Origin of the sequence: Synechococcus sp. CS-197, assembly GCF_025128215.1 — a bacterium.
GTDB lineage: Bacteria > Cyanobacteriota > Cyanobacteriia > PCC-6307 > Cyanobiaceae > Synechococcus_C.
The window spans coordinates 1-109982 of record NZ_JAHLZC010000006.1 but is presented as its reverse complement, the minus strand read 5'-3'; the positions used below and the strand labels follow the sequence as shown (position 1 = coordinate 109982).

The following is a 109982-nucleotide window of genomic DNA, read 5'->3' as shown; positions in this document are numbered from 1 at the left end:
CAGCAAACAGACAACGACTCTCCTCCACAACGGAGGTCACCGCGAAGCGGATGATAAGAAGATCAATCTTTTGAAATCATTAACACAACGACTGGAGAGGCAGAGCTCGCCCAGGGAGGGCTCAAGGCCTGCAGACTCAATCTATTTTTTCGAAAAAATCCAGTCAAAAGGAGAAGACAGATGTCCCCTTTTGACTGGAGGTTTCAATTTGAAGCTGAGCGTTCAGTATGCAAACTTGCCCCCGTAAATGCGCCGGAACGCAGGATTGCGGGTATTACCAACAGCATTTGTGTATGAGAATTCCACACTGGTGTCAAAAGCTCTCGGATTGATCGCGTTCACAGACAGCCCTGTCTTGACAAGACGCCTCACCAGTAGAGGCCCCGAATACATCACGTTCTCTGCACTGGCATTGGCAGGCGCAAGCTCAGCCATGCTGACGAAGGTCGAGCAATACGCTCGAGCTTCTGACTTAAACGCACGCAAGTAGGGGACGGTATCTGTACCGAATGTTTCCAGATACTCCTCCGATCGGACCAGGTGATCGACAAACGCATCAAATCCTTCATCAGCAATCATTTTGATCGCGGCGCCGACCTCTGATTGGCTCACCGGCGGACGCCCAAGAAGATGCTTAACAGTCAACTCGACACCTCGCATCGGAGAGACCGCAAAAAAGAATGTCTGCTTATACAGCTCAGACTTCACAAGGCCAGCCATAAAATCACGCGTCGTGATTCGCCCATCGCGGAGAAACGCCTCCAGCGACACAAGCCTTTGACTATCTGTGATACCGATATTACCGAAAACCTGCTTGTAAGCAGCCGAAATCGCTTGGCTCAGCGCACCTTCACCGGTCGCTGCGTAGGAATGGTTCACCGCTGAGAACGGGCAGACTTCATGAATTCGAGGGCCGGATCCAATTCCCATCGAACCACATTGATTCTCTTTAAATTCGGCAGGGCTTGAGGCGACTTGACCGCCCTTTTCTGCAGATCCTTTTGCAGCATCCCTTGAATTAGAAAATGAGAAAGAAACTCGATCCTGATGAGTGAAGTCTCTCTTGAACTTAATTGCAGGCATGAGGGGAATGCGTCTGAAAGCCAATTTATTGCTCTTTTTCAACTGACCTCAAACTTCTTAGCTCTACTTAAAACAGCAAACCTAAATTTTCTTGTAGGCATGATTGCAGTCGTGTGGCAACTGTTTTTTTTGCGGAAGATCTCTGAAAAGCACCATCGCTAGCAAGCGTCGACACCACAGAAAAAAAGAACGCGTCACACTCTCCTCTGCATGATGTTCTCGTAACCATTAAAAAAGGGAGGCCTGTTGGCCTCCCTTGATCGATGGAACGATCTGAATCGACGGCTCAGGAAAGAGCGTTGATCACGTAGTCGAGGTAAGACTTGAACTCGTTCAGAGCCTGGGGGCTCATATCACGAGGAGCACAAGCGCGATCGCGGGTGTAAGTCAGAGCTTCGACGTAAGGACCGGTGGGCAGACCCAGAGTGCGGTAGACCTCACGGGCGCCAGCGATGCCCCACTCGTCCAGAGGGCCGGTGCCGCCAACAACCAGGCAGTAGTTGATCAGACGCAGGTAGTGGCCCAGATCGCGGTAGCACTTGTCCACCTTGGTCTGATTCTCACCAGCTTCGCCGGGCTGCTTGAGGTAGGGGTACTTGTTGAAGCAAGCATCGCCAGCTTCCTTGGTGACTGCGTCCAGGCCAGCAGCCAGCTTTTCAGCAGCTTCCAGACGGGCGGCAGCACGTTGAATATTGCCCTGAACGGCCTCGAGGTCGTTCTGGGAAGGGAAGCGACCGGCTGCATCAGCAGCGGTCACAACGGTGGTGACGACGGATTTCATCGTGGAGATCCTTTAGATGGAAGTTTGTGTTGAGGAAAAGGGAAAACCCGGATGACTCAGGCGATGGCGCTGATCACGCGATCGAAGTAGGAGGCAGCCTCAGCAACCAGAGCGGAGCAATCGCCCTGAGTGGTTTCCATCTTGCGGAACTTGGCGCCACCGTTGGCCTGGGTGTTGGTCTCACCGATGTGAGCCGTTGCGGAAGCCTTCATGATGGCGACGGCGCGGGCTGCGGACTGAGCGGGGACGCCCAGAGCGATGTAGGTCTCCTTGAGGCCGTTCAGGCAGCGGTCATCCAGCACGGAGGCGTCGCCAGCCAACAAGGCATAGGAGATGTAGCGGAGAATGATTTCACCGTCGCGCAGGCAAGCAGCCATGCGGCGGTTGGGGTAGCAGTTACCGCCAGCCTGGATCAGGCCAGTGTTCTCACAAATCATGCCTGTCACAGCATCAGAAACGATGCAGGAGGCATTGGACGTGATGGCGTTAACAGCGTCCAGACGCTTGTTGCCTTCGGCAACGTACTGACGGAGAGCGGCAATATCGCCAGCACCCACAGCAGCGGTTTTGGCGTCGGCGCTGACGACGGAACGGGAGAATGCGTCGAGCATTTGGGAGCCAGACAGTTAGAGGGAATGCTTCGGGATGACTGGTGGAAACGTCAGGTCATGTCCTGATGAAGGGCATGGCTGCTGGCGAATCGAGCCGGACCATGAAGCGCAAACCGAACGTAACCGCATCACCGGGGTCAACCGTGGTCCAGATGAGGTCACGCAATGGTTCGTCACTTGGCAACCAAACATTGAGAATCGATGCACAAACCAGACGACTCAGCAGCAGGTTTCGAGCAGGCCTCCGAAGCGATCACGCCGGAGGTTTAGCTATTCCCTGTCACTCCTATTAATTAGTCAATGTTTTGAAGGCTTGAGACGTTCACCCGCCCATGCGGCTTACGCTCGATCCACCGTTGAAATCCCATGCCCGATCCAACGCTTCAAGAGCTTCTCGATTCAATCGAAGAGCTCGAGGCCTATCGCAACCGCCTGCGCGAAGACGTGATCTCCATGGGCAAAAAGCTGAAGCTCCCTCAAAAGCGGATCGATGCCACCGTGGCCGAACACGCTGAACTTCAGAGGCTTGAAGAGGTGCTTGAGCAACTGCTCAAGCAGCGGGACATCATGGCCAGCGCTTGAACCATGCGTATGTTCGAGCCACCGATGTCGATGGCGCAATTCCTGGCAGCCAGTCGTGGCACCTGGCTGAACCGCCGTGCCATTCACCACCTCGACCACCAAGACGACGAAGCAGCCGACTCGAATCTCGTGATCGAGCCCTTCGACGCTTCAGATCCAGTCGTACAAAAGGTTTGTGGTGCCCTGCAGGTTGAGGCGAGCCGCTCCAATGGAGGGGGACGTTTCTGGTGGGAAAGCAACCTCAAGCAAGGAAGCCGCAATGACGACTACGCCGCGGTGATCGTGGATGTTCCCGCAGACAACGACCCCCGCCGTGGATTCCTGCTCAGGGATGTGGGGTACGTGGAAAAGAAAGCCGTCATCAGTACCTATTCCTTTGCGGACGACGGTGTGCTGACCATCACTACCCGCTACGACACCAACGTGGGCACAGAACGCTGCTGGTTTGTGACCGACCAGGTGCGGATGCGCGTGAGCTCAGTGCAATGCCTCAACGGTGTGTCCATGACGACCTACTGCACGGAGCTGCGCTGTCCAAGTGACGACGACATCAAAGCCTTAGCCCAGAAGGCACGCCTCTTTGCAGATTCGACAGCCATGGAGCCCACACACTGATGTTCGACTCTTTCCTCAACAAGCTTCATCAGGGGATTCATCAGCGAGGGGGTCAACCAGCCGCTGTACCAGAAGGCCTCGAACATTGCCATTCCAGCAAGAGCGGCGGCAGCATCGACAGCTGGCTCTGGAGCGTTCCTGGCTTCCGGCGCTGGCGCGTGACCCGGCTTGATGCAGGCGAGAGCTTGCAGGTTCTTAATTCAGTGGCTTATCCGGATCATTCCCTCGACCATCCACTCATGGGTGTGGATCTGCTCTGGTTTGGAGCACGTCAGAAACTGGTAGCCGTTCTGGATTTCCAACCTCTGATCCAAGACCAGGATTATTTGGATCGCCATTTCCAGGGCCTCAAGGCCCTTCACGAACGATTCCCCGAGCTGAACGGCGAGGAAACGATGCGATCCTTCGATCCCAATCAATACTTTTCCCCCTGGTTGCTGTTTTGCCGAGGGGGGGCTCAGGAAGCGGAGGAGTCACTCCCCGCAGCCTTCGATGCATTTCTCACGGCCTATTGGGCAATGCACGACCAGGCCTTGGACGTGGAAGCCGCTGGAACCTCCGCCTCAACGTTGTCCATCAATGATGTTGAACGTCTACAGGAGGCCTACGACGTTTACAGCGCTGAACGCGATCCAGCCCACGGACTCTTCACGAGTCATTTCGGAAAGGACTGGTCCGATCGATTCCTTCATGAATTCCTTTTTCCTGCGAGTCAGTCCACATGAGCAGCCTTGTTCGCACATCAAGCCTCGATCCTGTTCAGATCAAGGGCTGGCGTTGGCAGCCGTTTCTCGACAAAGCCATTTCTGCACTCGAAACGTTCAGATTGAGTCCTTATCCCATCGATGAAACGTTCCTGCAGCGAGAAGGGTCCACGGGATCAAAGTCAAAGCCCGTCCCAGTCACAACGGCAACCTGGGCTTGTGCCACCGACAAACTGCGCCAGGTTCGCTGTGCCTGCGTCGAGGCCGGCACAGCTGCGTCCGTGCTCAACTTCGTGATTAACCCCAGCTGCCGGTTCGACCTGCCGTTCTTCGGTGCCGATCTGGTGACGCTTCCCAACGGGCATCTTCTTGCCCTGGATCTGCAACCCGTTGACAAAGCTGATCCCGAACACACAGGCCCTGTCTGGGAACGCCTGATGCCGGTGTTTGAGCGCTGGCAAGCCGAACTCCCTGATGGCGGTCCTATCCCAGAGGAAGCTCAACCGTATTTTTCCCCAGCCTTTCTCTGGACCCGCATCCCGCTTGGGGAGGAGGGCGATGCGTTGATCGAACGCGTCATTCGGCCGGCCTTCATCGACTATCTGCAGCTCTACCTCAAACTCGTAGCTGAAGCGCAACCCGTGAATGACGATCGCGCAGCAAGTCTCCTTGCGGGCCAAAAGCGCTACACCGCGTATCGCGCCGAGAAGGATCCGGCCCGCGGCATGTTGACACGCTTCTACGGAAGCGAATGGACCGAGTCCTACATTCACGACGTGCTGTTCGACCTCGAGAAAGCCGCCTCAACTTCCTTGTCGTAGCAAGGGAGTTAAGCATTATGAACAGCTTTCGGGAGGGGCCTGATCATTTGGTCAGAATCCCTGTCGACGGGATGGGCACAGCTCCCCAGCCGTCCCCATATACGCCTGAGGGCTTCCTAGTCTTCGGCCAAAGTTCCACGGAGTTAACCCATGTTCGACGCCTTCACCAAGGTTGTCGCCCAGGCCGATGCCAGGGGCCAATTCATCAGTGCTAGTGAGATCGACGCTCTGGCAGCGATGGTTTCTGACAGCAACAAGCGTCTTGACGCTGTCAACCGCATCTCCAGCAACGCGTCCACCATCGTTGCTTCGGCCGCCCGGCAGCTGTTCGCACAGCAGCCGTCATTGATCGCTCCTGGCGGCAATGCCTACACCTCCCGCCGCATGGCTGCATGCCTGCGAGACATGGAGATCATCCTCCGTTACGTCACCTACGCAAGCTTTGCCGGCGATGCCTCAGTTCTGGAAGATCGCTGCCTGAACGGCCTGCGTGAGACCTACCTGGCACTCGGTACTCCTGGCGCATCCGTTGCTGCAGGGGTGAATCTGATGAAGGAATCCGCTCTGGCGATCGTGAATGACCGGGCTGGTATTTCAGCTGGTGACTGCGCCTCTCTGAGTAGCGAAATCGGCACGTATTTCGACCGTGCAGCTGCTGCAGTTGCCTGATCAAGGTTCTGAGCTCCTGTCCCAAGCATTACTTCTGACGATCCATGAAAACTCCTCTCACCGAAGCTGTTTCAGCAGCTGATTCCCAGGGCCGCTTTCTGAGCAGCACAGAAGTTCAAGCCGCTTCCGGTCGCTTCAACCGCGCTGCTGCCAGCCTGGAAGCTGCCAAGGCTCTCAGTGCCAAAGCTGATGCCCTGGTGAACGGCGCCGCCCAAGCCGTGTACAACAAATTCCCCTACACCACCCAGATGGAGGGGTCGAATTACTCCACCACTCCAGAGGGCAAGGCCAAGTGCTCTCGTGACGTGGGCTACTACCTGCGCATGATCACCTACTGCCTCGTTGCAGGTGGCACCGGCCCCATGGATGACTATCTGATCGCCGGTCTGGACGAAATCAACCGCACTTTCGAGCTCTCCCCTTCCTGGTATGTGGAAGCGCTGAAGTACATCAAGTCCAACCATGGCCTCAGTGGCGATGCCGCAACTGAAGCCAACAGCTACATCGATTACGCCATCAACGCTCTGATCTGATCTGATCGAGCTCCGTTGCTTCATCAGCCCCCGCCAAGGGGGCTTTTTTATTGTTCTCTTCCAGGCCCGATCAGAGCGCTGTGATCAATCCAACTATTCGGCGCTTTCTCAGCCTGCTCTGCGGCGAGTACAGCAACCAACAGCAAGCCTTCGACAACCCGCCCCTCTACGCCCATATTTTTTTGAGGTATCGGCCTCTTCCCCAACTCACCCCCGGATCCATCCTCCTAGAGCAGACCTATGCGGTGGATCCCAACACTCCCTACCGCCTGAGAATGATTCGCGCCGAGGAACAGCCTTCCGGTGCCATCAAATTGTGGAACCACACCTTCCGGGAACCATCACGCTTTGCGGGTGCAACATTCAATCCCGAGCTGCGCCATTCCATCCAGGCCACGGATCTCATCAACCTGGAGCAATGCCACTACCAGGTGCTGGAGCAGGAGGACGGATACCACGGCGCCATGGAGCCTGGGTGCCAATGCATCGTGAGACGCAATGGAAAAGACACGGTGCTGGTGAGCAGCTTCCACCTGCAGGGAGAGTCGCTTCAGACCCTCGATCGCGGCCATGACCCAATCACAAATGAGCGCTGCTGGGGCTCCGTCGCAGGACCCTTTCGGTTCCAGAGAACCCAAAGCTGGTCAGCGGACCTTGCATCAGCCTGGATGTGATGGAACCACTCACTGAATCGCAGGTGATCGAAAATCTCCGTCAAACGGAGGACCCATCGGCGCAGTACTACGCCGCCTGGTGGCTTGGGAAAATGCGCAGCCAGCATCCCGATGCCATTCCGCTACTGCTGGCAACCCTGGGAGCTCTCGACGACTCCCCCGTCGACCCCGATCGCAGAGGTGTTGCCCTGAACGCCATCCGTGCCATGGGCCTGCTGAAGGACGAACGCACGGATGGTGCCTTGCTGGATCGCTTGCACTCCAACGACTACAGCGTGCGGGAGGAGGCAGCGCGCAGCCTTGGCACCATGGGCAGCCACGCGGCGGCTGAGGCGATCCGTTCCCTGTTAGCCAGTGGACTTGACGGGGCCGGACGCGAGCAGCCCTCGACTCCCTTGCTGCAAGAACCCTGCGAAGCACTGTTAGAAGCTCTCGGGGACATCGGCATCAATGACGCAGCAACCCTGGCGACGATCAAACCCTTCACGCGGCATCACCGTCCATTGATTTGTTCAGCAGCCTGCCGGGCGTTGCTGCAACTCACAGGTGATTCCTGCTGGGGAGAGCAACTGACGCAGCTGTTGCTGCATCCCGAGGCCCTAGTGCGGCGCGGAGCTCTCCTGGATCTTGGTGCTGCCGGATGGACGGCGGCCGTGCCGATGATTCAGGCTGCCGCCGTGGAGCCCAGCCTCAAATTGGTTGCCCTAAGAGGGATCGCAGAGAACAGCGGAAACCAGCAGGTTCTCGATGTGATGGATGCTCTGCTCTGATGACCTCCTCTGCCCTGAAGGATGCGATCCGTGCCTTGGATCGCGCGACCAGCACCCCCGACTTGGTGGAGGCAACGCGCGCATTGTGTGCCCTGGGTGATCCCGAGGCAGCCGGGACACTTGTGAAGGTGCTGGGCTTCAACAATCCAGCCGTGGCTGGGGTGGCAACCCAAGGACTGATCCAGCTGGGTCGGGACATCGTGCCGACTTTGCTGGTGAGCCTGGATGCCCGAAATTACGGTGCACGGGCCTGGGTGGTGAAAGTCCTTTCCGCCCTTCGCGATCCACGGGGACTCGATCTTCTCGAACATGCCCTCAACGCTGATATCGCACCGAGCGTGCGGCGCTCAGCGACCCGCGGCCTGGCGGATTTAGAGATTGATCCCAGTCTCAAAGACCAGCAATTGCAACGCTGCATGCAAGGGCTTTTGAAAGCAGGACATGACGACGAATGGGTCGTGCGTTACGCCGCAGCGTTCGGGCTTGAACAGCGTTTACGCACGACAACTGTTGATCCCTCCATCGCCGATCAGGCCGTCGCCATGTTGCAAAACCTGGCTTCCGATGCTGAAGATGCCAGGGTGGTGCGCCATCGGGCCGTGCTGGCCCTGCAACGCCTGAACCTCGAATGACTCAGAAGCTGTTGTTCGTCTGTCTCGGCAACATCTGCCGATCCCCCGCTGCAGAAGGAGTGTTTCTCCACCTCATCAAGACGCGTGGGCTCGAGGATCAGTTCGTGGTGGATTCCGCCGGAACAGGCAGCTGGCATGTGGGAAATCCTGCCGACCGACGCATGCAGGCCGCGGCCAATCGCCGTGGCATACAGCTGCCCAGCCGCGCACGGCAGATCGATCTGAACGATCTTGAAACGTTCGATCTAGTGCTGACGATGGATCAGGACAACCTCCATGCCGTGAACGGTCTGGCCCGGGAAGCCGGCGCGAGGGCCACGGCACGCATTCAACCGATGCTCAGCTACGCCCGCCGCTACAGAGAAGCCGAGGTTCCAGATCCGTATTACGGAGGCGACGCAGGCTTTGAGCACGTGCTCGATCTTCTCGAGGATGCCTGTGAGGCTTTGCTCGAGGAGCTCAGCCCTGCGGCGTAGGCCAGATCTCCTTAGCAACCCGGAAGCGAAACAAATCCTCGAGCGCATCAATCACGGCTTCGATCGACATCCCATCGGTGATCAATTCGGTGGCATCATCCGCCTGAACCAGGGGAGCCACTTCACGGGTGCTGTCCAAACGGTCGCGCTCCACGATCTGCGCTTCCAGCGCAGCGAGGTCGGGCACGGCATGACCTCGCGCCTCGAGATCCTTGGCCCGTCGCCGAGCCCGTTCTTCAGGGGTCGCGGTCAGAAACACCTTCACATCAGCATCGGGGAAGACGGCGGTGCCGATGTCGCGTCCTTCAGCCACAAGGCCACCACGCTCCCCGAGCCGCTGCTGCTGCTTCGTGAGTAAGGCACGGACGCAGGGATGCGCAGCCACCAGCGACACTGAACCTGTGACCTCGGGATCGCGAATCGCATCGGTGATGTCGCGACCATTCACCCGAACGGTTTGCACGCCATCCTTCAACGGTGACAGATCCACCTCCAAGCCCTCGAGCAAAGCCTCCACCGCTGGGGCACTGCTGGGATCGGCGCCGTTGCTCTGCACCCACCAGGTCACAGCTCGATACATGGCTCCGGTGTCGAGATAGAGAAGTCCCATCCGTTCTGCGAATGCACGGGTCACCGTGCTTTTGCCAGCGCCGGCAGGGCCGTCGATGGCGACGATGGGCGAACGGGTCATGATGAAAACGTGATCAATCAAGCGGGTTTCGCCACAGCGGACCGCCGCAGCCAGCAATCGAATCGAACGACCGGGCCGGGCGGGTTGAAGCGTGACGGGGTCCACGGTCTCTACATACTCCACCTCAAGGCCCGCTTCCCTGAGTTGCTGACGCAGAGCGACCTGTGCCGAGGCCTCATCCACACTCCCTGCGCACACATCACGAGCAGTTGCGCAGAGCGCCGAGCTGAATGCAGAAGCCACGGTTCGCTGCGCATCACCCAGATAACGGTTGCGGGAACTCGCCGCCAACCCATCGCCCTCCCTGACGGTGGGGCATCCCCGCACCCTCACCCTCAAGCCGAAGTCGTTGACGAGATGCCGCAGGATCGTGAGTTGCTGCCAGTCTTTTTCGCCCAACCAAAGTTGATGGGGACGCACCAATCCCAGCAACCGCATCACGACGGTGACCACACCATCAAAGTGGCCGGAGCGCCAGGGACCACAGAGATGGGCTGTCAGGCGTGCAGGCGCCTGCAGGCGCCACCCCTCACTGGTTCCATAGGGGTAGACCTGCCTCTCATCCGGGCACCACAAAGCTGAAGCCCCCGCTTGTTCGGCGAGCGCGCAGTCATCCTCGAAAGTACGGGGGTAGCAGTCGAAGTCTTCATCCACTCCGAACTGCAATGGATTCACAAAGGTGCTCACCAGAACGGACCCCTTCCCACCGCACGACGTCACCGCCGTTGCGATCAAACGGGCATGGCCTTGGTGAAGCCCGCCCATGGTGGGAACAAACGCCAGTGGGCCGCGGCAGGCCTGACGCCAGGCATGAAAGTCTGACGCCGTTCTCAGAATGCGAAAACTCAGCGCAGCACCTCAAGCTTCACCTGGGCCACACCGCTTGACGTCAGCCCGAGTTCCTGGGCCGCACCATGACCCAAGTCGATCACCCGATGCCCGATGAATGGACCGCGATCGTTGATGCGCACCACAGCGCGGCGCCCGTTCCAAAGATTGGTCACCCGCACTTTGGTTCCAAAAGGAAGGGTGCGGTGGGCAGCCGTCATGGTGCCCCGGCGGAAGACCTCACCATTGGCTGTGCGATTGCCATAGAAGCCAGGCCCATACCAGCTGGCTTCACCGGAGTGGGTGGAGACAACAACCGGCCCCACCGGCTTGGGCGGCTCAGGAGGAGCGACCGGCACAGGCACGACAGGCTCAGCAACAGAGGTTTCAAGCTCGAGGCTGGCTGGGGCGGAGGGTTCCACAGCTGTGGCTTCCTCTGCAGGTAGCACTAGGTCGAGTGGGTCAACGAAGTCAAACTCTTCGAAATCACTGGCGATCACCGGATACAGCGCAACCCCCGACACGGCGATGCCCGCGATGAGAGCTGTCAGTGACCAAGAGCGCTGCATTTCAAATAAATGCTGGTGTGCAAGACGCAGAGGTTTTCTTGAAACCCATGACCGCGCGACACCAACAACCCGATTTACGTGCTGTAACCGTATAAATACCCACCCACAAATGATCTCCAGCGTGTTCCGGAAATCCACGCAGGGATCCTTCGCCGCAGCACTGCTTATCCCGCGCCGTCACAGGCTTCAGAAGCCCAATCAGCAGACCGCAACCATCAGCCAGGGCTATGCATTTCACAAGCACAGCTGATCAACAGCAGGCCGATGCCATCACCGACACAGCCACCAGCGGCCTCGGTGCGCCCCTCGAGGGGGGAGGATCGAATCAGTTCACTATCTACTGATGGACTACCGATCCGCCGGTGTCGACGTGGAAGCTGGCAGAGCCTTTGTGGACCGGATCCGAACCAGCGTGGAAGCCACCCATCGCCCTGAGGTCGTGGGCGGACTTGGAGGCTTTGGTGGCCTGATGCGATTGCCGGAGGGCTTGCGCAAGCCACTCCTCGTATCCGGAACGGACGGAGTGGGCACCAAGCTGGAGCTCGCCCAAGACCACAAAAGCCACCACAACGTGGGCATCGATCTCGTTGCCATGTGTGTCAACGACGTGATCACCAGCGGCGCCGAACCCTTGTTCTTTCTCGACTACATGGCCACAGGGGCTCTGAGCCCGGACGCCATGGCCGAAGTGGTTGAGGGCATTGCCGACGGCTGCCGTCAGAGCGGGTGTGCCCTACTGGGGGGAGAAACGGCGGAGATGCCTGGCTTCTACCCGCCAGGCCGTTACGACCTCGCAGGCTTTTGCGTCGCCGTTGTGGAGGAGGACAACTTGATCGATGGCCGCCGCGTGCAAGCCGGTGATTCCATCTTGGGCATTGCCAGCAGCGGCGTGCACAGCAACGGTTTCAGCCTGGTGCGCAAAATCCTGGAATGCTGCGCTGCAGGGGCCGATACTCGCGTCGGGCCGGAGCAAACCCCTGTGATTGAAGCCCTGCTGAAACCCACTCATCTCTATGGGGCCCTGGTCAGGACTCTCCTAGGGGCGAACACTCGGATTCACGCCATGGCCCACATCACAGGTGGCGGGATTCCGGAGAACCTCCCCCGCTGCTTACCGAAGGGCCTCATGGCCAGCGTTGATCCACACAGTTGGCCGCGCCCAGAGCTGTTCAGCTGGCTGCAAACCCAAGGCGAGCTTCAGGAACGCGATCTCTGGCACACCTTCAACCTGGGGATCGGATACTGCCTCATCCTTCCGGAGGCGGATGTCGAAGGCGCACGAACCCTTTGCAGCAACAGCGGCTTTGAGAGCTGGGTCATCGGCGAGGTCATCCCGGCCAGCGAGCCGCAGGATGGGCCGGTGGCTGGCCTACCGGCCTGAAGAACACACCCAGATCACGTCACATCGGGATGTGATGTGAAGCACCAATTCGGTCTCCACTCGTTATTGTCATCACAGACAGATCGGGCTTGAACCGATCGATGCGACGTCAAATACGTCTTAATAAACATGCCCTTTGAAAGGCCTCAGCGCACAACTCGGCGACGTTCTTCCGCAGGACCTACCCCACCGCGTCGCCCCATTCCCACCAGTCACGACAGACAAGCCATCCATCGCCAAGGCGGGCCGCGACCAACCTTCCTGGCGTTGAAAGACCACGGCAAGGTGTTCGTCGCAGACATGCCCTTTCTTTCGGACGGTCAACTGGCGAATATCAGCAAGGAGGCTTCCGAAATGCTGATCAGCCTGGAGCGCCGGATCGCTGAGCTCGAGACCCTCCAGGGAGACAGGGACACCCTGATCAAGGCCTGCACGAAGCGAGACGTCACCCATCGCTTCCTCAGGGCCATCGAAGAGGAACAACAGCAGCGAAAAGACAATCCAGCCATCCGCAGCGCCGCCGCAGAGTCCCTCCCCCGCACATTCCTGGAGATCGCCAGGCACCGCCTACCGGGAGCCACTTTTGATTCACTTCTGCAAGAAGCCCTCTCCGCTTGCGAACAATCGGAGCAATCCCAGGTTGCCCCTCCCAAGCCTGACCTCAAGGTGGTCACCTTGCCTTCCTCCAGCGCATCCCTACCGGTGGTAGTGAGTCCGGATCCTGAACCCACCGATCAAGCGCTCTGAAGAGGATTGTCGGGCATTCGCACCATCACTTCGGCGCTGCTCTGGTCCAATTGCGTTCTCTCATCGGCTGACAGCGACCACGTCAGCGCCTGCTGGGCATCCATGACCTGGCTAGGCCGTCTCAATCCGGGGATCGGACATGTGCCATGGGATCGGCACCAATTCAAAGCCACTTGCACCTGGCTCACCCCTCGGGCTTCGGCGATTGACACCATGGTCTGTCGCAGTGACTCAGAGGCCGGCAACAGACGGCGGAACAAGCCTGTGCGCAAGGGCGTCAGCCCCTGGGGAGTCCAACCTGGCCCCCTGGCCAGAACGCCGAGAGCAAGAGGGCTGTAAGCGAGCACGTCAACCCCGAGATCCCTGCTGATGTCAAGGATTCCTCCATGTTGCCGCGGCCCAGGGGCCAGCAGAGAAAACTGAACCTGGACGCTGGCCAGCGGGATTCCACGGTCTTTGAGATGGCGATGAAGGAGGGTTAAGCGACGCGGACCGACATTGGACAAACCGATCTCCCGGACAGCGCCTTGCTCAACGAGATCGGCAAGCCCGTCGAGAAGAGGACGCTCTTGCCAAGGGGCGTAACGGGCCGTGCTCCAGTGCAACTGGACCCGATCCATGCAGCCATGCAGTCGTCGCTGACTCGCCAGGAATGCGTTGACCAGCCCGCGCCGCCCTAATCGCCAAGGAAAAGGGGCCAGCTTGGTGGCCACGGTGAGCTGGGCGCGGTGCTCCGGCTGCATCGCACTGAGAAAACGACCCAAGAGTTCTTCGCTCCGGCCATTGAGGAATCCGGTTCCATAGGAATCAGCGGTGTCCACCAGACACAACCCCCCTGCAACCGCTTGCTGAAACGTGGATTCCAGAACCGAGTCATCAAGGTCAGGGTTGTATCCCCACAGAAGCTGATTGCCCCAGGCCCAGGTTCCGAAACCGATTCCCACCACACAGCCATGGATCACTGCACGCCATGATCGCCACAGATCTGCCCCTTGCGATGACGTCCCAGCCTGCAGAGAAAAAGTCGCAGTTGCACGCAGAGCAAGCACCGTCTGCAGCGAAAGACGGTGGTGATCAAGACCCCGTACTCTGCAATCACTGCCGTCGCACAGCCAGCAATGGGATCCGCTGCCTGGGAATGTGCGTGGCCGACAGCGACTACTGACCTGTGAGATCTGTCCCGATGCGGGGAATGGCACCCCCACGACAACGGAGCCGCTGGATCAGCCTGGGACTGATGGCATGCCTTGCATATCTGCAACCTGGGCATGCCGAACCCTTCGTTGGCCGCTTCGAAACCACTGGCCAAGGCTGCCGTTACACCTTGTCTGAAGGTGAGTCTGGCGATTGCCGCGTTGTTCAGATGGATGGGCGCTCAGCCACGGTTCTTGGGATCCGTTTCATCGGCCGAGGGGCGGTGAGAGGAGCAAGCCGAAGCCTCACATTTGTCGCCACAACCACCGGACAAGGCTCTCCTCTCAGCTGTCACCTGGGACGTTGCAGGCTGTCTGCAGCCAGCTGGAGCGGCAGTGTGAGCAGTGTGGCTGAAGCGGCCTACGACGCCGACGGCATCGCCGAAGGAGTTCCCAAGGCGTGGCCTGCAAAACAAGGGAGCTGCAAGCTTGAAGCACAACAGATTCGCTGCAGAGCCGATGTGGTCTCAGGAGAGCAGCTCGATGCCCAGGCCAAGCTGTGAGCCGTTATCCAACGCGATGCATTCAAAGGCGGCACCCAGATTCGAACTGGGGATAAAGGATTTGCAATCCTCTGCCTTACCACTTGGCCATGCCGCCGTCCGGGGCCTTTCCTCCCCATCAAGGGATCGTATCAGCGAGGCATCCCAGACGTTGATGGTGATCAGCAACGGGCACGGCGAGGATCTGATCGCGCTGCGCATTCTTGAGGCCCTTCACCGCCTTGCACCGCAGTGGCGTTTGAAAGTCATGCCTCTCGTTGGTGAGGGTCGCTGCTTTCAGCGTTCGCTTGATCAGGGATGGCTGGAGCGCATCGGCCCCTCGGCGCGCCTGCCAAGCGGAGGATTCAGCAACCAGAGCCTGCGCGGTCTCCTTGCTGATCTGCTTGGAGGGCTACCCATCATCACCATGAAGCAGTGGGCCTGCCTGAGGCAGGAGCGACGTTCAGCAACGGGAATCCTTGCCGTTGGCGATCTACTCCCGCTGCTGATGGCGTGGACATGCCGCCGGCCCTTCGCATTCGTGGGCACTCCCAAAAGCGATTACACCTGGACCAGCGGACCAGGCTCGAGCTTCAGCGACCGTTACCACGCTCTCAAGGGGAGCGAGTGGGATCCATGGGAATGGAGCTTGATGCGAGCGCGCCAATGCCGGCTGGTGGTCATGCGCGATCGGCTCACAGCCCGGGGCCTACGCCGTCATCGGGTCAACGCCGTGGCACCAGGCAATCCGATGATGGACGGGCTCATGGAGAGCGCTCCTCCAATCGCCCTTGAGCGATGCCGGCGGATACTCCTGCTTTGCGGCAGCCGAATGCCAGAGGCCCTTCGCAACTTTCGGCGCTTGCTGACCTGCCTCATCCACCTTCCGAGCCCGGTGCCCCTTGCTGTGATGGCAGCCCTTGGATCTGCGCCCACAGAGTCAGACCTGGCCGACACCCTGCAGCACTTGGGATTTCGGCGCTGCCCTCCCCCCAGCAGCAGCTTGGGAGCAGACCAGTGCTGGGTCCGGGGCCCCTTACTGCTGCTGCTGGGCAGCGGTCGGTTCGAACGCTGGGCCTCCTGGGCTGAGGTGGGCGTCGCCACTGCAGGCACAGCCACAGAGCAGCTCGTTGGCCTCGGGAAACCGGCTCTGTCTCTTCCTGGTCCTGGGCCGCAGTTCACCCGAGGCTTCGCCTCCAGGCAGAGCCGCCTGCTGGGTGGTGCTGTTCAGGCTTGCGCCAGCGACAGCGACTTGTCTCAACAGCTGAGATCCCTGCTTGAGAACCACACGAAACGCCAGGAGCTCGGGCAACGGGGGCGGCAGCGCATGGGCTCTTCAGGCGGAAGTGAAGCGATCGCTCACGCCGTGATCCGCGCGCTCGCCCCCGGAGGTTGATACTGATTGCACCACTGAGGCAGTTCTGCCCCTCCCTCTCCGCCATGGCCGCGATTCAGGATCACAACTATCTGAGGCTGTGCGCGGAACTGGCAAGCTGCCTGAGCATCAGCCAGTCCGCAGCACGTCGAAGGGTGGAACACGAGGCGGCGCGGTCAGGTGCAAGAGACCTTCAAGCCCGTCTCCAGGTGGCCTCCAATCTGCTGGCGCAGGCCCAGAACGAAGCCAGCTCTGGAGAAGCACTGGACCAGTTGCTGGAGGCGCAACCCATCGATCAGCACTTCATGCTCGAAGACTGATCCCCATCCCAAGATCAGTGCTCGAAGGTGTTCACAAAACGGAAGCGATCGAGATCCGACATCACAGGAATGCACTGGAAGCAGCTTTGAGCCAGCTCCCAGCGTCCTTCGCGGCGCAACATGACCTCTAACTGCCGCCGGGCGGGGAGCAGATAACGGGCATCGTTGGCTGCATAGGCCAATTGAACATCCGTGAGTTCATCCACCCGTCCCCAATCGCTGCTTTGCGCCTGCTTATCGAGCTCGACCCCCACCAGCTCCATCACCAAATCCTTCAGACCGTGGCGCGGGGTGTAGGTGCGAGCCAGACGGCTGCCGACCTTCGTGCAAAAGATTGGATTCACCCTGATTCCCAGCCCGGTGGCCAGGGCCGCGACATCGAACCGGGCGAAATGAAACACCTTCTCGATCGTCGCGGCTTCCATCAACGCTTTGAGACGGGGGGCTTCCGACTGCCCTAGAGCAATCCGTATGCAAGCCACCTGGTCTTTGTCATCACAGATCTGAACGAGACAAAGCCGGTCGCGACCATGGATCAGGCCCATGGCCTCGGTATCCACAGCCAGCGCTGTCGACGCGGCAAAGCGCTCCGACCACTCCGCATTGAGATCGCCATCGAGAACAACGAAGGCATGGGGCTCGCTGGGGATCTCAGCCATGGCAAACCACTCAAAACAGGCGGAACATCCACCACTTTGACCGCTAGCGGGACGAACTTCCTCCCGCCGCTTGAAAATCAAACCAAGACTGAGTTAGACAAAAATGAGACAGCTGCGGCTCATGCTTTCCCACCGCAAACCCACGCGCGCCTGCCTTGCCGACATCGAGGACTACTTCCAGCAGCCACCTCCGCAGTTCCTCGACCTTGAACTCGCGGTGTGCTGGGTTCTGGCCTGTCTTCTGCAAAACGACAGCTATCCATCAGGCCTGCTTCAGCGCCTCCAGCACGACCATCCTCAACTGCGTCTCTCCGAAACGGTTCTGCATCAGGCCGTCGACTTCCTGGAACGCCAGGAGATGCTCGATTGCTACACAAAACGCTGTCCCAGCAGGGGCCGTCCCCGTCGCATGCTCCATCTGCATCAGGACGCCCGCGATCAGGCTGAACGTCTGATGAAACCCTGGACGCGCTGGCTCCACGAGCATGCGCCGATCACCACTTAGAACGGTCATCGATGCCCTCGGCGGCTACCGATGCCCTCGCCTCAGATCTCCACCCTGCTCCTCACCCTGCTGCTGGGGATTGGCCTGATCTTCTTCCTTCGTGCTGCCAGCAAGGACCGAACCACGATTGTGGAGGTGCATTCCCCCCGTCCACCCTTGGAAGTGCTCGAGGGTCTTGATCAATGGCTCAAGCAACGGGGCTGGAATCGCCATGGAGGTGATGCCGACCGCTGCCTGCTCGAATACCGAGGCCGTGTCGAGAGCAGTTCGGCCCTTGCAATTTTGTTGTCTGTTCTCGGCACCGTGGGAGCTGGCAGTTTGGGGCTCGTCATCCGCCAGGTGAACGCTGGGCTGGGATGGTGGCCCTTGTTGATCGCCGGCCTCGGCCCCTTGGCCGGCTGGGTCTACACCCGGAGAGCCCGTCGGGAAGAGGGCCTTCAGATTCGTCTTGTTGAGACCGAAGCAAGCGAAGGCAGCACCCTGCGGCTGCAAGCCCATCGCGATGAACTGATCGCCCTTGAGCTCGCCCTGGGCGGCCCACTGCAGCTGGCCAGTGATGGCGCCTTGCTCTCGTCGCCGATCTGATCGTGACGCTCCGGCCATTGCTGCTGCCAGCTGGTCTGAGCATCACAGGACTGCTGTTCCTACTCAGCCTGGCGACAGCAGCGCGAGCACCGCGCCTGTCTGGCGACGACCTTCTCACCGGGCCTCAGGTCCCGCTTGAGGCGACCTGGGTCGGGCGTCGCCGCGAACGCGAGGATGTGGCGATCCTGGTTCTGGCCGGTCACGCCGACTCCCAGGGCATCGAGGGGGCCGGCACCTCAGGAGCCGCCGTTGACCGCCGCGGTGCTGCACCCATGGATCCACGCATGCGCGATGAGCTCTTCTGGAACCGGAAGATCCGCGATGCCGTGGTGCGCCAAGGGCAGGCACGCTGCCTCCGGATCAGCGGTTACGAACCGAATGCACTGACGATCCGCGACGAAAACGATCCGCGCACCAACTGGTCCGTTGGTCGTCGCCACCACAAGGCCGGTGGTTATGCCCTTGAAATCCACTTCGATGCCTACGGCCCGGACGGGTATGGCTCCGGGCTGATCCCCAACCTGAACAAAGAACCAAGCCGCATCGATGAAAGCCTGGCCCTGAACTTCGGTCGCTACCCCCTGCAATTCCGGGGAGGCCTCGGTGCTCCAAAACGGGGGATCAGCATCTTGGAGATCGGCAAGCTTGAGGGAAACCTCGAGGCCCGTCTGCGCGATCCAGCCAGCCAGGAGGCTGTGATCGAAGCACTAGCCCTGCGCGTCGTTGAGGCCCTGGAGCAGGGTCTCAACGCCCAACCCCGTGCTCTCAGTTCACAGCATTGTGAGGACGGCAGCGATCCTCGAGGGAAGGATCACCGAACCAGTCCTGCGGACGGGTAAAGAGATCGGTGAGCAACGCTTCCCTGGAACCTGGAGCTGCCTGGTATCCATACTCCCAGCGAGCCAGAGGCGGAAGCGACATCAGAATCGACTCCGTGCGCCCGTTCGTCTGCAACCCGAAAATCGTGCCCCGGTCCCAGACAAGGTTGAACTCCACATAGCGACCACGGCGGTAGAGCTGGAACTGGCGTTCACGATCTCCGTAGGCCATGCCGTTCCGCCTCTCAATGATGGGCGCGTAGGCAGGAAGGAAAGCTCGGCCATTTGCCCCGGCCAGCGAAAACAGCTGTTCCCAGCTCAGAGGCACCGCACCGATCTGGGAAGCCTTCTGCGCCGCAGGCCCCTCAGGATCCTGCCCCCGGTAAAGACGACCGGAACCGTCTTGGTAGTCGTAAAAAATCCCTCCCACTCCCCGGGTTTCCTGGCGGTGCTTGAGGAAGAAGTACTCATCACACCAGGGTTTGAACACCTGATAGAGACGCTCATCCACCGAATCGCATGCCTGCTGATGGGTGCGATGGAAGTGACGGGCATCCTCCAGGAAGGGATAGAAGGGAGTGAGATCAGCGCCGCCTCCAAACCACCACACCGGACCGGCCTCGAAGTAGCGGTAGTTGAGGTGAACCGTTGGCACAAACGGATTCCGGGGGTGCAGAACCATGGAGGTTCCCGTGGCAAACCAGGGGTGCCCCTTGGCCTCAGGGCGCTGTTTGAGAATGGAGGGGGGAAGCTCTTGACCCTGAACCTCGGAGAAATTCACACCCCCCTGCTCAAAGATCCGGCCTTCGCGCATCACGCGGGACCGACCGCCGCCGCCCTCGGGCCGAACCCAGCTCTCCTCTTGGAAGCGGCCAGAACCATCGATCTGCTCCAGGCCGGCACAAATCTCATCCTGAAGCGCCATCACAAGCGACCGCGCCCGCTCCCGGGAGTCAGCAGGAGGGCGTTCCCCGGGGACCACGGACGCCGTGGACGCTGAACCGTCCTCCGGCATCCCCCCCTTCCAACGCTTGAGCAGGGATCGGATCATGGTTGGCATCGGTGGAGAGATCCTGACCATTTCAGCCCAGTGCCACTCCCGACAAGCGTGTGTGAAGGACTGTCATGGGAGACGCCCCTAGGATCCAGCCCAATGAATGGGGCGGATGATCTCAGCGGAACAGGCCACTCAGGCGCTCAGCGACCTCCGTGATGCCGGTAGCGATCGCTCTCTACTAGACCTCGGCTGGCTTGATCAGGTGCGTGTGTCGCCACCGCGCGCCGTGATCCGACTGAACTTGCCCGGCTTCGCCCAGGGGCAGCGCGATCGCATCGTTAACGACGCCCGTACCCGTTTGCTGAGGCTCGAAGGCATCGAGGATGTGCAGATCGAAGTGGGGCAGCCTCCCTCCCAAGGCGGCATCGGTCAGGCAGGACATGGACAAGCCGCGGAACGCCAGGCCATTCCCGGCGTGAAACAGGTGATCGCCGTCAGCAGCGGCAAGGGAGGCGTGGGCAAGAGCACCGTGGCCGTCAATCTGGCCTGCGCCTTCGCCAATCAGGGACTGCGCGTCGGACTGCTCGATGCAGACATTTATGGCCCTAATGCACCCACCATGCTGGGTGTGGCCGACTGCACTCCCGAAGTCAGCGGCAGCGGCGACAACCAGTGCATGCAGCCGATCGAAACCTGCGGTGTGGCCATGGTGTCGATGGGTCTGCTGATTGAGGAGAACCAGCCGGTGATCTGGCGAGGCCCGATGCTCAACGGGATCATCCGCCAGTTCCTTTACCAGGTGAATTGGGGTGAACGGGATGTCCTGGTCGTGGATCTTCCACCAGGAACCGGTGATGCCCAGTTGTCCCTGGCACAGGCCGTTCCCATGGCAGGCGTTGTGATCGTGACCACCCCTCAGCAGGTGGCCTTGCAGGATGCCCGGCGAGGGCTGGCCATGTTCCGACAGATGGGAATCCCAGTGCTCGGCGTGGTCGAGAACATGAGTGCATTCATCCCCCCTGATCAGCCTGAGAAGCGTTACGCGCTGTTTGGGTCGGGCGGAGGCAAGACCCTCGCCGAGGCCTTCGACGTTCCCCTGCTGGCCGAGATCCCCATGGAGATGCCGGTTCAAGCTGGAGGAGATCAGGGTTTACCGATCACACGGGCCAAGCCCGACTCCATCAGTGCCCAACAGTTCATCGCGTTGGCCGAACGACTCTCACCCGCGGTGCAGGCCTCCCGCTGATCATGCTGACCGGACTCGGCTCCAGCGGACAAAGGCTCTTCTCACCGTCGGGTAACCGGCGCCGCCGGGCCCGTGACCGGGACTGGATTCTCTGGGGGATCCCCCTGGCCATGATCGCCGTGGCCGGTCTCCTGATCGCCAGCACCCAGCGCCAGGCCAACTACGCCAACTGGTACCAACACTGGGTCACCGCAGGGGTGGGCGTTGGGATTGCGCTTCTGCTCGCAAGGATGTCGATGCTGAGGCTCAAACCCTTGCTCGTGCCGATCTACGGAGCGACGGTGATCAGCCTCGTGGCCGTGCGCATGATCGGGACGACGGCGCTTGGAGCGCAGCGCTGGATCAGCATCGGCGGCGTGCATGTGCAGCCATCAGAGTTCGCCAAGCTGGCCGCGATCCTTCTTCTGGCCGCAGTGCTGGATCGCCACCCAGTGGAACGGCCGGTGGATCTGCTTCGACCACTCGCCGTGATCTCACTTCCTTGGCTTCTGGTGTTCATCCAGCCCGATCTCGGCACGTCTCTGGTGTTCGGCGCTCTGCTGCTCACGATGCTGTACTGGTCAGGGATGCCATTTGAGTGGTTGGTCCTGCTGCTCTCACCCCTGGTGACAGCGTTGCTCGCCGGCCTTTTCCCCTGGGGATTGGCTGCCTGGATTCCCCTGACCCTCGTGATCGCCTATCGATCTCTGCCTTGGAAACGGGTGGCACTCGCCCTCGTGTCCCTGGTGCAGGGAGCCTCCGCATTGATCACTCCCTGGCTTTGGCAAAACGGGTTGCAGGACTACCAGCGGGATCGTTTGGTGCTCTTTCTCGATCCCACAAAAGACCCCCTCGGGGGTGGCTATCACTTGCTCCAGAGCACCGTGGGGATCGGATCCGGGGGACTGCTCGGCACCGGACTCCTTCAGGGACAGCTCACCAAATTGCGTTTCATCCCAGAACAACACACCGATTTCATCTTCAGTGCATTGGGAGAGGAAACCGGCTTTCTCGGCACGGTTCTCGTTGTGGTGGGCTTCATGCTGCTGATGTGGCGCCTCCTCCAAGTGGCGGGCAGGGCACGCTCGGATTTCGAATCACTGGTGGTGATCGGAGTCGCCACCATGATCATGTTCCAGGTGGTGGTGAACATCTTCATGACCATCGGCCTTGGCCCCGTCACCGGGATCCCCTTGCCGTTCCTGAGTTATGGACGCAGCGCCATGGTCGTGAATTTCATCGCATTGGGGCTGTGTCTATCGGTGGCTCGCCGCTCAAGGCGCGCCTTGATCCGGTGACGGACACCAGTACGCCACTGCAGGCCATTCATCAGCTGATGGCCGAGGGAGTGCCCACAGGCAAGGCGGATGATGCCCACGCGCGACGTCTGTGGTGGGGAGCGCTCGAGGTTCTGCAGCAGCGGTTGCTCAGCGCTGACCCCAGCTGGGAAGGGGTATGGATCGCCGCTCCCCTGCCGGCTCTCTACGCGCCCGAGCTGCTGCAGCGATACCGGGGCTGGGTGTGGGCACCCGAGGCGCTCACCCTTCTCAACGATCTTCAGAGCAGCACACTGCTGCCCTCCGATCTGATCAGCGCACCGACGGGTGTGGCGGAAGCACCGCTCCTCAGCCACCGCTTCCAACGCATGACTCTCTGTGCCGAGGACAGCCAGGATCCGTTCTTACTGGTGATCACCAGCAAGCTGCAAATCGCGCTGGCCCTGCAGGGCCAGGAGGGAGAGCGCAGGCTTCTGATGCGCAGCGAACCCAGCCTTCTCACGCGGATCCTGGCCCTGGTGGAGCAGAGGCTCAAAGAAGAAGATCAGGCCCAGGCCAAGAGTCTTCATCAAGCCCTCAACGACCTTGGCCCGCTTCAAAGCAGCGGGGATTTCGCGCTTCAATTTTGGCCAGACCTAGCGCAGCGGCTGGCGTCGATGGCTCCCACCGTGACGTTTCAAACCGCCCATGAGTCCCCCGAGGCCACGCCTCAGGCGCACGCCTCAGGCGACATCGATGCCGAACTCTCCTTGCTGGAAGCGATCGCCCATGAGGTGAGAACACCCTTGGCGACCATCCGCACGCTGATCCGCTCGCTTCTCCGCCGCCGCGACCTGCCCATGAAAGCGATGGAGCGTCTTCAGCAAATTGACACTGAATGCAGCGAGCAGATCGATCGCTTCGGGCTGATCTTCCAAGCGGCGGAACTGCAGAGGCAACCCGAAGGTCCATCGCCGTTGGCCCGCACCGATCTCGGAGCGATGGTGCGCCTGTTATCGCCCATCTGGACCCAGCAACTCAAACGCAGAGGTGTGGGCTTTGCGATGACCATCGCCGACAGCATGCCGCTTGTGCTGAGCGACCCCGGCCGCCTGGAGCCCATGCTTGGAGGCCTGGTGGATCGCTGCAGCCGCAGCCTTCCGCCGGGAAGCAAGCTGCTTCTGACCCTGCAACCTGCAGGAGCACGCCTCAAGCTCCAACTCATTTCCCATACCCCGGAGCAGATTGCATCGCAAACGGTCGACCCAGTGCAGCAGGAGCGCTTGGGGCCTGTTCTGAGCTGGAACACCAACACCGGCAGTCTGCAGCTCAGCCAAACAGCGACCCGACGGTTGCTGGAAAGCCTCGGGGGGCGAGTCACCCAACGCCGGGACCGAGGACTCACGGTGTTCTTCCCAATCGCGGAACAATGTTGACGGGTGTGAAGTTTCCAGGCCTGTAGGGCGATCAGAGCAGAATCACGGTGCTACTTTCCAGCCGTAAAGGCATGCCGATTTCGCGAGGACAGCCATGACAGCAACGGCGTTGAACGGACAGCTTCCCCAGTTCATCGGCAGCACCGGAGGTCTTCTCAACTCCGCCGAGACCGAGGAGAAGTACGCCATCACCTGGACAAGCAACAGCGCTCAGGCCTTCGAACTTCCCACCGGTGGCGCCGCCATGATGAATGCCGGTGAAAACATCATGTATTTCGCCCGCAAGGAGCAGTGCCTGGCTCTCGGCACCCAGCTGCGGACCAAGTTCAAGCCCCGGATCGAGGACTACAAGATCTACCGGATCTTCCCCGGTGGTGACACTGAGTATCTCCATCCCAGCGATGGCGTGTTCCCTGAGAAGGTCAATGAAGGTCGGGCGATGGTGGGCCACAATCCCCGCCGCATTGGCCAGAACACCAACCCCGCCAACATCAAGTTCAGCGGACGCAACACCTTCGACGCCTGAATCAGCTGAAAAGCTTGATCCCTTCATGCGGTCGGTTCGACCGGCATGATGGCTCGCGGTCGGTTCGACATTCCTGTTCATGCTCACACCCGACCGCACTGCATTTCTGGAAGCCGTTGCATCCGGTTCCACGTTGATTCCCGTGGCCAGCAGCTGGCCTGCGGATCTGGAGACACCCCTCACCACCTGGTTGAAAGTGGGCGAGGGGCGTCCCCCTGGAGTTCTGCTCGAATCCGTCGAGGGAGGCGAAACCCTCGGGCGTTGGAGCGTGGTGGCATGCAACCCGCTCTGGACACTTTCCGCCCGGAAAGATCGTCTGCAAAGGATCTGGAGGGATGGCCGGGAAGAGACGTTCTCAGGCAATCCCTTCGACACCTTGCGCGCGTGTCTTGCGCCCTACAAGCCGGCCACCTTGTCGGGACTGCCACCGCTCGGTCAGCTCTATGGCATGTGGGGCTATGAACTGATTCGCTGGATTGAGCCCTCGGTGCCGGTCCATCCCAATGATGGGGAGGGTCCGCCGGAGGGACTGTGGATGCTGATGGACAGCATTCTCATTTTCGATCAGGTGAAACGGCTGATCACAGCCGTGGCCTACGCCGATCTGTCGGGCGAGCACAACGCTTTTGCCGACCCAGAGGCCGCATGGGGCGATGCCATCCAGCGCATCCAAGCCCTGAAAAACTCCATGGCCGAGCCGCTTCCCCCAGTGCGCCCGCTCGACTGGACACCCAGCCAAGGGGACACACCCTCAACATCCAGCAATCGAACCCAGGATGACTTCCAACAGGCGGTTCTCAAGGCCAGGGAGCACATCGCCGCTGGAGATGCCTTTCAGCTGGTGATCAGCCAGAAACTCAGCACGGAGATCGACCACCCCCCCCTTGATCTCTACCGAAGCCTGCGCATGGTGAATCCATCGCCCTACATGGCGTTTTTCGATTTCGGCGACTGGCAGCTGATCGGATCCAGCCCTGAGGTGATGGTCAAGGCCGAACCTGATCAAGGAGGGATCCGCGCTGTCCTGCGACCGATTGCAGGAACAAGGCCCCGGGGAAGCAATGAACTGGAAGATCGCAGTCTTGAGGCGGAGCTGCTCGCTGACCCCAAAGAACGTGCTGAACACGTGATGCTTGTTGACCTCGGGCGCAATGACCTCGGCCGCGTCTGCGTTCCCGGGTCAGTGAACGTGCGCGAGCTGATGGTGATCGAGCGCTACTCCCATGTCATGCACATCGTCAGTGAGGTGGAGGGTCGACTGGCTCCGGGCAACGACATCTGGGATCTGCTGATGGCGTCCTTCCCTGCTGGAACCGTGAGCGGAGCTCCCAAGATCAAGGCGATGCAACTCATCCATGAGCTTGAACCCGACCCACGCGGCCCCTACTCCGGTGTTTATGGATCGGTCGATCTGGCGGGAGCTCTGAACACCGCCATCACCATCCGCACGATGGTTGTGAAGCCCAACCAAGACGGCGGATGGACCCTTGAGGTGCAGGCCGGAGCCGGCATCGTTGCAGACTCCAAACCCGAGGCCGAATACCAGGAAACCCTGAATAAAGCCCGAGGCATGCTGACCGCACTGGCCTGCCTCGAGGGCGCCGGGTCATGACGAACAATCGTTTGCTCAAGGGCTTTGAGGTTGAGCTGTTCACGGGGCATCCCGATGGTCGCAATGTCGGGATCGCAGCCGAAGCCAGCCAGGAACTCGCAGGTTTCGTCACGGAGCCTGATCACCGCAACCTCGAATACATCACAGCTCCGCAATCCGACTACGGACCGCTCACCGAGGCGCTGCTCGCACCACGACGCACGCTGAGGACTTGGCTTCAACCGAGGGGCCTGACCTTGCTGCCCGGCAGCACCCTCAGCCTGGGAGATACGACACGATTCGAGCGCTCAGATCCATCCAATCCCTACCACGATCTGATCGAAGCCACCTACGGCACGGATGTGGTGACAGCCAGCATCCACATCAACCTGGGAATCGAGTCGCCTCAGGACCTGTTCAAGGCCTTACGCCTCGTGCGTTGTGAAGCGGCGCTGATGCTCGCTCTTAGTGCCAGTTCTCCGTTTCTCAATGGCGACATCACCGGAGCCCATTCCCAACGCTGGATGCAGTTCCCCCTCACGCCCGCCCGTGTCCCCTTGTTCGTGGATCATCAGCACTTCATTCGCTGGACAGAGGAGCAAATCGCTGCCGGGACGATGCACAACGTTCGCCATCTCTGGACATCGGTACGCCCCAACGGTCCCGATCGTCCCCACCAACTCAATCGGCTGGAGCTGCGTATCTGCGATCTGATCACCAACCCGGCCCACTTGCTGGCGGTTACCACCCTGCTCGAACTCAGAATTCAGCAGATCCTCCGTGATCCCTCCGCTCACGACCCCATGACCAAGAGCACGTTGAGCCTTGACGAGCTCGAGCAGCTCAGCGTTAACAATGACCGCGCCGCGGCCCAGGCAAGCCTCGAGGCCACCCTTCATCACTGGGAAGACGGCCGGCCGCTCCTGTGCCGAGAGTGGGTGCTGACGTTGATCGAATCTGTCGAGCCCCTGGCAGCGGACCTGCACCTGAGCGACCGACTCAAGCCCCTGACCACCATTCTTGATCAGGGAAATCAAGCCATGCGTTGGCTGGCCGCCATTCGCGATGGTGCCTCGATTCAGAGCGTGCTCAGCGACAGCATCAGCACCATGGAAACCGAGGAATCCCCGCTTGGTTCCACCCCAGGCCATCACGCTTTGGGATGATCATGACGGTTTCTGATCCCGGCGGGTCTTCGATGTCCTCCTCCTCCGCAATCACTCCTGAGAGCGAGCAGGCCATGGCCGCGGTCAACGACGCCCCTGTCGGTGGACAACTCCTGCAGCAACGACTGGCCCTGGTCGAGGACCTCTGGCAGACCGTTCTGCGCAGTGAGTGCCCAGCCGAGCAGGCGGAGCGCTTGCTGCGCATGAAACAACTCAGCGACCCGGTCCTTCCCGAGGGAAACGCCGTGAGCAGTGATGCTTTGGTGTCGCTGATCAGGGACATGGACCTGTCGGAAGCGATCGCTGCCGCTCGGGCCTTTTCCCTCTATTTCCAACTGGTGAACATCCTCGAGCAGCGCATCGAGGAAGACGGGTATCTGGAGAGCATCGTCCGTTCCCAGGACACAGCGGAACAGATCAACCCGTTCACCCCTCCCCTGGCCACCCAGACAGAACCCGCAACCTTTCGGGAACTGTTTGAACGTCTGCGCCGACTGAACGTCCCCCCTGCCCAGCTGGAGACGCTGCTCCAGGAGCTCGATATCCGCCTGGTCTTCACCGCTCACCCCACCGAGATCGTCCGTCACACCGTCCGCCACAAACAGCGCCGCGTGGCAAGCCTTCTGCAGCAGCTCGAAGCCCAGACTGAATCCAGCACCTTTGAAGCGGGAACGATCCGCCTTCAATTGGAGGAGGAAATCAGGCTGTGGTGGCGCACTGATGAGCTGCACCAGTTCAAGCCCTCGGTGTTGGATGAGGTCGATTACGCCCTGCACTACTTCCAGCAGGTGCTGTTCGATGCCATGCCCCAGCTGCGTCGCCGCCTCTCCTCGGCACTGGCCAGCAGCTACCCGGATGTGCAACTGCCGCCGTCGTCCTTTTGCACCTTCGGATCCTGGGTTGGATCCGATCGCGATGGCAATCCATCGGTCACGACCGACATCACCTGGCGAACAGCCTGTTATCAGCGCCAGCTGATGCTGGAGCGTTACGTGAGCGCGGTTCAGGGGCTTCGCGACCAGCTGAGCATTTCCATGCAATGGAGCCAAGTCAGCGCCCCACTTCTTGAATCCCTGGAAATGGATCGGTTGAGATTCCCGGAGGTGTACGAAGAGCGGGCCACCCGCTACCGCCTTGAGCCTTACCGTCTCAAGCTGAGTTTTGTGCTTGAGCGGCTGCGCCTCACGCAGATCCGCAACCAGCAGCTTGCGGAAGCCGGTTGGCGTGCTCCAGCGGATGGACTGCTGAGCTCCAACCCCGAGGCACCGCAGAGTGAATCGCTTCACTACGGATCTGTGGCCGAGTTCCGCAGTGACCTTGAACTGATTCGCACGAGTTTGGTCAGTACAGACCTCACCTGCGAACCCCTCGACACGCTGCTCACCCAGGTGCACATTTTCGGGTTCAGCCTTGCCGGTCTGGACATTCGCCAGGAGAGCACCCGCCACAGCGATGCTCTCGATGAAGTGAGTCGCTATCTCAACCCCGACCAGGCCTACGGGGATCTGAACGAACAGGAACGCGTGCAGTGGCTGCTTCAGGAGCTGCAGACCCGCCGCCCCCTGATCCCACCCTCGGTGAGCTGGTCACCAACAACGGAAGAAACCGTTGATGTGTTCCGAACCCTGCATCGCCTGCAGGACGAATTCGGCAGTCGAATTTGCCGAACGTATGTGATCTCCATGAGCCACAGCGTTTCGGATCTGCTCGAGGTGCTGCTCCTTTCCAAGGAGGCAGGGCTTGTGGAACCGTCTGCAGGCCATGCCGACCTGCTGGTGGTTCCGCTCTTCGAAACCGTGGAGGATCTCCAGAGAGCCCCAGAGGTGATGGAAGAGTTGTTCCAGACACCGCTTTATCGCAACCTTCTTCCCAGGGTTGGCAGCCAGGGCCAACCCTTGCAGGAGCTGATGCTCGGGTATTCCGATAGCAACAAGGATTCGGGCTTTCTCTCCAGCAACTGGGAGATTCACAAAGCACAGATTGCCCTTCAGGACCTTGCAGCGAGGAACGGCGTGGCCCTGCGGCTGTTCCACGGACGTGGTGGTTCAGTGGGCCGGGGAGGGGGACCTGCCTACCAGGCGATCCTGGCGCAACCCAGCGGCACGCTCCAGGGACGCATCAAAATCACGGAGCAAGGGGAAGTTCTCGCCTCCAAGTACAGCCTGCCTGAACTCGCTCTCTACAACCTCGAAACAGTGAGCACCGCCGTTGTGCAGAACAGCCTGGTCACCAACCAACTGGATGCCACTCCCAGCTGGAACGATCTAATGGCGCGACTGGCGCGTTGCTCAAGACGCCACTACCGCGCGTTGGTGCACGACAACCCCGATCTGGTCGCCTTCTTCGAGCAGGTGACGCCAATCGAGGAGATCAGCAAGCTGCAGATCTCCAGCCGGCCCGCCCGGCGTAAGACCGGAACGCGGGATCTCTCCAGCCTGCGGGCCATTCCCTGGGTGTTTGGCTGGACCCAGAGCCGCTTTCTCCTCCCCAGCTGGTTTGGCGTCGGAACAGCTCTGCATGAAGAGCTTGTGAACGACCCCGATCAGATGTCGTTGCTGAGGACCCTCCACCAGCGCTGGCCTTTCTTCAGGATGCTGATTTCCAAAGTGGAGATGACCCTCTCCAAGGTGGATCTCGATCTGGCCCGTCACTACGTGACCAGCCTGGGGAGTGCCGATCATCGTCAAGCGTTCGACGGCATCTACACGACCATCGCCGAGGAATACAGCCTCACCCACCGGCTGGTACTGGAGATCACAGGGCAAGAACGACTGCTGGATGCCGATCCAGCCCTCCAGCTCTCCGTGGATCTGCGCAACCGCACCATCGTGCCCTTGGGATTTCTGCAGGTCGCCCTGCTGCGCCGATTACGGGACCAGAATCGTCAACCGCCCATGAGCGAATCTCCCAGCGACGGCGACGGCCGCACGTACAGCCGAAGCGAACTTCTGCGTGGTGCCCTTCTCACGATCAATGGCATTGCCGCAGGCATGCGCAACACCGGGTGATTGGCCTTGCTTCCCTTCCGTCGACAGCCCGCAGCCCCAGCCCTCAAGGAGGGGTATTCCTTAAAACTCGACCACATCCCCGATGGAGCCAGCATCAACAGGCTGCTTCAGGCCTGCGGTGATGAGATCCACCCCGAGGAGCGCTGGTCACTCGCCCTGAGCCGCAGTTTCTGGGTGATGACCATCCTGGACAACGATCATGCGCTGGCCGGGTTTGTCCGCGCCACGACCGATCAGGCCTTGAATGCCAACCTCTGGAATCTCGCAGCGCGGCCAGGACCGGATCAGGTCCACTTGGTTGAGGTGCTTGTGCACCGATCCCTCGCCGTTCTGCGCCGAGATCTTCCGGGCTGCAGCATCTCCATTTCGGCGCCTCCCCAGGCTCTCAATGCACTGAAAACCCATGGATACATCCTCGATCCAGGAGGCATCCGAACCATGGGATTGAGGCTCCGATCACCGGTGGAGCCTGAAGAATCACGAGCATGGAGGGATTCGAACCCCCGACCCTCAGAACCGGAATCTGATGCTCTATCCAACTGAGCTACATGCCCCCGCGGCAGTTGGGAGAACAACCACGATTTGGTTACCTTAGCGACACGTCGCACCCTTACCGATTCGGCTTCTCCAGCTCGAACTGCAGGAGTTCCGCAACCACTGCCACCTGCAGCTGGAGATTGAAGCGCCGCGTCTGCTCGTGATCGGCAGCAACGGCATCGGCAAATCCAACCTGCTGGAGTCAGTGGAACTGCTGGGGAGTTTGCGCTCTCACCGCAGCAGTCAGGATGCGGATCTGATCCACTGGGACGCTTCAAGGGCTCTGCTAAGAGCGTCCTGCGTGGATGACACCGAGGTTGAGCTGGAGCTTCGCCGCCGCGGTGGCCGTCAGGCACGACGCAATGGCAAGGTGCTGCAGCGTCAGATGGATCTGATTGGCCCTTTGCGCTGTGTGGGCTTCAGCGCCCTGGATCTACATCTCGTGCGTGGAGAACCGGCCTTAAGACGCCATTGGCTTGATCGGGTCGTGCTGCAGCTGGAGCCGGTCTACGCCGAATTAATCGGGCGATACAACCGACTTCTACGCCAGCGCAGCCAGTTCTGGCGACGAGGGGGAGGCGGAACCAGCGTGGAGCACCAAGCGCTCCTGGACAGTTTCGACATTCAGATGGCCCTGGTCTGCACGCGGATCCATCGCCGCCGCCGCCGGGCGCTGTCGCGGCTCGAACCCCTGGCAGCGGCTTGGCAGTCCCGCTTGAGCAAGGGCCATGAACAACTGGAGCTCCGCTACAGCCCGGGGAGCGTGTTGGAAGGAGAGGAGGCCGAAGAGCCCTGGCGACTCGCAATCGAACAGCAGCTGCACCGCCAACGCAGCGAAGAGGAACGGCTTGGCAGCTGCCGGGTCGGCCCCCATCGCGATGAAATCGACATGCTGCTGAATGGCACTGTCGCCCGGCGCTTCGGTTCATCAGGTCAACAGCGCACCCTGGTGCTGGCTCTGAAACTGGCGGAACTGGAATTGGTCGGAGAGCTCTGCGGCCATCCGCCGCTCCTGCTGCTCGACGATGTGTTGGCGGAATTGGATCCGCAGCGCCAACTGGCCTTGCTGGAAGCGGTGGGTGACACCCATCAGTGTCTTGTGAGTGCCACCCATCTCGATGCCTTTGAAGGCGAATGGCGCCAACGCTCGCAGATTCTCAATGCTGATCATTTGAGAAACGGCTTGAGAAACAGCTAAAGTGGATAGCTGTTTTCTTTTGCATCCTGATGGAGCAGACCCTGTCATGCCTGCATCCCAACCCGGGATGGGACAACGCACAGACCCATACGCCTGCCAGTGCCCCGATTGACAGTGCCACCGACATGGTGGGCAAGCACTGCATTCTCGAGCTCTACGATTGCGACAAAAGCAAGCTCGACGACGAAGCTTTTTTGAGAACCACCATCACGACCGCTGCGAAGCGTGCTGGTGCCACTCTTCTCAATCTCATCACCCATCGATTCGAGCCACAGGGCGTCACCGGACTGGCTCTTCTGGCGGAATCTCACATCTCCATCCACACCTGGCCTGAAACCGGGTACGCGGCTGTGGATGTTTTCACGTGTGGCGATCACACCATGCCTGAAAAGGCTTGCCAGCACCTTCGTGACGAGCTCAAGGCCATGAACCACGCCTTACGGAGCTTTTTGCGGGAAACGCCGGCTGCTGTGGCGGAGCTCGAACGCACGCCGGAGTGCACGCCTCGCTAAGGCTGGCGCGGCCAACCCATGTTGGTGTGTGGAGATCTCAGCGCATGCTCGCCATGCGGTTGAGCTTTCCGCTCACCAGCCCTTCGAGATCAATGCTCACCGAGGTGAACCCCAGAGCCAAGAAGTCCTGAACCAGGTCGCGGCGCAGCGGTTCCTCGAGAAGCTCACCAAGCCGGGTGGTGGGCACTTCAATGCGAGCGGCAAGCCCCTGCGCACGAACGCGCACCCGCGGAAACCCTCGAGCAATCAACAACGCTTCCGCCGCTCCGACCAGCTTCAGTCTCTGGTGGGTGATCACCTCTCCGTAGGGGAATCGCGACGCAAGACAGGGCTGGGCCGGTTTGTCCCACCAGGGAAATCCAAGCGCTTTGGAGAGTCGCCGGATCGTTGCTTTGTCGATCTGGAGTTCGGCCAATGGTGATCGCACGCCAGCCTGACGGGCCGCCTCAATACCAGGCCGGTGGTCTCCGAGGTCATCGAGATTCACGCCGTCCACCACAAGCGCGCCGTCAGCGGCTCTGGCGATGTCTTTGAGATGGTGATGCAGTTCCCGCTTGCAGGCAAAGCAGCGATCTGTTGGATTCGAGCTGTAATCCGGATCATCCAATTCCCTGGTTTCCACCTCCAGATGGCGAATCGCGAGCCAGCGGGCCTGGAGTCGCGCTTCCTCCAGCAGATGGGGCGCAAGCGATGGGGACACTCCGGTCACTGCAAAGGCATGGTCATCCAATTGTTCGCAGGCAATGGCCGCGACGAGGGTGCTGTCCACTCCGCCGGAGTAAGCCACACAAACCCTTCCTGCGGCACGAAGCAGCCCGCGCAGAGCTTCGAGGCGATCCTGATCACCCCGGGCCAGGGACTCCAATGGACGGAAGCGCGTTTCGGCCACTGAAGAACGCAGGAATCTCAGTATGCTCCGATCGTACGCAGCGCCATCTCGAAGACGTCGATGGACGCAACACGCTCATCCGAGACCTCTGGAGGTGCCCGCCGGCGCAGCAACCGCGGCATTGGCATCGTTACAGCAGCCGACAGCAGGGAGCGCAGTCTTGGCCAGCTGCACGTGTATGACGGCGACGGCAAGGGCAAGAGCCAGGCGGCGCTTGGCGTCGTGCTGCGCACGATCGGCCTGGGCATCTGCGAGCAGCGCCGCACCCGCGTTCTGCTGCTGCGATTTCTCAAGGGACCAGGACGGGCCTATGACGAAGACGCGGCCATCGAAGCGCTGCAACAGGGTTTTCCCCATCTGATTGACCAGGTGCGAACGGGTCGCGCCGACTACTTCAACGCCGAAGAAGCCACCCGTTTTGATCAGCAGGAGGCTCAACGGGGCTGGGACATTGCCCGTGGCGCCATTGCCAGCGCGCTGTACTCCGTCGTGGTGCTCGACGAACTCAATCCCGTTCTGGATCTCGGTCTGCTCGAGATCGACGATGTGGTGCAAGCCCTCTCATCCCGTCCGGAGGGGATGGAAATCATCGTGACCGGCCGTGGAGCGCCAAGACCTCTGATCCAGATTGCCGATCTGCATTCAGAAATGCGTGCCCATCGTCGGCCTTCAGACGACAACCAGTCTGTGGTGCCCTTCAGCACTCCCGGGGGGATTGAGATCTACACCGGTGAAGGCAAGGGCAAATCCACCAGCGCCCTTGGCAAAGCCCTGCAAGCCATCGGTCGCGGCATCAGCCAAGACAAGAGCCATCGCGTGCTCATTCTGCAATGGCTCAAAGGGGGCAGCGGCTACACCGAAGATGCCGCGATTGCAGCCTTGCGCGAGAGCTACCCCCATCTGGTGGATCACCTGCGTTCAGGCCGCGACGCCATCGTCTGGCGCGGTCAACAGCAGCCGATCGACTACGTGGAAGCGGAGAGGGCCTGGGAAATCGCCCGTGCAGCCATCGCCAGTGGTCTTTACAAAACGGTGATTCTCGATGAGCTCAATCCAACCGTTGATCTTGAGCTCCTGCCGGTGGAGCCGATCGTGCAGGCGCTGCTGCGCAAGCCTGCGGAAACAGAGGTGATCATCACCGGCCGCTGCAAACATCCCCCGGCCTATTTCGACCTCGCCAGTGTTCACTCCGAGATGGTCTGCCACAAGCATTACGCCGAGCAGGGCGTGGATCTCAAACGTGGAGTCGACTACTAGAGCTCAATAGCGGGGCACCGAAGCGTCCACCTCCTGACTCCAGGCGTCGATTCCCCCCGTCACATTCACCGCTTGGATTCCAGAGCGCGTCAAATGGTCAACGGCCTTGGCCGATCGCCCGCCCAGCTTGCAGTGCACGTACACAACACGTCCGGATGCGAGCGAACGGATCGCTTCGATGGCGTCACCCGATTCGATCGACGCCAGGGGAAACAGCTGGGATCCCTGAATGACCGCTACGTCAGCCTCAGCCTGCTGACGAACATCCAGGAGCAACAGGTCGGCTCTCTCATCGAGCAACGCCTTGAGCTCACGCACTGAGATGCTGTTCACGATCTTGGACTCCTCGCCCTCGACAGGACGTTCAGGATTGCAGAACTGCTCGTAGTCCACCAGTTGTTCAATGGCGGGCCGATGAGGGCGGCGTTCGAGGCGGAGCTCTCTGAAACGCATGCTGAGGCTGTCGACCAGCAGCAAACGCCCATCGAGGGTCTCCCCAAGACCGGTGATCACTTTGATCACTTCCGTCGCCTGCAGGAGACCGATCAGCCCGGGCATCACGCCCATCACTCCACCATCGGCACAAGACGGCACGAGGTCTCGTGGTGGTGGCTGAGGCACAAGATCGCGGTAGTCCGGAGAGAGGGGCCCCTGGTTGAACACCGTGACTTGACCTTCAAAACGCTGAACGGAGCCATAAACGAACGGTCGGCCGAGCATCACGCAGGCGTCGCTGATCAGATACCGGGTCGGGAAATTATCCGAACCATCCACCACGAGGTCGTAGGCCCCGATCAATGAAAGAGCGTTCTCCGGCGTCAGCCTGGAGGGATGCTCGTCCACCACACAGTGCTCATTGAGATCCAAAATCCTTCTGCGGGCGGAGGAGGTTTTGCCCTCACCGACGGCGGCCTGGCCATGAATCACCTGCCGCTGAAGGTTGCTGAGATCGACGCGGTCATCGTCAACGATGCCGAGTCGCCCGATCCCGGCCGCGGCCAGATAAAGGAGCAGTGGAGAACCGAGCCCTCCAGCGCCGATGCAGAGCACGGAGGCCGCCTTCAGGCGCCTCTGACCGGCAAGCCCAAGTTCCGGCAGCGTGAGGTGGCGGGCATAGCGGCCCCGTTCTTGTGAGCTGAGTTCAGGCACCGAACGCGGATCCGTCATCGGAGGTGCGGCAACGACTGTTGTGAACACTCAGGCCAGTGTTACCCAGCGCTGCACCCTCAGGCCCCACAAGACTCAGGGGGTGGACTTTGGCCAGTGTGGCGGGAGCGGACGCAGGCCCCGCAGTGGATCGCTCCATCCACCATCCCGCCAGGCCGCGAACACCAGCGTCGATCACCATCACCCCATCGGCAGCCGCCCAACGTCTGTCATTGCTGCTGGGGCGTGGCTCACCACCGGGATGGGAATGGGCACTCCCGACCACATGGAGTCCTCGCTGGCGCCCCCAGCGTTGCGCCGCGATCTGCTCGCGTGGATCCAGAGCGAACCGCGTCTGCCGCGACGGCCGCGGTCCATCGCCGCAGCCCGGTTGCTCCTCCAGCCCCTGAAGGCCAGGACGCCAAACGTTGCAGCAGGGCCAGACCACCCGCAGCCGCAGCTCAGAACCGCAATCGCCAAGCAAAAGGGCACACCCCTCGTTAGGAGCGACCGCATCAAGCGATCGGCGCAAAACGATCAGGCAATCCCAATCGAAGCGCAGTCGCCATGGCATTTGCGGAGGCTTGTCGATAAGGTCAGCTGGCATTAGATCCATGCCAAGGCGTCATGAGCGACGAAAGCACCACCCAGGTGAATGACACCGACGTCACAGATGCTGCCCAAGCTGGTGAGAGCGTTGACTTCGCGGAGCGGTACAAGGACATCCTGGGCAAAGTGAATGAAACCCTCGACAAAGTCGACTGGGGCCAGGCCGGCCGCATCGGCAAGGTGGTGGGCATCTTCGCAGCGGTGATCGTTGCCCAGATCCTGATCAAGGGCATTCTCGACACCATCAATCTGCTCCCGATCGTTCCCGGTCTGCTGGAGCTTCTGGGTGTTGTGGTGGTTGGCCAGTGGAGCTGGAAAAACCTCACCACCAGTGAAAAGCGCTCAGCCCTCGTCACCCGCATCCAGACACTCCGCAAGGAATATCTCGGTTGATGCGTTGCAGAGGGGGATCACATCCCCCTCGAAATCGTTAGAGAAGCGTCTTTTGAAGCCGTTTAATCACCTGGCGACAGCGATCGCGGTAGCCACCTCCAAATAAATTGGCGTGATTGAGCAAGTGGTAGAGATTCAAGGCGTCGACTCGTTGCTCAAAACCCTCTGGTAAAGGCCATTCTCTGCTGTACCCCTCATAGAAACGGCGAGAAAAACCGCCGAAGAGTTGTGTCATGGCGAGATCGACCTCGCGATCAGCCCGCCAGCTGGCGGGATCGATCAGCAGCCCCCGTCCATCCGCCAGCACACCGGCATTGCCCGCCCATAGATCCCCATGAACCAGACAGGGATCTGGAGCATGGTCGCCAAGCCACTGGGCCAGCGGAGCAACAAGAGATGACCAGTCGTTTTCATGCAATGCCCAGGCCTCAGCCAAGCGCAGCTGAGGCTTCAAACGCAGCGCAACAAAGGCCTCACCCCAGTCTTCACTCCATCCGGCCGGCTGGGGACCGAGACCGATAAAGCCGTCATGGTCCCAACCAAACCGTGAAGGACCGTTCAGCGACGACCTCCGGTGCAAACGGGCCAGCCCTCGGCCGAGGTTGAACTGATCGCCAGTCCCCATCTCCCACCAAGGGAGCACCAAAATCCCCTGAGGCTCTAGGGGAAGCCACGCCAGCACATCCACGACCTCCACAAGGTCAGCATCAGACCATTGGCGCAAGGACCGCAGCCCCCGCTGCTCAGCCTCAAGAGAGGCAGGATCAGAGACCTTGAGGAACCAAGCGCTGCCGTCACTCAGGTCTGCTCTCCAACAAGCTCCGACTTCACCACCGCCAACAGGCTCGACGGACGTCAGGCAACGCCCCCGCAACAGGTCTCTTTCCTTGGAAAGGATCTGCTCGAGCTGATCCCGCATCCACAAGCACCGGAAGGCAGCTGCCAGCATGCCGTCATGGACAGCTCCCGCGACGCGATTGTGATCGGAGGCGGAATTGCCGGCCTCACTGCCGCGGCCTTGCTGGCCCGCGAAGGGCTGTCGGTAACCCTCTTGGAAGCCCATCACCAGCTTGGAGGCTGCGCTGGAACGTTCAAGCGAGGGCGCTACACCTTCGACGTTGGCGCCACGCAGGTGGCAGGTCTGGAACCGGGTGGAAGCCATGCCCGCCTGTTCCGCCATTTGGGCCTGGAGCCACCGGCCGCGGAACGCCTCGACCCTGGCTGTGTGGTGAATCTGAATGATGGATCACCCCCCATCCACCTCTGGCATGACCCCCAACGCTGGCGGGAGGAACGGTCGCGTCAATTCCCTGGAACGGAGCGGTTCTGGGATCTCTGCAGCTGGATTCATCGCCAGAACTGGCAATTCGCCGCAGCCGACCCCGTGCTGCCCGTGCGTTCAGGCTGGGATCTGAGCCGGACGCTCAAGGCACTCACCCCCGGCAATCTCGCCTCAGCACCCCTCAGCCTGCTCACTGTTGCCGACCTTCTGAGACTCTGCGGCTGCGCCAGCAACCTTCGCTTGCGCCGTTTTCTCGATCTCCAGCTCAGGCTCTATTCCCAGCAGCCGGCCGATCAAACGGCAGCGCTCTATGGAGCCACCGTTCTGCAGATGTGTCAGGCCCCCTTAGGCCTCTGGCACCTGCAGGGATCGATGCAGAGCCTGAGCGACCAGCTCTTGCGCTCCCTTCAGCGCGATGGCGCCGAGGTGCTTCTACGCCATCGCGCCGTCTTGATGGAGCGACAGCACAGCGGCGACAGCTGGACCGTGCAGATCGAGCAACCGGGCGGTGGGCAACGGTCCCTGCAAGCGGCCGATGTGGTGTGCAGTCTTCCGCCTCAGTGCTTGCCCTCTTTAATTCCAGACAGCAACCTGCTCGGCGCGTCCTATCGCCGCCACCTGCAAACCCTCGACGCTCCGAGTGGGGCGCTGGTGTTCTACGGAGCCGTGCACCGGCGTGATCTTCCTGAAGCCTGTCCAGGCCATCTGCAGTGCGACTGGGACACTCCCGGATCACTCTTTCTCTCGATCAGCAGCGAGGGGGATGGCCGTGCCCCCGCTGGCGAGGCCACAGTGATCGCCAGCGTGTTCACCACCCCTGAGGGATGGCATGACTTGCCGGAAGAGGCCTACCAGAAGCGCAAACAAACCGTGCTTGGGCAGATGCGCCGCGGGGTTGAAGAAGCCCTGACGCTTTCGGCCGAGGCCTGGCTGCACAGCGAGTTGTCCACCCCCCGCGGCTTCGCTTACTGGACAGGTCGCCCGAAGGGCGTGGTGGGCGGACTGGGACAAAGCCCAGATCGCTTTGGTCCGTTCGGTTTGGCCAGTCGCAGTCCGATCCGCAAGCTCTGGCTCTGCGGTGATTCGATTCACCCCGGCGAAGGAACCGCAGGCGTGACGCTGTCTGCCCTGATGGCCTGCAGTCAACTGATGCAGGAACGAGGCCGGACGCTCACCCTGGCGGACTGAGCGGACCAGGCCCCTTCTCGACAAACCCCGGACGCAGGGTGCTGGTCTTGTGCAATTCATTCTCCAGCTGAGCCCAGTGGCCGCTGAGGATCGCTTCCTCCAACTGTTCCAGGCTCCACCGGTATGCGGCCAAGGCCTTGAGCAGGGCTGCCGTGTTGCGGCACGCCATCGCCGTGCCGAGAGCTGGGTTGCCTCCGCCCACCCGGGTGGTGTCGGCAAACCCGCTGGACGCCAGACGGCGAGCAAGATCCAGAACCCTTGGATCCCGTTCCTCGCTGGCCGCCCTCAACAACGCAGCGCTCACCATCACGGGCAGGTGGGACACCAGTGCCACGGCCTGGTCGTGGCAAGCAGCATCGGCTGTGATCCAGTCGCTTCCAAGCCCTTCAGCCAACACTTTCACGCTGGCCAAGGCCTGAGGATCGGTCGCCGACTCAGGCGTTGCCACCCACGGGCGGCCTCGGAACAATCCCAGCACCCCTGCGTCGACGCCGGACTGATCCGTACCCGCCATGGGGTGGGCCGCCACGAAGCGAGGGTGACGGTGGCGCCAGGCTTCAAGCACTGCCCCTTTCACCGACGCCACATCCGTGACAACGGCATGGGCTGGTAGCGCTTCGACCAACTGCGGCTCGGGATTGAGCAGCGCTTCGATCGGAAGCGCCAGGATCACGGTGTTGCAGTCGTTGAGACAGGACAACTGGCAACTAACTGCATCCACCAGCCCTCGCTCCATGGCTCGCGCCGCTGTGCTTTCGCGATGCACAAGACCGATCACCGGCACACCCTGCTGGCGGAGGTCGAGAGCGATCGAGCCACCGATCAGACCAAGGCCAACGACACCGACCGTTCCAAGAGCCTGCAGCCCCGTGCTCCGCTCCTCGCCCATGCCTGTTCAGCCAAGGCCACCATGTTGCTTCACCACTTGAGACCGCACGCATGATCAGGTTGAACCCTTGCTTGTCGGAAGGCTCCGTAGGGTTGGCCGATGTTGGAAGTTCAGGCCCATCAGCAGCTGAAGCATCTGCTCCGCGCGGATGCCGGGCAGTGGGAGCATCAACTGACTTTGAGTCGGCTGGTGGGCCGCAGCTTGCGCCGCCGCGATCAAACCCGGATCCAGCTCTCGGCCGGCAGCAATGAACGCTGGTGGCTGGCGCTGCTCGTTCCCCTCTGCCTTCAGAGTCGTCACACCGTGCTGGTGCTGGATGCAGCGCAACGTCAGCGCTTTCTCAGCCTGGAGCGTCCCCGCCTGCTCGAGAGCGATCTACGGCTCGGATGTTGGAGCAGCATTCACCCCCCCACAGGCGATCAACTGTGGCTGCTCACGCCCAGCCAACTGATCACGGCGTACCGCCTGGGGCACCTCCGGGACGACGACCACCTGGTGATTCCAGAAGCTGAACATCTGGCTGCACGACTCCGGGAGGCCATGGCCGTGCAGCTCGAAGCGCGCCACTGGGAAGAGCTCAGAACCGCCTTTCCGGCCACTGGCCAAGGACTTCTAGACCTGCATGAACGCTTGAGCCGGCAACTGTTTGCCCGTGGGTCCAGCCAGGGCCGTCAGCTCTCCATGCCCGACAGCGCCCTGACCAGCGTCCGCGACTTACTGCAATTGACCGGCCAGGCGCCGGAACCCTGGAATCACCTCGCCACCATGGGAGTGGACACCTGGGCGAGCTGGGCCCGACTCGACCATGAACACCTGCAGTGGCAATGGACGCTTCAGCCCCTGGAACCGCTTGAGGTCATCCGAGACCTGTTCAAGCACCGGCCTTGGACTTTGATTCATGGCGATGGGGGATTCCGCAGAGCCTCAAGCAGCGCACCTGCCGACCGTGACGATCCTGTCGTTCGCATTGATCTGCGCGAGCCGCCACGCAGTGAACCGATCCCGATCTACGCGCCCCGAAGGCAACCCCTGCCCAACACAGAGATCTACGCCAGCCATCTGCTCGATCAATGCCGGCGCCTCATCCTTGGCCGCTCGGGCCTAACAGTGGTTCTTGCTGATGACACAGCCCTGCTGCAGCGACTGGCCAGCGAACTGGCGGCGGAATTCGGGAGCAGGGTGACCCTGGATCGAGCCTGCGACAAACCCAATGGGGTGATTTGCACCACGTGGAGCTGGTGGATGACCCATCAACCAACCCTGCCTGAACCGGATCAGCTCATCACAGCCCTGCTGCCGATCGCAAGCCTGGAAGATCCACTCACTGCGGCGCGCGTGAAAGTCTTAAAAAAGCAAGGTCGCGACTGGTTCAGAGACCTACTCCTCCCGGAGGCTCTCGCGATCCTGATACCGGCCATTGCCCCTCTCAGGCGCAGTGGCGGCCGTCTGGCCATTCTGGATGGCCGGGTCCGAAGCCGCAGCTGGGGGGAGCAGGTGTTCCAGGCCCTAGAACCGTGGAGTTCACTGCAGCGGCTGCGACCAGATTGAAGAACAGCTCTAGGCTGGCTCGAGGGATAGAACAATCATGGGAGAAGCCCGCCGTCGTGCCAGCCAGGGCCTGCCGCCCCGTCAGAACAAGACCGATCCCAAAGACTCCGAACGCTTCCTTGCCTGGCTGCCCCTAACCCGAAGCCAGGCATCGCAGTTTGTCTCGATCACCACGCGCGGCGCTTGGGTCGGCATCGGAGCGCTGGTGGTGTTCTGGGTGGTGGTGCGCTTTGTTGGCCCTGCCGCGGGCTGGTGGACCCTTGCAGACACACCCTGAAAGAACCACGGGGCAGAGACGCATCGAAATCAATAGAAAACCTTTAGAATTCACTCAAGTGTTGAGTGGTTGCAATGTTTTTGCGCTTGTCAGAGCAATATCGAACGGTCGTTCAAGACCTGGTGATGAGCCTGCAGGCTCTTGCCAAAAGCCTGCAGAAACTGGGTGTCACAGCAACCTGCTACGTCTGCGACGACGGTCGTGATGGCTCTGGCGCCTCCTTCGTTGCTGAACTCGGCGATCAGCACATGGTGCGATTTCTTGTTTCCGACTTTGGAATCAGCTGGGTTGAGTCGCGCAACGGACGCGAATTGGTGAAATTCGAAGGCGCCGAAGCGATTCAGGAGCTCCAGCGCATTGCCGACAACCTTCAGGAGAGCCGCACGCAACGCAGCTCGTCCATCTCAATGCAACGGTGAACCCAGGGGGCCGCGCTCAGGCAGCCCCTTTGGTTTTGACATCGGCCTGAACCTCTGACCCTTTGGCAGCGGACTTCGTGGCCGCGGAGCGTGCAGCAGCGGCAAGGGGTCGCATGGAATTGGACGTCACTTCCGAGCCCTCGGTGAGCTTCTGTCGCACCAACGTCTCGATCGTGTCCTTGGCCTCAGGATTCTGTTCCAGCCAGCCAATGGTGTTGTCTCGACCCTGGCCAATGTTGTCGCCTTCGTAGCTGTACCAGGCTCCTTTGCGGGTCACAACACCGGTTTCTTCGGCCAGATCCAGCAAGCATCCCAACGTGCTGATGCCACGGCCGAAAAGGATGTCGAATTCAGCGATGCGGAAGGGCGGGGCCACTTTGTTTTTGGCCACCTTCACCTTGGCCCGGATCCCGTACTCCTCAGTGCCGCGCTTCAGCGTCTGAATGCGGCGGATGTCGAGGCGCACCGAGGCATAGAACTTGAGGGCGTTACCACCGGTTGTGGTTTCCGGATTGCCATAGGTCACGCCGATTTTCAAACGCAACTGGTTGAGGAAAATCACGGTGCAACCGGATTTTCCGATGTTGCCTGTGATCTTGCGCATGGCCTGACTCATCAACCGCGCCTGGGAGCCCACGGCCAGATCACCCATCTCCCCTTCGATCTCAGCCCGAGGCGTCAGGGCGGCCACCGAGTCCACCACCACGATGTCAACGGCAGCGGAGCGCACGAGCTGATCGACGATCTCCAGGGCCATTTCGCCGGTGTCGGGCTGCGACACCAACAAATTCTCGATATCGACGCCAAGCGAAGCGGCGTAGACGGGATCGAGGGCATGCTCAGCGTCCACGAAGGCCGCCACACCGCCACGCCGCTGCACCTCGGCAATGGCATGCAGAGTCAGCGTGGTCTTACCGGAACTTTCAGGCCCGTACACCTCCACAACCCGTCCTTTGGGATAACCACCGCCCAAGGCAAGGTCGAGGGTGAGCGCTCCGGTGGAGATGGTCTCCACCCGCATTCGGGAGGCGTCTCCAAGACGCATGATCGACCCCTTCCCGAAATTGCGCTCGATTTGCCCGAGCACGAGATTGAGCGCTTGATCACGCTCACCGGGGCGGACATCTCCACCGGAGGACTGGGAGGATTTCACTTCGACTGGCATGGCTTCAACAGTTAAAGGGCTAGAGGGCGTCGGCGGCAGCTGATCAGGACGGCGGCGGAACCGCCGCTGCCCTGGGAACAGACACCGGACAATCCATCCAGTGCCCCAACACGAACCATCCGTCACACGTAGTACAGATGTACGTTAACGAATCAGTTCCAGCTCGCCAAGGGCCTTGCGAAGCATTCCGGGCTGAGCAGCCTCACGCCGTCGGGCAGGGTCGCGGGGTCATCCGGCTTCAGATATCCCCATGAGGCCAGCCAGCAGGGCAGCGCCTCGAGCCCAGCCGTGCCACGCACCGTTTCCAGGGTCGCCTTGCGGTCTTCGATGAAGCCCTTCAGCTGCCAATCGCGTTGAAGGCTGAGCAACACCTCGGGTTTAGGCCCCGACTCCCGTCCGTCCAAGCGCGCGGGCGTCAGGCCCATCGACGCCAGCAGTTCCGACGTGAAGTCTTTCCCTTTGGTGGTAAGCACCGCCCAGGCCACGCCGTCATCGCCCAGCGACGCCAGGCGCTCCGGCACCCCTGGATAGGGCCGATGCATCGCCAACCAACGAGCACGATCGCTTGCAACAGCCTCGCGACGGACGTGCTCAAGCCGCTCCTGCAGGAGAGTCGGCGTCCAGCCAAACCGGGACAGGCCTTCAGAACAGAATGCGCCGTAATCACGGATCACCCTCTGAAGATCACCTGCTCCCAGCGCTTGGCTGGGCTCAGACAGCAGCGCCGCGATCAGCACCATCTCCCAGCCGTGATGAATCCAGGGGCGCAGAGCGCGAAACCCATCGGGGATGGCGTCTGGAAGCGCAGTCCCGGGACGAAGACTCAACGCTGCGCGGCGGGCACTCCACCAGTATTCCTGCATCCCATCAACGATGACTCCATCGAAATCGAAGACGAGGAGTTCGCAGGACACCACTGGAATCCTCATAAAACTGGGCCGCTAGGATTCGAACCTAGGAATGGCGGGACCAAAACCCGCTGCCTTACCACTTGGCGACGGCCCATTGACTCCAGCCCAAGATCTCTTGCGGAGATCAGCACTGGCGTTCAGATAGTTACCCACAGCGGAGTGACCTTCGTCAATCCGTCAGCCCCACAAGACGCAGGATTAAGGGGGAAAAACCCTGAGGCGTCGCTGATCGGAAGGCCCGTACACATCACTGCGCAGGCTGTAGCGCGCCACCAGATCAGCCTGCATCTGCAGCACCACTTCACTGCGGGGCAAGAGCTCCACAGGACGCCCCTCCGGCATCACCACCCGTTCCACGGCCAGACGACACTCCTCGAGAGCGGCAAGAGCATCTCCGCGTGCGGGCTCCGCGGCGGACACCGGCGGCAACGATTGCGTCTCAGGGCGTGATCGGCGACTGAGCAGACGCTCGAGAGCCCGCTCCACTTGGGGCAAGGAGTCGGATTTGATCACCAGGATGGGTACCCCGGCCTCCCGCGCCTGACGACGAAGCTCAGGTTGGCGGCCAAGCCCCTGGCGCACGCTGAGCAGAACATCCGCAGCGGAGAGATCGTCCACCGCCTGAACGGGCCATCGATGACAGCGAACGGCTTCTTCCAGGCGCTGGCGGCTGAGGCCGCAGCAAAGAATCTGCAATGTTTCCGGGTCCCGCCCCTCCGTCTTTTCCGCGTCTTTAGACGCAGACACCCGCACCGGTTCAGCAACAGGATCGGGCATGGGAACCACCGCAAGAGCCGGTCGTTTTTGCGGAGCCCGCAGGGATTGAGGGGCGACAGCGTCCACGAGCCGCACGCCCCCATCCTCGGTCAGTTCGCGCTCCTGGGGTCTTGGAGTCTGCCCGCGCAGAAGCAGATCAACCGTCCGGGCCACATCGTCATGCACCGCCCAGCGATGACGGCTGTGCATCTCAATGGCGATCGGAAACGTCGGTTCTGCAGCGCGCTCCAGGACTGTCTTCTGGCTGCGACGTCGGCGAGCCTCCTCATCCCCGAGGGTGACCGATTCGATCCCGCCCACCAGATCACACAACGTTGGATTCTTGATCAAATTGGCGAGGGCGTTCCCGTGGGCCGTCGCCACAAGCATCACGCCTCTCTCCGCGATGGTGCGCGCAGCCTGCGCCTCAAGCTCGGTTCCGATTTCATCGATCACGATGACCTCGGGCATGTGATTTTCAACGGCCTCGATCATGACCTGATGCTGCAATTCAGGGCGCGCGACCTGCATGCGCCGCGCCCGGCCGATCGCCGGGTGGGGAATGTCCCCATCGCCGGCGATCTCGTTGCTTGTATCGATCACCACAACCCGTTTGCCCAGATCATCCGCAAGCACCCTGGCGATCTCGCGCAGCGCTGTGGTCTTTCCCACACCAGGCCGGCCCATCAGCAGCAACGATTGCTCACTGTCGAGCAGATCCCTCACCATGGCGACCGTGCCGAAAACGGCACGCCCGACCCTGCAGGTGAGCCCCACGACATCACCACGACGATTGCGAATGGCACTGATGCGATGGAGCGTGCGTTCAATGCCGGCTCGATTGTCGGCGCCGAATTGTCCAAGGCGATCGACCATCTCCTCCAGGTCGCTGCGCTCAAGGCAGCGGTCCCCCAAAGGTTGCGAGCGACCTGGATAACGGGCCTCAGGAAGCCTGCCGAGATCCAGAACCACCTCCAGCAACTGGTCGCTCTGCTCGTTCTGCTCAAGGACCTTTCGCACGGGTGTGGGCAAAAGCGACAAAAGTCGCTGCAGGTCATCGGTGATGCGCTCGGTGCTCATGTCCGTTTCAACCCGCCAACCGTGAGGCTCCGATCGCCTTCTAGCAGGGAGATGCCGTGCTGCGAGGACGCCTCAGCCCCTCTGCAACCAGGGGGTCACGAGAGAGCGTGCCAGGGTCACGGCCTCCTCCCATCCCGTGGGCCAGTCCCGCAGCGTGGTCTGGCGCATCTCCGCCTGATGAAGCAGGGGCTGAAGAAGCGCCCGTGCCATGCCGCCAAACGCCACCCCTGAGGGGCGTACCAGCGTCGATGGCTCCAGGGTTTGCAGAAGATTGAGCGTGACGTCGTTGGTGCCTCCGGCGAGCTGCAGGGGGCCTGGGGGGGCGATCGTGCGCAGCTGCTGCCAGAGCCGCAGAGCGGCACGGGCCGTTCCAGCTCCCACATCCCCGCTCATCGGACGACCATCCAACTGCCAAAGGGGTCGCATCCCCAGGCGACGTAGTGCGCTGTGACGCGTCCAGAGCTCCCTGGCCAGATCAGCTGGGGTGACGCCATGGCCCTCCAGCCCGCAGCTCACCGCCAAGCGCTGAAGCGGAACGCGGGACGCTGCCACCGCCTGCAACGTGCGCTCAAACGCCGCACCTCGCTCCGGAGCCGTGTGAATTTCCAAAGCATCCGGTTGCAGCTCCTGAAGCAAGGGACTCAGCCCCTCAAGTCCAACCTGGTGCTCCTGGGCGTGAATGAGCTGCTGGGGGCAGGCAGGAAGACAGCGCCCACATCCATAACAAACACTGGCCTCGACACCGCGGTCTGCCGTGATGGCGTTGGCGGGGCAGACCCGCTCGCAGGGCCTTGGGCAATCGGAGGGGCACAGCTCTGGGTCGAAAACAGCCTTGCGGAAATGCACATCGGATCCATCGCTGACGCTGACCATCAACCAGGGCGAGGAACCGGTGCGTTGGCGGGCCCAGTGCAGTCCGAGACGCGCGGCATGAACCACCGCCGCATCGGCGGCAACGTCGACACAGTGCACGCCCGCTGCGGCATACACAGCACACAGGTCTGCGATTGAGGCGAGATCCTGATTGCTGGCACCGCAGATCAACTTCACCCAGCAGCCCTGACGCAGCGCGTCCTCGCCCCGAAGGGCGGCGCTCCGTGGCAGAGAGGTGCTCAGGCTGCGAGAAGCTGGGTCATCGGCTGCCAGCGCAAACTTCTGGCTCCGCCCATTTCCACAACGATCTTGAGACGAGGCTCCCTTCGGCAAAGGTCACACAGGCTGAGCAACTCGGAGCGAGACAGAACCTGGCCTTCCAGCAACCAAAGCACGACAGGCTTATCGCCAAGAAAGACTTCGCCGAGCAGGGGCATCACGTCGTGAACCTCACCAACGGCAGCGCCGCGACCGACGCTCTGGTGACCCAGGTGAGGCGGGCGCACCCCATGCTTCTGAAACAGGAACACCTCCGGATCGCCGAGCCCGCGAGCGGACGTCAGATGGGTGCGGTAGCCAGCCGCGCGCAGACGTCGAAGCAGGCGTGTCTCGGCACCCCCCTCAAGAGGGGCATGAACAGCCATGCATCCTGCGGACTCCAGCTCACGGCGGAAACCCCGACCAGAAAGCAGCAGCGGCATGAGTTCATCTCAGATGGGGAAGAGTCTGGCAGCTAATCAGAGGTGAACGGAAGCCGGCACACGCTGGTGTAGTGTTTTTGTTTGCTCGGAAGATCTGTGCCCGTCCGCTAGCCGGGCCTCCAGTTCCAAGAGCAGATCCGGCGAGTGCGCCGGGTCCCCAGGCCAGAGCAGCAAAACAATCTCGATTGTTGTGCTGCCGGGAAACTACCGATCTAACCGATCGGGCAAGTCCCAGCCAGCTGATTCGCTCGCTAGCTCCATTCCGAATCGATTCGGTGGCCATGCCTCCGACCGCTTCGGCCACGACTGCGTCATTTCGATCAGCCCCCATCAGGCCACCATTCCTGCGCCTTCGGTCGCGCGAATGGGGTTGTCCACGCTGGCGTCATTACCTCCCATGTCCATCGGCATCCTTGGGAAGAAGCTGGGTATGTCCCAGCTCTTCGACGAGCAAGGCAAAGCCGTCCCGGTCACTCTGATCGAGGCGGGTCCTTGCCGGATCACCCAACTCAAAACAACAGAAACCGACGGCTATAGCGCCGTCCAGATCGGCTTCGGGGAGACCCGCGACAAGCTGGTCAACAAACCAGCCAAGGGTCACCTCGCCAAATCTGGTGAAGGTGTGCTCCGCCACCTCAGTGAGTACCGCGTTGACGACGTCAACGGATTGGAACTCGGTGGTGCAGTCACCGTGAGTGACTTCGAAGCCGGCCAAAAGGTTGACGTCAGCGGCGACACGATGGGACGCGGCTTTGCCGGTTACCAGAAGCGCCATGGTTTCAGCCGTGGTCCGATGACCCACGGTTCCAAAAATCACCGTGAACCGGGTTCCACCGGCGCCGGCACAACGCCGGGCCGTATCTACCCCGGCAAGCGCATGGCCGGTCGCTATGGCGGCAAGAAAACCACCACCCGCGGACTCACCATCCTCAAGGTGGACAGCGATCGCAATCTGTTGGTGGTGAAGGGCTCCGTTCCAGGCAAGCCCGGTGCGCTGCTCAACATCCGCCCCGCCAACCGCGTGGGTGCCAAGCCCGCCAAAGGAGGTAAGTGATGGCTAACTGTGTAGTCCGCGACTGGCAGGGCAAGGAAACCGGAAAGGCTTCCCTGGACCTGAAGGTCGCCAAAGAAACCACAGCCCTCGATCTGATGCATCGTGCGGTTCTGCGCCAGCAGGCCCACACCCGTCAGGGCACGGCGAGCACCCTGACCCGGTCTGAGGTCCGCGGTGGTGGTCGCAAGCCCTACAAACAGAAAGGCACAGGCCGGGCTCGTCAGGGTTCGATCCGTACACCTCTCCGTCCCGGTGGCGGCATCGTGTTTGGACCGAAACCCCGCAGCTACAACCTCGCGATGAACCGCAAGGAGCGTCGCCTGGCCCTGCGCACCGCACTGATGGCTCGGATTGACGACGTCACCGTGGTGAAGGATTTCGGAACCTCACTTGAGGCACCGAAGACTCGGGAAATCGTTGATGCCCTCGGACGCCTTGGCATCGAAGCCGATTCCAAAGTTCTGATCGTGCTGGGGACCCCTTCGGAGGTGCTCCGTCGTTCCGTCCGCAACCTCGAGAAGGTGAAGCTGATCGCAGCCAACCAACTCAATGTCTTCGACCTGCTCCACGCCAACGCACTGGTGCTGGGCGAAGAGGCTCTCGCAACCATCCAGGAGGTTTACGGCGATGACTGAGCGCTTCACCGGACGCCTGGCGGATGTGATCCGCCGGCCGCTGATCACAGAAAAAGCCACCCGTGCACTGGAACTCAACCAGTACACCTTTGAGGTGGATCACCGCGCTGCCAAGCCCGACATCAAGGCTGCTGTCGAGCAACTCTTTGATGTCAAGGTCACGGGCATCAGCACCATGAACCCGCCTCGCCGGAGCCGTCGGGTCGGCCGTTTCGCCGGCAAGCGTGCCCAGGTGAAAAAGGCCGTGGTGCGCCTCGCCGAAGGCAGCTCCATCCAACTCTTCCCTGAGTCCTGAGGGGTCTGAAACGTCATGGCAATTCGCTCTTTCCGCCCCTATACCCCCGGAACCCGCACCCGGGTGGTCACCGACTTCAGTGAGGTCACCGGCCGCAAGCCGGAACGCTCGCTTGTGGTGTCCAAGCACCGCCGCAAGGGGCGCAACAACCGCGGTGTGATCACCTGCCGCCATCGCGGCGGTGGCCACAAGCGCCAATACCGCGTCGTTGATTTCCGACGCAACAAGCACGGTGTGCCCGCCAAAGTGGCGGCCATTCATTACGACCCGCACCGCAATGCGCGGTTGGCGCTGCTCTTCTACACCGATGGCGAGAAGCGCTACATCCTTGCTCCTGCAGGTGTCACGGTCGGACAGACCGTGATTTCAGGGCCCGATGCCCCGATTGAGGACGGCAATGCCATGCCGCTCTCCTCCGTGCCTCTCGGCTCGAGCGTGCACTGCGTCGAGCTCTATGCCGGGCGGGGCGGCCAGATGGTGCGCACGGCCGGTGCCAGTGCCCAGGTGATGGCGAAAGAAGGCGACTATGTCGCTCTCAAGCTGCCATCCACCGAGGTGCGTCTGGTCCGGCGTGAGTGTTACGCCACGCTGGGCGAAGTCGGTAATTCCGAGATTCGCAACACCAGCCTCGGCAAAGCCGGCCGTCGCCGCTGGCTGGGACGTCGTCCCCAGGTGCGAGGCAGTGTGATGAACCCTTGCGACCACCCCCACGGTGGTGGTGAGGGCCGGGCTCCCATCGGCCGCTCTGGTCCTGTGACGCCCTGGGGCAAACCCGCCCTGGGCCTCAAGACCCGCAAGCGCAACAAGCCGAGTAACAAGTTCGTCCTCCGGAAGCGTCGCAAGACGTCCAAGCGGAGCCGTGGCGGACGCGACTCCTGATGTTCATCACTGTTTTGCTGTTCGCTTAATCCGCCATGGGACGTTCACTTAAAAAAGGCCCTTTCATCGCTGACAGCCTGCTTCGCAAGGTTGAAAAGCAAAATGCAGCCGACGACAAGTCGGTGATCAAAACGTGGTCCAGGGCTTCCACGATCCTGCCGATGATGATCGGTCACACCATTGCCGTGCACAACGGCAAAACCCATGTGCCGGTCTTCGTGACCGAGCAGATGGTCGGTCACAAACTGGGCGAATTCGCTCCGACCCGCACCTTCAAGGGCCACATCAAAGACAAGAAAGGAGGCCGCTGAGTCCATGACAACGTCATCCCCAACGGCAACCACCGCCCAAGCCCACGGCCGCTTCATTCGCGGCTCCGTGTCGAAGGTGCGGCGGGTGCTCGATCAGATCCGCGGACGCACCTACCGCGATGCGCTGATCATGCTCGAGTTCATGCCCTATCGCTCCACCGGCCCGATCACCAAGGTGCTGCGTTCTGCAGTGGCCAATGCCGAGCACAACCTCGGTCTTGACCCCTCCACCCTGGTGATCTCTCAGGCCAGCGCCGATATGGGCCCCTCCATGAAGCGCTATCGGCCCCGCGCCCAGGGTCGCGCCTACGCGATCAAAAAGCAGACCTGTCACATCAGCATTGCTGTGGCATCCCAGACCGACTCCTGACCCCCGAGCACACCGACTGATGGGACACAAAATCCATCCAACCGGCTTACGCCTGGGGATCACCCAGGAGCACCGGTCACGCTGGTACGCCTCCAGCAAAAGCTATCCGACCCTCCTTAAGGAAGACGATCGGATTCGCAAGTTCATCCACAAGAAGTACGGCTCCGCCGGCATCAGTGATGTGCTGATTGCCCGCAAGGCTGATCAGCTTGAAGTGGAACTGAAAACCGCACGCCCCGGCGTGTTGGTCGGCCGCCAGGGCAGCGGCATTGAAGAGCTGCGCTCTGGCATCCAGAAAACCGTGGGTGATCCGAACCGTCAGGTCCGGATCAACGTGGTTGAAGTGGAACGAGTCGATGCCGACGCTTTCCTGTTGGCGGAATACATCGCCCAACAGCTGGAAAAGCGTGTGGCCTTCCGTCGCACCATCCGCATGGCCGTGCAGCGTGCCCAGCGCGCTGGTGTTCTCGGCCTGAAAATTCAGGTGTCTGGTCGCCTCAACGGCGCCGAGATTGCCCGAACCGAGTGGACCCGCGAAGGTCGTGTCCCCCTTCACACCCTGCGTGCAGACATCGATTACGCCACCAAGGTGGCCAGCACGACCTACGGCGTGCTGGGCATCAAGGTTTGGGTGTTCAAGGGCGAAGTGCTGGGAGATGAAGCCCAGCAGCAACTGCCTGTGGGGGCAACCCCGCGGCGTCGGGCCGGCCGCAGGCCCCAACAGTTCGAAGACCGCTCCAACGAGGGGTGAACAGGAGGCCTGAACCATGCTGAGTCCAAAACGCGTCAAATTCCGTAAGCAGCAACGCGGCCGCATGCGTGGCGTCGCCACCCGTGGCAACACCATCGCTTTCGGTCAGTTCGCTCTTCAGGCACAGGAATGTGGCTGGATCACCTCGCGCCAGATCGAGGCCAGCCGCCGTGCCATGACCCGCTACGTCAAGCGTGGCGGCAAGATCTGGATCCGAATCTTCCCGGACAAGCCCGTCACCATGCGAGCCGCCGAAACCCGCATGGGTTCCGGTAAAGGCAACCCGGAATTCTGGGTCGCCGTGATCAAACCCGGTCGGATCCTGTTTGAGATGGGTGGTGACGAAATCACCCCTGAAATTGCACGGGAAGCCATGCGCCTGGCGCAATACAAGCTCCCTGTGAAGACCAAGTTCATCAGCCTCGATGAACAGGAGCAGTCCGCCGGAGCGAGCGCCCCGGCAGCTGCTGCCGCCACCGTGGAGTCCTGACCATGGCACGTCCCAACGCTTCCGAACTGCGTCAGCTCTCCGACGCAGACATCACTGAACAGATCAACGGCCTGCGCCGCGAGCTGTTCGATCTGCGCTTCCAGCAAGCCACCCGGCAGCTGGGCAACACCCACCGCTTCAAGCAGAGCCGCATCAAGCTCGCTCAGCTGCTGACGGTGCAGAAGGAGCGACAAAGCTCCACCGCCTCCTGATCCCCCGCTTCATTCCCATGGCACTCAAGGAAAGGGTCGGCACCGTCGTCAGCGACAAGATGGACAAAACGGTGGTGGTGGCGGTGGAAAACCGCTTCCCACATCCCATCTATCAAAAGACGGTGAGCCGCACCACCCGCTACAAAGCTCACGACGAAAACAACAGTGTTCGCGTCGGAGACCGGGTTCGCATCACTGAAACACGTCCGCTCAGCCGTCACAAGCGCTGGGCCGTCGCCGAAGTGCTGAGCCACAGCCCCAAGGCTGAGGAGGCCAAAAAATGATCCAGCAGGAATCCTTCCTCACCGTCGCCGACAACAGTGGCGCCAAGCGCATCCAGTGCATCCGTGTGCTGGGCACCAACCGTCGCTACGCCCACGTGGGTGATGTGATCGTTGCCGCCGTCAAAGACGCCATGCCCAACATGGGCGTGAAGAAGTCTGATGTGGTCAAGGCTGTGGTGGTTCGCACCAAAGCAACCCTGCGTCGTGACACCGGCAATTCCATCCGGTTCGACGACAACGCCGCCGTGATCATCAACGACGACAAGAACCCCAAGGGCACCCGCGTTTTCGGCCCCGTGGCCCGTGAGCTGCGCGAGCGCAACTTCACCAAAATCGTGTCCCTCGCTCCGGAGGTGATCTGATCATGGCCACTGCAACATCCCAATCTGCTCCAACCCAGCGCATCAAGATGCGTCTGCGCAAAGGCGACACCGTTCAGGTGATCGCCGGCAAAGACAAGGGCAAGACCGGAGAAGTGCTGCGCACGCTGCCCAACGAAAACCGCGTGATCGTGGAGGGCGTCAATATGCGCACCCGCCACGTGAAGCCCACCCAGGAGGGTGAGAGCGGGCGGATCGTCACTGAAGAGGCATCGCTGCATGCCTCCAACGTGATGCTCTATTCCACAGCCAAAAAGGTGGCCAGCCGAGTCGAGCTGATCACCGAGAAAGATGGCAGCAAGAAGCGCCGTCTCAAGAAAACAGGCGAGGTGATCGACTGATCACCCCGATCCTCCTTCTGACCAAGCCCAGAAGTCCCATCCCCCAGCCATGTCACTGAAACAGCGCTATCGGGAGACCATTCAGCCCAAACTGCTGAAGGATCTGAGTCTCTCCAACGTCCATGAAGTCCCCAAGGTGGTGAAAGTCACCGTCAACCGAGGACTTGGCGAAGCCGCTCAGAACGCGAAGTCCCTCGAGGCTTCCGTGAACGAGCTGGCTCAAATCACCGGCCAGAAAGTGGTGGTGACCCGCGCCAAGAAAGCCATCGCCGGTTTCAAAATCCGCCAGGGCATGCCCATCGGTTGCGCCGTCACCCTGCGTGGTGAACGGATGTACGCGTTCCTTGAGCGACTGATCAACCTGGCGCTCCCCCGCATCCGCGACTTCAGAGGCGTCAGCCCGAAGAGCTTTGACGGCCGCGGCAATTACACCCTGGGGGTGAGAGAGCAGATCATCTTCCCTGAAATCTCCTTCGACAAAATCGATGCCATCAGGGGCATGGACATCACCATCGTGACCACTGCCCGCACGGATGAAGAGGGCCGGGCCCTCCTCCGCGAGATGGGAATGCCATTCCGCAGCAACTGAGCCCTCCTCGGAAACCACCATGGCCAACCACGACCCTATTTCCGACATGCTCACCCGCATTCGTAATGCGAGTGAGAAACGTCACCAGAACACAAAAGTCCCCGCATCCCGCATGTCCCGCAGCATCGCCAAGGTGCTGCAGCAGGAAGGATTCATCGCTGAAATCAGCGAAGAAGGCGAAGGAGTCCACACCAACCTGGTGCTGGAACTGAAGTACAGCGGCAAGCACCGCCTGCCCACCATCCGCTCCATGCAACGGGTGAGCAAGCCCGGCCTGCGCATCTACAAGAACACCCGCGGACTGCCCAAAGTCCTCGGCGGATTGGGGGTGGCCATCATCTCCACGTCCAAGGGTGTGATGAGCGATCGCGACGCCCGCAAGCAGGGCGTTGGCGGTGAAGTGCTCTGCTACGTCTATTGATCCGGAGCCAGAACCATGTCACGTATCGGTAAATCTCCCATTCCCATTCCCGACAAGGTGAGTGTGAGTCTTGACGGACTCGCGGTCACCGTGAAGGGACCGAAAGGCGAACTGAAGCGCACACTCCCCGACGGTGTCACTGTCAACCAGGTGGACAACACCATCGTTGTGGCACCGACCAGTGAGAAGCGCCAGTCCAGAGAGCGTCACGGACTGTGCCGCACCCTGGTGGCCAACATGATCGAAGGCGTCAGCAAGGGTTATTCCAAGAAACTTGAAATCGTGGGCGTCGGCTCCAGGGCTCAAGTGAAAGGCAAGACCCTCGTCGTGAGTGCCGGCTACAGCCACCCAGTGGAAATGCTGGCCCCTGAAGGCATCACCTTCGCCGTCGAAAACAACACCAACGTCACTGTCTCCGGCACCGACAAGGAGCTGGTGGGCAACGAGGCGGCCAAGATCCGCGCCATCCGTCCGCCGGAGCCCTACAAGGGCAAAGGCATCAAGTACGCGGGCGAGCGCATCCTGCGCAAGGCAGGCAAGTCAGGCAAGAAGTAATTCGCCGCCAGACACTCCTCCGCATAACCCAGCATGTCGACCCTCTCTCGCAAACAACAGACTCAGAAGCGCCACCGGCGCCTGCGTCGCCATCTCAGCGGCACAGCCGACCGTCCCCGGTTGGCTGTGTTTCGCTCCAACAGCCACATCTACGCCCAGGTCATCGACGATGCAGCGCAGAGCACGCTCTGCTCCGCATCGACGCTTGACAAAGACCTGCGCACGAGCCTCACAGCGACAGGGAGCACCTGCGATGCGTCCGTCGCCGTCGGTGAGCTCGTCGCCAAACGCGCCCTTGCCAAGGGCATCCAACAGGTGGTCTTCGATCGTGGCGGCAACCTGTACCACGGCCGGGTGAAAGCCCTTGCCGACGCCGCCCGGGAAGCGGGCCTTCAGTTCTGATCCTGCTCTCAACATGACCGATTCCAACCCTCAGACCAACCCCAACGACATCCCATCAGCGGCTGATGTCCCGGCAGCGGCCGAAGGACAGCAGGAGCAACGCCGCGGTGGCGGCGGACGTGGTGACCGCGGAGACCGTCGCGGTGGCCGTCGCGGTGACCGCCGCAACCAGGAGCGCGACTCCGAATGGCAAGAGCGCGTGGTCCAGATCCGCCGGGTCTCCAAGACTGTGAAAGGCGGTAAGAAGATGAGTTTCCGCGCGATTGTCGTCGTCGGAAACGAGCGTGGCCAGGTGGGTGTCGGCGTCGGCAAAGCCGGTGATGTGATCGGGGCTGTCCGCAAGGGTGTTGCCGATGGCAAAAAGCACCTTGTGAAAGTTCCACTTACGCGTCACAACTCGATCCCAACCCTCTCCAACGGGAGAGACGGAGCTGCCAGCGTGCTGATCCGGCCCGCTGCTCCCGGTACGGGTGTAATTGCCGGCGGCTCGATCCGCACGGTGCTGGAACTCGCCGGCATCAAGAACGTGCTGGCCAAGCGCCTGGGCAGCAAGACTCCCCTGAACAACGCACGGGCCGCCATGGTGGCTCTCGATAGTCTCCGCACCCACAAGGAGACCGCCAAGGAACGGGGGATCTCCCTCGAGCAGATCTACTCCTGATTCCCATGACTCTCCGACTCGAATCCCTCAAATCCAATAAAGGCGCCCGTCGCCGCAAACTGCGCAAAGGTCGCGGCATCGCCGCTGGCCAGGGTGCAAGCTGCGGCTTCGGCATGCGCGGTCAGAAGTCCCGCTCGGGCCGGCCTACGCGCCCAGGCTTCGAGGGCGGCCAGATGCCTCTCTACCGCCGAGTCCCGAAGCTGAAGCACTTCCCGCTGGTGAACCCCAAGCAGTTCACTGTGGTGAATGTTTCGGCTCTGAATGACCTCAAGGCAGGGAGCACCGTCAGTCTCGACTCGCTGGTGAAGGACGGCATTGTCACAAGCCCCAAGCACCCCCTGAAAATTCTGGGGAATGGAGAACTGAAGACCAAACTCACGGTTCAGGCCGCTGCCTTCACGGCTTCAGCCCGCACCAAGATCGAAGCCGCCGGTGGAACCTGCGAACTTCCTGAGTGAGACCTTTCAAGGTCATGCCGCCCAGCTCTAAGGTCTGAGCCGTCCGCAGGATTTCGATCCGCGGACGGCTTTCCTGCATCAAGCCCAAACCCACGCACTCTGTTTCATGCTCGTCAGTCGGGGACGCAACCCCAGTGCCGCTGAAGTCATCACCCAACTGGTGCAGAACCCGGAGCTGCGCAACCGGGTTCTCACCACGCTCGGTTTGCTGATGTTGGTGCGCCTCGGCATCTACATCCCCATGCCGGGCATCGATCGCGTGGCCTTTCAGCAGTTCATCCAGCAGGGGGGGCAGCTGATCGGATTTCTCGACATCTTCACCGGAGGTGGCATCTCCACCCTGGGCATCTTCGCGCTCGGGATTCTTCCATTCATTAATGCGTCGATCATTCTGCAGCTGTTGACAGCGTCCCTGCCCCAGCTCGAAGATCTGCAGAAAAATGAAGGCGAAGCCGGTCGACGCAAAATCGCCCAAATCACGCGCTACGTGGCACTGGGTTGGGGCCTGATTCAGAGCGTGATCTTCGCTGTGATTCTTCGTCCATACGCCCTGGAAGGATTGTCAGACGCGGTGTTCATCACCCAGACGGCGCTGGCTCTGGTAACCGGCTCCATGATTGTGATGTGGATCAGCGAAGTGATCACCGAGCGAGGGATCGGCCAAGGAGCCTCCCTGGTGATTTTCCTCAACATCGTGGCCACCCTGCCTCAGGCCCTGGGCTCCACGATCGAGAAAGCCCAAACCGGAGACCGGAACGATGTCTTTGGAATCATCGTTCTTGTGCTGGTGTTTCTGGTCACGATCGTTGGAATCATCTTTGTGCAGGAGGGAGCCCGACGGCTCCCGATCGTGAGTGCCAAACGTCAGGTTGGAGGATCGGCTCTGCTTCCCAACCGTCAGAGTTACCTGCCACTGAAGCTGAACGCCGGTGGCGTGATGCCGATCATTTTCGCCTCGGCATTGATTTTCCTACCGATCACCATCGCCAATTTCAGCCAAAACCCTCTGCTGATCACCGCAGCAAGCGCGTTGAATCCGAGTGCTTCCAACCCATGGCCCTACGCACTGTTGTTTTTCTCGTTGATTCTGGGCTTCTCTTACTTCTACGCTTCGCTCACCTTCAACCCCACTGAAGTCGCCACCAATCTCAAACGCGGTGGCGTCGCCATCCCGGGGGTCCGCCCCGGGAGTGCAACAGCCACCTATCTCGAGGGCGTCAAGAACCGACTCACTCTGCTGGGAGGCTTGTTCCTTGGGGCCGTGGCGATCATTCCCTCTGCCGTTGAGCGTGCCACCAGCGTCACCACCTTCCAAGGACTGGGGGCGACATCACTGCTGATCCTGGTCGGCGTTGCCATCGACACCGCGAAGCAGGTGCAGACCTACGTGATCTCCCAGCGCTACGAAGGCATGGTTCGGCAGTAACAACTGCACGAATTCGTTACGCCAACGCAACGAATTCGACGCGATCACGTATCCACACACCCCTGTTGACGTCCCATCCACACCATGAAACAACGTCTGCTCTTCATCGGCCCCCCAGGAGCCGGCAAAGGAACCCAGGCATCACGCCTCTGCGAGACCCACGGCCTGCGCCATCTCTCCACCGGCGACCTGCTGCGCTCAGAGGTCTCAGCGGGCAGCGCCCTTGGCCAGGAGGCCGAAGCGGTCATGAATCGCGGTGAACTCGTCAGCGACGACCTGGTCCTCGCCATCGTCCGCTCTCAGCTCACCGCTCTCAACGGTCAAGGCTGGCTGCTCGACGGCTTTCCCCGCAACGTGGCGCAGGCGGAGGCACTGGAGCCCCTGCTCGGGGAATTGCAACAAAGCATCGAAACAGTGGTCCTCCTGGAACTGGACGACGAGGTCCTCGTCGAACGACTGCTGGCTCGGGGACGGGCCGACGACAACGAGTCGGTGATCCGCAATCGCCTCGAGGTGTATCGCCAGCAGACCGCACCTCTGATCGACTATTACCAGGCCAGGGGACTATTGATCTCAGTGGATGCCCAGGGCAGCGTGGAAGCCATCACGACAAGACTTGAAGCAAGTCTGGCTTGACCCGCTGTGGTAGGTTAGCTGTTTGGAATTTTGGAGAGCCACACCCAATGAAGGTGCGCGCCTCGGTCAAGAAAATGTGTGACAAATGCCGGGTGATTCGTCGCCACGGTCGCGTCATGGTGATCTGCGAAAACCCTAAGCACAAGCAGCGTCAGGGCTGAACGTCCGTCGTCTGACCATTCTGACCGCCCATTCGCCGCCCCAGGCGGCAACTGTCCCCCTCGATTATTAGCTCAGTGGCACGGATTGCTGGTGTCGACATCCCCCGCGACAAGCGGATCGAAGTCGCCCTCACCTACATCTACGGAATCGGCCTGACCCGGGCCCAGACCATCCTTTCCAAGACCGGCGTCAATCCCGACACCCGCGTCAAGGACCTCGAAGATGGTGACGTACAGAAGCTGCGTGGTGCCACCGAAGCCTTCACGATCGAGGGCGATCTGCGCCGGCAGGAGGGCATGGCCCTCAAGCGCCTGCAAGACATCGGCTGCGTGCGCGGTCGCCGCCACCGCATGAGCCTTCCGGTTCGCGGCCAGCGAACCCGCACCAATGCCCGTACCCGTCGCGGCGCCCGCAAGACCGTGGCCGGCAAGAAGAAGTAAGCCTCCCGCGGTCGTTCGGATCGCTCCGTTCCTCCAGCTCCTATCACCCCCAGGCCCATGGCCAAGACCGTCAAGAAATCAGGCCCGAAGAAGGCCAAGCGCAACGTCCCCAACGGCGTTGCTCATATTCAGAGCACGTTCAACAACACGATCGTTTCCATTACCGACACCACCGGAGAAGTCATCTCCTGGTCATCGGCTGGTGCCAGCGGTTTCAAAGGTGCTCGCAAAGGCACACCCTTCGCAGCCCAGACAGCGGCCGAAGCTGCAGCCCGTCGCGCACTCGATCAGGGAATGCGTCAGATCGAAGTGTTGGTCCGTGGCCCTGGCTCAGGCCGGGAAACCGCCATTCGCGCGCTTCAGGTCGCTGGCCTGGAAATCACCCTGATCCGTGATGTCACGCCGTTGCCTCACAACGGCTGCCGCCGTCCCAAGCGTCGCCGCGTCTGATCCACGCGTTTCCGTTCAGGTCCCTCTCTCCCCCCGCCTCAGACCGTGTTGCAATACCAGATCGACCGTATCGAGCATCAGATCGCTGACGATCGCTCTCAAACCGGTGTGTTCCTCATCGGCCCGTTAGAGCGTGGTCAGGCCACGACCCTCGGCAACTCCCTGCGTCGTGTGCTGATGGGCAACCTCGAGGGCACAGCCGTCACCGCCGTGAGGATTGCTGGCGTCAATCATGAGTACGCCACCATCCCTGGTGTCCGCGAGGATGTGCTCGACATTCTCCTGAACTGCAAGCAGATCACGGTGAACAGCCGCACAAGCGAGCTGGAAATCGGTCGCTTGGTGGTCGCCGGACCTGCAACCGTGAAAGCACGCGATCTGCAGTTCTCCTCCCAAGTTCAGGTGGTGGACGGAGAGCGTGCGATCGCAACCGTTGGTGAGGGTTACAGCCTCGAGCTTGAGGTGCACGTGGAGCGGGGCATCGGCTACCGGCCGGTGGATCGCCACAACGAAGACACCAGCGCCATCGATCTTCTGCAGATCGATGCCGTGTTTATGCCCGTGCATCGGGTGAACTTCACCATCGATGAAACGGCCGTTGCCGAGGGTGGATCCGCGCGTGAGCGGCTGCGTATGGAGGTGGTGACCGACGGATCCATCACCCCAGACGATGCCATTGCCCAGGCTGCCAATCAGCTGATCGAGCTGTTCCAACCTTTGGCCACGGTCACCATGGTTGAAGAAGTCAGCGCCGAACCCGAGCCCACGGCTGAGGCTCAAATTCCTCTCGAGGAACTCAACCTCTCGGTGCGTGCTTACAACTGCCTGAAGCGAGCTCAAGTGAATTCGGTTTCCGATCTCATGGGCTTCAGCTACGAGGATCTGCTGGAGATCAAGAACTTCGGATCCAAGTCGGCTGACGAAGTGATCGAGGCCCTCGAACGCATCGGCATCCAGATCCCCCAAAGTCGCACCAGCGCCTGATCGTTTCTCACTCCATTCCCAGACCTCACCCGAACCATGCGTCACCAATGTCGAGTTCCTCAGCTGGGCCGCCCAGCTGACCAACGCAAGGCCATGTTGCGTGGTCTCACCACGCAACTGATCCGCGAAGGCCGGGTTACCACGACCAAGGCCCGTGCCAAGGCCCTGAGGGATGAAGCCGAGCGGATGATCACCTTGGCCAAAGAGGGCAGCCTGGCGTCTCGACGACGCGTCCTCGGCTACGTGTATGACAAACAGCTTGTGCACGCACTGTTTGAAAAAGCACCTGATCGTTACAGCGATCGCAAGGGTGGGTACACCCGAATCACCCGCACGGTCCGCCGCCGTGGTGACAATGCCGAGATGGCCATCATTGAGTTGGTCTGACCCCTTCGGATCACAGCACAATTCACGACCCCCGACCTGGACCTGAAGCCGATTCGCCGCAGCGGATTGCCATCAGCCTCCAGTACGCGGGGTCGTTTTTTTGTGGCTGGCAGCGGCAACGGCAGGGCACCAGTGTGCAAGGCGTGCTGGAACAGGCCATCGCTGACCTCGATCCCCACCGGCCGGTCCACGCCGTCGCGGCTGGTCGCACTGACGCCGGTGTGCATGCGGCCGGACAGGTTGTGCATTTCGACAGCAGTGGTCCGATTCCCGCCAGTCGCTGGGCGCCGGCCTTGAATGGGCGGCTGCCCGCCAGCATCCGAGTGCGTGAAGCCGTGGAACGGCCGCTCTCCTGGCATGCCTGCTACTCAGCCACCTACCGGCGCTATCGCTACACCCTTTACAACGGCCGACGCCCCAATCTCTTTCTCGCGCCCTGGACATGGCATCGCTATCAAGCCCGGCTTGATGAGCAGGCCATGGCTGCGGCCCTCGAGGGCATGCTGGGCAGTCATGACTTTGCAGCCTTCCAGCGCGCTGGCAGCCGAAGAGCGCACTCACGAACCACCATTCAGGATGTCTCCGTTCAACGGCGGGGCGATCTGATCGACCTGGAAGTTCAGGCCAGCGGCTTTCTCTATGGAATGGTGCGCCTGATGATGGGGCAATTGGTGGCCGTCGGAGAACATCGGCTCACACCAGACCAGTTTGAGCGCCGCTGGCGGGAACGCCGGCGCGACGAGGTGAAGGATGGGGCGCCTCCTCAGGGCCTCTGCCTGCTCAGGGCTGGCTACGAAGACAGCATCTTCAGTGAGGGTGGCTGGTACGATTGTCAACCGACTTTTTGTCTGGCTTCGGAAGATCCACCACCGGATCCTCCAAGCTGGTAATTCAGCACCGAAGCCGCACGGCCTCCACCCAATTCAGAGGATGGGGGTAACTGCGACAAGGTAGAGTCGATCTTTGAGCTCTGGTTGGAACGCCACGGCGTGACCAACGCTCCCTGCCCAGCTTCGTCGCTCGCGACGGGGCATATCAGAACCGGCATGCCGGCGCGATGAACAAGACCTCTGTCCCCTCCATCGATTCAATCGACCGCCAGTGGTACCTGGTGGACGCTGAGAATCAAACCCTCGGCCGACTGGCAACCGAGGTGGCTTCCGTGCTCCGCGGCAAGAACAAGGCCAGTTTCACCCCTCACCTCGACACCGGCGATTTCGTGGTCGTGGTGAATGCTGACAAGATTCGGGTGAGCGGCAACAAGCCCCAGCAAAAGCTTTACCGCCGTCACTCCGGTCGTCCCGGAGGCATGAAGGTGGAAACTTTCACGCACCTTCAGGAGCGCTTGCCTGAGCGAATCGTGGAGAAGGCCATCAAAGGCATGCTTCCCCACAACGCCCTCGGCCGGCAGATGTTCCGCAAATTGAAGGTGTACAAGGGTGCTGAGCATCCCCACGCCGCCCAGCAGCCCAAGCCCCTGCAGCTCGATCCCGCCGCTACTGCCCAATGAGCACCTCGAATTCAGTCGTTTACTGGGGTACCGGCCGCCGCAAAACCTCTGTGGCCCGTGTTCGCCTTGTGCCAGGAAACGGCACTATCACCATCAATGGTCGCCCCGGCGATAACTACCTCAATTACAACCCTGCCTATCTGGCGGCGGTTCGCGCTCCACTGCAAACCCTTGGACTCCTCACGGAGTACGACGTGTTGGTGAATGTGCGTGGAGGCGGGCTGACCGGTCAGGCCGACGCCATCAAGCAAGGAGCAGCCCGCGCCTTGTGTGAGCTTTCCGCCGACAATCGCAAACCCCTGAAGACCGAAGGCCATCTCAGCCGAGATCCTCGAGCCAAGGAACGTCGCAAGTACGGCCTCAAGAAAGCCCGTAAAGCTCCCCAGTTCTCCAAGCGCTGATTTCTGTCATGCCCAAACCCGAGATCCATCCCACCTGGTATCCCGATGCCAAGGTGATCTGCAACGGAGAGGTGGTGATGACCACTGGTTCCACGCAGCCCGAAATCCACGTTGATGTGTGGAGTGGCAACCACCCCTTCTTCACAGGCACCCAGAAGATCCTCGACACCGAGGGACGCGTGGATCGTTTCATGCGCAAATACGGAATGGGTGGAGCTGGCAAAGCTGGCGAAGACAAGAAGGCTGGTGACAAAGCAGACGCCTGATCACGGCCTGGCCATGAACACCCCCCCGAAGGCAGACAAAGCTCTGCTTTCGGGGGTTTTTGTTGATCCAGCGTCGTGCTTTGCAGACAGGCATCAACCCCGTGTCTGAGGGAATGGATCCATCAACCTTGATCAGTCGCCTTGAGGCGGCCCGCAGCAGTTTCCACAACCTGGAACGCCAATTGGCGGATCCAGACGTGGCCTCCGATCCCACGCGTCTGCAGTCAATCGCCCGGGAGCGCTCCAGGCTCGAACCCCTGGTGAACGATTACGCCAGCCTGCAAGCGGTGCAGTCCGAGCGGGAACAGGCCAGAGAGCTCCTGCGCGATAGCCGTGGTGACGAGGAGATGGCCCACCTTGCTCAACTGGAGCTGGACGAACTGGACATCCGCCATGAGGCGTTGATTGAGCGGCTCACCCTGGCCCTGCTGCCCAGAGATCCCCGTGATGAACGCAGTGTGATGCTGGAGATTCGTGCCGGAGCCGGTGGCGATGAAGCCTGTCTCTGGGCTGGTGATCTGGCACGCATGTATGAACGCTTCAGCAGCCGGCGCGGCTGGACGGTTCAACCAGTCAGTGCGAGTGAGGCCGATCTTGGAGGCTTCAAAGAGCTGATCCTCTCGGTCAAAGGAGAGTCAGTGTTCAGCGAACTGAAATTTGAAGCTGGTGTGCACCGGGTGCAACGGGTGCCCGCGACGGAATCGCAAGGACGCGTTCACACATCCACAGCCACCGTGGCCGTCATGCCCGAGGCCGACCCCGTCGAAGTGCAAATCGAACCCGCCGATTTAGAGATCAGCACAGCACGCTCCGGCGGAGCCGGAGGCCAGAACGTCAACAAAGTTGAAACCGCCGTCGATCTGATGCATCGCCCCAGCGGAATCCGGGTGTTCTGCACCCAGGAACGGTCTCAGCTTCAGAACCGGGAGCGGGCGATGGAGATTCTGCGGGCCAAACTCTACGAACGCCAGCTCGCAGAAGCCAACGCCCGGGAAAGCTCCGCCCGGCGTGCTCAGGTGGGCACAGGTGATCGAAGCGAAAAGATTCGCACTTACAACGCCAAAGACAACAGGGTCACAGATCACCGCCTCGGCCGCAATTTCAGCCTCGACCCCGTGCTCCAGGGGCAAATGGAGGATGTGATCGGCGCTTGTATCGCCGAGGAACAACGCAGCAAGCTGGAGGCACTCAGTCGTCAATCCGACGACTGACTTAGGCGCCGATCACATATTTGGCCCACTCAGTGTGCCGACCAGAATCGATCTGACGCACGGCATCAAAGCTGAGACTGCTGAGTGGTCGTCTTGGCACTCTCCGTAATGGCATGGCCGCCTCCTGGGGCGTGCGATTTCCCTTGCGCACATTGCAGCGCATGCAAGCTGTTGTGACGTTGTCCCAGCTGTCGCCACCGCCACGACTGCGCGGCATCACATGGTCGATCGAGAGATTTTCCTTGGCACCGCAGTACTGACAGGTGTGATTGTCTCTCTGGAACACATTGCGACGCGTCAAAGGGACCTGACGGAAGGGAACGCGCACGAATTGGCGCAACCGGATCACGGTCGGGACATGCAGGTCACGGCGCACAAGCCGTTCTGGGTCGTGTTCAAGGCTCTCGGCCTTTCCCTTCAGCATCATCACCAGAGCCCGACGCCAGGTGGTGATATTCAGGGGCTCGTATGACGCATTGAGAACGAGAACCTGGCTCATGCCAGCTCCCAGATTAAACGTCATGCTATCGGGGTCACAACCAACGCTTTGTGACCCTCACTACCTCGAGCCATGTCCGACCTGTTCGTCGACAACCCACAATCTGCAGGGCTCGAGCACCAGAACGGGAGCGACCCCCGTCAGCGGGCTTGGATGGAGGTCTCCGCTCAGGCTGTTGAAAGCAATGCCCGCGCGCTGAGACAACTTCTGGCCCCCGGCTGTGCCCTGATGGCCGTCGTCAAAGCCGACGGCTACGGACACGGTGCTGAGACCGTCGCCAGAGCCGCCATTTGTGGAGGCGCCACCAGCCTTGGCGTGGCCACTCTTCAAGAAGGAATTGAGCTGCGCCGCGCAGGGCTCGAACTTCCTGTGCTGGTCCTCGGCAATCTGATTCAGGTGGAGGATCTGCGGGCTTGCCTGCACTGGCAGCTGATGCCCACGCTGAGCAGCATGCGTGAAGCTCTGCTCTGCCAAAACCTGGCCAGTGGCAGTGGTCGACGCTTCGCCGTTCAGCTCAAGCTCGACACCGGCATGACTCGCCTCGGATGCGATTGGCAGGACGGCAGCCGTCTCACCCAGGCGATCCAGCAACTTGACCAGCTGATTCTCCGTGGCGTGTATAGCCACTTGGCCCTAGCCGATGGCGGACCCTCGGGGGATGCAGAGCGCATCACCCGCTTGCAACAGGAGCGCTTTGAGGCCGTCACGCGCGCCCATCGCAGCGACAACCTCCAATTCCATCTCGCCAATTCAGCAGGGACGCTTCGCGATCGTTCCCTTCACCACGACCAGGTGCGTGTGGGGCTAGCGCTCTACGGCCATGCACCCAGCGAGCACCTGAACCAGACCGTGCCGTTGGAACCGGCCATGGGGGTGAAGGCGCGCGTGAGCCTGATCCGCGATGTGCCTGCGGGAGTGGGCGTGAGTTACGGGCACCGTTTCGTCACCAGCCGTCCCAGCCGACTGGCCGTGGTGGGCATCGGCTACGCCGATGGTGTGAGCCGCTGTCTCTCAGGGCAGATTGCAGTGCTCCACGCCGGCCGACGCCTTCCGCAGGTGGGGGCAATCACCATGGACCAACTGATGGTGGACGCCACCGACCACCCAACCTTGGATGTGGGTGATGTGGTCACCCTGCTCGGTTCGGACGGTGACGCGGTGATTCATCCCCAGGACTGGGCCGAGCTGTCCGATTCGATCCCCTGGGAAGTGCTCTGCAGCTTCAAGCATCGGCTGCCCCGCCTGGTGGTCTGAGGGGTCGACCTCTTGATAGGGTGGGCGGGCCGCTGGAGAGGTGGCTGAGTGGTTGAAAGCGGCTCCCTGCTAAGGAGTTACAGGAGGCAACTTCTGTCGAGGGTTCGAATCCCTCCCTCTCCGTTGAATTGAATCGGATCAGTCGCTGGTCGCGAAACGCGCCAGATCGCTGGCCATTGCGGGCAGCAAAGACGCATCATTCGCCAACTCAGCACCTTCGGTGAACACCACCAACAGGTGTGGGGCTTCATCACCGAACGCCCACCAGGCGGCATCGTGGCGCGCTTGGCTCATCCAACCGGCCTTGCTCCAAAGGGTGCTGCCTGCAGGCAAACCGGCACCGAGAAATCCGTCCACCTGATTTTCCGGGTCTGCCGCCCTCACCTTCTGATCCAGAGAGCGGAGCAGGCGGGTGCGCAGTCGCTGACAAGCCGGTGGCGACAGCACACCATCCGTCATCACCGCTTCCAGCATGCGTGCTACCGCTGCCGTGCTCAAGGCGTTGCGATTGGCATTGGTCTCTCCATAAAACGCCTTCTCGCGGCCATAGGGCCCCTCTCCCCAGGTTTTCTGGCAACAGTTCACCCGCTCCAGCTCGGGCCATCCAAAATCCCTGAGCCACCGGTTCACAACCAGGCGCTGATGCTGCCACTGCTCCCAGGCTGGAGAACGCAAGGCGGGTCCGCTGGTGGTGCCGGTCAGTAAGTCCACAATCAATCCAGTGGCATCGTTGCTGGAGTCAGCCAGCATGTCGAGCAAAGCGCGACGCAATTCCTCACTGTCTGGAAGCACATCCCTTTCCAGCCAGTGTTCTGAGGCCACCGCATAAATCAGCTTCACCACGCTGGCGGGATACATGAGCTTCTGATCCGCCCAAGACGCTCCAGAGCCGCTCCCCGTCGCTGGCGATGCCTGGTCGTATCGCACCCAGGTCACAGCCATTCGCTCATGCAGCCCCGGTCGTCCATCGGCGGCGAGCCGATCGATCAGAGCAGCTAAATGCTCCTGCATCGTCGGCTCGGGGCGGTAGAACGCCATGGCACTGGCTTCAGTCAATGCCGACCCTAGGCACTCCGTTGACTCCAGATCTGATCACTCCCGGGAGCTGCTGGCAACTCCTCAAAGACCTCAACGGGTACGCCCGTAGCCGCGGGGAAGGTCTGGCAACCCAGGCAGCGGCGGGCCGCTGCTTCCGCGTGATCACCCCTGTGAACAAGCTCGGCACCACCCGCATCCGCGTGCAATTGCTCGAGGACGGCTACCCCTGCTGGCTGAACGTGGCCGATCTCGCCGGACAGGCGCGCACAACGACGCCTCCCCGGCCTCGACTGATGAGCAGTGACGCCATCGCGGCGCGGATTCCTGCAGTGCTCGCATGGCTCAAGGTTGCCGCCGCCCGCCCGAATGACTACCTCTGGGGCGGAACGCTGGGCCCTGATCTCGACTGTTCGGGGCTGGTGCAGTGTGCCTTCGCCAGTGCCGGCATCTGGCTTCCCAGAGACGCTTATCAACAGGAACGCTTCTGCGAACCCGTCGCTGTTCGGCCAGGGAATGACCAACTGCTGCGACCGGGTGATCTGATCTTTTTCGGGCGACCGCAACGTTGTACGCACGTGGCGATTCACCTCGAGCGCGGCCGCTACATGCACAGTTCAGGGCGGGAGCATGGACGCAATGGCATCGGCATCGACAGCCTCCATCCCAGCGACCGACACCCTGTGGCCAGCCATTACAGAGCCGAACTACGGGGGGCTGGTCGGATCATGCGATGTCATGACGGCACCACCCTGCCCTGATCAGCGGCAGGGGTTGCCAAACAGCAAAATGACAGTCCTTGACCCCAAGCGATGGACCCCCTTTCCCTGCTGGCCGGCACCCTGATCGCGCAATGGGATCCAGGAACGCCTGAGCGCAACCCTTTCAGCACGGATGGCTCCAGCGGCGAGTTTCTCCAGGGCAGCCAGCCCGTTGAGGAGCTCACGCTCGTGCGCACGATTTACAGGGGGGATTGCCCGGGGGAGAGCGTGACACCGATCAAGGGCATCCGCTTTCTGGCATCGACCCCGCCAGCGGCGAAGCAGCGAATCGTGATCCGCAATCGACGCACGGGTGGCTTCACCAATAGGGAATACGGTGAAGGACGCAGAAGCTCTGAAAGCTTTTCCATCAGTCTTGGCACGCGTCAACACGGCAGTTTCCTGTCCGTACGTCCGGGAGAGAACAGGTTTCGCTGGAAGGTGACAGGTGCCAGTTCAGAAGGGAGTCCTGCAGCAGGACAGGCCGTGCTGATGGTGAACACAGACGATCGTGAGCGCTACAGGGATTTCCGCTCGATCAATGAAGACGCCTACTGCCCTGGGGAGAAGTATTCCTATTCCCGAACTCCTCTCAGTCAATGCCGGGCCGGGTACTACAAGGTGACGCGCGAAGGGGTCTGTCCCAACGGCAAAACGGTTCAACTCGGGACACGAACGATCTACCGCCGTTATCGGTCCTGGTAATCCCAGGCCTAGGGCCACAGGCTACGGCGATCCAAGCGCCGATTAAGTTGCTGCGATATGCGCTTGATCCCCATGGCAGGGCTTGACCTCTCGGTCGTGGTGCCGCTCTACAACGAGGAGGAGAGCCTGCCGGAACTGGTTGAGCAGCTCCTCAGCGCACTGCGTCCGACCGGTGAACACTTTGAACTGGTGTTGGTCAACGATGGGTCGACCGATGCAACGGCTGCTGTTCTGGAACGGATCAGCGCGGACGTGCCGGAGCTGGTGGGCGTACTTCTGCGCAAGAACTACGGCCAGACGGCAGCGATGGCCGCGGGTTTCGACGTGGCGCAAGGCAAGGTGATCGTGAGCCTCGATGGCGATCTTCAGAACGATCCCGCTGATATTCCCCTCCTGCTTGCCAAGCAACGCGAGGGCTTCGACCTGGTGAGTGGCTGGCGTCACGACCGCCAGGATGCCGAACTGCAACGCAAGCTTCCGTCCCGCATTGCCAACCGGATCATCGGGCGCGTCACGGGTGTGCGCCTGCATGACTACGGCTGTTCACTCAAGGCCTACGACCGCGATGTGCTCGCCGACATGCGTCTGTACGGGGAGCTGCACAGGTTCCTGCCGGCACTGGCCTTCATCGAAGGGGCACGCATCACCGAAGTGAAGGTGAACCACCGGGCCCGCCAGTACGGCACAAGCAAATACGGCATTGACCGCACCTTCCGAGTGCTCATGGACCTGCTCACGGTGTGGTTCATGAAGCGGTTTCTGACGCGCCCGATGTATGTCTTCGGCTTTGGTGGTCTGATCGCCATTCTCCTCAGCCTGATTGCCAGCTCCTACCTGCTGGCGATCAAGCTGATGGGTGACGACATCGGCACACGACCCTTGCTGATCCTGGCGGTGGTGCTCGGGTTGGCCGGCATCCAGCTGTTCTGCTTCGGGCTACTGGCAGAACTGCTGATTCGCACGTATCACGAAAGCCAGGGGAGGCCGATTTACCGCATACGGGCCACATTGCGCGGAGGGCGGGCCTGCTGAGACGGGCTCGGACGGGTTGCACCACGCTGGCGCTCGAGACCGGCGGCGGCGGCTAAAACAACGCGCCGATCCGAATCGCGCAGGCCCCGGCGAAGCACAGACAAAACGGAGCGATGTCCCCAGAGCCCTGCACGTTCAACGGCGAGCAAACGCTCGTCCGGCCCGCCCTGATCCATGGCCCGGCACAGCTCCTTCGTCAGAGCGAGGCGCGCAGCTGTTCCCACTGGCCGTGAAAACACCGGAGCTGGAGCAGCCTCCGAAATTTCGGCCGTGGCGTCGAGGGAAGACTCAGGCAAGGCTGAGTCATCGCTTTGCACAAGGCCGAGCTGGGCCCTGTTGATCGCAGCCACTGAGCCCGCGTCGGTGCTGCGCAGCAACGTTTTGCTCGGACGACGTCCAAGCAGCCAGAGCACAGCCACCAGCACGAACGCTGCACTACCGGCGAGGAGCTGAGTCATGGAGCTTGAGCGACGGACGCCGTGTGGATTGAACTTTTATGTCGCCGATGCCATCGGCACGAGACCGAAAGAAAGGCGCTCACTACAGTACTGGCGGACCTTTTGGCCGCTGCCATGACCGGAGAATTTGTCGCTGCCTGGATGCCCTCAGTGTTCGTTCCCCTCGTGGGGATCATGGGCCCAGCTGTGGCCATGGCTCTGCTTTTCAACGTGATCGAAGCCACTGATTGATCGGCCGCGTGCCCTTCAGACCGCTTCAGCGCTCCGCACCTCAATCGCTTTCCATTCCATGACCGTGACCCCCGTGGCCGACCCCACCGTCGGCAACCTGGCCACTCCGGTGAACAGCAGTTATTTCACCAAGGCCTTCCTCAACGCACTTCCTGCCTACAGACCAGCCCTCTCTCCCAACCGTCGTGGCTTGGAAGTGGGCATGGCTCATGGCTTTTTCCTGTACGGCCCGTTCACGATCTGCGGCCCCCTGCGACTCACCGAATACTCCACCACCGCTGGATTGCTGGCCACCATTGGCCTGGTTTCCATCCTGACGGTGTGTCTCTCCATCTACGGAACCGCAGGCAATGGCCCCAACGTGCAGCCTGCTGACGCCACAATCGACAATCCTCCCGCCGACCTGTTCACCAAAGCTGGTTGGGCTGAGTTTGCCAGTGGCTTCTGGCTGGGAGGCTGTGGTGGCGCTGCATTCGCCTGGTTCCTCACCGGCACCGCGCTCGTCGCCCCTCTCGTGAATATCGCCGGCGGTGTTTGGAGTGTGAACTGATCCGGTTGCACCGGACCTTCTTTCAACACCATCAAGCCCCGAATGCTCCTGAATGGCGCATTCGGGGCTTTCTGCTGTCAGGATCTTGGCGCTCCTGAGCCACTGCGGCCTTGCGGTCCATTTCCCAGCCGTTTCTGCGGCGGCCTGTTTTCACCATCGTCTGCAGCCTGCTCGTGCTGCTGGCAGGGACCGTGGCCTTGGTAGGACTCGGACTGGAAGACCTTCCCCAACTGGCCCCAACACGCGTCAGCGTGAGCGCCACCTTCCCGGCTGCAAGCCCAGAGGTGGTGGAGCAAAGCGTCACAGCCGTTCTTGAGAAACAGCTCAATGGGCTGGAAGGACTGGAGAGCATGACGTCCAGCAGCCGTCAGGGCGGCGCCAGCCTCAGCCTCCGCTTCCAATCAGGGGATCCCGAACTGAACGCGATCAAGGTTCAGAACGAGGTGAATCTGGCCAGCCGCCGGCTTCCCCAGGCCGTGACGCGCCAGGGCCTGAACGTGAACCGATCCACCGATGACCTGCTGTTGATCCTGGGGTTCAGCGCTCCGCCAGGCCTTTACGAACCCATTTTCATCGGCGGCTGGCTGGATCAGAACCTACGGGAAGCGCTCAGGGCTGTGCCGGGCGTGGGAGACATTCGCGTGTTCGGGAGCAGCGAGCTGGCCTTCCGACTCTGGCTTGATCCCAACCGCCTAGAGCAGTTCAACCTCTCCACCAACGACGTCACCGCAGCGCTGGCCGAGCAGAACGTTCTCGCGGCAGTGGGAAGCCTGGGAGAAGCCCCAGCACCCGCCGGACAACTGTTCAGCCTTCCCATCGATGCAGAAGGACGTCTGCGCAATCGAGCTGACTTCGAAGCCATGGTAGTGAAGCGCACGGAGGCAGGTGGTCTCGTGCGCTTGAAGGATGTTGGACGAGTCCAACTCGGCCAGCGCAGTTACGGCAGCAGCACCCTGAACCTTGAGGGGAACAGCTCTGTCGCAGTAGGCATTTTCCAGCGAGACGGTGCCAACGCCCTCGAAGTGAGTGGCGCGGTGATGGAAGCGCTCAAGCGCCTGGAAAGCAGTTTTCCTCCCAGCCTGAGCATGCAGGTGATTGTGGATGTCGCTGAAACGGTGCAGGCCAACCTGGATCGCACCACAGGAACATTGCGCGATGCGGTGGTGCTCGTGCTGGTGGTGCTGGTGCTGTTCCTCGGGCGCTGGCGACTGGCGCTGATTCCTGGCATCGCCGTCCCTGTCGCCTTGATCGGCAGCCTCGTTGTGGTGCGGCTCAGCGGCTCGAATCTCAACAGTCTGATTCTGTTCGGATTGGTGCTCGCCACCGGAATCGTGGTCGACGACGCCATCGTGGTGAGCGAAGACATCGCCGGGCGAATCGAAGACGGCGCTGAACCTCAGGGTGCCGCTGAAGACGCCATGGCCGAGCTGGCTGGCGCGGTGGTGGCGACCTCACTCGTCTTGGCTGCCGTGTTCCTGCCGGTGCTGCTCATCCCAGGATCCATCGGACGCCTTTACCAACCGATTGCACTGGCCATCAGTGGAGCCATCCTGTTTTCCACCTTCAACGCCCTCACCTTCACCCCGATGGCCTGTGCCCGGGTTCTCAGTTCAGGAAGCGGGCGCTTACCCGGGCCTGTGAAACGCATCAGCCAGAGGCTGCGCCAGGGGATGCGGCGTCTGCAGAGCTGGTATGGCCAAGCCCTGGCGCTCTGGCTCCCTCGCGGTCGCATCGTTCTCGGTCTGATTTTGACGGGTCTGATGCTGACGGGGATCGGCCTGGCAACGATTCCCACCTCCTTCATCCCCGATGAAGATCAGGGACAAGTGCGGGGGTATTTCACCCTGCCGGAGGGAGCCAGCCTCGAGCGCACCGAGGCGGTGATGGAACGGATCCGTCAGGTGATCGCGGAGGAACCGTTGATCCGCAGCGGCAACTTCTATGCGGGCCGTTCGTTCGGCCAGAGTGGAGAAGACAGGGGCGCCTTTTACTTGCGTTTAGCCCCCCTGAAGGAGCGATCGGGGCGCGAGAACAGCAGCGAAGCCGTGAAGAAACGGCTGAACAAGGCTCTTCAGCGACAAATTACAGATGCAAGGGTGATTGTCACCACGCCTCCCACAGTGCGGGGATTCAGCAGTGAATCGGGCCTGCAAATGCAACTGTTGGACCGCAGTGGCGGCCAACTGAGTCTTCAGGAGTTCGAAACCCAGGCGCAGCGTTTCATTCGAGCCGCACAGGGCTCCGGCCGCTTTCAGCGGGTGAGCACCCGCTTTGATGCCAGTTCACCTCGATGGCGACTGGAGATCGACAGAACCCAGATGGCAGCCCTTGACCTGCCAGTGGGACCAACCCTTCGTGACATCGGCACGGCCATCGGTGGTCGCTACATCGATGACACCTTCGAAGGCGGGCAGATCCGCAGCATCTACGTTCAGCTTGAGGGATCCGATCGCAGCACTCCCGATGACCTAACAAGCCTGATGGTGCGCAATCGCAGCGGCGAACTGGTCTCAGTGGCCAATGTTGCGCGCCTGAAACGGGATTCGGGGGCCAACAGCATTACCCACTACAACCAAAACCGCTCAATCAGCATCATTGCTGTGCCGACCGATGCTGTGAGCAGCGGACAAGCCATCGATTTACTCCAAGCCCTGAGCGATCGCACCGGCGGATCCAATCTGGCCCTCACCTTCACCGGATTGGCCAAAGAAGAGACCCGGGCTGAATCCGTGAGCTGGGTGCTGTTTGCTCTCGGCCTCACGGTGGTTTACCTGCTGTTGGCCGGGCTCTATGAAAGTTTCCTCGACCCTCTGATCATCCTGCTCACCGTGCCCATGGCCCTGCTCGGGGCCTTGATCGGCTTGAAACTCCGAGGCCTCACTCTGGACGTTTATGCCCAAATGGGCCTTCTCGTTTTGGTGAGCCTGGCCGCCAAGAACGGGATCCTGATCGTGGAATTCGCCAATCAGCGCCTCGAGCAAGGCATCCCTCTCTTCGATGCCATCGAGGAAGCCGCCATCAACCGAATGCGACCGATCCTGCTCACCGCGGTCACTTCGCTGGCGGGTTTCCTGCCCCTGCTTCTGGCCAGCGGCAGCGGATCAGCCAGCCGGATCAGCATCGGTACGGTCGTCTTCAGTGGATTGTTGGTGTCCACACTGCTGTCCTTGTTTGTGATTCCAGCGATCTATCTCCAGCTCAAACGCTGGCGCGGCGTGGGGCCAGCGATGCCGGAGCTGGATGGTTAACAGGGTTCAAACCGTTCATTCAGGACGGGACCACCCATGGGCGGAATGGCACAGGTCCCCCCGGCGGTCACAACAGCCACCTCCATCACCGCCGCTGGTGCAGGACTGATGGGCAGCGGGGAGTTTGAAACCGAGACAGCGTCGGACGAAGACAAAGTCTCCGAAGCCTGAACACGCTCCTCAGCATCGAACTGCGCCAGGTCGATGCGCTGACCGGGCAGGATCTGCATCGTGAGGTTGTAACCGGTCGCTGCCGCGGAAAGAAGCAACACAAGTTCGAGACGGGGAGGCAACGTCGGCATGGTGAGCCAGGTGTACGGCGGAGATGACCTAGTTCAGCGTCCAAGAGCCGCGGAAAGGTGACTGAGCCTCAGCGAAAACATGACGCGGTGCATACCGAAGCCCAAAGCGTCGATTCGTAAGGTGGGTCTCTTTTTAAGACTGAGGTGATGGGCGCATGGTGAGCAGTGCAACCACACAAAGCCTGTCCTCGGAGCAGGCCCAATACTTCTCCTACGGGGAAGCGGCCAATCCGATTCGCAGCGGCCTGACCGAGCTCGTGCCATATCGGAGCTTTTCGCCCAGCTTCTTTGAGGAACCTGGCAGCGCAGTGCTGCCTCTGGATCTGAGTGCGGAACTGGGCTGCGCAGGGCCAGCTACAGGCCCCTCACTCTGCGCCAACTTCGTGCGTCTGGATCAGGAGGAGTTGCGTACAGCAGCAGTGGCCACCAGCCAGCTGTTCTTCGTGGCCGAGGGTCATGGCGAAACGGCTGCCTGCGGTCAACGCTTCGCCTGGAGCAAGGGCGACATGCTCGTTCTACCGGCCGGCGGCGACGCTATTCACACCAGTGCAGACAAGGCGGCCATCTACTGGGTGCACGACGCGCCGCTGTTGAGGCATTTGGGAGTCGCACCAAGCCAAGCCCGTTTTGAACCCACCTTCTACAGCCATCGCGACAGTCAGCGGAAACTCTCTGAGATCGCGAGCAGCGCCGTGGGTTCGAAGGCCAACCGAGTGAGTGTGCTCCTGGGCAACAGCGCCTTTCCCCAGTCACGCACCGTGAGCCACACCCTCTGGGCCATGCTCGGCATTCTTCCGGCCCACCAGGAGCAGATGCCCCACCGCCATCAATCCATCGCCTTGGACTTCGCTGTGGCCTGCGAACCAGGCTGTTACACCCTGATTGGCACGCAGCTCAATGATCAGGGGCGGATCATCAACCCACACCGGGAAGACTGGGCCCCGGGTGCAGCTTTCGTCACCCCGCCTGGCTACTGGCATTCCCATCGCAACGAATCCGGCGCGGACGCGTACGTTCTGCCGATTCAAGATGCTGGCCTGCACACCTACTTGCGCACGCTCGACATCCGCTTCAGCGGCTAGTTGCCATAAAAAAATCCCGTCCGGACAACCGGACGGGACAGAGGAGGAACGACTGCTGACGTCAGATGCAGGTTCGTTGAATCAAGCGATCAACCGAACTTGCCAGAGGTCGAAGCGATCAGGAATGCGGCGTACGTGAGGATGTACCCGATCGTGAAGTGGGCGAGTCCCACAACACGGGCCTGAACGATGGACAGAGCCACAGGCTTGTCGCGCCAGCCGACGAGGTTGGCCAGAGGGGTGCGCTGGTGAGCCCAGACGATGGTCTCGATCAGCTCTTGCCAGTAACCACGCCAGGAGATCAGGAACATGAAACCGGTGGCCCACACCAGGTGACCGAACAGGAACATCCAGGCCCAGACGGCGAGGTTGTTGCTGCCGAACGGGTTGTAACCGTTGATCAGCTGGGAGGAATTAAGCCACAGATAGTCGCGGAACCAGCCCATGAGATAGGTGCTGGATTCGTTGAACTGAGCCACGTTGCCCTGCCAGATGGCGAGGTGCTTCCAATGCCAGTAGAAGGTGACCCAACCCACGGTGTTCAAAGCCCAGAAGACGGCCAGATAGAAGGCGTCCCAAGCGGAGATGTCGCAGGTGCCGCCACGGCCGGGGCCGTCGCAGGGGAAGGAGTAGCCGAAGTCCTTCTTGTCGGGCATCAGCTTGGAACCACGGGCATCCAGCGCACCCTTCACAAGGATCAGGGTGGTGGTGTGCAGTCCCAGAGCGATGGCGTGGTGAACAAGGAAGTCACCAGGGCCGATGGGCAGGAACAGGTCGTTGCTGCCGCGTACACCGTTGATGGCATCCATCCAACCGCCCATGTAGGCAGCGTTGGCATTGGCGGCCACACCACCGGTATTGGCGAGCAGAACGTCGAAGCCGTAGATCGCCTTACCCGACGCAGCCTGAACGAACTGAGCGAAGACGGGCTCAACCAGGATCTGCTTCTCGGGGGTCCCGAAAGCCACGACCACGTCGTTGTGAACGTAGAGGCCGAGGGTATGGAAACCGAGGAAGAGGGAGACCCAGCTCAGGTGACTGATGATCGCTTCCTTGTGCTCGAGCATCCGAGCCAGGACATTGTCCTTGTTGGCTTCGGGGTCGTAGTCACGGATGAAGAAGATCGCACCGTGAGCGAAGGCACCGCACATCAGGAAGATGGCGATGTACTGGTGGTGGGTGTAGAGCGCAGCCTGGGTTGTGTAGTCCTTCGCGATGAAGGCGTAGGACGGCATCGCATACATGTGCTGAGCCACCAGGGAGGTGACAACGCCCAGGGATGCGAGGGCCAGACCGAGCTGGAAGTGCAGGCTGTTGTTGATGGTGTCGTAAAGACCCTTGTGGCCTGCGCCCAGGTCTCCAGGTGTGCCCTGAGGGGGGTTATGGGCTTCGAGGATCTCGCGGATGGAATGTCCGATCCCGAAATTCGTCCGGTACATGTGGCCGGCGATCACGAAGATCACGCCGATGGCCAGATGGTGATGGGCGATGTCGGTGAGCCAGAGAGCCTCAGTTTGAGGGTGGAAGCCACCCAGGAACGTCAGGATCGCGGTGCCGGATCCCTCTGCAGATCCGAACACCTGGCCCATGGTGTCGGGATTCTGGGCATACACACCCCAGTTGCCGGTGAAGAAGGGTCCCAGACCGGCGGGGTGGGGCATCACGTTGAGGAAGTTATCCCAACCAACGTGTTGACCACGGGACTCAGGAATCGCCACGTGAACCAGGTGACCGGTCCAGGCGATGGAGCTGAAGCCGAAGAGAACAGCCAGGTGGTGGTTCAGGCGGGATTCCGCGTTTTTGAACCAAGCCAGTGAAGGGCGGAACTTGGGCTGGAGGTGAAGCCAACCGGCGAACAGAGCCCAAGCCGAAAGGATCATCATGAAGATGGAACCCTGATACAGCTCGGCATTGGTGGTCATGCCGATTGTGTAGAACCAGTGATACAGGCCCGAGTAGGCGATGTTCACCGGTGAGGAGGCACCCGCTTGGGTGAAGGCGTCAATGGCGCCTTGACCGAAGTGGGGATCCCAAATTGCGTGAGCGATGGGGCGCACGTGCAGAGGGTCGGCGACCCACTGCTCGAAGTTGCCCTGCCAGGCGATGTGGAACAGGTTGCCCGAAACCCACAGGCCGATGATCGCGAGGTGTCCGAAATGGGTGGAGAAGAGCTTTTGGTAAAGCTTCTCCTCCGTCATTCCGTCATGGCTCTCGAAGTCGTGAGCCGTGGCGATCCCGTACCAGATGCGGCGGGTTGTCGGGTCCTGTGCCAGACCCTGGCTGAACGAAGGAAATTTCGTTGCCATTAGAGGGAAAGGTCAGGAGAGGTCAGCCGACCACAAGGATGTGGGCGTGGAAGAAGGCCCATGTGGTCGCAATGCCGCCCAAGAGGTAATGAGCGACACCCACGGCACGGCCCTGGGTGATGGACAGCGCACGGGGCTGGATGGCGGGGGCCACCTTCAGCTTGTTGTGAGCCCAAACAATGGACTCGATCAGCTCTTGCCAGTAGCCGCGGCCGCTGAACAGGAACATCAGGCTGAAGGCCCAGACGAAGTGAGCACCAAGGAACATCAGGCCATAGGCGCTGGTGTTGGAGCCGTAGCTGTTGATCACCTGAGCAGCCTGAGCCCACAGGAAGTCACGCAGCCAGCCGTTGATGGTGATGGCGCTGTTGGCAAAATTGCCGTTGGTGATGTGCTGAACGGAACCGTCAGCATTCACCGTTCCCCACACATCGCTCTGCATCTTCCAGGAGAAGTGGAAGATCACGATGGAGAGGGAGTTGTACATCCAGAACAGACCCAGGAACACGTGGTCCCATGCGGACACCTGGCAGGTGCCGCCACGGCCGGGGCCGTCGCAAGGGAAACGGAAGCCAAGATTGGCCTTATCAGGGATGAGGCGGGAATTACGGGCGTAGAGCACACCCTTGAGCAGGATCAACACCGTCACGTGAATCGTGAAGGCGTGGATGTGGTGCACCATGAAATCGGCGGTGCCCAGGGGGATCGGCGCTGCTGCAACCTTGCCACCCACGGCAACGACGGAACCGTTGAACACCTCGCTGACACCCGCAAGGGCGTTGGGAGCAGTGCTGCCAGCAGCAGCGGCGTGCAGTCCCTGAATCCACTGTGCGAACACAGGCTTCAGCTGAATCGCTGAGTCGCTGAACATGTCCTGGGGACGCCCCAGAGCACGCATGGTGTCGTTGTGGATGTAGAGGCCGAAGCTGTGGAAGCCCAGCCAGATGCACACCCAGTTGAGGTGGCTGATCAGGGCGTCACGAGCCTTCAGCACCCGGTCGAGCACGTTGTCCACATGCTTGGCAGGGTCGTAATCGCGGATCATCGCGATGGCAGCGTGCGCTGCCGCACCGACGATCAGGAAGCCACCAATCCACATGTGATGGGTGAACAAACCGATCTGCGTCGGGTAGTCGATTGACATGTAGGCGTATGGAGGCATCGCATACATGTGCTGGGCCACGATGATGCTCAGGGAACCGAGCATGGCGAGGTTCACAGCCAGCTGGGCGTGCCAGCTTGTGGTCATGAACTCGAACAGGCCGTCATGGCCCTTCGTGGCAGGGAACAGCAGGGGATCACCCTTCTGGCCTTCAAGGATCTCCTTGATGGAGTGACCGATGCCCCAGTTCGTGCGGTACATGTGACCGGCCACGATGAACAGCACCGCGATGGCCAGATGGTGATGGGCGATATCGCTCATCCACATGCTGCCGGTGACTGGATTCAGACCACCCTTGAAGGTGAGGAAATCGCTGTAGGCGGCCCAGTTACCCGAGAAGAAAGCACCGATACCGGCACCGAATCCGGGATAGAGCTGCGCCAGCAAATCCTGATTGAAGAATTCGTGCGGCAGGGGGATGTCCGCCACAGAAGCGATGGTCTTGCCATTGAGCACCAGCGGCTGGCCGGCGTCGATGGCATCCATCAACTTGGTGGTGGGCAGGGACACGTGCAGAAGGTGACCTGTCCAGGACAGTGACCCGAGGCCGAGCAGTCCAGCGAGGTGGTGGTTGAGCATCGACTCAACGTTCTGGAACCACTCCAGCTTTGGAGCTGCTTTGTGATAGTGGAAAACGCCTGCATTGAGCATCAGGCCGGCCATCACCAGAGCGCCGATGGCCAAAGACATCAGCTGCGTTTCGTTGGTGATGCCCCAGGCACGCCAGACATGGAAGAGGCCTGAGGTGATCTGAATGCCCTGGAAACCGGCACCCATATCGCCATTGAGGATCTCCTGGCCGAACACTGGCCACACCACCTGAGCGCTGGGCTTCACGTGGGTGGGGTCAGCAAGCCAACCGGAGAAATTGGAGAAGCGGGCTCCATGGAAGAAGGCACCGCTTAGCCAGATGAAGATCACGGCCAGATGGCCGAAGTGAGCACTGAAGATCTTCCGAGAGACCTCCTCAAGGTCACTCGTGTGGCTGTCGAAATCGTGAGCATTGGCGTGGAGGTTCCAAACCCAAGTGGTGGTTTTGGGACCTTTCGCGAGAGCTCGGTCGAAGTGTCCGGGCTTGCCGAACAGCTCGAAGGTTGCTGGATTGTCAACCTTTTCAACCTGAGTCTTCGCGGTGCTCCCACGCTCTGGTGGGCTGATGGTCATCGAGTCGTTCCTCGAGGGACGGGATCGAGGTGGTGGGCCACCCCTCCGATAAACAGATGTTCACCGGGGCCCCGGACGCAGCTCCGCGAAGCGTCACCACGACCGGGCGCCAATGGCGACAGGAGCGAAACCCCTGTCGGCCACTGGAGCGCTGGGCCCCAAAGAGGGGACCGCTGGCGGAAGCATAGGGGCGCAGATGCACAGAAGACCCCATGGAGTTACAAAGGTTCAATCCGGCCGCGCGCCTGTCTGGGCCTGACGTTTTCATGACGCCCGCTATCAACAAAAAGTTTTAAATTGCCCAAGAAATTATCCACGCAAACGAAAAAATGCCTCACTAAGTAATGCAAATTGCGCCGAATCTCCTGACTCCGGCATGAGCATTCAGAATGGACTGATCTTGAGTTGGTCCCCATGACGGCTTCGGGCCGATTTCAATCCTGGCTCCGCTGGATCACTGCTCTCCTCAGCGTTGTGTTGCTGGTCACCAGCGCAGAGCCGGCCTCGGCCTGGGGATGGGGGCGGATGGGATCGATGGAGACCGGGTCAGCCGTGGATCCCTTGGCTCCCACTGCCCCAAGCGGACGCCTGCAGGAAGTGGCGCCTCCAGGGGCGGTTCAACAACTTCAGACAGCCCTGGCGGCTCATCATCCTCAGTTGCAGCTCACCAGCCCCGCCGATGGCACGGTGCTCCAGCCGAACCAGCAAACCCTGGTGCTGCAGGTGAGCGACTGGCCCCTGGCCCAGGATCCCGAGTTCGGCCTGGGAGCCCATGTGGCGCTGCAGATCGATGACCAGCCTCCACTGCGATTCAGCGAAGCCGAGGGCGGACGCTTGCGCATCCAACTCCCAGCGCTCACAGCGGGAAGCCACCGTTTCACCGCTTATGCGGCCATGCCCTGGGGCGAAGCGGTGAAAACCCCTGGAGCCAGTTTGCAATGGCGTTTTGATCAGCTTCAAGGTCTTGAAGGAACGCAGCCAGCACCTGACGCCCCCTGGCTTGCCATGGTCAGTCCGTCGGACCTGGGCGGCGGTGAGCCCCTTTTTCTCGATTGGCTGATTTGGAACGCACCGCTGCAGAACCTGCGCGAAGGAGACGCTCGCTGGAGGCTGCGAATCTCCGTGAATGGAGACAGTTTTCTGGTGGACCGACAGGAGTCTCTCTGGATCAAGGGGGGCGGCAATGGGCCTGGGCGCGTGCAGATGGAGCTCCTGGATGGCGTGGGTGAACCGATGAGCCCTGTGTTCAATAACCAACTTCGGCCAATCACCCATCAGCCGGGATCGCGCCCCATCTGGATGCAATCCCGGCTCAGTGACGCGCAGATCGCCCGACTGCTGGGAGACGTGGTCAAGTCGGACGAATCCCCAGACCCAGAACTGGAATCAGCCACAGAACCAGCCACAGAACCAGCCACTGAACCGCAGGTTGTGCAGGAGCCAGTCGCGCTCGAGAAGCCCTTGGACGAACCCATGAATGAGCCCATGGAGGAGGCCACTGAGGAGGCCATTGAAGGGCCAGCTGAGGAGGTCCTCCCCCCAGAAGCCACCGCTGCGGAGACACCAACCTCCGCAGACGCGCGTCCCGAGGAAGTCCCCCAAGAGGACACCCCCCAAGAGGACACACCTCCCAGCGCCGAAAGCGCCCCTGCGCCAGCACCGCAACAGGAAGCTCCGCAGGCAGCACCATCCAGCAGCCTGGGAGGATCGGCGAGGGAGCTATTGAACGCTGATGGCACCCAGCGCTGACCATCCGAGGCTGCAGTTCTGAACGACCCGTCTTCCCCATCACGCTCTGGTGCTGCAACGCTGGCCATCGGACTCTCACGGAGCGCCTGGCCGCTGCTTCAGCGCCTGGCAAACCAGGGCTTGAGCGAACGCATCGCGCTCTCCCCCAGTGCCGCTGCATCCCTCGATCCCTGCCCAGATTCAGTGCTGGTGGCGAGCGCCAGTGAGCTCTTGCAGACACACTGGCGCGAGGGCGGTCGCCTGATTGTGGTTGGAGCTCTTGGAGCCGTCACCCGACTGATCGCCCCGCTGATCAACGACAAAGAGAGCGATCCGGCTGTTCTGGTGCTTGATACCCAGGGTCTGCAGGTGGTCCCTCTTCTGGGCGGGCATCGCGCCGGAGGGGAACAGTTGGCCAGGGAGCTCGCAGCATCGCTTGGGGGTACCGCAGTGATCACCGGTGATGCAGCCACGCAGGGGCGGCTTGCGCTGGATTCCTTCGGAGAAATCTGGGGGTTTCGGCGCAGTGGCACGACCGATGCCTGGCGCCGGCTGATGATCCAACAGGCCCAGGGAAGCCCGATTGCGGTGAGGCAGCAAAGCGGCAGCGAACACTGGCGCGCTTGTGCCTCAGCCAGCACCTTGGCATTCACCTCAAACCCTGATGACAGGTCCGAGCTGGCGATTGGTCCTGGGAGTCACGCCGCACCCTGTCGCTGGCATCCAGCCACCTTGTGGCTGGGCCTCGGCTGCGAACGCAACACGAGCCAGTGCCTGATTGAACGCGCCATTCATCAAGCACTGGAGAGCGCAGGGCTGGCTGCCGAGGCCGTTGCTGGCTTCGGCAGCATCGAGATCAAGAGCGATGAGCCCGCTTTGCTCGCCTTGGCGCAGGACTGCGACTGGACAGTCAGGTTCTTCAGCGCCTCAGCCCTCGCGGCAGTACCGGTGCCAACACCGTCGGCCGTCGTCGAAGCGGAGATAGGCACAGCATCGGTTGCGGAAGCCGCGGCTCTGCTGGCCGCTGGGGAAGGTGCCCAGCTCTTACAGAGCAAACGCATCCTCCATGCCGGGCCTGAGGAGCAGGGTGCAGTCACCGTGGCGATCGCCGAAGCGGCGCAGCCCTTTGCACCGCAACGGGGAGAACTGCACCTCATCGGCAGCGGTCCAGGGGATCTCAGCCTGCTCACCCCCGATGCCCGCCGCGCGTTGAGTCGCTGCGGGGTCTGGGTGGGCTACGGGTTGTACCTGGATCTGCTCGAACCGCTGCGCCGCCAGGACCAGGTGCGGCTGGACGGTCAACTCACCCGCGAACGGGACCGTTGCCAGCAGGCCCTGTCCCTTGCTCAGCAGGGAGCCAGAGTGGCGCTGGTGTCGTCTGGCGACAGCGGCATCTACGGCATGGCCGGGCTGGCCCTCGAGCTATGGATGGCGCTGGCTGAACGCTCACGTCCGTTGTTCGAGGTGCATCCAGGCCTCTCCGCTCTTCAACTGGCGGCGGCCCGGGCCGGAGCGCCGCTGATGCATGACTTCTGCACCATCAGCCTCAGCGATCGCCTCACGCCCTGGCCTGTGATTGAACAACGGCTGCACGCCGCAGCAGCCGGCGACTTCGTCGTCGCTCTTTACAACCCGCGATCCAAAGGCCGCGACTGGCAGCTGCAACGGGCCCAGGAGATTCTTCTCGGCCATCGTCCCGAGCACACACCCGTGGTGATGGCCCGTCAGCTGGGCCGCACAGAAGAACAGGTGACCCTGCATGGCCTCAAGGCTCTGCCTGTGACCCAGGTGGACATGCTCACAGTGCTGGTGATCGGCAACAGCAGCAGCACCATGGAAGGCGGGCGCATGGTGACCCCGAGGGGATATCCGGGCGCCGAACTCAGCTAATGGAATCGCGTGCAGTCGGGATGACAGGATTCGAACCTGCGGCCCCTTCGTCCCGAACGAAGTGCGCTACCAAGCTGCGCTACATCCCGATTGACAGACTGTAGAAGATGACCTCTGCCTTGAAACCCGAGTGGTTGCGCGTGAAAGCGCCGCAGCGGGAGCGGATCGGTGCCGTTGCCGATCTTCTGCTCGACCTGAAGTTGAACACGGTCTGCCAGGAGGCCAGTTGCCCCAACATCGGTGAGTGCTTCGCCGGCGGCACGGCCACCTTTCTGATCATGGGCCCGGGCTGCACCCGCGCCTGCCCTTACTGCGACATCGACTTCGACAAGAGCGTCCGTGAGCTCGACCCCACCGAACCGGAACGGCTCGGGGAGGCGGTGGCGCGTCTGGGTCTGAAGCACGTGGTGATCACCTCGGTGAACCGGGACGACCTGCAAGACGGTGGAGCCTCCCAGTTCGTGGCCTGCATCGAGCAGGTGAAGCAACGCTCACCACTCACCACGATCGAGCTGCTGATTCCCGACTTCTGCGGCAACTGGGACGCCCTGGCCAAAGTGATGGCGGCAGCACCCCATGTGCTTAACCACAACATCGAAACGGTGCCGCGGATGTACCGCCTGGCTCGTCCTCAGGGCATTTACGAACGGTCCCTGGAACTTCTGCAGCGGGTTCGGGACGACTGGCCACGGGCTTACAGCAAGTCTGGCCTGATGGTGGGCCTCGGTGAAAACGACGACGAGGTGATCGACGTGTTGCGCGACCTGCGCACCCACCGGGTGGACATCGTCACCATCGGCCAATATCTCTCCCCAGGCCCCAAGCATCTGGCCGTGGATCGTTTTGTGACCCCTGAGCAATTCGACACCTACCGCCGCATCGGCGAGGAGGAGCTGGGCTTTCTGCAGGTGGTGAGCACCCCCCTCACCCGCAGCAGTTATCACGCCGGCGAGGTGCAGAGGCTCATGGCCAGCCATCCCCGCTGACGGGGATCCACTCCTGCAGGATCCAGTCCACCAAGCCGGCCTGAATCATCGGGTCGTGCGACACCCAGGCCAGCGCCTCCCCGTAAGACTCAGCCTCAAAGATCAACAAGCCGCCGCCACCGGGGTGCCGCCGCTCATCCACGAGGAAACCGCTGCGGATCCGACGGCCCGCCTGGGTTTCTTTTGCCACCCATGCCCGGTGGGCCTCCAGGTGAGGCCGACGCTGCTCGAGCGGCAGAGCGGCCGTATCCGCCGTGAAGGTTTCGTGTTTGACAAACCAGGGCATGGAGAGCGGCCTGTTCAGGCCGCCACCGCCTGCTGGTCCACCAGACCCATGGCTGCCCGCTCACTCGGCGGAATCAGCACCTTGAAGCGTCCCTTGGCCGCGGCCCAGTCGGCCAACAGCGCTGAGGCCTTGCTGCTGCCGGTGGCCGCCACGTGGGCTTCCAACAGCTCTTTGAGCGTTTCCTCCTGCTGCGAAGTGGTGAGGCTGCAGACCGCAACGATCTCAGGATTGACCCTGGCGGTGACGCGATCACCCTCATCGAGCAGGAAGGTGACGCCACCGGTCATGCCGGCACCCACATTGCGGCCGGTGCTGCCCAGCACCACCACCACACCACCGGTCATGTACTCACAGCAGTGGTCGCCAGCTCCCTCCACCACGGTGCGAGCGCCGCTGTTGCGCACCCCGAAACGCTCACCAGCACGGCCGTGGGCAAACAGCTCACCGCCCGTGGCGCCGTAGAGGCAGGTGTTGCCGAGGATCACCTGATCACCGGGATTGGCGCAGCCATCGGATGGCACCAGGCTGATGCGTCCGCTGTTCATGCCCTTGCCCACGTAGTCGTTGGCTTCCCCTTCCAGGCGCACGTTCATGCCCTGCACCAGGAAGGCGCCGAAGCTCTGGCCGGCGGCGCCCTGGAAGGTGAGGTTGAGCTGGCCCTTGAAGCCGCGGTTGCCGTGGCGTTGGGCAATCTCACCGGCCAGACGGGCCCCGACACTGCGGTCGGTGTTGATGATCGCGATCGTGCGGCTCAGGGAACCGTGGCTCTCCACCGCCGCCATCAGCTCGGCATCGGCGAGAAGCTGATCCTCAAGAATCGGGCCATTGCCGTGGGCCTCAGCGCTGTGACGCAGCCAGGAGCGCTCTTCTGAACCCTGAATCGGTGCCAGCAGACTGGAGAGATCCACACCCTGGGTTTTGGCCAGCTGCACTGCACGGGGTTGAAGCAGATCGCTGCGACCGATCAGATCTTCGAGTTTGGCCACGCCGAGCAGGCTCAGCAGCTGACGCACTTCTTCCGCCACGTACCAGAAGAAATTCACCACGTGCTCGGGCACGCCGGTGAAGCGCTTGCGCAGGGCCTCCTTTTGGGTGGCCACGCCCACCGGGCAATTGTTGGTGTGGCAGACCCGGGCCATGATGCAGCCCTCGGCGATCATCGCCACAGAGCCGAAGCCATACTCCTCAGCGCCCAGCAGGGCTGCGATCACCACATCCCAGCCGGTCTTGAGGCCGCCATCGGCCCGCAGCAGCACCCGATCCCGCAGGCCATTTTCGAGAAGGCTGCGGTGCACCTCGGTGAGACCCAGCTCCCAGGGGCTGCCGGCATGCTTGATCGAACTCAGCGGCGAGGCTCCGGTACCCCCGTCGTGGCCGGAGATCTGGATCACATCGGCATTGGCCTTGGCCACGCCGGCGGCAATCGTGCCGATGCCGATCTCGGCCACCAGCTTCACGCTCACCGGCGCCTTGGGGTGCACCTGGTGCAGATCGTGGATCAGCTGAGCCAGATCCTCGATGGAATAGATGTCGTGATGGGGTGGCGGTGAGATCAGGGCCACACCGGGTTTGCTGTTGCGCAACCAGGCGATGTAGTCATCCACCTTGGGGCCGGGCAGCTGGCCGCCCTCACCGGGCTTGGCCCCCTGGGCCACCTTGATCTCCAGTTGCTTGCCGCTGCGCAGGTATTCGGCTGTCACGCCAAAGCGCCCGGAAGCGATCTGCTTGATCGCCGAACAGGCGGTGTCGCCATTCCGGAGGCCGCCGATGCTGGGGAAAGCCTGCGAGCGGCCCTCGGCATCCACATCGTGAAGAACCTGGAAACGGGCCGGGTCCTCACCACCCTCGCCGCTGTTGCTCTTGCCGCCGATGCGGTTCATCGCCACCGCCAGCACCTCATGGGCTTCCCGCGACAACGCCCCGAGGCTCATACCCCCCGTGCAGAAACGCTTGCAAAGGCTTTCCGCGCTCTCCACCTGATCCAGGGGCAGCGGTGTTGGGGCCAGCTTGAACTCCAGCAGATCCCGCAGCGCCGTGACCGGCCGGTTCTCCAGCAGGGTTTTGTAAGTGGAGAAATGGTCGTAACCAGGTCCGGTCTTTACCGCCGCATGCAGGGCCTTGGCCATATCGGGACTGTTGAGGTGGTACTCGCCGCCGGTGCGGTACTGCACAAAGCCCATGAACTCGAGCTTGCTGCGGTTGAGCTCCGGGAAGGCCTTGGCATGGAGTGACAGGGTTTCATTGGCCAGCTCCGCCAGGGTCATGCCCGCCACACGGCTGGTGGTGCCGCTGAAGGCGGTGTCGATCACATCGGCACCGAGGCCGATCGCTTCAAAGATCTGAGCGCCGTGATAGCTGGCCAGGAGCGAAATGCCGATCTTGGAGAGGATCTTGCGCAGGCCGTTTTCCAGGGAAACGCGCACGTTGGCCTGCACCTTGTCGGCATCGAGGGCGGGCAGCTTGCCCTGCTCGATCCGCTTCTGGGTTTTGGGGTGGGCAAGCCAATGGCGGGTGGTCTCCCAGGTGAGCCACGGGCAGACCGCACTGGCGCCATAGCCGATCAGGCAGGCCATGTGGTGGGTGCTCCAGCACTGGGCGGTGTCGATCACCAAGGAGCAGCGCAGACGCAGCTTCTGACGCAGAAGGTGATGATGCACCGCCCCCACGGCCAGGAGGGCCGGCATCGCCACGCTGGTGGCGGTGAGCTGGGCAGCAGCACCGGAGCCATCAACACGATCGGAGAGCACCAACACCTGGGCACCGCCGCGCACAGCCTCCTCGGCCGATTCACACAGCCTTTGCAGGGCCGATGACAAACCACCAGCGCAGGCCTCAACGGCCACGTGGGTGGAGAGGGTGGCAACGGGAAGTCCCTGCTCGCTGATCGCCGCAAGCTCGGCTTCATTGAGAACCGGCGTGTCCAGGTGGATCACGGCGGCCGCCTCGGCCTGGGGCTTCAGCGCCGGCCGGCGTTCACCCAGATGCATTTCCAGGCTCATCACCAGCTTTTCCCGCAGGGGATCAATCGGCGGGTTGGTGACCTGGGCGAAGCGTTGTTTGAAGTAGTCGTACAGCAGGTGGGGTTTGTCCGACAACACCGCCAGGGGGATGTCGTCTCCCATGCAGTAGGTGGGTTCCTTACCCAGTCCGGCCATGTCTTCGATCACAAGATCGAAGTCTTCGGCGGTGAAGCCCATGGCGGTCTGCAGCCGCAACAGATCCAACTCACCGATCTGACGGTCCTGGGTCCAGGGTTGGGCTTCCACACTGCGGCGATGGTGCTGCAGCCAGTCGCCGTAGGGGAAGCGTCCAGCCGCGTCCTCCTTCACGGTCCAGTTGTCGAGCAGCTGGCCGTTCTCCAGATCCACAGCCACCATCTGGCCGGGGCCGAGACGGCCCTTCTGAACCACGGTTTTGCCGCTGAGATCCACCACACCGGTTTCCGATCCCATGATCACGAAACCGTCGGCGGTGGTGCACCAGCGCGCGGGGCGCAACCCGTTGCGATCAAGCGTGGCACCCACCCGTTTGCCATCGGCGAACACCAGCAGGGCCGGACCATCCCAGGGCTCCTGGATGCCGGCATTGAATTCGTACATCGCCGTCACTGCAGGGCGATCCTCCAGATCCGGCTGGTTGCGGAAGGCCTCGGGCACCAGGGTGATCAAGCTGTCGGTGATCGAGCGACCGCTGCGCACCATCAGCTCCAGGGTGGCGTCGAGGTTGGCCGAATCACTGAACGCCGGGTTCACCACGGGATTGAGATCATTCGCAGCTTCACCCCAAACGTCCGCGAGGCTGGCTTCAGAGGCCTTGGCCCAGTTGAGGTTGCCCAGAAGCGTGTTGATTTCTCCGTTGTGACCCAGCAACCGCATCGGCTGAGCCAGGGGCCAGCGGGGCAGGGTGTTCGTGCTGAAACGGCGGTGGTACACCGCAAAGCTCACTTCAAAGCGCGGATCGCGCAGATCGGCGTAGTACTGCGCCAGCACCTCGGAGCGCACCATGCCCTTGTACACAACGGTGCGGCTGCTCAATGAGGCCACGTAAAGATCACGGGATCCCTCAAACCCCCAGGCCTGGCGGGCACGGGCACCGATCCGGCGACGCAGGCGCAGCAGCAAAGCCTCGAAGGCGTCACCATCGGGGCCGCCGGCAAGGCTCCACTGCTCGATCACTGGGGCGGTGTCCCGCGCCATGGGGCCCAGCACGGAAGAATCCACTGGAACCACCCGCCAGCCGGCGGACGTGAGGCCAAGCGCCTCGGCTTCCTCCTTGCAGAACCGGCGCGCCAGCTCCCGCCTCTCGGGGTCCTGGGGCATGAACATCATCCCGAGACCACGGGCGGAGGCCGCCTCAGGCCAGACCGCCTTCAGATAAGTCCAGGGGATTTGGCAGAGCACGCCGGCACCATCACCGGAATCACCATCACCACCACAGCCGCCGCGGTGCTCCATGCAACCAAGGCCGCGCAGGGCCTGCTGCAGCACCCAGTGGCTGGTTTCCCCAGACAATTGCGCCAGGAAACCCACCCCGCAGGCATCTTTCTCACCAGCCACCGCCTCAGGCGCAGCGCTGTCGCTGTAGGGCCAGAGGGATCCGGTGGGATGAGACATGACCTTCAAGGATTCAGACATACACCGCCCCTGGAATCAGCGATCCATGGCGGGACAATCTCGAATCCTAAGGATTGATCAGCCCGGCTAGCGTCAAGTTCATGCCGTTACCGCCTCCCCCCCCTGCTCCCGTCGCTGAAGTGCGACAAGCCGGTCAGAGCATCGGCAGCACAATCAGGATTGGAGAGATCTCGCAAAAAAGCGCCTGGCTTTGGATCACAGGCAAGGGAGGATCCTCCGATCAACTCTGGCTGCCCCTAGACGTCCTGACGGGTCGCCTTGGATTCCGCAGAACAACAACGGCCGCGGGTGAGCAGCTGGAATGGTTCGGGCGTGATCGGCGTTTGACTGATCTCGAGACACGCACCTTGAAGGACGAGGTGGCGGTGGATGCCTTGCCCTGGATGCGCGCCATCAACGTTTCGGTGCAGCGGCGGGAGACAACCCTCGAACTGTCGCTGCCATCAGCGCGGATCGTGTCGATCCGTCAGGGCCGGGGGAGCACGGCGGGTCGCGTGGTGCTCGACCTTTCAGCGCCGGCTCTGGTCCAACGCGATCAGCAGGGGTTGGTGTTGGGTGTAACGAGCAACCGATCCCAAAACAATCGGCTGCGCCGGTTGGGCCTCTCCCCACAGGCGCGCCAAAGCATCCTGCGACTGACGAGCCAAGGCGGTGACCTCGACTTTTTCACGCTCAAATCCCCCTGGCGCATCGTCATGGACGGGACCCAGCGCCGATCGGTCTCCAAAACGAGGGCTCGCACCTCGCCGTTTCAGGCAGCGCGCTTCTCCCCCGAGATCCAGAACGCCATTCGCCAAGGGCTGATCCTCGACAGTCGGACGGTGCAGGTTGGGGTCAAGCCTCTGAGGATTTACCGCGCTGGTTGGCCTTTGGGCAACGAGAGCTTGCTGCTGCGTCCACTGGCTCCGATCAGAGCGCAGACCGGGCTGCGGTTTCTCAACCAACTCGCCCAACCTGCGAAGGCCCTGGTCGCCATCAACGGCGGATTTTTCAATCGCGTGCGTCAACTCCCCCTTGGAGCCGTGCGCCTCGACGGAGTCTGGCTTTCAGGTCCGATCCTCAACCGTGGAGCGGTGGGCTGGGATGGTCCGGGCCCGCTTCTGTTCGACCGTCTTCGCCTCGATCAGGAACTGCGCGTGAACGGTGGACGTCGGTGGGGACTTGGATTTCTGAACAGCGGCTACGTGCAGCGGGGGTTGAGCCGGTACACCCGGGCCTGGGGCCCCACGTACCGCTCTCTCAGCGGAGAGGAACAGGCGATCCTGGTCCGCGAGGGGCGCGTCTCCGATCAGTTTTCGCAGGCTGAACTGGCTCGAGGCGTGCCGATTCCCCGAGGGGCATCCCTCATCGTCGCTCGTGCCAGAGCGCCCCTCCCCGCCAAGCCCGGCGACGAAGCCGAGATTCGCTTGAAGGTGTCGAGCCCGGTGGGAGAACGCCGTCAGGTCATGGCGGGCGGCCCCTTGCTGTTGAAGGAAGGGAGAGTGGTATTACGCGGCCGTCAGGAGGGATTCAGCCCAGGATTTCTGGGCCAGGCCGCCCCTCGAACTGTTGTGGGACAAGACACCAAGCACCGCTGGATGCTGACGCTTGAAGGGCAAAGCGGCGGCGATCCAACGCTGCTGGAAACCACGCTGGCCCTACAGCAACTGGGCCTGAGCGACGCTCTCAATCTCGATGGTGGAAGCTCCACCACCATGCTCATCGCGAATCGAACCGTGATGACAGGTCGGGGGGTGCCGCCGAGAGTTCAGAACGGGTTGGGGTTCATCCAACCCTGAAGGGGAAAGCTGCGACACTGAATTGATCTGTTGAAGCAAGACGGTGGGCGCAATCCTTCAGATCACTGCAGCTGCTGCTGCCGAACTCGGCCGCCAGGCTTCAGTGGCAGGGACGCCAGGGCTGATGCACCTTGATCTTCAGCACGGACACTGCGAAAAACACGTGATCCGCCTTCAGCCTGGACATCTTTCTGGGAGACCGGTGGCCAGGGCTGACGGTGTCACCCTCCATGCACCTGAACCCCAGATCGAACTGCTTCAGGGGCTCACCCTCGACTACCGAAGCGACATCAGCGGCGGTGGATTCCTGATTCTCAGCAGTGATCAAGTGCGCTGCTGCGCCTGTGGCAGCGCTTTCAGCAGGCACTGAACAGAGCAGGGAGGTCGACCCGGTAATGTGGTGGATTGTCGAACCAGGTCGGGTCCCCGGCCGCATACCGACCGTCGATGCCAACCATTCAGCAACTGATCCGCACCGAGCGCCAGAGCTCTAAAGCGAAGACCAAATCACCCGCGCTCAAGTCCTGCCCTGAGCGCCGTGGTGTGTGCACTCGTGTGTACACCTCCACTCCGAAGAAGCCGAATTCCGCTCTTCGCAAAGTGGCGCGTGTACGCCTCACGTCTGGTTTCGAGGTGACGGCCTACATCGGTGGCATTGGTCACAACCTTCAGGAGCACTCGGTTGTGCTGATCCGCGGAGGCCGTGTCAAAGACCTGCCAGGGGTCCGTTACCACATCATTCGTGGAACGCTCGACACAGCTGGCGTGAAGGATCGCCGCCAGTCCAGGTCGAAGTACGGCGCCAAAACGCCCAAGGAGTGATGTGGAGCGATCCATTGATTGGATCGCCTGCTCACCCGTTCAATCCCACCACCATTCATCGTTCTCCCCCACTGACAGTCCATGTCACGCCGTAATGCCGCCGTCAAGCGTCCGGTTCTCCCGGATCCTCAGTTCAACAACCGCCTGGCCACGATGCTTGTCGCCAGGCTCATGAAGCACGGCAAAAAGTCCACGGCGCAACGCATCCTGTCCGATGCCTTCAGCTTGATTGGCGAGCGCACTGGTGGTGACCCAATCGAACTGTTCGAAACCGCTGTCAAAAACGCCACGCCCCTCGTGGAGGTGCGCGCCCGTCGCGTGGGTGGCGCCACCTACCAGGTGCCGATGGAAGTTCGTCAGGAACGGGGCACCGCCATGGCCTTGCGCTGGCTGGTGAGCTTCTCGCGTGCGCGCAACGGCCGCAGCATGGCCCAGAAGCTGGCCGGTGAGCTGATGGATGCCGCCAACGAGGCTGGCAGCGCTGTTCGCAAGCGCGAAGAAACGCACAAGATGGCCGAAGCCAATAAAGCCTTCGCTCACTACCGCTACTGATTTGAGGTTGCCCTGACGGCCTCATTGGCCGGGGGCTGACCTGTAGAGTCTCACCCGCCTTTTAACGCCCCACCCCGGAGTTTCCTGTGGCTCGCGCCTTTCCCCTGGAACGCGTCAGAAATATCGGTATTGCCGCTCACATTGATGCCGGCAAAACCACTACCACCGAACGCATCCTGTTTTATTCAGGTGTGGTTCACAAAATCGGTGAGGTGCACGATGGCGCCGCCGTGACCGACTGGATGGCCCAGGAACGGGAACGTGGCATCACCATCACCGCGGCCGCTATCTCCACAAGCTGGAACGATCACCGCATCAACATCATCGACACCCCTGGGCACGTCGATTTCACCATTGAGGTGGAGCGCTCCATGCGTGTGCTCGATGGTGTGATCGCTGTGTTCTGTGCTGTTGGCGGCGTTCAACCACAGTCGGAAACTGTTTGGCGTCAGGCCGATCGCTATTCCGTTCCCCGGATGGTGTTCGTGAACAAGATGGACCGCACCGGTGCGGACTTCCTCAAAGTTCACGGTCAGATCAAGGATCGCCTCAAAGCCAATGCAGCGCCGATCCAACTGCCCATCGGTGCCGAAGGTGATCTGAGCGGCATTATCGATCTGGTGGAGAACAAGGCTCACATCTACAAGGATGATCTGGGCCAGAACATCGAAGTCACGGATGTTCCGGACGACATGAAGGATCAGGTCGCCGAATGGCGCACCTATCTCATGGAAGCCGTTGCAGAAACCGACGAAGCGCTGATCGAAAAGTTCCTCGAAACAGGCGAACTCAGCGTTGAAGAGCTCAAAGCCGGCATCCGTAAAGGTGTTCTCAAGCACGGCTTGGTCCCCGTTCTGTGCGGCTCCGCCTTCAAGAACAAGGGTGTGCAGCTCGTTCTTGACGCCGTTGTCGACTACCTCCCGGCTCCGATCGATGTGCCCCCCATCCAGGGTGTGCTGCCGAACGGCGAGGAAGCGGTTCGTCCTTCTGATGACAAGGCTCCCTTCAGCGCACTCGCCTTCAAGGTGATGGCTGATCCCTACGGGAAGCTCACCTTCGTTCGGATGTATTCCGGCGTTCTTGCGAAGGGAAGCTACGTATTGAACTCCACGAAAGACTCCAAGGAACGCATCTCCCGCCTCGTCGTGCTCAAAGCTGACGATCGGGAGGAGGTTGACGAACTGCGCGCCGGCGATCTCGGAGCCGTGCTGGGCCTGAAGGCCACCACAACCGGAGACACCCTCTGCTCTGCCGAGGATCCCATCGTGCTCGAGACCCTGTTCGTTCCCGAGCCAGTGATCTCCGTGGCTGTCGAGCCCAAAACCAAAGGTGATATGGAGAAACTCTCCAAGGCCCTGGTTGCTCTGGCCGAAGAAGACCCCACCTTCCGTGTGAACACGGATCAGGAAACGGGTCAGACCGTGATTGCCGGCATGGGAGAACTCCACTTGGAGATCCTTGTGGACCGCATGCTGCGGGAATTCAAAGTCGAAGCCAACATCGGTGCTCCTCAGGTCTCCTACCGGGAAACCATTCGCGCCTCCTCCCGCGGCGAAGGCAAATTCTCCAGGCAAACCGGAGGTAAGGGTCAGTATGGTCACGTCGTGATCGAAATGGAACCCGGTGAGCCGGAGTCCGGATTCGAATTCATCAACAAGATCGTTGGTGGTGTCGTGCCCAAGGAATACATCAAGCCCTCCGAAATGGGCATGAAAGAGACCTGCGAATCAGGCGTGATCGCCGGTTATCCGCTGATCGACGTGAAAGTCACCATGATCGACGGTTCCTACCACGATGTGGACTCGTCGGAAATGGCCTTCAAGATCGCCGGATCCATGGCCTTCAAAGATGCCGTCAAGAAGTGCAACCCTGTACTTCTTGAACCGATGATGAAGGTCGAGGTCGAGGTCCCCGAGGATTTCCTCGGCTCGATCATCGGCGACCTGTCCTCCCGTCGAGGTCAGGTTGAAGGTCAGGCAATTGACGATGGCACGTCAAAAGTCTCGGCCAAGGTGCCCCTGGCCGAGATGTTCGGCTACGCCACCGAGCTCCGATCCATGACCCAGGGTCGGGGTATTTTCTCGATGGAATTCAGCCACTACGAGGATGTTCCTCGCAACGTGGCCGAGGCCATCATCTCCAAGAATCAGGGCAATTCCTGATCTCTAAACTCCCCTAATCCACACCCTCGATTCTTTACAAAAATGGCACGCGAGAAGTTTGAAAGGAACAAGCCTCACGTCAACATCGGCACCATCGGCCACGTTGACCACGGCAAAACCACCCTCACCGCCGCGATCACCAATGTGCTGGCCAAGAAAGGTCAGGCCAAGGTTCAGGATTACGCCGACATCGATGGCGCCCCAGAGGAGCGCGAGCGCGGCATCACCATCAATACCGCTCACGTCGAATACGAAACCGACACCCGTCACTACGCCCACGTGGACTGCCCCGGTCACGCGGACTATGTGAAGAACATGATCACCGGTGCCGCCCAGATGGACGGCGCAATCCTGGTGTGTGCCGCAACCGACGGCCCCATGGCCCAGACCAAGGAGCACATCCTCCTGGCCAAGCAGGTGGGCGTTCCCGCGCTGGTGGTGGCACTGAACAAGTGCGACATGGTCGATGACGAAGAGATCATCGAACTGGTGGAGATGGAGATCCGTGAACTGCTCTCCAGCTATGACTTCCCCGGCGACGACATCCCCGTGGTTCAGGTCTCTGGTCTGAAGGCCATCGAAGGAGAAGCCGAGTGGGAAGCCAAGATCGATGAGCTCATGCAAGCTGTCGATGCCAACATCCCCGAGCCTGAGCGCGAGGTTGACAAGCCTTTCCTGATGGCGATCGAGGATGTCTTCTCGATCACCGGTCGTGGCACCGTGGCCACGGGTCGTATCGAGCGCGGCATCGTCAAAGTTGGCGAAGAGATCGAAATCGTCGGCATCAAAGACACCCGCAAGACCACCGTCACCGGTGTTGAGATGTTCCGCAAACTGCTCGACGAGGGCATGGCCGGAGACAACGTCGGCCTTCTGCTTCGCGGCATCCAGAAGGAAGACATCGAGCGCGGCATGGTGCTGGTGAAGCCAGGCTCCATCACCCCCCACACCAAGTTTGAGGGTGAGGTGTATGTGCTGAAGAAGGAAGAGGGTGGTCGCCACACCCCGTTCTTCGCTGGCTATCGCCCGCAGTTCTACATCCGTACAACGGATGTGACCGGCCAGATCACCGCCTTCACTGCTGACGACGGCAGCGATGTGGAAATGGTGATGCCTGGTGACCGCATCAAGATGACCGGCGAGCTGATCTGCCCGGTGGCCATCGAACAGGGAATGCGTTTCGCCATCCGCGAAGGCGGCCGCACCATCGGTGCAGGCGTGGTTTCCAAGATCATCGAGTGATCTAGAGCTCGTCTCCTTGGGGATGACCCGACCGCGGTCGGGTCATCCCCTAATCTTTTTGAATGGCATCAGCTTGTTTTCACACCAGCTGAACTGCACCTCGACAATCCACCTCTCGTGATCTCCTCAGGAGATTCCAAAGCGCTTCATGTCAACTGCCATCGCTCAGCAGAAGATTCGCATCCGTCTCAAGGCGTTTGACCGCCGCATGCTTGATCTCTCTTGCGACAAGATTATTGAAACGGCCGACACCACGGCAGCGACTGCCATCGGCCCCATCCCTCTGCCCACCAAGCGCAAGATTTACTGCGTACTGCGCTCTCCTCACGTGGACAAGGATTCCCGCGAGCACTTCGAGACCCGTACCCATCGGCGCATCATCGACATCTACAGCCCTTCGGCAAAAACCATCGACGCCCTGATGAAACTGGATCTGCCCAGTGGCGTTGATATCGAAGTGAAGCTCTGAAGACAGCTCGATCAACCGGTCAGCTTCCTAAGATCAATGGCCCGATTGATGCATGCGTGGCTGACCTGTCCGTCAGAGAACTTCCTCTTTTCCCTCTGCCGGATGTCGTGCTCTTTCCGAGTGATGTGCTGCCGTTGCACATTTTTGAATCCCGTTATCGGATGATGCTTCAAAGCGTTCTGGAGACTGACAGACGCTTCGGTATCGTCCGCTGGGATCCCCGCAGCCAGAGCATGGCTTCCATCGGCTGCTGTGCCGAAGTGATCCAGCATCAAACCGGTGACGATGGACGCAGCAACATCGTCACGCTGGGCCAACAGCGCTTTCGGGTTCTGAACGTGACCCGCGACACACCGTTCCGTTCCGCCATGGTCAGTTGGATCGAGGACGATCCGGTTGAAGATATGGCGTCGCTCCACACTTTGAAGGAGTCGGTGGCGTCAGCCTTGAAAGATGTCGTCGAGCTCACGGGCAAGCTCACAGATTCTCCGACTGCACTGCCTGAAGATCTGCCCGACCTTCCCAGAGAACTGTCCTTCTGGATTGGCGCCCACCTGGGCGGACCTGTCGCCGATCAACAACAGGAACTGCTAGAGCTCACCAGCACGCGCAGCAGGCTTGAACAGGAGTTCAGCATGCTGGACGAGACGCGCCGTCAACTCGCAGCTCGCACTGTCTTACGCGACACCCTGTCGTCTTCCAATTCGGATAACGACTGATGCCCCTGCCTGCTTTTTTCGGACCAGCAGCGATTGGCGCTGCCGCTGCCGTTGGTGCCTACGCGCTGTGGACTCGCCGCAATCGCGCTTACCTCTCAAGCGAGAGTGTGGCTTCGGCGTACGACGCATGGACGGAGGACAGGCTTCTTGAAACCCTCTGGGGTGAGCATGTGCATCTCGGTCACTACGGGGCTCCCCCCCGCAGCAAGGATTTCCGGCGAGCCAAGGCTGATTTCGTTCATGAATTGGTGCGCTGGAGTGGTTTGGATCAGTTACCACCTGGCGCGAAGGTGCTGGATGTGGGCTGTGGCATCGGCGGCAGCGCCAGAATTCTTGCCAGGGATTACGGCTTTGACGTTCTCGGAGTGAGCATCAGCCCAGCACAGATCCGTCGGGCCACCGAACTCACACCGGAGGGAATGACCTGCCGATTCGCCGTGATGGATGCCCTTGATCTGGCACTGGACGATGGGGGGTTTGATGCGGTTTGGAGTGTGGAAGCCGGTCCGCACATGCCGGACAAACAGCGCTACGCCGATGAACTGCTGCGCATGCTCCGCCCTGGCGGACTGCTGGCCGTCGCGGATTGGAATCGTCGGGATCCTGTGGATGGCCCATTGAACGGTCGAGAACGTTGGGTGATGCATCAGCTGCTCACGCAATGGGCGCACCCTGAGTTCGCCAGCATCCGTGGCCTGCAGCACAACCTGGAAACCAGTGCTTATTCCAAAGGTCCGATCGCAGTGGCCAATTGGAATCAAGCCACGCTGCCCTCCTGGAACGATTCGATTCTGGAAGGCCTGCGACGCCCCGCAGCAGTGCTGCGACTCGGTCCATCAGCCATCGTTCAGGGGTTGCGCGAAACACCAACCCTGTTGTTGATGCGCTGGGCCTTTGCCCGGGGAATGATGCAATTCGGTGTGTTTCGCCTCGCCAACGATCAGGTCAGATCAGAACTCGGATAGGCACCGAACTGGGACAGATGCTCACACAGCGGTTGGAGGTGGGCCTCGAGTGCATCAAGAATCTCGGAAGCCTTTCCCTTGGGCAGCTCCACATCCACGAAGAACACATATTCACCGAGCTCCCGCTTCGAGGGGCGTGATTCGATCCGACTCATGTTCAGTCCGAGCCCGGCAATGGCCTGGAGCGCCTCGATCAGCGCTCCAGGCGCATTGCGATGCAACGAAAAGGCAAGGCTGGCCACATCTCCCTCGCGCAAGCGTTTGCCCCGTTGGAGAAGGAGAAAGCGGGTGCAGTTCGCAGCCACATCATTCACAGGAAAGGCAAGCTGCTGCAACTCCAGGCGTTCGCCAACGGCGCGATCAGCAATCGCTGCACGGAAGCGGCTCCCTCGCACCATGCGCGCGGCTTCAGCCGTTGAGCTGGTAGGGAGCTGCAAGGCTCCTGGTAGATGGGTGGCAAGCCAGCCGCTGCATTGCGCCAAGGCCTGAGGATGGGACAGTACTTCCTTGATGTCCTGCAGCGATCCGCTGCTGAGCAGGGCATGGCGAATCGGCAGCACCACGGCTCTGCGAATGGAGAGATCCCGATGCGACCAGAGGGCATCGAGGCTGGCGGTCACCCCGCCCTCCACTGAATTCTCAACTGGAACCACAGCACCATCGCAACGGCCGTCAGCCACATGCTCCACAACCGCGCGCAATCCGGTGCAGGCCACCAGCTCTCCATCGGGGATGCCTTCAAGGGTGAGCATCTCCCTTGCCGCCCGTTCTCCGTAGGTTCCCTCGGGCCCCAGAAAGGCCAAGCGCATCGGCATGAATGACCGTCCCTTGCATCGATAGGATCATGCCGCGTCAGCAGAAGGTCCATGGCTCTGGCCTTCAACGCCAGTCAAAAGCTCGATCTTCCGGTCGTGGCCCAGAGCGCGCTCCTCAGGGCTTACCTCCAGGAACAGGACCGCGTGATCAAAGCTCTGCTCGATCCTCAGCAGCTTTCGAAAACAGGAGACGGGACTTACACCTACACAGTCACCACACTCCAGGTGTTTCAACTGCAGGTGCGACCGGTCGTTTCCTTAGCCGTCGGACTCAGTGAAGGCGTCCTCAGCATCAAGGCCACAGATGCAACGATTGAGGGTGTGGGTCTGGTGGATGACTTCCAACTCACCCTCGAAGCATCGCTGGAAGCGACGGATCGCGGGCTCCAGGGAGAGGCAACGCTTGCTGTGAATGTCAGCCAGCCCCCGCTGCTGCGACTGATTCCCAAGCGGGTTTTAGAAAGTACGGGTGAATCGATCCTCAACGGCATCCTGATCACGATCAAAGGCAGAGTCGGCCGCCAACTGGTCAACGACTTTCAAGACTGGTGCCGACATGCCCGAGAGGGCCAAAACACACCATCAACGCAGACCATCATCCCTGGGGAACAACCGAGTTAAAAAAGACTTCCGATGCAATGCCGTGGGGCCGGACGTGATCAGAGCCTGGCGGTGCAGTGCAGTGCCATAGCCAGCGTGACGTTCAAAGCCGTACTCAGGAAAGCGTTCGGCCAAGCGGCACATCAGCCCGTCGCGGGCCACTTTCGCCAAAACGCTGGCAGCAGCGATCGAGGCCTCCTGGCTGTCACCGCGCACAATCGTGCGCTGAGCCCCTGGCCAGAGGCGCAACGGCAGAACGCCATCCACAAGCACAAGTTCGGGCTGGATCGGCAACTTCTGTAGGGCCCTGAGCATGGCCAGTTCCGTGGCCACCCGGATGCCATGGGCATCAATTTCCCTTGCTGATCCCTGGCCCAGAGCCCAGGCCGAAGCCTTCGCTTGGATGTGGGGCACGAGATCAGCCCGCCGTTTGGCGGACAGGGCCTTGCTGTCGGTCAGCCCCAGCGCTGTGAGCTCAGCATCTGCCGCGCCCGTGAGGCTGACCGCTGCTGCAAACACTGGCCCGAACAGACAGCCCCGGCCCACCTCATCGACACCGACGGTCACCCTGCCGTGGCCGATGAGCGCCGACGACGACGGCCGGGCCGCTCTTCAGCTCCCTCGCTGCTGGACTGGTGCAGCGCCTCACTGGGCGAGGGCTCGGCCTCCACTGGAGGAGGAGAGGCGGACGCCTCTGGGACTGGAACCACCTCAAGGGGCGTGATCTCAACCAACAGCGGCGACTCCATGGGAGGCGGAGCCTGCACCTCGGCATCGGCGGCTGTCGTGCCCCCAGCAGGACCCTGTCCGCTCTTGCTGCCAGCACCCCGGCCACCGCGAGCACCGCGGCGCCGACGCCGGCCTGATGAGGCTGCCATCTGCTGCCGGGCTTCTTCGAGAACGGCGTCCGCGTCTTCCCCAGGGCGAACCACGCGAACCAGAAGATTGTCCTGGGCTGGCGGCGGGTCGAGAAGCAGCACAGGGTTCAAACCAAGCCAGCCATACACCTTTTCCTGTTCCTCATCCATGGGAACAGCCACCAATTCAGGATCCTGGCGCCGATTCGCCGGTGCTGGCTCGATGGCGTCACTGGACGATTCTCCGGACACACCGAGCTCCAAGCCTTCCTCGAGGACCGGACTCTCCGCACTGACCTGAGGCCGTCCGCGGCCACCTCGCCGACGACGGCCATTGGCTGACTCCGTGGCCCCAGAGGCATCAGCGCGCGCTGATGCAGCCGACCGGACCAGCCCCGTCGCCGTGGCAAGAGGCTGGAGCAGATCTTTACCGGGCAGAACAGCGACGTGGCCAAGACCGCCACAGCTGGGACAGGCACGGCCAAACAATTCGTAGATGTTTTGACCCTGGCGCTTGCGGGTCAACTCCACCAGGCCCAACTCGGTGAGCTGGGCAATCTGGGGACGGGCCGAATCGTCACGGATCGCCGTGGTGAAGTGCTCCAGAAGCTGAAGCTGGTCACGACGGGAATCCATGTCGATGAAGTCGACGATGATCACGCCACCGATATTGCGCAGCTTGAGCTGCCGTGCAATTTCAACAGCTGCCTCACAGTTGGTCCAAAGCACCGTTTCCCTGGCATTCGCCGAGCGGGTGAAGGAACCCGAGTTCACGTCGATGACCGTGAGCGCCTCGGTGGGTTCGATGATCACGTAGCCGCCAGACGGAAGATCAACCCTGGGCTTCAGGGCATCGCGGATGGCTGCATTGACCTTGAAATGCTCGAGGAGCTCATCGGGCTCGCTGTGGGCTTCGACACTGACGTGCGCCCCATCCCCGCCGAGAAATCCACTCACTCTCTCGACGGCGGTTGGATCATCGACAACCACGCGGCTGAGCTCTGGGTCGGTGTGATCACGCAGGATTCGGTGGATGAAATCCTCATCGCGATTGAGAAGCACCGGGGGTGAGGCCGTTTCTGCAGCCTTCTGGATGGCTTCCCACTGACGCAGCAGAGACTCCAGATCATCGATCAGGAGTTCTTCGCTCACCTCTTCGGCTTCGGTGCGAATCAGCAAACCCGCGCCGGGTGGTTTGACGAGCACCCCAAGGGCACGCAGGCGGTTGCGCTCGCCTTCCGAACTGATGCGCCGAGAGATGTTCACCCCCTGGCCACTGGGCTGCAGCACGAGGTACCGCCCTGGCAGGGCCAAATTTCCTGTGAGCCTGGGACCTTTGGTGCCGGTCGGCTCCTTCATCACCTGCACGAGCACCTTTTGGCGAGGCTCGAGCAATTCAGTGATGCCGGCAGCACCTTTCTTGAGGCGGAGAGGACCTAGATCGGTGACGTGGATGAAACCATTTTTTTCACTTTCACCGATATTGACGAACGCAGCATCAATACCCGGCAGCACATTTTCAACCGTGCCGAGGTAAACATCACCAATCTGATAACGGCCCTGGGCCACGATCAGCTCATCGACGCGGTCATCAGTCAGAACCGCTGCGATGCGCAGCTGTTCAGCGATGACAATTTGCTGGGGCATAAACAGAACTGACGACGCCCGTCAGGACAGAAGCCGATCGGTGGACTGAACAGCGCACCGCACGGAAGGGAATTGGAGAGAGAAGCCCGAAGGCTGAAATGATGCGGAGTGAATCACTCCTTTCAGAACAATCGACGTGAAGACGCGATTGAACAAGAGGCGATGGACCTCTCGTACCAACGAATCTGGACAAGAAGACCGGAACGGATCTGTGGCGTAAACCCTTGATGTGCCGTTCTGAATGAAATTTAGCACCGCCGGAGCCCCAACTCCATTCGCCGCACTTGCGAGAGCACCAGCTCTTGCCCCAGTCGCTCAGACAGCCAATGGCAGAGCTGGGCGGGTTTGAGACTGCGCCCCTGTTCATCCACAGCAGCGATCAGCTCCAGCCTGGCTGACAGGGTTGCATCGGCACCATCGCCAGAGATCAGGCGCAGGGTCTTCAGCAAAGATCTGACGTCACGACGCCGAGGTCGTCCTTTCTTATCGGTGTCTTCCCAGATCAGTTCTTCGGCGCCGAGCATCTGGGCGATCGCGCCCTCCCAATCGGCGCTGGACTGCGCACGCAACGTGAAGCACCAGCGGCTGAACACAATCCTTTGGGAAAGGCTCGGAGACGAGACAGGAACCTCTTCCGCAGACAGGAGCCGCAGCCCAGGCGGCAACCGGGCCTGCCAGGACTCCTGAGCGACTTGAGGGTCCACCGATTCAGTGAATTCCAGATCCATCCACTCACCCTCGGCCTCGACACCAAGAGGAAGCGCCAGTGCCAACTGCAAGCGGGGCAGGGGATGGAATCCTCCCGTGAAGCTCACCGGCAGCCCTGATCGGCGCAGTGCTCTCTCAAACAGACGCACCAGGTCGAGGTGACTCAACAAAGCCATGGCACCGGTTTTGCTGAAGCGGAAACGGATCCTGCAGATGCGCTCACTGGCCGGAGCACGTTGAGGCCGCGCTTCAGGAACCGATGGAGGCGGCACCACAACGTTGTGCCCCAGATCAGGACCACAGACCCCGCAGCTGCTGCAGCCCTCGAAGGAACAGTCAGGAACAACTGTGGCGGCTAGCGCTTGCTGGAGATCATCGGCAAGCCACTGCTTCTCGATTCCGCTGTCGATGTGATCCCAGGGAAGTGGCTGACGGCAGAACGCCTGCAGATCGTGCCGCTCAAGCGCAGCCACCGCACTCCAGCTCCCGAGCTCCATGTCTCGGTAGCGCCCCGCCAGCCCGGCTGCAGCGATGGCTCCGGTCCAAGCCTCATACGTGCGATCAAGCGCTTCGAACCAGGCATCCATTCCTGCCCCCGCACGCCAGGCTGCTTCGATCACCGGTGCCAAGCGACGGTCTCCGCGGCCCACGAAATCCTCCATGGCCGAGAGGCGAACATCCGTGAAATTGAATCGCACCCCGCGCAACCGGCGCCCGGCGTCCCGCAGCAGCTGCTGACGGCGCAGGAACTCCTCCGTGGAAACGCTGTGCCATTGGAACGGCGTGTGCGGCTTGGGCGTGAAGTTGCTGATTGTGATGTTGAGACTGAGGCGACCGAGATCCCGGCAACAGTCCTGAAGCATCCGACAGGTTTCGGCGATGCCGAGCACATCCGCATCGGTCTCACCCGGCAGCCCGATCATGAAATAGAGCTTCACCTTGCGGTAACCGTTCTGCATCGCTGTGCGGATGCCCTGCAGCAGGTCCTCATCGGTCAGACCCTTGTTCACGATGTCGCGCAGCCGCTGGGTCCCGGCCTCAGGGGCGAAGGTGAGCCCGGCCTGCCTGGCGCCCCCAAGGATGTGGGCGATGTCCTCATCGAAGCGGTCCACCCGCTGGCTGGGTAGCTGAAGCGTGACGTTGCGGTCGGCCAAGCGGTTGCGCAGCTCGACCCCCACAGCCGGCAAGGCGAGGTAGTCGCTGCAGCTGAGAGACAGCAGCGAAAAATCGCTGTATCCGGTGCGCTCCATTCCGGCTTCCACTGCCTCAATCACCGCTTCCGGCTCCACATCCCGTGCAGGGCGTGTGAGCATCCCCGGCTGACAGAAACGGCAGCCACGGGTGCAGCCGCGGCGAATTTCCACCGTGAGTCGGTCATGCACCGTCTCCACGTGTGGGACCAGGCCCATGGCGTAGTGGGGCATCGGTGTGGCCACCCGGCGCAGGAGGCGCTGGGGCAGGTCCGCATCAATCGGCTGCAGGGTGATGCCGTCCTCACCCGTTTCATAAAGAGATGGCACGTAGACCCCGGGCACCTGGGCCAGATCCCGCAGCAGTTGAGAACGGGTCAGTCCATCGGCCTTGGCCTGAGCCACCACCAATCCGATTTCGGGGAGGAGCTCCTCACCATCGCCGAGGGCGATGAAATCGAAGAACGGGGCATAGGGCTCCGGATTGCTCGTGGCTGTTGGCCCTCCGGCGAAAATCAGCGGCGGAGCGCCCGGAGCATTCAGGGGAAGGTCTCCACGGTCGTGCGCGCGGATCGGCACATGACACAAGGCCAGCATCTCGAGGATGTTGGTGGCACCAAGCTCGTAACTCAGGCTGAATCCAAGGATGTCGAAGCTGTTCAGAGGCCAGCGGCTCTCCACCCCGAACAACGCCTGATCCTTCTCTGTTAAGCGCTGCGCGAGGTCGGATGCTGGCAAATAAGCCCGATCACACACCTGGCCAGGAACGGCATTGAGGATCGAATAGAGAATGATGTGGCCGAGGTTGCTGGCTCCGACCTCGTAAACCTCGGGGTAGGTGAGTGCCCAACGGACCTGTGCTCCGGTCCAGTCCCGGGGAACAACCCCAAGCTCATGGCCGATATAGCGAGCGGGCCGGTTGATGCCCGCATCCACGAGCGCATCGAACGGCACTGCCTGGAGCTCTGTATTCAGGGAGACGGTCAAGACGTCCCGACCCGGCTTCCTGCATCGTATGTAGCAGGATGCCCGCAGAAATCGATTTCACCGTGGTTCAGGTCAACGGCAACTACCTCAAGCTCAAGGCTGGCTATCTCTTTCCTGAGATTGGCCGTCGTGTGAAAGCCTTCAGTGCCGCCAATCCCGATGCCGCCCTGATCCGCCTTGGGATCGGCGATGTGACGGAGCCGCTGCCCCAGGCCTGCCGCGACGCCATGAAAACCGCCATCGATGCGATGGGAACAGCTGAGGGCTTCCATGGCTATGGACCTGAACAGGGCTATGGCTGGCTGCGTGAGGCGATCGCAACCCACGATTTCAAGGCCCGCGGCTGCGACATCAGTGCTGAAGAGATTTTCGTCTCTGACGGATCCAAATGCGATAGCAGCAACATCCTCGACATCCTGGGGGAAGGCAATCGTGTGGCTGTCACCGATCCCGTGTATCCGGTGTATGTGGACAGCAATGTGATGGCCGGCCGAACCGGTGATGCGGGCGATGAAGGCCGTTATGCAGGGCTGACTTACCTGCCGATCAGCGCCGACAACGGCTTTGCGGCCCAGATCCCCTCAGATCCTGTGGATCTTATTTACCTCTGTTTTCCCAACAATCCCACCGGGGCCGTTGCCACCAAGGAACAGTTGAAGGCCTGGGTGGATTACGCCCGTGCCAACGATGCGCTGATCCTGTTCGATGCGGCGTACGAAGCCTTTATTCAGGATCCCAGCCTGCCCCATTCGATTTTTGAGATTGAAGGAGCGCGTGATTGCGCCATCGAATTCCGCTCTTTCTCCAAGAATGCTGGTTTCACGGGCACGCGCTGCGCTTTCACGGTTGTGCCAAAGGGGCTGAAGGGCAAGGCCGCCAACGGTGAGGCCGTGGAGCTTTGGAGTCTGTGGAACCGCCGTCAAAGCACCAAGTTCAACGGCGTGAGTTACATCATCCAGCGCGGTGCCGAAGCGGTGTATTCCGAAGCCGGCCAGGCTGAGGTGAAGGGTCTGGTGAGCTTCTACATGGAGAACGCCGCCATCATCCGCCGCGAGCTCAGTGCAGCAGGCCTCACGATTTACGGAGGCGAGCACGCGCCCTACGTGTGGATCAAGACCCCTGATGGCATGGACTCTTGGGGCTTCTTCGACCACTTGCTCAACAAAGCCAATGTGGTGGGAACCCCTGGCAGCGGGTTTGGTGCCGCAGGTGAGGGCTACTTCCGCCTTTCAGCCTTCAACAGCCGGGCCAACGTGGACGAAGCGATGGCCAGGATCAAGGCACTCTGAGGAGACGTGTTCGGATTCCCTTTAGATTTGCAGGATCTGAGCGCGATGGTCATGGCCGTGGAGACCCCCAGCCGCACCCCTGGTGGAGCGGCTGTGCTGGAGAAAGCCCCTGAGCGCGTGCGCAAGCAATCGCCGCGCTACAAGGTGCTGCTCCACAACGACCCTGTGAACTCCATGGAGTACGTGGTCTCCACGCTCAGGCAAGTGGTCCCGCAGCTCAGCGAGCAAGACGCCATGGCGGTCATGCTCGAAGCGCACAACACCGGCGTGGGCCTGGTGATCGTTTGCGACCTCGAGCCCGCGGAGTTCTATTGCGAAACCCTGAAGGGCAAGGGACTCACCAGCACTATCGAACCGGAGAACTGATCGTCAAGTCCATCGTCCAGACCTGGAAAAGCCTGCTTCAAGCCCGTCCGCGCTGGATCGCCACCATTGTGCTGATCCCTGCGCTTTATGGGCTGGGTTGGATGCTGACGCAGCCGTTGCTGCTCGTTCTCCCAGAGACCACAGCATCGAGGCTGAGCCTGATCGGCACCGCCTTGAGCCTGGTGCTTTTTGTCGTGATCCTTCCGAGCTGGGTCAGGCAACGCTGGAGCAGTCGCCAGCCTTGGCGAATCCTGGGGTTGCGCAGCCGCAGACAGGGGCCGTCCTCAGGGCGATGCCTGATGACAGGTCTCGTTCAGTCGGTTGGACTGCTCACCTTGATCAGCCTGCCGCTCATCGTCGGGTCCTGGGGACGCTGGCTCGGCGAACTCAGCGCTGCGGATGCTCTCAATGCCCTGGCGTTGTGCTTCGGCGTAGGACTCGCCGAAGAGCTGTTGTTCCGAGGATGGCTCTGGGGAGAACTCGCGCAGTTCACCAGGCCTCGCACCGCCGTTGTGACCCAGGCCGTGATTTTCAGCTTGGTGCACACCCGATTCAATCTCGATGTTCTCCCCATGCTGGGCCTGCTCGTGGGACTCACCCTGCTCGGCCTGGTTTTAGCGGTACAGAGACGACTGAATGACGGTTCCCTCTGGGGATGCGTCGGCTTGCACGGCGGGCTTGTCGGCGGATGGTTCGCTCTTCAAGGAGGCTTGCTTCAGATTTCGCCAAGCGCACCGCAGTGGCTCATCGGCCCCGGAGGGGCCCACCCCAATCCCCTGGGAGGCCTGGTGGGAATCGCCGCTCTCACCGTTGTGCTGGCTCTTCAGCTGACGGCGTTAGCTAAAGCACCACGCCCCTGAACCGGAGCCCGCAGGGCTTCATTGAGGGTTGAAGTGCCGTAATCCCGTTCCAACAGATCCATCACCGTTCGACCAAAATCCGATGGGTTCGCATCAAAGGCTTCCAAACACACCCGACCGAACGTGCTGCCCATGGGCTCTGGATTCCAGAGAAGCTTTCTGGCCGTCCACGGCATCATGCTCATCGGGTTGTAACCGGGCTTGATCAATCCCTGGTCGAATCCGTATTGCTCGAGATGGGTATGCGGTTGTAAACCGATGAAGAAAATCGCTGGCTCCACACGGTCGGCGCCAAAAATCGCCTCGAGCTCGCGGTGGTAAGCCACGGTTTGACGAATGGTTTCGGGGCGCTCATCAATCACATTGAATGAGTAATTCACAGACACGTGATCGTTGAAACCGGCCTCAGCCAGCATCCTGCAGCTGTCGAGAACCGTGCGCAGGTTGTAGCCCATGCGCATTTTGCGCACGAGCTCCTGAGACCCTGATGTGATGCCGATTTCGAAGTAACTCATGCCGGTGTCCACCATGAGTTGGGCCAACTCGGGATCGAGGTTGTCGGCACGGATGTAAGCAGCCCAGCGAATGTCCGTGAGTCCCTCGGCTTTGATCGCGCGCAGCAACTCTTTGGCATCTTCGATGTAGCGACGTGCCGGGATGAACTGGGCATCGGTGAACCAGAAACCGCGAACGCCGCGGTCATAGAGCTGGCGCATCTCCTTCACCACCTCGTCTACGGGATTGAGGCGGACTTGTTTGCCCTCCACCACCGTGTACACGCAGTAGCAGCAGTTGTGAGGGCAGCCCCGCTTGGTCTGGACTCCAACGTAGAAATCACCGCCCTCGAGATACCAATCCAATTGGGGCCAGATCGAGGCGATGTAGTCGTAATCGCAGGCCGTTTTTGGGCGGCTCTCCGGCTGTTCATGGATCAGGCCTGGACGTGGAGGCGCTCCGACGACGAAGCAACGTTCGCCATCCAGGCTCTGGCCGTTGAGGAGCTTCTCCAGCAGAGGTTCCCCTTCCCCGATGGAGACGATGGTTCCTTTCGGCAGGGAGCGGCCAAGCTGCTCGTAAAACACACTCACAGCTCCACCGCCAAGAACGGCTCTGGCTTGAGGCTGATAGCGACGCGCGCGATGCAGGCCTTGCTTCACAAGCGCTTGATTGCGACGCAGCTCTCCGTAGTGACTGGTCATCAAACGCAGTCCACCGAAGGCACCGTGCAGGCGTTTCAGGGGATTGCGCGAATAAAACACCTCAAATGAATTTTGGAGAGGGTTACCGCCGCGTCCATCCACCGGGGCATAGATCTGAATATCCCGCCAAGAAAACACCAGCAGAGTGGGCTGAAACTGATCGATCGTGATCCGCAGAACGCGGTGCACGTCCAGAACCGGCAGAGCAGCCAGATCGAGAATGCGTTGGGGCAACCCTGGGAAGCACTTGTGCAGATGGTCCGCCAGGTAAATCGGCCCGATCGGAAAAATGGGATTGCATGGAAGCCTCACCAGCAACACGCGCTCTCCCGCGGCGGAGCCCGAGGCTGCAAGCGCTGACTGCTGAGGGAAATCGTCCATGGCTGGACGCTAACAAGCACTCCCCAAGGGTCGAGACGGGGCGGAGCTCAACGCTTCTTCACAACGACTTCATAAAGCTCTGGATAACTTCCGCAATGTTGCTTTACACTCTTGGTTGGCAGGGCATCCTGCCCTTCCGTAACCGCTCTTCGGAGCATTCT

121 protein-coding genes and 5 tRNA genes are annotated in these 109982 nt (G+C 61.2%); 89 read left to right on the top strand and 37 right to left on the bottom strand.

Features of this window, described 5'->3' with window-relative positions:
• Positions 1-222 precede the first annotated feature (222 nt).
• The 3 genes from KQ296_RS01445 to cpeB all read right to left on the bottom strand — a co-directional run bounded on the left by KQ296_RS01445 (position 223) and on the right by cpeB (position 2475).
• Complete coding sequence (locus KQ296_RS01445) at positions 223-1083, bottom strand: phycobilisome rod-core linker polypeptide (RefSeq protein WP_011932401.1); 861 nt, start codon at positions 1081-1083, stop codon at positions 223-225.
• 286 nt (positions 1084-1369) lie between these two features.
• Positions 1370-1864 (bottom strand): class 1 C-phycoerythrin subunit alpha, encoded by a 495-nt coding sequence (gene cpeA, locus KQ296_RS01440; RefSeq protein WP_011932400.1) that lies wholly within the window; start codon positions 1862-1864, stop codon positions 1370-1372.
• A 56-nt stretch (positions 1865-1920) separates the two neighbouring features.
• Positions 1921-2475: a class 1 C-phycoerythrin subunit beta gene (cpeB, locus tag KQ296_RS01435; protein ID WP_011932399.1), complete on the bottom strand. Its 555-nt coding sequence runs from the start codon at positions 2473-2475 to the stop codon at positions 1921-1923.
• 366 nt (positions 2476-2841) lie between these two features.
• Here cpeB and KQ296_RS01430 point away from each other — a divergent pair, with 366 nt between their 5' ends.
• From KQ296_RS01430 to KQ296_RS01385, 10 genes are all read left to right on the top strand, one after another.
• Entirely contained in the window at positions 2842-3057 is a 216-nt protein-coding gene (locus KQ296_RS01430; protein WP_011932398.1) for a hypothetical protein, read from the top strand.
• Between the two features lie 9 nt (positions 3058-3066).
• Complete coding sequence (locus KQ296_RS01425) at positions 3067-3672, top strand: phycobiliprotein lyase (RefSeq protein WP_011932397.1); 606 nt, start codon at positions 3067-3069, stop codon at positions 3670-3672.
• A complete protein-coding gene (locus KQ296_RS01420; RefSeq protein WP_011932396.1) occupies positions 3672-4397 on the top strand; it encodes a 15,16-dihydrobiliverdin:ferredoxin oxidoreductase in 726 nt (241 codons plus the stop codon). Before KQ296_RS01425 ends, KQ296_RS01420 begins: the two co-directional genes overlap by 1 nt.
• Positions 4394-5197: a phycoerythrobilin:ferredoxin oxidoreductase gene (locus KQ296_RS01415; RefSeq protein ID WP_259726299.1), complete on the top strand. Its 804-nt coding sequence runs from the start codon at positions 4394-4396 to the stop codon at positions 5195-5197. Before KQ296_RS01420 ends, KQ296_RS01415 begins: the two co-directional genes overlap by 4 nt.
• A gap of 150 nt (positions 5198-5347) precedes the next feature.
• Complete coding sequence (locus KQ296_RS01410; protein ID WP_011932394.1) at positions 5348-5866, top strand: phycocyanin subunit beta; 519 nt, start codon at positions 5348-5350, stop codon at positions 5864-5866.
• A 44-nt stretch (positions 5867-5910) separates the two neighbouring features.
• On the top strand, positions 5911-6399 hold the full coding sequence (gene cpcA / locus KQ296_RS01405; RefSeq protein ID WP_011932393.1) for a phycocyanin subunit alpha: 489 nt from the start codon (positions 5911-5913) through the stop codon (positions 6397-6399).
• A gap of 80 nt (positions 6400-6479) precedes the next feature.
• Positions 6480-7073, top strand: coding sequence for a chromophore lyase CpcT/CpeT (locus KQ296_RS01400; RefSeq protein WP_011932392.1), 594 nt, complete (start codon positions 6480-6482; stop codon positions 7071-7073).
• Positions 7073-7843: a HEAT repeat domain-containing protein gene (locus KQ296_RS01395; protein WP_011932391.1), complete on the top strand. Its 771-nt coding sequence runs from the start codon at positions 7073-7075 to the stop codon at positions 7841-7843. The genes KQ296_RS01400 and KQ296_RS01395 overlap by 1 nt, the downstream gene beginning before the upstream one ends.
• The gene (locus KQ296_RS01390; protein WP_011932390.1) at positions 7843-8475 is read left to right on the top strand and encodes a HEAT repeat domain-containing protein; all 633 of its coding nucleotides are present in this window, start codon (positions 7843-7845) and stop codon (positions 8473-8475) included. Before KQ296_RS01395 ends, KQ296_RS01390 begins: the two co-directional genes overlap by 1 nt.
• Positions 8472-8951, top strand: coding sequence for a low molecular weight protein-tyrosine-phosphatase (locus tag KQ296_RS01385; protein ID WP_011932389.1), 480 nt, complete (start codon positions 8472-8474; stop codon positions 8949-8951). The genes KQ296_RS01390 and KQ296_RS01385 overlap by 4 nt, the downstream gene beginning before the upstream one ends.
• On the opposite strand, the gene KQ296_RS01380 is transcribed toward KQ296_RS01385, so the two are convergent.
• A complete protein-coding gene (locus tag KQ296_RS01380; protein ID WP_399239974.1) occupies positions 8935-10425 on the bottom strand; it encodes a bifunctional pantoate--beta-alanine ligase/(d)CMP kinase in 1491 nt (496 codons plus the stop codon). The genes KQ296_RS01385 and KQ296_RS01380 overlap by 17 nt on opposite strands.
• Before the next feature lie 62 nt (positions 10426-10487).
• Positions 10488-11039, bottom strand: coding sequence for a septal ring lytic transglycosylase RlpA family protein (locus KQ296_RS01375; RefSeq protein WP_011932387.1), 552 nt, complete (start codon positions 11037-11039; stop codon positions 10488-10490).
• Positions 11040-11382: 343 nt separating this feature from the next.
• Between KQ296_RS01375 and purM the strand changes: the two genes are divergently transcribed.
• On the top strand, positions 11383-12420 hold the full coding sequence (gene purM, locus KQ296_RS01370) for a phosphoribosylformylglycinamidine cyclo-ligase (RefSeq protein WP_011932386.1): 1038 nt from the start codon (positions 11383-11385) through the stop codon (positions 12418-12420).
• Between the two features lie 129 nt (positions 12421-12549).
• Entirely contained in the window at positions 12550-13167 is a 618-nt protein-coding gene (locus KQ296_RS01365; protein WP_011932385.1) for a hypothetical protein, read from the top strand.
• On the opposite strand, the gene KQ296_RS01360 is transcribed toward KQ296_RS01365, so the two are convergent.
• The gene (locus tag KQ296_RS01360; protein ID WP_011932384.1) at positions 13155-14114 is read right to left on the bottom strand and encodes an aldo/keto reductase; all 960 of its coding nucleotides are present in this window, start codon (positions 14112-14114) and stop codon (positions 13155-13157) included. The genes KQ296_RS01365 and KQ296_RS01360 overlap by 13 nt on opposite strands.
• A 23-nt stretch (positions 14115-14137) precedes the next feature.
• On the opposite strand from KQ296_RS01360, the gene KQ296_RS01355 reads away from it, so the two are divergent.
• Positions 14138-14332, top strand: a complete 195-nt coding sequence (locus KQ296_RS01355; RefSeq protein WP_041428355.1) for a hypothetical protein — start codon at positions 14138-14140, stop codon at positions 14330-14332.
• Positions 14333-14359: 27 nt separating this feature from the next.
• Positions 14360-14863: a hypothetical protein gene (locus KQ296_RS01350; protein WP_011932382.1), complete on the top strand. Its 504-nt coding sequence runs from the start codon at positions 14360-14362 to the stop codon at positions 14861-14863.
• A gap of 26 nt (positions 14864-14889) precedes the next feature.
• On the opposite strand, the gene KQ296_RS01345 is transcribed toward KQ296_RS01350, so the two are convergent.
• Positions 14890-14960, bottom strand: a tRNA-Cys gene (locus KQ296_RS01345).
• Between the two features lie 57 nt (positions 14961-15017).
• Here KQ296_RS01345 and KQ296_RS01340 point away from each other — a divergent pair.
• Both KQ296_RS01340 and KQ296_RS01335 read left to right on the top strand, forming a co-directional pair.
• Positions 15018-16238: a lipid-A-disaccharide synthase-related protein gene (locus KQ296_RS01340; protein WP_011932381.1), complete on the top strand. Its 1221-nt coding sequence runs from the start codon at positions 15018-15020 to the stop codon at positions 16236-16238.
• A gap of 44 nt (positions 16239-16282) precedes the next feature.
• Complete coding sequence (locus tag KQ296_RS01335) at positions 16283-16537, top strand: hypothetical protein (RefSeq protein WP_011932380.1); 255 nt, start codon at positions 16283-16285, stop codon at positions 16535-16537.
• Positions 16538-16551: 14 nt separating this feature from the next.
• Here the strand turns inward: KQ296_RS01335 and KQ296_RS01330 are convergent, their stop codons facing one another.
• Positions 16552-17196, bottom strand: coding sequence for a ribonuclease D (locus KQ296_RS01330; protein WP_011932379.1), 645 nt, complete (start codon positions 17194-17196; stop codon positions 16552-16554).
• A 103-nt stretch (positions 17197-17299) separates the two neighbouring features.
• On the opposite strand from KQ296_RS01330, the gene KQ296_RS01325 reads away from it, so the two are divergent.
• The 3 genes from KQ296_RS01325 to KQ296_RS01315 are packed head-to-tail and all read left to right on the top strand — an operon-like array spanning position 17300 to position 19125.
• Complete coding sequence (locus KQ296_RS01325) at positions 17300-17701, top strand: helix-turn-helix transcriptional regulator (RefSeq protein WP_011932378.1); 402 nt, start codon at positions 17300-17302, stop codon at positions 17699-17701.
• 30 nt (positions 17702-17731) lie between these two features.
• On the top strand, positions 17732-18286 hold the full coding sequence (locus KQ296_RS01320; protein ID WP_011932377.1) for a cofactor assembly of complex C subunit B: 555 nt from the start codon (positions 17732-17734) through the stop codon (positions 18284-18286).
• 17 nt (positions 18287-18303) lie between these two features.
• Positions 18304-19125 (top strand): hypothetical protein, encoded by an 822-nt coding sequence (locus tag KQ296_RS01315; protein ID WP_011932376.1) that lies wholly within the window; start codon positions 18304-18306, stop codon positions 19123-19125.
• Here the strand turns inward: KQ296_RS01315 and hemF are convergent.
• Positions 19052-20155: an oxygen-dependent coproporphyrinogen oxidase gene (hemF, locus tag KQ296_RS01310; RefSeq protein ID WP_041428755.1), complete on the bottom strand. Its 1104-nt coding sequence runs from the start codon at positions 20153-20155 to the stop codon at positions 19052-19054. The two genes, KQ296_RS01315 and hemF, sit on opposite strands and share 74 nt — an antisense overlap.
• 115 nt (positions 20156-20270) lie before the next feature.
• Between hemF and KQ296_RS01305 the strand changes: the two genes are divergently transcribed.
• The 7 genes from KQ296_RS01305 to ppc all read left to right on the top strand — a co-directional run bounded on the left by KQ296_RS01305 (position 20271) and on the right by ppc (position 30309).
• Positions 20271-21347 carry an Mrp/NBP35 family ATP-binding protein gene (locus tag KQ296_RS01305; protein WP_011932374.1) on the top strand — a complete coding sequence of 359 codons (1077 nt, stop codon included), beginning with the start codon at positions 20271-20273 and terminating at the stop codon, positions 21345-21347.
• Positions 21348-21349: 2 nt separating this feature from the next.
• The gene (gene rodA, locus KQ296_RS01300; protein ID WP_011932373.1) at positions 21350-22624 is read left to right on the top strand and encodes a rod shape-determining protein RodA; all 1275 of its coding nucleotides are present in this window, start codon (positions 21350-21352) and stop codon (positions 22622-22624) included.
• A 38-nt stretch (positions 22625-22662) separates the two neighbouring features.
• On the top strand, positions 22663-24018 hold the full coding sequence (locus KQ296_RS01295) for a histidine kinase dimerization/phospho-acceptor domain-containing protein (RefSeq protein WP_041428754.1): 1356 nt from the start codon (positions 22663-22665) through the stop codon (positions 24016-24018).
• Positions 24019-24112: 94 nt separating this feature from the next.
• Positions 24113-24544 (top strand): photosystem I reaction center subunit II PsaD, encoded by a 432-nt coding sequence (locus KQ296_RS01290; protein WP_011932371.1) that lies wholly within the window; start codon positions 24113-24115, stop codon positions 24542-24544.
• Between the two features lie 79 nt (positions 24545-24623).
• On the top strand, positions 24624-26156 hold the full coding sequence (locus KQ296_RS01285) for an anthranilate synthase component I (RefSeq protein ID WP_011932370.1): 1533 nt from the start codon (positions 24624-24626) through the stop codon (positions 26154-26156).
• Entirely contained in the window at positions 26153-27301 is a 1149-nt protein-coding gene (gene gshA / locus KQ296_RS01280; protein WP_011932369.1) for a glutamate--cysteine ligase, read from the top strand. The genes KQ296_RS01285 and gshA overlap by 4 nt, the downstream gene beginning before the upstream one ends.
• Complete coding sequence (ppc, locus tag KQ296_RS01275; RefSeq protein WP_011932368.1) at positions 27298-30309, top strand: phosphoenolpyruvate carboxylase; 3012 nt, start codon at positions 27298-27300, stop codon at positions 30307-30309. Before gshA ends, ppc begins: the two co-directional genes overlap by 4 nt.
• Before the next feature lie 147 nt (positions 30310-30456).
• Here the strand turns inward: ppc and KQ296_RS12700 are convergent, their stop codons facing one another.
• Together KQ296_RS12700 and KQ296_RS01265 are read right to left on the bottom strand one after the other, a co-directional pair.
• Positions 30457-30714 (bottom strand): hypothetical protein, encoded by a 258-nt coding sequence (locus KQ296_RS12700; RefSeq protein ID WP_041428347.1) that lies wholly within the window; start codon positions 30712-30714, stop codon positions 30457-30459.
• Positions 30715-30789: 75 nt separating this feature from the next.
• A tRNA-Arg gene (locus tag KQ296_RS01265) sits at positions 30790-30863 on the bottom strand.
• A gap of 83 nt (positions 30864-30946) precedes the next feature.
• On the opposite strand from KQ296_RS01265, the gene recF reads away from it, so the two are divergent.
• On the top strand, positions 30947-32044 hold the full coding sequence (recF, locus tag KQ296_RS01260) for a DNA replication/repair protein RecF (RefSeq protein ID WP_011932366.1): 1098 nt from the start codon (positions 30947-30949) through the stop codon (positions 32042-32044).
• Positions 32045-32073: 29 nt separating this feature from the next.
• The gene (gene speD / locus KQ296_RS01255; protein ID WP_041428345.1) at positions 32074-32556 is read left to right on the top strand and encodes an adenosylmethionine decarboxylase; all 483 of its coding nucleotides are present in this window, start codon (positions 32074-32076) and stop codon (positions 32554-32556) included.
• A gap of 37 nt (positions 32557-32593) precedes the next feature.
• On the opposite strand, the gene larE is transcribed toward speD, so the two are convergent.
• Entirely contained in the window at positions 32594-33445 is an 852-nt protein-coding gene (larE, locus tag KQ296_RS01250; protein ID WP_011932364.1) for an ATP-dependent sacrificial sulfur transferase LarE, read from the bottom strand.
• 60 nt (positions 33446-33505) lie between these two features.
• Here larE and KQ296_RS01245 point away from each other — a divergent pair, with 60 nt between their 5' ends.
• The gene (locus tag KQ296_RS01245) at positions 33506-34702 is read left to right on the top strand and encodes a cob(I)yrinic acid a,c-diamide adenosyltransferase (RefSeq protein ID WP_011932363.1); all 1197 of its coding nucleotides are present in this window, start codon (positions 33506-33508) and stop codon (positions 34700-34702) included.
• A gap of 3 nt (positions 34703-34705) precedes the next feature.
• Here KQ296_RS01245 and moeB read toward each other — a convergent pair whose 3' ends face one another.
• Together moeB and KQ296_RS01235 are read right to left on the bottom strand one after the other, a co-directional pair.
• A complete protein-coding gene (moeB, locus tag KQ296_RS01240) occupies positions 34706-35869 on the bottom strand; it encodes a molybdopterin-synthase adenylyltransferase MoeB (protein WP_041428344.1) in 1164 nt (387 codons plus the stop codon).
• Positions 35844-36455, bottom strand: a complete 612-nt coding sequence (locus tag KQ296_RS01235; protein WP_259726297.1) for a M67 family metallopeptidase — start codon at positions 36453-36455, stop codon at positions 35844-35846. The genes moeB and KQ296_RS01235 overlap by 26 nt, the downstream gene beginning before the upstream one ends.
• 20 nt (positions 36456-36475) lie before the next feature.
• Here KQ296_RS01235 and KQ296_RS01230 point away from each other — a divergent pair, with 20 nt between their 5' ends.
• Complete coding sequence (locus KQ296_RS01230; RefSeq protein ID WP_011932360.1) at positions 36476-36850, top strand: CAAD domain-containing protein; 375 nt, start codon at positions 36476-36478, stop codon at positions 36848-36850.
• A 37-nt stretch (positions 36851-36887) separates the two neighbouring features.
• On the opposite strand, the gene KQ296_RS01225 is transcribed toward KQ296_RS01230, so the two are convergent.
• Positions 36888-37769 carry a fructosamine kinase family protein gene (locus tag KQ296_RS01225; RefSeq protein WP_259726296.1) on the bottom strand — a complete coding sequence of 294 codons (882 nt, stop codon included), beginning with the start codon at positions 37767-37769 and terminating at the stop codon, positions 36888-36890.
• 36 nt (positions 37770-37805) lie between these two features.
• Between KQ296_RS01225 and crtD the strand changes: the two genes are divergently transcribed.
• Complete coding sequence (gene crtD / locus KQ296_RS01220; RefSeq protein ID WP_011932358.1) at positions 37806-39320, top strand: C-3',4' desaturase CrtD; 1515 nt, start codon at positions 37806-37808, stop codon at positions 39318-39320.
• Here crtD and KQ296_RS01215 read toward each other — a convergent pair.
• Positions 39304-40209, bottom strand: coding sequence for a prephenate/arogenate dehydrogenase (locus KQ296_RS01215; RefSeq protein ID WP_011932357.1), 906 nt, complete (start codon positions 40207-40209; stop codon positions 39304-39306). The genes crtD and KQ296_RS01215 overlap by 17 nt on opposite strands.
• 99 nt (positions 40210-40308) lie before the next feature.
• Between KQ296_RS01215 and KQ296_RS01210 the strand changes: the two genes are divergently transcribed.
• The 3 genes from KQ296_RS01210 (at position 40309) to KQ296_RS01200 (ending at position 42453) form a co-directional block, all read left to right on the top strand.
• Positions 40309-41757: a helicase gene (locus KQ296_RS01210; RefSeq protein ID WP_011932356.1), complete on the top strand. Its 1449-nt coding sequence runs from the start codon at positions 40309-40311 to the stop codon at positions 41755-41757.
• A gap of 37 nt (positions 41758-41794) precedes the next feature.
• Entirely contained in the window at positions 41795-42034 is a 240-nt protein-coding gene (locus tag KQ296_RS01205; RefSeq protein WP_011932355.1) for a DUF2839 domain-containing protein, read from the top strand.
• Positions 42035-42108: 74 nt separating this feature from the next.
• A complete protein-coding gene (locus KQ296_RS01200; RefSeq protein WP_011932354.1) occupies positions 42109-42453 on the top strand; it encodes a DUF1815 family protein in 345 nt (114 codons plus the stop codon).
• 16 nt (positions 42454-42469) lie between these two features.
• Here KQ296_RS01200 and recA read toward each other — a convergent pair whose 3' ends face one another.
• From recA to KQ296_RS01170, 6 genes are all read right to left on the bottom strand, one after another.
• Positions 42470-43618: a recombinase RecA gene (gene recA / locus KQ296_RS01195; protein WP_011932353.1), complete on the bottom strand. Its 1149-nt coding sequence runs from the start codon at positions 43616-43618 to the stop codon at positions 42470-42472.
• 152 nt (positions 43619-43770) lie between these two features.
• A complete protein-coding gene (locus tag KQ296_RS01190) occupies positions 43771-44547 on the bottom strand; it encodes an HAD family hydrolase (RefSeq protein ID WP_011932352.1) in 777 nt (258 codons plus the stop codon).
• A 4-nt stretch (positions 44548-44551) separates the two neighbouring features.
• Positions 44552-44623 (bottom strand) — tRNA-Gln (locus KQ296_RS01185).
• Positions 44624-44727: 104 nt separating this feature from the next.
• Positions 44728-46365 (bottom strand): AAA family ATPase, encoded by a 1638-nt coding sequence (locus tag KQ296_RS01180; protein ID WP_011932351.1) that lies wholly within the window; start codon positions 46363-46365, stop codon positions 44728-44730.
• Positions 46366-46437: 72 nt separating this feature from the next.
• Entirely contained in the window at positions 46438-47415 is a 978-nt protein-coding gene (locus tag KQ296_RS01175; RefSeq protein WP_011932350.1) for an LdpA C-terminal domain-containing domain, read from the bottom strand.
• A gap of 62 nt (positions 47416-47477) precedes the next feature.
• Entirely contained in the window at positions 47478-47939 is a 462-nt protein-coding gene (locus KQ296_RS01170; RefSeq protein WP_011932349.1) for an NAD(P)H-quinone oxidoreductase subunit N, read from the bottom strand.
• Between the two features lie 397 nt (positions 47940-48336).
• Here KQ296_RS01170 and rplC point away from each other — a divergent pair, with 397 nt between their 5' ends.
• From rplC to prfA, 30 genes are all read left to right on the top strand, one after another.
• Positions 48337-48993: a 50S ribosomal protein L3 gene (rplC, locus tag KQ296_RS01165; RefSeq protein WP_011932348.1), complete on the top strand. Its 657-nt coding sequence runs from the start codon at positions 48337-48339 to the stop codon at positions 48991-48993.
• The gene (gene rplD, locus KQ296_RS01160) at positions 48993-49628 is read left to right on the top strand and encodes a 50S ribosomal protein L4 (RefSeq protein ID WP_011932347.1); all 636 of its coding nucleotides are present in this window, start codon (positions 48993-48995) and stop codon (positions 49626-49628) included. Before rplC ends, rplD begins: the two co-directional genes overlap by 1 nt.
• Positions 49621-49923 carry a 50S ribosomal protein L23 gene (locus tag KQ296_RS01155; protein ID WP_011932346.1) on the top strand — a complete coding sequence of 101 codons (303 nt, stop codon included), beginning with the start codon at positions 49621-49623 and terminating at the stop codon, positions 49921-49923. The genes rplD and KQ296_RS01155 overlap by 8 nt, the downstream gene beginning before the upstream one ends.
• Before the next feature lie 15 nt (positions 49924-49938).
• Entirely contained in the window at positions 49939-50802 is an 864-nt protein-coding gene (rplB, locus tag KQ296_RS01150) for a 50S ribosomal protein L2 (RefSeq protein ID WP_011932345.1), read from the top strand.
• Positions 50803-50837: 35 nt separating this feature from the next.
• The gene (gene rpsS, locus KQ296_RS01145; protein ID WP_006042208.1) at positions 50838-51113 is read left to right on the top strand and encodes a 30S ribosomal protein S19; all 276 of its coding nucleotides are present in this window, start codon (positions 50838-50840) and stop codon (positions 51111-51113) included.
• A gap of 4 nt (positions 51114-51117) precedes the next feature.
• The gene (gene rplV, locus KQ296_RS01140; protein ID WP_006042209.1) at positions 51118-51483 is read left to right on the top strand and encodes a 50S ribosomal protein L22; all 366 of its coding nucleotides are present in this window, start codon (positions 51118-51120) and stop codon (positions 51481-51483) included.
• 19 nt (positions 51484-51502) lie between these two features.
• Positions 51503-52234, top strand: coding sequence for a 30S ribosomal protein S3 (gene rpsC, locus KQ296_RS01135; protein ID WP_011932344.1), 732 nt, complete (start codon positions 51503-51505; stop codon positions 52232-52234).
• Between the two features lie 16 nt (positions 52235-52250).
• Positions 52251-52724, top strand: coding sequence for a 50S ribosomal protein L16 (rplP, locus tag KQ296_RS01130; protein ID WP_011932343.1), 474 nt, complete (start codon positions 52251-52253; stop codon positions 52722-52724).
• Between the two features lie 2 nt (positions 52725-52726).
• Positions 52727-52936, top strand: coding sequence for a 50S ribosomal protein L29 (rpmC, locus tag KQ296_RS01125; protein WP_011932342.1), 210 nt, complete (start codon positions 52727-52729; stop codon positions 52934-52936).
• Positions 52937-52953: 17 nt separating this feature from the next.
• Entirely contained in the window at positions 52954-53220 is a 267-nt protein-coding gene (gene rpsQ / locus KQ296_RS01120; RefSeq protein ID WP_011932341.1) for a 30S ribosomal protein S17, read from the top strand.
• The gene (rplN, locus tag KQ296_RS01115; protein ID WP_006042214.1) at positions 53217-53582 is read left to right on the top strand and encodes a 50S ribosomal protein L14; all 366 of its coding nucleotides are present in this window, start codon (positions 53217-53219) and stop codon (positions 53580-53582) included. The genes rpsQ and rplN overlap by 4 nt, the downstream gene beginning before the upstream one ends.
• A 2-nt stretch (positions 53583-53584) precedes the next feature.
• Positions 53585-53941, top strand: coding sequence for a 50S ribosomal protein L24 (rplX, locus tag KQ296_RS01110; RefSeq protein WP_011932340.1), 357 nt, complete (start codon positions 53585-53587; stop codon positions 53939-53941).
• Between the two features lie 49 nt (positions 53942-53990).
• Positions 53991-54530: a 50S ribosomal protein L5 gene (gene rplE / locus KQ296_RS01105; protein WP_011932339.1), complete on the top strand. Its 540-nt coding sequence runs from the start codon at positions 53991-53993 to the stop codon at positions 54528-54530.
• A gap of 19 nt (positions 54531-54549) precedes the next feature.
• Entirely contained in the window at positions 54550-54951 is a 402-nt protein-coding gene (gene rpsH / locus KQ296_RS01100; protein ID WP_006042217.1) for a 30S ribosomal protein S8, read from the top strand.
• Positions 54952-54966: 15 nt separating this feature from the next.
• The gene (rplF, locus tag KQ296_RS01095; protein WP_011932338.1) at positions 54967-55506 is read left to right on the top strand and encodes a 50S ribosomal protein L6; all 540 of its coding nucleotides are present in this window, start codon (positions 54967-54969) and stop codon (positions 55504-55506) included.
• 33 nt (positions 55507-55539) lie between these two features.
• Positions 55540-55908, top strand: a complete 369-nt coding sequence (gene rplR, locus KQ296_RS01090) for a 50S ribosomal protein L18 (RefSeq protein WP_011932337.1) — start codon at positions 55540-55542, stop codon at positions 55906-55908.
• Between the two features lie 13 nt (positions 55909-55921).
• Positions 55922-56569 carry a 30S ribosomal protein S5 gene (gene rpsE / locus KQ296_RS01085; protein WP_006042220.1) on the top strand — a complete coding sequence of 216 codons (648 nt, stop codon included), beginning with the start codon at positions 55922-55924 and terminating at the stop codon, positions 56567-56569.
• 5 nt (positions 56570-56574) lie between these two features.
• Positions 56575-57027: a 50S ribosomal protein L15 gene (rplO, locus tag KQ296_RS01080; protein WP_011932336.1), complete on the top strand. Its 453-nt coding sequence runs from the start codon at positions 56575-56577 to the stop codon at positions 57025-57027.
• Between the two features lie 106 nt (positions 57028-57133).
• A complete protein-coding gene (secY, locus tag KQ296_RS01075) occupies positions 57134-58453 on the top strand; it encodes a preprotein translocase subunit SecY (RefSeq protein WP_011932335.1) in 1320 nt (439 codons plus the stop codon).
• A gap of 84 nt (positions 58454-58537) precedes the next feature.
• Positions 58538-59089: an adenylate kinase gene (locus tag KQ296_RS01070; protein WP_011932334.1), complete on the top strand. Its 552-nt coding sequence runs from the start codon at positions 58538-58540 to the stop codon at positions 59087-59089.
• A gap of 47 nt (positions 59090-59136) precedes the next feature.
• Positions 59137-59250: a 50S ribosomal protein L36 gene (gene rpmJ / locus KQ296_RS01065; RefSeq protein WP_006042225.1), complete on the top strand. Its 114-nt coding sequence runs from the start codon at positions 59137-59139 to the stop codon at positions 59248-59250.
• 75 nt (positions 59251-59325) lie between these two features.
• Positions 59326-59691, top strand: coding sequence for a 30S ribosomal protein S13 (gene rpsM, locus KQ296_RS01060; protein ID WP_011932333.1), 366 nt, complete (start codon positions 59326-59328; stop codon positions 59689-59691).
• A gap of 57 nt (positions 59692-59748) precedes the next feature.
• Entirely contained in the window at positions 59749-60141 is a 393-nt protein-coding gene (gene rpsK / locus KQ296_RS01055; protein WP_006042227.1) for a 30S ribosomal protein S11, read from the top strand.
• A 45-nt stretch (positions 60142-60186) separates the two neighbouring features.
• Complete coding sequence (locus KQ296_RS01050; RefSeq protein ID WP_011932332.1) at positions 60187-61125, top strand: DNA-directed RNA polymerase subunit alpha; 939 nt, start codon at positions 60187-60189, stop codon at positions 61123-61125.
• Between the two features lie 36 nt (positions 61126-61161).
• Complete coding sequence (gene rplQ / locus KQ296_RS01045; protein ID WP_006042229.1) at positions 61162-61512, top strand: 50S ribosomal protein L17; 351 nt, start codon at positions 61162-61164, stop codon at positions 61510-61512.
• A gap of 20 nt (positions 61513-61532) precedes the next feature.
• Positions 61533-62402: a tRNA pseudouridine(38-40) synthase TruA gene (gene truA / locus KQ296_RS01040; protein WP_041428343.1), complete on the top strand. Its 870-nt coding sequence runs from the start codon at positions 61533-61535 to the stop codon at positions 62400-62402.
• Between the two features lie 167 nt (positions 62403-62569).
• Positions 62570-63022, top strand: a complete 453-nt coding sequence (gene rplM, locus KQ296_RS01035; RefSeq protein ID WP_011932330.1) for a 50S ribosomal protein L13 — start codon at positions 62570-62572, stop codon at positions 63020-63022.
• Positions 63019-63423 (top strand): 30S ribosomal protein S9, encoded by a 405-nt coding sequence (gene rpsI / locus KQ296_RS01030; RefSeq protein ID WP_011932329.1) that lies wholly within the window; start codon positions 63019-63021, stop codon positions 63421-63423. Before rplM ends, rpsI begins: the two co-directional genes overlap by 4 nt.
• A gap of 8 nt (positions 63424-63431) precedes the next feature.
• Positions 63432-63689, top strand: a complete 258-nt coding sequence (gene rpmE, locus KQ296_RS01025; protein ID WP_011932328.1) for a 50S ribosomal protein L31 — start codon at positions 63432-63434, stop codon at positions 63687-63689.
• 113 nt (positions 63690-63802) lie between these two features.
• Positions 63803-64900: a peptide chain release factor 1 gene (prfA, locus tag KQ296_RS01020; protein ID WP_011932327.1), complete on the top strand. Its 1098-nt coding sequence runs from the start codon at positions 63803-63805 to the stop codon at positions 64898-64900.
• Position 64901: 1 nt separating this feature from the next.
• On the opposite strand, the gene KQ296_RS01015 is transcribed toward prfA, so the two are convergent.
• The gene (locus tag KQ296_RS01015) at positions 64902-65399 is read right to left on the bottom strand and encodes an HNH endonuclease (RefSeq protein ID WP_011932326.1); all 498 of its coding nucleotides are present in this window, start codon (positions 65397-65399) and stop codon (positions 64902-64904) included.
• A gap of 72 nt (positions 65400-65471) precedes the next feature.
• On the opposite strand from KQ296_RS01015, the gene alr reads away from it, so the two are divergent.
• Together alr and KQ296_RS01005 are read left to right on the top strand one after the other, a co-directional pair.
• Positions 65472-66653 carry an alanine racemase gene (gene alr, locus KQ296_RS01010; protein ID WP_011932325.1) on the top strand — a complete coding sequence of 394 codons (1182 nt, stop codon included), beginning with the start codon at positions 65472-65474 and terminating at the stop codon, positions 66651-66653.
• A gap of 34 nt (positions 66654-66687) precedes the next feature.
• Positions 66688-66776 (top strand) — tRNA-Ser (locus KQ296_RS01005).
• Between the two features lie 15 nt (positions 66777-66791).
• On the opposite strand, the gene KQ296_RS01000 is transcribed toward KQ296_RS01005, so the two are convergent.
• Positions 66792-67691 carry a serine hydrolase gene (locus tag KQ296_RS01000; protein ID WP_011932324.1) on the bottom strand — a complete coding sequence of 300 codons (900 nt, stop codon included), beginning with the start codon at positions 67689-67691 and terminating at the stop codon, positions 66792-66794.
• Positions 67692-67708: 17 nt separating this feature from the next.
• Here KQ296_RS01000 and KQ296_RS00995 point away from each other — a divergent pair, with 17 nt between their 5' ends.
• The 3 genes from KQ296_RS00995 to KQ296_RS00985 all read left to right on the top strand — a co-directional run bounded on the left by KQ296_RS00995 (position 67709) and on the right by KQ296_RS00985 (position 70186).
• Entirely contained in the window at positions 67709-68449 is a 741-nt protein-coding gene (locus KQ296_RS00995) for a C40 family peptidase (protein ID WP_011932323.1), read from the top strand.
• Positions 68450-68500: 51 nt separating this feature from the next.
• On the top strand, positions 68501-69154 hold the full coding sequence (locus tag KQ296_RS00990; RefSeq protein ID WP_011932322.1) for a hypothetical protein: 654 nt from the start codon (positions 68501-68503) through the stop codon (positions 69152-69154).
• 72 nt (positions 69155-69226) lie between these two features.
• On the top strand, positions 69227-70186 hold the full coding sequence (locus tag KQ296_RS00985; RefSeq protein WP_011932321.1) for a glycosyltransferase family 2 protein: 960 nt from the start codon (positions 69227-69229) through the stop codon (positions 70184-70186).
• Here KQ296_RS00985 and KQ296_RS00980 read toward each other — a convergent pair.
• Positions 70144-70644, bottom strand: a complete 501-nt coding sequence (locus tag KQ296_RS00980; protein ID WP_011932320.1) for a hypothetical protein — start codon at positions 70642-70644, stop codon at positions 70144-70146. The two genes, KQ296_RS00985 and KQ296_RS00980, sit on opposite strands and share 43 nt — an antisense overlap.
• Before the next feature lie 114 nt (positions 70645-70758).
• Here KQ296_RS00980 and KQ296_RS00975 point away from each other — a divergent pair, with 114 nt between their 5' ends.
• The 3 genes from KQ296_RS00975 to KQ296_RS00965 all read left to right on the top strand — a co-directional run bounded on the left by KQ296_RS00975 (position 70759) and on the right by KQ296_RS00965 (position 74673).
• Complete coding sequence (locus KQ296_RS00975; protein ID WP_006854791.1) at positions 70759-70875, top strand: photosystem I reaction center subunit VIII; 117 nt, start codon at positions 70759-70761, stop codon at positions 70873-70875.
• A 58-nt stretch (positions 70876-70933) separates the two neighbouring features.
• Positions 70934-71425 carry a photosystem I reaction center subunit XI gene (locus KQ296_RS00970; RefSeq protein ID WP_186472597.1) on the top strand — a complete coding sequence of 164 codons (492 nt, stop codon included), beginning with the start codon at positions 70934-70936 and terminating at the stop codon, positions 71423-71425.
• A gap of 110 nt (positions 71426-71535) precedes the next feature.
• Entirely contained in the window at positions 71536-74673 is a 3138-nt protein-coding gene (locus KQ296_RS00965) for an efflux RND transporter permease subunit (protein ID WP_011932318.1), read from the top strand.
• On the opposite strand, the gene KQ296_RS00960 is transcribed toward KQ296_RS00965, so the two are convergent.
• Complete coding sequence (locus KQ296_RS00960; RefSeq protein WP_011932317.1) at positions 74670-74975, bottom strand: hypothetical protein; 306 nt, start codon at positions 74973-74975, stop codon at positions 74670-74672. The genes KQ296_RS00965 and KQ296_RS00960 overlap by 4 nt on opposite strands.
• Positions 74976-75130: 155 nt before the next feature.
• Here KQ296_RS00960 and KQ296_RS00955 point away from each other — a divergent pair, with 155 nt between their 5' ends.
• Positions 75131-76057, top strand: coding sequence for a cupin (locus tag KQ296_RS00955; RefSeq protein ID WP_259726295.1), 927 nt, complete (start codon positions 75131-75133; stop codon positions 76055-76057).
• A gap of 89 nt (positions 76058-76146) precedes the next feature.
• Here KQ296_RS00955 and psaB read toward each other — a convergent pair whose 3' ends face one another.
• The 3 genes from psaB to KQ296_RS00940 are packed head-to-tail and all read right to left on the bottom strand — an operon-like array spanning position 76147 to position 80903.
• Positions 76147-78363, bottom strand: a complete 2217-nt coding sequence (gene psaB, locus KQ296_RS00950; RefSeq protein ID WP_011932315.1) for a photosystem I core protein PsaB — start codon at positions 78361-78363, stop codon at positions 76147-76149.
• Positions 78364-78385: 22 nt separating this feature from the next.
• The gene (psaA, locus tag KQ296_RS00945) at positions 78386-80689 is read right to left on the bottom strand and encodes a photosystem I core protein PsaA (protein ID WP_011932314.1); all 2304 of its coding nucleotides are present in this window, start codon (positions 80687-80689) and stop codon (positions 78386-78388) included.
• A complete protein-coding gene (locus tag KQ296_RS00940; RefSeq protein WP_011932313.1) occupies positions 80640-80903 on the bottom strand; it encodes a hypothetical protein in 264 nt (87 codons plus the stop codon). Before KQ296_RS00940 ends, psaA begins: the two co-directional genes overlap by 50 nt.
• 200 nt (positions 80904-81103) lie before the next feature.
• Here KQ296_RS00940 and KQ296_RS00935 point away from each other — a divergent pair, with 200 nt between their 5' ends.
• Both KQ296_RS00935 and cobJ read left to right on the top strand, forming a co-directional pair.
• Positions 81104-82438 (top strand): hypothetical protein, encoded by a 1335-nt coding sequence (locus tag KQ296_RS00935; protein WP_011932312.1) that lies wholly within the window; start codon positions 81104-81106, stop codon positions 82436-82438.
• Positions 82439-82558: 120 nt separating this feature from the next.
• The gene (cobJ, locus tag KQ296_RS00930) at positions 82559-84307 is read left to right on the top strand and encodes a precorrin-3B C(17)-methyltransferase (RefSeq protein ID WP_011932311.1); all 1749 of its coding nucleotides are present in this window, start codon (positions 82559-82561) and stop codon (positions 84305-84307) included.
• Between the two features lie 15 nt (positions 84308-84322).
• Here cobJ and KQ296_RS00925 read toward each other — a convergent pair.
• Positions 84323-84396, bottom strand: a tRNA-Pro gene (locus KQ296_RS00925).
• An 18-nt stretch (positions 84397-84414) separates the two neighbouring features.
• Here KQ296_RS00925 and lipA point away from each other — a divergent pair.
• Positions 84415-85293: a lipoyl synthase gene (lipA, locus tag KQ296_RS00920; protein WP_011932310.1), complete on the top strand. Its 879-nt coding sequence runs from the start codon at positions 84415-84417 to the stop codon at positions 85291-85293.
• On the opposite strand, the gene KQ296_RS00915 is transcribed toward lipA, so the two are convergent.
• Both KQ296_RS00915 and gltB read right to left on the bottom strand, forming a co-directional pair.
• A complete protein-coding gene (locus KQ296_RS00915; protein ID WP_011932309.1) occupies positions 85271-85579 on the bottom strand; it encodes a YciI family protein in 309 nt (102 codons plus the stop codon). The two genes, lipA and KQ296_RS00915, sit on opposite strands and share 23 nt — an antisense overlap.
• 14 nt (positions 85580-85593) lie before the next feature.
• Positions 85594-90192 carry a glutamate synthase large subunit gene (gltB, locus tag KQ296_RS00910; protein WP_011932308.1) on the bottom strand — a complete coding sequence of 1533 codons (4599 nt, stop codon included), beginning with the start codon at positions 90190-90192 and terminating at the stop codon, positions 85594-85596.
• A gap of 101 nt (positions 90193-90293) precedes the next feature.
• Here gltB and KQ296_RS00905 point away from each other — a divergent pair, with 101 nt between their 5' ends.
• The 9 genes from KQ296_RS00905 to KQ296_RS00865 all read left to right on the top strand — a co-directional run bounded on the left by KQ296_RS00905 (position 90294) and on the right by KQ296_RS00865 (position 98922).
• Positions 90294-91991, top strand: a complete 1698-nt coding sequence (locus KQ296_RS00905) for a phosphodiester glycosidase family protein (protein ID WP_011932307.1) — start codon at positions 90294-90296, stop codon at positions 91989-91991.
• A gap of 43 nt (positions 91992-92034) precedes the next feature.
• On the top strand, positions 92035-92361 hold the full coding sequence (locus tag KQ296_RS00900) for an AIR synthase (protein ID WP_011932306.1): 327 nt from the start codon (positions 92035-92037) through the stop codon (positions 92359-92361).
• A gap of 77 nt (positions 92362-92438) precedes the next feature.
• Positions 92439-92813 (top strand): 30S ribosomal protein S12, encoded by a 375-nt coding sequence (rpsL, locus tag KQ296_RS00895; RefSeq protein ID WP_006042261.1) that lies wholly within the window; start codon positions 92439-92441, stop codon positions 92811-92813.
• Positions 92814-92894: 81 nt separating this feature from the next.
• The gene (gene rpsG / locus KQ296_RS00890; protein WP_011932305.1) at positions 92895-93365 is read left to right on the top strand and encodes a 30S ribosomal protein S7; all 471 of its coding nucleotides are present in this window, start codon (positions 92895-92897) and stop codon (positions 93363-93365) included.
• A gap of 86 nt (positions 93366-93451) precedes the next feature.
• Positions 93452-95527, top strand: coding sequence for an elongation factor G (gene fusA, locus KQ296_RS00885; protein WP_011932304.1), 2076 nt, complete (start codon positions 93452-93454; stop codon positions 95525-95527).
• A gap of 42 nt (positions 95528-95569) precedes the next feature.
• A complete protein-coding gene (gene tuf, locus KQ296_RS00880) occupies positions 95570-96769 on the top strand; it encodes an elongation factor Tu (protein WP_011932303.1) in 1200 nt (399 codons plus the stop codon).
• A 148-nt stretch (positions 96770-96917) separates the two neighbouring features.
• Positions 96918-97238 carry a 30S ribosomal protein S10 gene (gene rpsJ, locus KQ296_RS00875; protein ID WP_011932302.1) on the top strand — a complete coding sequence of 107 codons (321 nt, stop codon included), beginning with the start codon at positions 96918-96920 and terminating at the stop codon, positions 97236-97238.
• A gap of 56 nt (positions 97239-97294) precedes the next feature.
• Positions 97295-97957: an LON peptidase substrate-binding domain-containing protein gene (locus KQ296_RS00870; RefSeq protein ID WP_011932301.1), complete on the top strand. Its 663-nt coding sequence runs from the start codon at positions 97295-97297 to the stop codon at positions 97955-97957.
• Positions 97957-98922 (top strand): methyltransferase domain-containing protein, encoded by a 966-nt coding sequence (locus tag KQ296_RS00865; RefSeq protein ID WP_011932300.1) that lies wholly within the window; start codon positions 97957-97959, stop codon positions 98920-98922. The genes KQ296_RS00870 and KQ296_RS00865 overlap by 1 nt, the downstream gene beginning before the upstream one ends.
• Here the strand turns inward: KQ296_RS00865 and pheA are convergent.
• Positions 98898-99737, bottom strand: coding sequence for a prephenate dehydratase (pheA, locus tag KQ296_RS00860; protein ID WP_041428342.1), 840 nt, complete (start codon positions 99735-99737; stop codon positions 98898-98900). The genes KQ296_RS00865 and pheA overlap by 25 nt on opposite strands.
• A 51-nt stretch (positions 99738-99788) precedes the next feature.
• Here pheA and KQ296_RS00855 point away from each other — a divergent pair, with 51 nt between their 5' ends.
• Entirely contained in the window at positions 99789-100358 is a 570-nt protein-coding gene (locus tag KQ296_RS00855; protein ID WP_011932298.1) for a DUF1997 domain-containing protein, read from the top strand.
• On the opposite strand, the gene KQ296_RS00850 is transcribed toward KQ296_RS00855, so the two are convergent.
• The 3 genes from KQ296_RS00850 to KQ296_RS00840 form a co-directional block, all read right to left on the bottom strand.
• Positions 100320-100904 (bottom strand): ribonuclease HII, encoded by a 585-nt coding sequence (locus KQ296_RS00850; RefSeq protein ID WP_011932297.1) that lies wholly within the window; start codon positions 100902-100904, stop codon positions 100320-100322. The two genes, KQ296_RS00855 and KQ296_RS00850, sit on opposite strands and share 39 nt — an antisense overlap.
• Complete coding sequence (locus KQ296_RS00845; protein ID WP_011932296.1) at positions 100901-102841, bottom strand: Rne/Rng family ribonuclease; 1941 nt, start codon at positions 102839-102841, stop codon at positions 100901-100903. Before KQ296_RS00845 ends, KQ296_RS00850 begins: the two co-directional genes overlap by 4 nt.
• Positions 102842-103089: 248 nt before the next feature.
• A complete protein-coding gene (locus tag KQ296_RS00840) occupies positions 103090-105726 on the bottom strand; it encodes a TIGR03960 family B12-binding radical SAM protein (RefSeq protein ID WP_259726294.1) in 2637 nt (878 codons plus the stop codon).
• Between the two features lie 62 nt (positions 105727-105788).
• On the opposite strand from KQ296_RS00840, the gene KQ296_RS00835 reads away from it, so the two are divergent.
• From KQ296_RS00835 to KQ296_RS00825, 3 genes are all read left to right on the top strand, one after another.
• Complete coding sequence (locus KQ296_RS00835) at positions 105789-107015, top strand: LL-diaminopimelate aminotransferase (RefSeq protein ID WP_041428752.1); 1227 nt, start codon at positions 105789-105791, stop codon at positions 107013-107015.
• Between the two features lie 45 nt (positions 107016-107060).
• Positions 107061-107381, top strand: a complete 321-nt coding sequence (gene clpS, locus KQ296_RS00830) for an ATP-dependent Clp protease adapter ClpS (RefSeq protein ID WP_011932293.1) — start codon at positions 107061-107063, stop codon at positions 107379-107381.
• 101 nt (positions 107382-107482) lie between these two features.
• Positions 107483-108241, top strand: coding sequence for a lysostaphin resistance A-like protein (locus KQ296_RS00825; protein WP_399239965.1), 759 nt, complete (start codon positions 107483-107485; stop codon positions 108239-108241).
• On the opposite strand, the gene KQ296_RS00820 is transcribed toward KQ296_RS00825, so the two are convergent.
• Positions 108205-109821 carry a photosystem II high light acclimation radical SAM protein gene (locus tag KQ296_RS00820; RefSeq protein ID WP_011932291.1) on the bottom strand — a complete coding sequence of 539 codons (1617 nt, stop codon included), beginning with the start codon at positions 109819-109821 and terminating at the stop codon, positions 108205-108207. The genes KQ296_RS00825 and KQ296_RS00820 overlap by 37 nt on opposite strands.
• Positions 109822-109982: the final 161 nt, after the last annotated feature.

Bases quoted from the DNA above. Each gene is read 5' to 3' on its own strand.
- KQ296_RS01205 (WP_011932355.1), top strand. From the start codon at position 41,795: ATGGGAGAAGCCCGCCGTCGTGCCAGCCAGGGCCTGCCGCCCCGTCAG.
- KQ296_RS01225 (WP_259726296.1), bottom strand. From the start codon at position 37,769: ATGCGGGATCAGCTCGAGCAGATCCTTTCCAAGGAAAGAGACCTGTTG.
- KQ296_RS01295 (WP_041428754.1), top strand. From the start codon at position 22,663: ATGGCCGAGGGAGTGCCCACAGGCAAGGCGGATGATGCCCACGCGCGA.
- rodA (WP_011932373.1), top strand. From the start codon at position 21,350: ATGCTGACCGGACTCGGCTCCAGCGGACAAAGGCTCTTCTCACCGTCG.
- KQ296_RS01325 (WP_011932378.1), top strand. From the start codon at position 17,300: ATGAGACAGCTGCGGCTCATGCTTTCCCACCGCAAACCCACGCGCGCC.
- KQ296_RS00985 (WP_011932321.1), top strand. From the start codon at position 69,227: ATGGCAGGGCTTGACCTCTCGGTCGTGGTGCCGCTCTACAACGAGGAG.
- KQ296_RS01445 (WP_011932401.1), bottom strand. From the start codon at position 1,083: ATGCCTGCAATTAAGTTCAAGAGAGACTTCACTCATCAGGATCGAGTT.
- KQ296_RS00975 (WP_006854791.1), top strand. From the start codon at position 70,759: ATGACCGGAGAATTTGTCGCTGCCTGGATGCCCTCAGTGTTCGTTCCC.
- KQ296_RS01425 (WP_011932397.1), top strand. From the start codon at position 3,067: ATGTTCGAGCCACCGATGTCGATGGCGCAATTCCTGGCAGCCAGTCGT.
- KQ296_RS01330 (WP_011932379.1), bottom strand. From the start codon at position 17,196: ATGGCTGAGATCCCCAGCGAGCCCCATGCCTTCGTTGTTCTCGATGGC.
- rpmJ (WP_006042225.1), top strand. From the start codon at position 59,137: ATGAAGGTGCGCGCCTCGGTCAAGAAAATGTGTGACAAATGCCGGGTG.
- KQ296_RS00970 (WP_186472597.1), top strand. From the start codon at position 70,934: ATGACCGTGACCCCCGTGGCCGACCCCACCGTCGGCAACCTGGCCACT.
- KQ296_RS00980 (WP_011932320.1), bottom strand. From the start codon at position 70,644: ATGACTCAGCTCCTCGCCGGTAGTGCAGCGTTCGTGCTGGTGGCTGTG.
- rplQ (WP_006042229.1), top strand. From the start codon at position 61,162: ATGCGTCACCAATGTCGAGTTCCTCAGCTGGGCCGCCCAGCTGACCAA.
- KQ296_RS00955 (WP_259726295.1), top strand. From the start codon at position 75,131: ATGGTGAGCAGTGCAACCACACAAAGCCTGTCCTCGGAGCAGGCCCAA.
- KQ296_RS01420 (WP_011932396.1), top strand. From the start codon at position 3,672: ATGTTCGACTCTTTCCTCAACAAGCTTCATCAGGGGATTCATCAGCGA.
- rplB (WP_011932345.1), top strand. From the start codon at position 49,939: ATGGCAATTCGCTCTTTCCGCCCCTATACCCCCGGAACCCGCACCCGG.
- KQ296_RS01410 (WP_011932394.1), top strand. From the start codon at position 5,348: ATGTTCGACGCCTTCACCAAGGTTGTCGCCCAGGCCGATGCCAGGGGC.
- rplO (WP_011932336.1), top strand. From the start codon at position 56,575: ATGACTCTCCGACTCGAATCCCTCAAATCCAATAAAGGCGCCCGTCGC.
- moeB (WP_041428344.1), bottom strand. From the start codon at position 35,869: ATGACGGATCCGCGTTCGGTGCCTGAACTCAGCTCACAAGAACGGGGC.
- purM (WP_011932386.1), top strand. From the start codon at position 11,383: ATGGACTACCGATCCGCCGGTGTCGACGTGGAAGCTGGCAGAGCCTTT.
- gltB (WP_011932308.1), bottom strand. From the start codon at position 90,192: ATGTCTCATCCCACCGGATCCCTCTGGCCCTACAGCGACAGCGCTGCG.
- rpsC (WP_011932344.1), top strand. From the start codon at position 51,503: ATGGGACACAAAATCCATCCAACCGGCTTACGCCTGGGGATCACCCAG.
- KQ296_RS01180 (WP_011932351.1), bottom strand. From the start codon at position 46,365: ATGAGCACCGAGCGCATCACCGATGACCTGCAGCGACTTTTGTCGCTT.
- KQ296_RS01210 (WP_011932356.1), top strand. From the start codon at position 40,309: ATGTTGGAAGTTCAGGCCCATCAGCAGCTGAAGCATCTGCTCCGCGCG.
- KQ296_RS00995 (WP_011932323.1), top strand. From the start codon at position 67,709: ATGCCGACCCTAGGCACTCCGTTGACTCCAGATCTGATCACTCCCGGG.
- KQ296_RS00825 (WP_399239965.1), top strand. From the start codon at position 107,483: ATGCTGACGCAGCCGTTGCTGCTCGTTCTCCCAGAGACCACAGCATCG.
- rpsI (WP_011932329.1), top strand. From the start codon at position 63,019: ATGAGCACCTCGAATTCAGTCGTTTACTGGGGTACCGGCCGCCGCAAA.
- KQ296_RS00905 (WP_011932307.1), top strand. From the start codon at position 90,294: ATGCCGTTACCGCCTCCCCCCCCTGCTCCCGTCGCTGAAGTGCGACAA.
- gshA (WP_011932369.1), top strand. From the start codon at position 26,153: ATGACGAACAATCGTTTGCTCAAGGGCTTTGAGGTTGAGCTGTTCACG.
- KQ296_RS01335 (WP_011932380.1), top strand. From the start codon at position 16,283: ATGGCCGCGATTCAGGATCACAACTATCTGAGGCTGTGCGCGGAACTG.
- KQ296_RS00820 (WP_011932291.1), bottom strand. From the start codon at position 109,821: ATGGACGATTTCCCTCAGCAGTCAGCGCTTGCAGCCTCGGGCTCCGCC.
- KQ296_RS00845 (WP_011932296.1), bottom strand. From the start codon at position 102,841: ATGCCCCAGCAAATTGTCATCGCTGAACAGCTGCGCATCGCAGCGGTT.
- KQ296_RS01245 (WP_011932363.1), top strand. From the start codon at position 33,506: ATGGACGCAACACGCTCATCCGAGACCTCTGGAGGTGCCCGCCGGCGC.
- KQ296_RS00935 (WP_011932312.1), top strand. From the start codon at position 81,104: ATGACGGCTTCGGGCCGATTTCAATCCTGGCTCCGCTGGATCACTGCT.
- rplX (WP_011932340.1), top strand. From the start codon at position 53,585: ATGGCCACTGCAACATCCCAATCTGCTCCAACCCAGCGCATCAAGATG.
- pheA (WP_041428342.1), bottom strand. From the start codon at position 99,737: ATGCCGATGCGCTTGGCCTTTCTGGGGCCCGAGGGAACCTACGGAGAA.
- KQ296_RS01305 (WP_011932374.1), top strand. From the start codon at position 20,271: ATGATCTCAGCGGAACAGGCCACTCAGGCGCTCAGCGACCTCCGTGAT.
- KQ296_RS01350 (WP_011932382.1), top strand. From the start codon at position 14,360: ATGGCACCCCCACGACAACGGAGCCGCTGGATCAGCCTGGGACTGATG.
- KQ296_RS01320 (WP_011932377.1), top strand. From the start codon at position 17,732: ATGCCCTCGCCTCAGATCTCCACCCTGCTCCTCACCCTGCTGCTGGGG.
- cpeB (WP_011932399.1), bottom strand. From the start codon at position 2,475: ATGCTCGACGCATTCTCCCGTTCCGTCGTCAGCGCCGACGCCAAAACC.
- rpsQ (WP_011932341.1), top strand. From the start codon at position 52,954: ATGGCACTCAAGGAAAGGGTCGGCACCGTCGTCAGCGACAAGATGGAC.
- rplR (WP_011932337.1), top strand. From the start codon at position 55,540: ATGTCGACCCTCTCTCGCAAACAACAGACTCAGAAGCGCCACCGGCGC.
- crtD (WP_011932358.1), top strand. From the start codon at position 37,806: ATGGACAGCTCCCGCGACGCGATTGTGATCGGAGGCGGAATTGCCGGC.
- KQ296_RS01415 (WP_259726299.1), top strand. From the start codon at position 4,394: ATGAGCAGCCTTGTTCGCACATCAAGCCTCGATCCTGTTCAGATCAAG.
- KQ296_RS01215 (WP_011932357.1), bottom strand. From the start codon at position 40,209: ATGGGCGAGGAGCGGAGCACGGGGCTGCAGGCTCTTGGAACGGTCGGT.
- rplC (WP_011932348.1), top strand. From the start codon at position 48,337: ATGTCCATCGGCATCCTTGGGAAGAAGCTGGGTATGTCCCAGCTCTTC.
- KQ296_RS01230 (WP_011932360.1), top strand. From the start codon at position 36,476: ATGAGCGACGAAAGCACCACCCAGGTGAATGACACCGACGTCACAGAT.
- KQ296_RS01340 (WP_011932381.1), top strand. From the start codon at position 15,018: ATGGTGATCAGCAACGGGCACGGCGAGGATCTGATCGCGCTGCGCATT.
- KQ296_RS01390 (WP_011932390.1), top strand. From the start codon at position 7,843: ATGACCTCCTCTGCCCTGAAGGATGCGATCCGTGCCTTGGATCGCGCG.
- secY (WP_011932335.1), top strand. From the start codon at position 57,134: ATGCTCGTCAGTCGGGGACGCAACCCCAGTGCCGCTGAAGTCATCACC.
- KQ296_RS01385 (WP_011932389.1), top strand. From the start codon at position 8,472: ATGACTCAGAAGCTGTTGTTCGTCTGTCTCGGCAACATCTGCCGATCC.
- rpsG (WP_011932305.1), top strand. From the start codon at position 92,895: ATGTCACGCCGTAATGCCGCCGTCAAGCGTCCGGTTCTCCCGGATCCT.
- rplF (WP_011932338.1), top strand. From the start codon at position 54,967: ATGTCACGTATCGGTAAATCTCCCATTCCCATTCCCGACAAGGTGAGT.
- KQ296_RS00940 (WP_011932313.1), bottom strand. From the start codon at position 80,903: ATGGGGTCTTCTGTGCATCTGCGCCCCTATGCTTCCGCCAGCGGTCCC.
- rplV (WP_006042209.1), top strand. From the start codon at position 51,118: ATGACAACGTCATCCCCAACGGCAACCACCGCCCAAGCCCACGGCCGC.
- ppc (WP_011932368.1), top strand. From the start codon at position 27,298: ATGATCATGACGGTTTCTGATCCCGGCGGGTCTTCGATGTCCTCCTCC.
- KQ296_RS01235 (WP_259726297.1), bottom strand. From the start codon at position 36,455: ATGCCAGCTGACCTTATCGACAAGCCTCCGCAAATGCCATGGCGACTG.
- rpmE (WP_011932328.1), top strand. From the start codon at position 63,432: ATGCCCAAACCCGAGATCCATCCCACCTGGTATCCCGATGCCAAGGTG.
- rpsJ (WP_011932302.1), top strand. From the start codon at position 96,918: ATGTCAACTGCCATCGCTCAGCAGAAGATTCGCATCCGTCTCAAGGCG.
- cpeA (WP_011932400.1), bottom strand. From the start codon at position 1,864: ATGAAATCCGTCGTCACCACCGTTGTGACCGCTGCTGATGCAGCCGGT.
- rplN (WP_006042214.1), top strand. From the start codon at position 53,217: ATGATCCAGCAGGAATCCTTCCTCACCGTCGCCGACAACAGTGGCGCC.
- tuf (WP_011932303.1), top strand. From the start codon at position 95,570: ATGGCACGCGAGAAGTTTGAAAGGAACAAGCCTCACGTCAACATCGGC.
- KQ296_RS01155 (WP_011932346.1), top strand. From the start codon at position 49,621: ATGACTGAGCGCTTCACCGGACGCCTGGCGGATGTGATCCGCCGGCCG.
- KQ296_RS00865 (WP_011932300.1), top strand. From the start codon at position 97,957: ATGCCCCTGCCTGCTTTTTTCGGACCAGCAGCGATTGGCGCTGCCGCT.
- rplD (WP_011932347.1), top strand. From the start codon at position 48,993: ATGGCTAACTGTGTAGTCCGCGACTGGCAGGGCAAGGAAACCGGAAAG.
- clpS (WP_011932293.1), top strand. From the start codon at position 107,061: ATGGTCATGGCCGTGGAGACCCCCAGCCGCACCCCTGGTGGAGCGGCT.
- KQ296_RS01200 (WP_011932354.1), top strand. From the start codon at position 42,109: ATGTTTTTGCGCTTGTCAGAGCAATATCGAACGGTCGTTCAAGACCTG.
- KQ296_RS01000 (WP_011932324.1), bottom strand. From the start codon at position 67,691: ATGGCGTTCTACCGCCCCGAGCCGACGATGCAGGAGCATTTAGCTGCT.
- rpsS (WP_006042208.1), top strand. From the start codon at position 50,838: ATGGGACGTTCACTTAAAAAAGGCCCTTTCATCGCTGACAGCCTGCTT.
- rpsH (WP_006042217.1), top strand. From the start codon at position 54,550: ATGGCCAACCACGACCCTATTTCCGACATGCTCACCCGCATTCGTAAT.
- rpsE (WP_006042220.1), top strand. From the start codon at position 55,922: ATGACCGATTCCAACCCTCAGACCAACCCCAACGACATCCCATCAGCG.
- KQ296_RS01365 (WP_011932385.1), top strand. From the start codon at position 12,550: ATGCCCTTTGAAAGGCCTCAGCGCACAACTCGGCGACGTTCTTCCGCA.
- hemF (WP_041428755.1), bottom strand. From the start codon at position 20,155: ATGATCCGATCCCTGCTCAAGCGTTGGAAGGGGGGGATGCCGGAGGAC.
- speD (WP_041428345.1), top strand. From the start codon at position 32,074: ATGGAGCAGACCCTGTCATGCCTGCATCCCAACCCGGGATGGGACAAC.
- KQ296_RS01170 (WP_011932349.1), bottom strand. From the start codon at position 47,939: ATGCCGCTGCTGCTTTCTGGTCGGGGTTTCCGCCGTGAGCTGGAGTCC.
- KQ296_RS01190 (WP_011932352.1), bottom strand. From the start codon at position 44,547: ATGAGGATTCCAGTGGTGTCCTGCGAACTCCTCGTCTTCGATTTCGAT.
- rpsK (WP_006042227.1), top strand. From the start codon at position 59,749: ATGGCCAAGACCGTCAAGAAATCAGGCCCGAAGAAGGCCAAGCGCAAC.
- KQ296_RS12700 (WP_041428347.1), bottom strand. From the start codon at position 30,714: ATGGGTTTTCAGTGCATTGAGAGCCTGGGGAGGCGCCGAAATGGAGAT.
- KQ296_RS01375 (WP_011932387.1), bottom strand. From the start codon at position 11,039: ATGCAGCGCTCTTGGTCACTGACAGCTCTCATCGCGGGCATCGCCGTG.
- cpcA (WP_011932393.1), top strand. From the start codon at position 5,911: ATGAAAACTCCTCTCACCGAAGCTGTTTCAGCAGCTGATTCCCAGGGC.
- KQ296_RS00960 (WP_011932317.1), bottom strand. From the start codon at position 74,975: ATGCCGACGTTGCCTCCCCGTCTCGAACTTGTGTTGCTTCTTTCCGCG.
- KQ296_RS01430 (WP_011932398.1), top strand. From the start codon at position 2,842: ATGCCCGATCCAACGCTTCAAGAGCTTCTCGATTCAATCGAAGAGCTC.
- recA (WP_011932353.1), bottom strand. From the start codon at position 43,618: ATGCCAGTCGAAGTGAAATCCTCCCAGTCCTCCGGTGGAGATGTCCGC.
- KQ296_RS00990 (WP_011932322.1), top strand. From the start codon at position 68,501: ATGGACCCCCTTTCCCTGCTGGCCGGCACCCTGATCGCGCAATGGGAT.
- psaA (WP_011932314.1), bottom strand. From the start codon at position 80,689: ATGACCATCAGCCCACCAGAGCGTGGGAGCACCGCGAAGACTCAGGTT.
- KQ296_RS00915 (WP_011932309.1), bottom strand. From the start codon at position 85,579: ATGCCCTGGTTTGTCAAACACGAAACCTTCACGGCGGATACGGCCGCT.
- rplE (WP_011932339.1), top strand. From the start codon at position 53,991: ATGTCACTGAAACAGCGCTATCGGGAGACCATTCAGCCCAAACTGCTG.
- rpsL (WP_006042261.1), top strand. From the start codon at position 92,439: ATGCCAACCATTCAGCAACTGATCCGCACCGAGCGCCAGAGCTCTAAA.
- prfA (WP_011932327.1), top strand. From the start codon at position 63,803: ATGGATCCATCAACCTTGATCAGTCGCCTTGAGGCGGCCCGCAGCAGT.
- KQ296_RS01290 (WP_011932371.1), top strand. From the start codon at position 24,113: ATGACAGCAACGGCGTTGAACGGACAGCTTCCCCAGTTCATCGGCAGC.
- KQ296_RS01285 (WP_011932370.1), top strand. From the start codon at position 24,624: ATGCTCACACCCGACCGCACTGCATTTCTGGAAGCCGTTGCATCCGGT.
- KQ296_RS01355 (WP_041428355.1), top strand. From the start codon at position 14,138: ATGATCGCCACAGATCTGCCCCTTGCGATGACGTCCCAGCCTGCAGAG.
- KQ296_RS00855 (WP_011932298.1), top strand. From the start codon at position 99,789: ATGGCTCTGGCCTTCAACGCCAGTCAAAAGCTCGATCTTCCGGTCGTG.
- KQ296_RS01395 (WP_011932391.1), top strand. From the start codon at position 7,073: ATGGAACCACTCACTGAATCGCAGGTGATCGAAAATCTCCGTCAAACG.
- rpmC (WP_011932342.1), top strand. From the start codon at position 52,727: ATGGCACGTCCCAACGCTTCCGAACTGCGTCAGCTCTCCGACGCAGAC.
- lipA (WP_011932310.1), top strand. From the start codon at position 84,415: ATGACCTCTGCCTTGAAACCCGAGTGGTTGCGCGTGAAAGCGCCGCAG.
- KQ296_RS01070 (WP_011932334.1), top strand. From the start codon at position 58,538: ATGAAACAACGTCTGCTCTTCATCGGCCCCCCAGGAGCCGGCAAAGGA.
- KQ296_RS01015 (WP_011932326.1), bottom strand. From the start codon at position 65,399: ATGAGCCAGGTTCTCGTTCTCAATGCGTCATACGAGCCCCTGAATATC.
- alr (WP_011932325.1), top strand. From the start codon at position 65,472: ATGTCCGACCTGTTCGTCGACAACCCACAATCTGCAGGGCTCGAGCAC.
- rplP (WP_011932343.1), top strand. From the start codon at position 52,251: ATGCTGAGTCCAAAACGCGTCAAATTCCGTAAGCAGCAACGCGGCCGC.
- rplM (WP_011932330.1), top strand. From the start codon at position 62,570: ATGAACAAGACCTCTGTCCCCTCCATCGATTCAATCGACCGCCAGTGG.
- psaB (WP_011932315.1), bottom strand. From the start codon at position 78,363: ATGGCAACGAAATTTCCTTCGTTCAGCCAGGGTCTGGCACAGGACCCG.